This is a genomic window from Pseudomonas sp. SORT22, assembly GCF_018417635.1.
Taxonomy (GTDB): Bacteria; Pseudomonadota; Gammaproteobacteria; order Pseudomonadales; family Pseudomonadaceae; genus Aquipseudomonas.
This window is the reverse complement of sequence record NZ_CP071007.1, coordinates 4515345-4627468: the sequence shown is the minus strand read 5'-3', so window position 1 is coordinate 4627468 and position 112124 is coordinate 4515345. Positions and strand designations below refer to the sequence as shown.

Annotated in this window: 107 protein-coding genes, 4 tRNA genes and 1 pseudogene (2 of these 112 cut by a window edge); 64 read left to right on the top strand and 48 right to left on the bottom strand. The window is 62.7% G+C overall.

Going from position 1 to position 112124, the window contains the following annotated elements; all coding sequences use genetic code 11:
* The 8 genes from JYG36_RS21210 to recX form a co-directional block, all read left to right on the top strand.
* Positions 1-964, top strand: the 3' portion of a protein-coding gene (locus JYG36_RS21210; RefSeq protein WP_045193574.1) for a phage late control D family protein. The gene continues 89 nt to the left of window position 1, outside the view; the window shows 964 of its 1053 coding nt (coding positions 90-1053); the start codon falls outside the window, past its left edge; its stop codon occupies positions 962-964.
* A 23-nt stretch (positions 965-987) separates the two neighbouring features.
* A complete protein-coding gene (locus tag JYG36_RS21205) occupies positions 988-1533 on the top strand; it encodes a glycoside hydrolase family 19 protein (RefSeq protein ID WP_045193573.1) in 546 nt (181 codons plus the stop codon).
* Positions 1530-2030: a lysis system i-spanin subunit Rz gene (locus JYG36_RS21200; protein ID WP_093386562.1), complete on the top strand. Its 501-nt coding sequence runs from the start codon at positions 1530-1532 to the stop codon at positions 2028-2030. Before JYG36_RS21205 ends, JYG36_RS21200 begins: the two co-directional genes overlap by 4 nt.
* A 43-nt stretch (positions 2031-2073) precedes the next feature.
* On the top strand, positions 2074-3375 hold the full coding sequence (locus JYG36_RS21195; protein ID WP_045193571.1) for a colicin-like pore-forming protein: 1302 nt from the start codon (positions 2074-2076) through the stop codon (positions 3373-3375).
* Between the two features lie 27 nt (positions 3376-3402).
* Entirely contained in the window at positions 3403-3975 is a 573-nt protein-coding gene (locus JYG36_RS21190; RefSeq protein WP_213602206.1) for a hypothetical protein, read from the top strand.
* A gap of 14 nt (positions 3976-3989) precedes the next feature.
* Entirely contained in the window at positions 3990-4472 is a 483-nt protein-coding gene (locus JYG36_RS21185) for a CinA family protein (RefSeq protein WP_045193569.1), read from the top strand.
* 103 nt (positions 4473-4575) lie between these two features.
* Positions 4576-5643 (top strand): recombinase RecA, encoded by a 1068-nt coding sequence (recA, locus tag JYG36_RS21180; RefSeq protein WP_093386547.1) that lies wholly within the window; start codon positions 4576-4578, stop codon positions 5641-5643.
* Positions 5644-5651: 8 nt separating this feature from the next.
* A complete protein-coding gene (recX, locus tag JYG36_RS21175; RefSeq protein WP_045193567.1) occupies positions 5652-6119 on the top strand; it encodes a recombination regulator RecX in 468 nt (155 codons plus the stop codon).
* 4 nt (positions 6120-6123) lie between these two features.
* Here the strand turns inward: recX and JYG36_RS21170 are convergent, their stop codons facing one another.
* Positions 6124-7242 carry an LOG family protein gene (locus JYG36_RS21170; RefSeq protein WP_045193566.1) on the bottom strand — a complete coding sequence of 373 codons (1119 nt, stop codon included), beginning with the start codon at positions 7240-7242 and terminating at the stop codon, positions 6124-6126.
* 394 nt (positions 7243-7636) lie between these two features.
* Here JYG36_RS21170 and JYG36_RS21165 point away from each other — a divergent pair, with 394 nt between their 5' ends.
* Positions 7637-7837, top strand: coding sequence for a hypothetical protein (locus tag JYG36_RS21165; RefSeq protein WP_093386538.1), 201 nt, complete (start codon positions 7637-7639; stop codon positions 7835-7837).
* Positions 7838-7842: 5 nt separating this feature from the next.
* On the opposite strand, the gene JYG36_RS21160 is transcribed toward JYG36_RS21165, so the two are convergent.
* Positions 7843-8259, bottom strand: coding sequence for a quorum-sensing-regulated virulence factor family protein (locus JYG36_RS21160; protein ID WP_045193564.1), 417 nt, complete (start codon positions 8257-8259; stop codon positions 7843-7845).
* Between the two features lie 235 nt (positions 8260-8494).
* Between JYG36_RS21160 and JYG36_RS21155 the strand changes: the two genes are divergently transcribed.
* The 3 genes from JYG36_RS21155 to JYG36_RS21145 all read left to right on the top strand — a co-directional run bounded on the left by JYG36_RS21155 (position 8495) and on the right by JYG36_RS21145 (position 10558).
* Positions 8495-9205 (top strand): tRNA-uridine aminocarboxypropyltransferase, encoded by a 711-nt coding sequence (locus tag JYG36_RS21155; RefSeq protein ID WP_045193563.1) that lies wholly within the window; start codon positions 8495-8497, stop codon positions 9203-9205.
* 261 nt (positions 9206-9466) lie between these two features.
* Complete coding sequence (erdR, locus tag JYG36_RS21150) at positions 9467-10117, top strand: response regulator transcription factor ErdR (RefSeq protein ID WP_093386534.1); 651 nt, start codon at positions 9467-9469, stop codon at positions 10115-10117.
* 75 nt (positions 10118-10192) lie between these two features.
* Entirely contained in the window at positions 10193-10558 is a 366-nt protein-coding gene (locus tag JYG36_RS21145; protein WP_038996675.1) for a diacylglycerol kinase, read from the top strand.
* Here JYG36_RS21145 and JYG36_RS21140 read toward each other — a convergent pair.
* Positions 10555-11481: a LysR family transcriptional regulator gene (locus tag JYG36_RS21140; protein WP_045193561.1), complete on the bottom strand. Its 927-nt coding sequence runs from the start codon at positions 11479-11481 to the stop codon at positions 10555-10557. The genes JYG36_RS21145 and JYG36_RS21140 overlap by 4 nt on opposite strands.
* 119 nt (positions 11482-11600) lie before the next feature.
* On the opposite strand from JYG36_RS21140, the gene fpr reads away from it, so the two are divergent.
* Positions 11601-12380: a ferredoxin-NADP reductase gene (gene fpr, locus JYG36_RS21135; RefSeq protein WP_003222277.1), complete on the top strand. Its 780-nt coding sequence runs from the start codon at positions 11601-11603 to the stop codon at positions 12378-12380.
* Between the two features lie 46 nt (positions 12381-12426).
* Here fpr and tsaA read toward each other — a convergent pair whose 3' ends face one another.
* The 5 genes from tsaA to rimO all read right to left on the bottom strand — a co-directional run bounded on the left by tsaA (position 12427) and on the right by rimO (position 16381).
* The gene (gene tsaA, locus JYG36_RS21130; RefSeq protein WP_213602205.1) at positions 12427-13122 is read right to left on the bottom strand and encodes a tRNA (N6-threonylcarbamoyladenosine(37)-N6)-methyltransferase TrmO; all 696 of its coding nucleotides are present in this window, start codon (positions 13120-13122) and stop codon (positions 12427-12429) included.
* Between the two features lie 7 nt (positions 13123-13129).
* A complete protein-coding gene (locus tag JYG36_RS21125) occupies positions 13130-13591 on the bottom strand; it encodes a YehS family protein (protein ID WP_045193558.1) in 462 nt (153 codons plus the stop codon).
* A gap of 49 nt (positions 13592-13640) precedes the next feature.
* Positions 13641-14351 (bottom strand): rRNA pseudouridine synthase, encoded by a 711-nt coding sequence (locus JYG36_RS21120; RefSeq protein WP_213602204.1) that lies wholly within the window; start codon positions 14349-14351, stop codon positions 13641-13643.
* A 130-nt stretch (positions 14352-14481) separates the two neighbouring features.
* Entirely contained in the window at positions 14482-14952 is a 471-nt protein-coding gene (locus JYG36_RS21115; RefSeq protein WP_093386521.1) for a GNAT family N-acetyltransferase, read from the bottom strand.
* A 91-nt stretch (positions 14953-15043) separates the two neighbouring features.
* Positions 15044-16381: a 30S ribosomal protein S12 methylthiotransferase RimO gene (gene rimO / locus JYG36_RS21110; RefSeq protein ID WP_045193555.1), complete on the bottom strand. Its 1338-nt coding sequence runs from the start codon at positions 16379-16381 to the stop codon at positions 15044-15046.
* Between the two features lie 201 nt (positions 16382-16582).
* On the opposite strand from rimO, the gene JYG36_RS21105 reads away from it, so the two are divergent.
* On the top strand, positions 16583-18481 hold the full coding sequence (locus tag JYG36_RS21105) for a potassium transporter Kup (RefSeq protein WP_045193554.1): 1899 nt from the start codon (positions 16583-16585) through the stop codon (positions 18479-18481).
* Positions 18482-18512: 31 nt separating this feature from the next.
* Here the strand turns inward: JYG36_RS21105 and JYG36_RS21100 are convergent, their stop codons facing one another.
* The 4 genes from JYG36_RS21100 to JYG36_RS21085 all read right to left on the bottom strand — a co-directional run bounded on the left by JYG36_RS21100 (position 18513) and on the right by JYG36_RS21085 (position 22959).
* The gene (locus tag JYG36_RS21100; RefSeq protein WP_093386516.1) at positions 18513-19808 is read right to left on the bottom strand and encodes a virulence factor family protein; all 1296 of its coding nucleotides are present in this window, start codon (positions 19806-19808) and stop codon (positions 18513-18515) included.
* Complete coding sequence (mprF, locus tag JYG36_RS21095) at positions 19808-22450, bottom strand: bifunctional lysylphosphatidylglycerol flippase/synthetase MprF (protein WP_213602203.1); 2643 nt, start codon at positions 22448-22450, stop codon at positions 19808-19810. The genes JYG36_RS21100 and mprF overlap by 1 nt, the downstream gene beginning before the upstream one ends.
* 224 nt (positions 22451-22674) lie before the next feature.
* A tRNA-Met gene (locus JYG36_RS21090) sits at positions 22675-22751 on the bottom strand.
* A gap of 131 nt (positions 22752-22882) precedes the next feature.
* Positions 22883-22959 (bottom strand) — tRNA-Met (locus JYG36_RS21085).
* Positions 22960-23177: 218 nt separating this feature from the next.
* On the opposite strand from JYG36_RS21085, the gene dinB reads away from it, so the two are divergent.
* Positions 23178-24242, top strand: coding sequence for a DNA polymerase IV (dinB, locus tag JYG36_RS21080; protein WP_045193551.1), 1065 nt, complete (start codon positions 23178-23180; stop codon positions 24240-24242).
* Between the two features lie 45 nt (positions 24243-24287).
* Here the strand turns inward: dinB and JYG36_RS21075 are convergent, their stop codons facing one another.
* The 3 genes from JYG36_RS21075 to JYG36_RS21065 all read right to left on the bottom strand — a co-directional run bounded on the left by JYG36_RS21075 (position 24288) and on the right by JYG36_RS21065 (position 28450).
* Positions 24288-25241 (bottom strand): lipoprotein, encoded by a 954-nt coding sequence (locus JYG36_RS21075; RefSeq protein WP_045193550.1) that lies wholly within the window; start codon positions 25239-25241, stop codon positions 24288-24290.
* Positions 25242-25259: 18 nt separating this feature from the next.
* Positions 25260-26975, bottom strand: coding sequence for a proline--tRNA ligase (locus JYG36_RS21070; protein ID WP_045193549.1), 1716 nt, complete (start codon positions 26973-26975; stop codon positions 25260-25262).
* Between the two features lie 170 nt (positions 26976-27145).
* Entirely contained in the window at positions 27146-28450 is a 1305-nt protein-coding gene (locus JYG36_RS21065) for an OprD family porin (RefSeq protein WP_045193547.1), read from the bottom strand.
* A gap of 295 nt (positions 28451-28745) precedes the next feature.
* Here JYG36_RS21065 and JYG36_RS21060 point away from each other — a divergent pair, with 295 nt between their 5' ends.
* From JYG36_RS21060 to JYG36_RS26650, 3 genes and pseudogenes are all read left to right on the top strand, one after another.
* The gene (locus tag JYG36_RS21060; protein ID WP_213602202.1) at positions 28746-29003 is read left to right on the top strand and encodes a hypothetical protein; all 258 of its coding nucleotides are present in this window, start codon (positions 28746-28748) and stop codon (positions 29001-29003) included.
* A gap of 255 nt (positions 29004-29258) precedes the next feature.
* A pseudogene (locus JYG36_RS21055) lies at positions 29259-29678 on the top strand (HIT domain-containing protein); the annotation flags it as partial.
* 9 nt (positions 29679-29687) lie between these two features.
* Positions 29688-29894, top strand: coding sequence for a SlyX family protein (locus JYG36_RS26650; RefSeq protein WP_093386494.1), 207 nt, complete (start codon positions 29688-29690; stop codon positions 29892-29894).
* A 63-nt stretch (positions 29895-29957) separates the two neighbouring features.
* Here the strand turns inward: JYG36_RS26650 and JYG36_RS26695 are convergent, their stop codons facing one another.
* The gene (locus JYG36_RS26695; RefSeq protein WP_045193545.1) at positions 29958-30545 is read right to left on the bottom strand and encodes a cold-shock protein; all 588 of its coding nucleotides are present in this window, start codon (positions 30543-30545) and stop codon (positions 29958-29960) included.
* Positions 30546-30842: 297 nt separating this feature from the next.
* Between JYG36_RS26695 and JYG36_RS21045 the strand changes: the two genes are divergently transcribed.
* From JYG36_RS21045 to JYG36_RS20960, 18 genes are all read left to right on the top strand, one after another.
* Complete coding sequence (locus JYG36_RS21045) at positions 30843-31316, top strand: Dps family protein (RefSeq protein ID WP_045193544.1); 474 nt, start codon at positions 30843-30845, stop codon at positions 31314-31316.
* 242 nt (positions 31317-31558) lie between these two features.
* Positions 31559-31888: a ribbon-helix-helix domain-containing protein gene (locus JYG36_RS21040; RefSeq protein WP_045193543.1), complete on the top strand. Its 330-nt coding sequence runs from the start codon at positions 31559-31561 to the stop codon at positions 31886-31888.
* Between the two features lie 93 nt (positions 31889-31981).
* Complete coding sequence (locus JYG36_RS21035; protein ID WP_045193542.1) at positions 31982-32203, top strand: FmdB family zinc ribbon protein; 222 nt, start codon at positions 31982-31984, stop codon at positions 32201-32203.
* Positions 32204-32296: 93 nt separating this feature from the next.
* The gene (gene aspS, locus JYG36_RS21030; protein ID WP_045193709.1) at positions 32297-34072 is read left to right on the top strand and encodes an aspartate--tRNA ligase; all 1776 of its coding nucleotides are present in this window, start codon (positions 32297-32299) and stop codon (positions 34070-34072) included.
* A gap of 121 nt (positions 34073-34193) precedes the next feature.
* Complete coding sequence (locus JYG36_RS21025) at positions 34194-34940, top strand: YebC/PmpR family DNA-binding transcriptional regulator (RefSeq protein WP_213602200.1); 747 nt, start codon at positions 34194-34196, stop codon at positions 34938-34940.
* Between the two features lie 170 nt (positions 34941-35110).
* The gene (gene ruvC / locus JYG36_RS21020) at positions 35111-35635 is read left to right on the top strand and encodes a crossover junction endodeoxyribonuclease RuvC (RefSeq protein WP_045193540.1); all 525 of its coding nucleotides are present in this window, start codon (positions 35111-35113) and stop codon (positions 35633-35635) included.
* A 108-nt stretch (positions 35636-35743) separates the two neighbouring features.
* On the top strand, positions 35744-36352 hold the full coding sequence (ruvA, locus tag JYG36_RS21015; RefSeq protein WP_010223195.1) for a Holliday junction branch migration protein RuvA: 609 nt from the start codon (positions 35744-35746) through the stop codon (positions 36350-36352).
* Positions 36353-37408 (top strand): Holliday junction branch migration DNA helicase RuvB, encoded by a 1056-nt coding sequence (gene ruvB / locus JYG36_RS21010; RefSeq protein ID WP_045193539.1) that lies wholly within the window; start codon positions 36353-36355, stop codon positions 37406-37408.
* Between the two features lie 124 nt (positions 37409-37532).
* Positions 37533-37988: a tol-pal system-associated acyl-CoA thioesterase gene (gene ybgC, locus JYG36_RS21005; protein ID WP_045193538.1), complete on the top strand. Its 456-nt coding sequence runs from the start codon at positions 37533-37535 to the stop codon at positions 37986-37988.
* 2 nt (positions 37989-37990) lie between these two features.
* On the top strand, positions 37991-38686 hold the full coding sequence (tolQ, locus tag JYG36_RS21000; RefSeq protein ID WP_010223192.1) for a protein TolQ: 696 nt from the start codon (positions 37991-37993) through the stop codon (positions 38684-38686).
* A gap of 14 nt (positions 38687-38700) precedes the next feature.
* Complete coding sequence (gene tolR / locus JYG36_RS20995; protein ID WP_045193537.1) at positions 38701-39153, top strand: protein TolR; 453 nt, start codon at positions 38701-38703, stop codon at positions 39151-39153.
* Positions 39153-40229, top strand: a complete 1077-nt coding sequence (gene tolA, locus JYG36_RS20990) for a cell envelope integrity protein TolA (protein WP_093386479.1) — start codon at positions 39153-39155, stop codon at positions 40227-40229. The genes tolR and tolA overlap by 1 nt, the downstream gene beginning before the upstream one ends.
* Positions 40226-41527, top strand: a complete 1302-nt coding sequence (gene tolB / locus JYG36_RS20985) for a Tol-Pal system beta propeller repeat protein TolB (protein ID WP_045193535.1) — start codon at positions 40226-40228, stop codon at positions 41525-41527. Before tolA ends, tolB begins: the two co-directional genes overlap by 4 nt.
* A gap of 52 nt (positions 41528-41579) precedes the next feature.
* On the top strand, positions 41580-42077 hold the full coding sequence (gene pal / locus JYG36_RS20980) for a peptidoglycan-associated lipoprotein Pal (protein WP_010223188.1): 498 nt from the start codon (positions 41580-41582) through the stop codon (positions 42075-42077).
* A gap of 6 nt (positions 42078-42083) precedes the next feature.
* Complete coding sequence (ybgF, locus tag JYG36_RS20975) at positions 42084-42911, top strand: tol-pal system protein YbgF (RefSeq protein ID WP_213602199.1); 828 nt, start codon at positions 42084-42086, stop codon at positions 42909-42911.
* Positions 42912-43069: 158 nt separating this feature from the next.
* Positions 43070-43717: a 7-carboxy-7-deazaguanine synthase QueE gene (gene queE, locus JYG36_RS20970; RefSeq protein ID WP_093386470.1), complete on the top strand. Its 648-nt coding sequence runs from the start codon at positions 43070-43072 to the stop codon at positions 43715-43717.
* Positions 43718-43730: 13 nt separating this feature from the next.
* Positions 43731-44405, top strand: a complete 675-nt coding sequence (gene queC / locus JYG36_RS20965; protein ID WP_045193531.1) for a 7-cyano-7-deazaguanine synthase QueC — start codon at positions 43731-43733, stop codon at positions 44403-44405.
* 61 nt (positions 44406-44466) lie between these two features.
* Positions 44467-44542, top strand: a tRNA-Lys gene (locus tag JYG36_RS20960).
* Positions 44543-44602: 60 nt separating this feature from the next.
* Here the strand turns inward: JYG36_RS20960 and JYG36_RS20955 are convergent.
* Positions 44603-46699, bottom strand: a complete 2097-nt coding sequence (locus tag JYG36_RS20955) for a TonB-dependent receptor (RefSeq protein ID WP_502937481.1) — start codon at positions 46697-46699, stop codon at positions 44603-44605.
* 344 nt (positions 46700-47043) lie between these two features.
* On the opposite strand from JYG36_RS20955, the gene JYG36_RS20950 reads away from it, so the two are divergent.
* Together JYG36_RS20950 and JYG36_RS20945 are read left to right on the top strand one after the other, a co-directional pair.
* Positions 47044-47928: a glycosyltransferase family 2 protein gene (locus tag JYG36_RS20950; RefSeq protein ID WP_093386460.1), complete on the top strand. Its 885-nt coding sequence runs from the start codon at positions 47044-47046 to the stop codon at positions 47926-47928.
* Between the two features lie 17 nt (positions 47929-47945).
* Positions 47946-48566 carry a CatB-related O-acetyltransferase gene (locus JYG36_RS20945; RefSeq protein ID WP_045193528.1) on the top strand — a complete coding sequence of 207 codons (621 nt, stop codon included), beginning with the start codon at positions 47946-47948 and terminating at the stop codon, positions 48564-48566.
* 3 nt (positions 48567-48569) lie between these two features.
* On the opposite strand, the gene JYG36_RS20940 is transcribed toward JYG36_RS20945, so the two are convergent.
* Positions 48570-49823, bottom strand: a complete 1254-nt coding sequence (locus tag JYG36_RS20940; protein WP_213602194.1) for an ankyrin repeat domain-containing protein — start codon at positions 49821-49823, stop codon at positions 48570-48572.
* Positions 49824-49971: 148 nt separating this feature from the next.
* Here JYG36_RS20940 and JYG36_RS20935 point away from each other — a divergent pair, with 148 nt between their 5' ends.
* Positions 49972-50430, top strand: a complete 459-nt coding sequence (locus tag JYG36_RS20935) for a hypothetical protein (RefSeq protein WP_093386449.1) — start codon at positions 49972-49974, stop codon at positions 50428-50430.
* Here the strand turns inward: JYG36_RS20935 and JYG36_RS20930 are convergent.
* Positions 50372-51322, bottom strand: a complete 951-nt coding sequence (locus JYG36_RS20930) for a DMT family transporter (protein ID WP_093386444.1) — start codon at positions 51320-51322, stop codon at positions 50372-50374. The two genes, JYG36_RS20935 and JYG36_RS20930, sit on opposite strands and share 59 nt — an antisense overlap.
* Positions 51323-51413: 91 nt before the next feature.
* On the opposite strand from JYG36_RS20930, the gene JYG36_RS20925 reads away from it, so the two are divergent.
* Together JYG36_RS20925 and JYG36_RS20920 are read left to right on the top strand one after the other, a co-directional pair.
* Entirely contained in the window at positions 51414-52295 is an 882-nt protein-coding gene (locus JYG36_RS20925; protein WP_213602192.1) for a LysR family transcriptional regulator, read from the top strand.
* Positions 52296-52343: 48 nt separating this feature from the next.
* Complete coding sequence (locus JYG36_RS20920; RefSeq protein ID WP_213602190.1) at positions 52344-53024, top strand: peptidoglycan DD-metalloendopeptidase family protein; 681 nt, start codon at positions 52344-52346, stop codon at positions 53022-53024.
* Positions 53025-53030: 6 nt separating this feature from the next.
* Here the strand turns inward: JYG36_RS20920 and JYG36_RS20915 are convergent, their stop codons facing one another.
* The gene (locus JYG36_RS20915; protein ID WP_213602188.1) at positions 53031-53678 is read right to left on the bottom strand and encodes a TetR/AcrR family transcriptional regulator; all 648 of its coding nucleotides are present in this window, start codon (positions 53676-53678) and stop codon (positions 53031-53033) included.
* A 101-nt stretch (positions 53679-53779) separates the two neighbouring features.
* Here JYG36_RS20915 and JYG36_RS20910 point away from each other — a divergent pair, with 101 nt between their 5' ends.
* Positions 53780-54205 carry a hypothetical protein gene (locus tag JYG36_RS20910; RefSeq protein WP_176794292.1) on the top strand — a complete coding sequence of 142 codons (426 nt, stop codon included), beginning with the start codon at positions 53780-53782 and terminating at the stop codon, positions 54203-54205.
* Here the strand turns inward: JYG36_RS20910 and JYG36_RS20905 are convergent, their stop codons facing one another.
* From JYG36_RS20905 to JYG36_RS20830, 16 genes are all read right to left on the bottom strand, one after another.
* Positions 54206-56542, bottom strand: a complete 2337-nt coding sequence (locus JYG36_RS20905; protein WP_213602186.1) for a tetratricopeptide repeat protein — start codon at positions 56540-56542, stop codon at positions 54206-54208.
* A 47-nt stretch (positions 56543-56589) separates the two neighbouring features.
* Complete coding sequence (locus JYG36_RS20900; protein ID WP_213602184.1) at positions 56590-59112, bottom strand: fused MFS/spermidine synthase; 2523 nt, start codon at positions 59110-59112, stop codon at positions 56590-56592.
* A gap of 155 nt (positions 59113-59267) precedes the next feature.
* Positions 59268-60857, bottom strand: a complete 1590-nt coding sequence (locus tag JYG36_RS20895; RefSeq protein ID WP_213602182.1) for an arylsulfatase — start codon at positions 60855-60857, stop codon at positions 59268-59270.
* Between the two features lie 91 nt (positions 60858-60948).
* A complete protein-coding gene (locus JYG36_RS20890; protein ID WP_213602179.1) occupies positions 60949-61953 on the bottom strand; it encodes an HAD family hydrolase in 1005 nt (334 codons plus the stop codon).
* Complete coding sequence (locus JYG36_RS20885; RefSeq protein WP_213602177.1) at positions 61950-63245, bottom strand: BatD family protein; 1296 nt, start codon at positions 63243-63245, stop codon at positions 61950-61952. The genes JYG36_RS20890 and JYG36_RS20885 overlap by 4 nt, the downstream gene beginning before the upstream one ends.
* Positions 63242-64819, bottom strand: a complete 1578-nt coding sequence (locus JYG36_RS20880) for a VWA domain-containing protein (RefSeq protein ID WP_213602175.1) — start codon at positions 64817-64819, stop codon at positions 63242-63244. Before JYG36_RS20880 ends, JYG36_RS20885 begins: the two co-directional genes overlap by 4 nt.
* Complete coding sequence (locus JYG36_RS20875) at positions 64809-65813, bottom strand: vWA domain-containing protein (RefSeq protein ID WP_213602173.1); 1005 nt, start codon at positions 65811-65813, stop codon at positions 64809-64811. Before JYG36_RS20875 ends, JYG36_RS20880 begins: the two co-directional genes overlap by 11 nt.
* Positions 65800-66291: a DUF4381 domain-containing protein gene (locus JYG36_RS20870; protein WP_213602171.1), complete on the bottom strand. Its 492-nt coding sequence runs from the start codon at positions 66289-66291 to the stop codon at positions 65800-65802. The genes JYG36_RS20875 and JYG36_RS20870 overlap by 14 nt, the downstream gene beginning before the upstream one ends.
* On the bottom strand, positions 66288-67238 hold the full coding sequence (locus tag JYG36_RS20865) for a DUF58 domain-containing protein (protein WP_213602169.1): 951 nt from the start codon (positions 67236-67238) through the stop codon (positions 66288-66290). Before JYG36_RS20865 ends, JYG36_RS20870 begins: the two co-directional genes overlap by 4 nt.
* 10 nt (positions 67239-67248) lie before the next feature.
* On the bottom strand, positions 67249-68226 hold the full coding sequence (locus tag JYG36_RS20860) for an AAA family ATPase (protein ID WP_213602167.1): 978 nt from the start codon (positions 68224-68226) through the stop codon (positions 67249-67251).
* Positions 68227-68248: 22 nt separating this feature from the next.
* Positions 68249-69154, bottom strand: a complete 906-nt coding sequence (locus JYG36_RS20855) for a transporter (RefSeq protein ID WP_093386372.1) — start codon at positions 69152-69154, stop codon at positions 68249-68251.
* A 123-nt stretch (positions 69155-69277) separates the two neighbouring features.
* Positions 69278-70066: a hypothetical protein gene (locus JYG36_RS20850; RefSeq protein ID WP_249744374.1), complete on the bottom strand. Its 789-nt coding sequence runs from the start codon at positions 70064-70066 to the stop codon at positions 69278-69280.
* Positions 70067-70124: 58 nt separating this feature from the next.
* Positions 70125-70535, bottom strand: coding sequence for a hypothetical protein (locus JYG36_RS20845; RefSeq protein WP_093386367.1), 411 nt, complete (start codon positions 70533-70535; stop codon positions 70125-70127).
* Between the two features lie 114 nt (positions 70536-70649).
* Positions 70650-71948, bottom strand: a complete 1299-nt coding sequence (locus JYG36_RS20840; protein WP_093386362.1) for an NAD(P)/FAD-dependent oxidoreductase — start codon at positions 71946-71948, stop codon at positions 70650-70652.
* Entirely contained in the window at positions 71945-73033 is a 1089-nt protein-coding gene (locus tag JYG36_RS20835; RefSeq protein ID WP_045193519.1) for a polyamine ABC transporter substrate-binding protein, read from the bottom strand. The genes JYG36_RS20840 and JYG36_RS20835 overlap by 4 nt, the downstream gene beginning before the upstream one ends.
* 50 nt (positions 73034-73083) lie before the next feature.
* Complete coding sequence (locus JYG36_RS20830) at positions 73084-74442, bottom strand: glutamine synthetase family protein (protein WP_045193707.1); 1359 nt, start codon at positions 74440-74442, stop codon at positions 73084-73086.
* Positions 74443-74616: 174 nt separating this feature from the next.
* On the opposite strand from JYG36_RS20830, the gene JYG36_RS20825 reads away from it, so the two are divergent.
* The 4 genes from JYG36_RS20825 (at position 74617) to nadA (ending at position 79290) form a co-directional block, all read left to right on the top strand.
* The gene (locus tag JYG36_RS20825) at positions 74617-75531 is read left to right on the top strand and encodes a helix-turn-helix domain-containing protein (RefSeq protein WP_045193518.1); all 915 of its coding nucleotides are present in this window, start codon (positions 74617-74619) and stop codon (positions 75529-75531) included.
* A gap of 53 nt (positions 75532-75584) precedes the next feature.
* Entirely contained in the window at positions 75585-76454 is an 870-nt protein-coding gene (locus tag JYG36_RS20820) for an oxaloacetate decarboxylase (RefSeq protein WP_093386357.1), read from the top strand.
* 54 nt (positions 76455-76508) lie between these two features.
* Positions 76509-78005 carry a YdgA family protein gene (locus JYG36_RS20815; protein ID WP_176794291.1) on the top strand — a complete coding sequence of 499 codons (1497 nt, stop codon included), beginning with the start codon at positions 76509-76511 and terminating at the stop codon, positions 78003-78005.
* Positions 78006-78231: 226 nt separating this feature from the next.
* Positions 78232-79290 (top strand): quinolinate synthase NadA, encoded by a 1059-nt coding sequence (gene nadA, locus JYG36_RS20810; RefSeq protein ID WP_213602165.1) that lies wholly within the window; start codon positions 78232-78234, stop codon positions 79288-79290.
* 69 nt (positions 79291-79359) lie between these two features.
* Here the strand turns inward: nadA and JYG36_RS20805 are convergent, their stop codons facing one another.
* Entirely contained in the window at positions 79360-80793 is a 1434-nt protein-coding gene (locus JYG36_RS20805) for a M48 family metalloprotease (protein WP_213602163.1), read from the bottom strand.
* Positions 80794-80917: 124 nt separating this feature from the next.
* Between JYG36_RS20805 and JYG36_RS20800 the strand changes: the two genes are divergently transcribed.
* Together JYG36_RS20800 and JYG36_RS20795 are read left to right on the top strand one after the other, a co-directional pair.
* Positions 80918-81157: a sulfurtransferase TusA family protein gene (locus tag JYG36_RS20800; protein WP_045193512.1), complete on the top strand. Its 240-nt coding sequence runs from the start codon at positions 80918-80920 to the stop codon at positions 81155-81157.
* A 24-nt stretch (positions 81158-81181) separates the two neighbouring features.
* On the top strand, positions 81182-82252 hold the full coding sequence (locus JYG36_RS20795; RefSeq protein ID WP_045193511.1) for an AI-2E family transporter: 1071 nt from the start codon (positions 81182-81184) through the stop codon (positions 82250-82252).
* A gap of 73 nt (positions 82253-82325) precedes the next feature.
* Here JYG36_RS20795 and JYG36_RS20790 read toward each other — a convergent pair whose 3' ends face one another.
* Entirely contained in the window at positions 82326-82799 is a 474-nt protein-coding gene (locus JYG36_RS20790; protein ID WP_213602161.1) for a peroxiredoxin, read from the bottom strand.
* A gap of 11 nt (positions 82800-82810) precedes the next feature.
* Positions 82811-83371: a glycine cleavage system transcriptional repressor gene (locus JYG36_RS20785; RefSeq protein WP_038996628.1), complete on the bottom strand. Its 561-nt coding sequence runs from the start codon at positions 83369-83371 to the stop codon at positions 82811-82813.
* Positions 83372-83631: 260 nt separating this feature from the next.
* On the opposite strand from JYG36_RS20785, the gene dapA reads away from it, so the two are divergent.
* From dapA to JYG36_RS20755, 6 genes are all read left to right on the top strand, one after another.
* Positions 83632-84510: a 4-hydroxy-tetrahydrodipicolinate synthase gene (gene dapA, locus JYG36_RS20780; RefSeq protein WP_195885872.1), complete on the top strand. Its 879-nt coding sequence runs from the start codon at positions 83632-83634 to the stop codon at positions 84508-84510.
* A 17-nt stretch (positions 84511-84527) separates the two neighbouring features.
* A complete protein-coding gene (gene bamC, locus JYG36_RS20775) occupies positions 84528-85640 on the top strand; it encodes an NlpB/DapX family lipoprotein (protein WP_093386324.1) in 1113 nt (370 codons plus the stop codon).
* On the top strand, positions 85641-86399 hold the full coding sequence (locus tag JYG36_RS20770; RefSeq protein ID WP_213602159.1) for an MBL fold metallo-hydrolase: 759 nt from the start codon (positions 85641-85643) through the stop codon (positions 86397-86399).
* Between the two features lie 27 nt (positions 86400-86426).
* Positions 86427-87137: a phosphoribosylaminoimidazolesuccinocarboxamide synthase gene (gene purC, locus JYG36_RS20765; protein ID WP_093386315.1), complete on the top strand. Its 711-nt coding sequence runs from the start codon at positions 86427-86429 to the stop codon at positions 87135-87137.
* A 93-nt stretch (positions 87138-87230) separates the two neighbouring features.
* Positions 87231-87320: transfer RNA gene (locus JYG36_RS20760), tRNA-Ser, on the top strand.
* 132 nt (positions 87321-87452) lie between these two features.
* On the top strand, positions 87453-88022 hold the full coding sequence (locus JYG36_RS20755) for a DJ-1/PfpI family protein (RefSeq protein ID WP_213602157.1): 570 nt from the start codon (positions 87453-87455) through the stop codon (positions 88020-88022).
* Between the two features lie 18 nt (positions 88023-88040).
* Here the strand turns inward: JYG36_RS20755 and JYG36_RS20750 are convergent, their stop codons facing one another.
* From JYG36_RS20750 to JYG36_RS20720, 7 genes are all read right to left on the bottom strand, one after another.
* Entirely contained in the window at positions 88041-90605 is a 2565-nt protein-coding gene (locus JYG36_RS20750) for a fimbria/pilus outer membrane usher protein (protein WP_408980940.1), read from the bottom strand.
* 84 nt (positions 90606-90689) lie between these two features.
* Entirely contained in the window at positions 90690-91430 is a 741-nt protein-coding gene (locus tag JYG36_RS20745) for a fimbrial biogenesis chaperone (RefSeq protein WP_213602155.1), read from the bottom strand.
* Between the two features lie 87 nt (positions 91431-91517).
* Positions 91518-92114: a fimbrial protein gene (locus JYG36_RS20740; protein WP_093387664.1), complete on the bottom strand. Its 597-nt coding sequence runs from the start codon at positions 92112-92114 to the stop codon at positions 91518-91520.
* Positions 92115-92284: 170 nt separating this feature from the next.
* Positions 92285-92932 carry a response regulator gene (locus JYG36_RS20735; RefSeq protein WP_123565844.1) on the bottom strand — a complete coding sequence of 216 codons (648 nt, stop codon included), beginning with the start codon at positions 92930-92932 and terminating at the stop codon, positions 92285-92287.
* Between the two features lie 71 nt (positions 92933-93003).
* Complete coding sequence (locus tag JYG36_RS20730) at positions 93004-96234, bottom strand: hybrid sensor histidine kinase/response regulator (RefSeq protein WP_213602153.1); 3231 nt, start codon at positions 96232-96234, stop codon at positions 93004-93006.
* An 80-nt stretch (positions 96235-96314) separates the two neighbouring features.
* A complete protein-coding gene (gene pvrR / locus JYG36_RS20725) occupies positions 96315-97508 on the bottom strand; it encodes a response regulator cyclic di-GMP phosphodiesterase PvrR (RefSeq protein ID WP_045193498.1) in 1194 nt (397 codons plus the stop codon).
* On the bottom strand, positions 97495-100323 hold the full coding sequence (locus tag JYG36_RS20720) for an ATP-binding protein (RefSeq protein ID WP_213602151.1): 2829 nt from the start codon (positions 100321-100323) through the stop codon (positions 97495-97497). Before JYG36_RS20720 ends, pvrR begins: the two co-directional genes overlap by 14 nt.
* Positions 100324-100533: 210 nt before the next feature.
* On the opposite strand from JYG36_RS20720, the gene JYG36_RS20715 reads away from it, so the two are divergent.
* From JYG36_RS20715 to JYG36_RS20690, 6 genes are all read left to right on the top strand, one after another.
* A complete protein-coding gene (locus JYG36_RS20715; protein ID WP_093386285.1) occupies positions 100534-100911 on the top strand; it encodes a type 2 periplasmic-binding domain-containing protein in 378 nt (125 codons plus the stop codon).
* A 198-nt stretch (positions 100912-101109) separates the two neighbouring features.
* A complete protein-coding gene (locus JYG36_RS20710; protein ID WP_249744373.1) occupies positions 101110-101433 on the top strand; it encodes a chemotaxis protein CheY in 324 nt (107 codons plus the stop codon).
* 198 nt (positions 101434-101631) lie between these two features.
* Positions 101632-103959 (top strand): tetratricopeptide repeat protein, encoded by a 2328-nt coding sequence (locus JYG36_RS20705; protein WP_213602147.1) that lies wholly within the window; start codon positions 101632-101634, stop codon positions 103957-103959.
* A complete protein-coding gene (locus tag JYG36_RS20700; protein ID WP_093386275.1) occupies positions 103950-105164 on the top strand; it encodes a hypothetical protein in 1215 nt (404 codons plus the stop codon). The genes JYG36_RS20705 and JYG36_RS20700 overlap by 10 nt, the downstream gene beginning before the upstream one ends.
* 10 nt (positions 105165-105174) lie before the next feature.
* Positions 105175-105831 (top strand): DUF1266 domain-containing protein, encoded by a 657-nt coding sequence (locus JYG36_RS20695; protein WP_213602145.1) that lies wholly within the window; start codon positions 105175-105177, stop codon positions 105829-105831.
* Positions 105832-105872: 41 nt separating this feature from the next.
* A complete protein-coding gene (locus JYG36_RS20690; protein ID WP_093386266.1) occupies positions 105873-106769 on the top strand; it encodes a LysR substrate-binding domain-containing protein in 897 nt (298 codons plus the stop codon).
* Here the strand turns inward: JYG36_RS20690 and JYG36_RS20685 are convergent, their stop codons facing one another.
* Positions 106770-108167, bottom strand: coding sequence for an L-histidine transporter HutT (locus JYG36_RS20685; protein ID WP_213602143.1), 1398 nt, complete (start codon positions 108165-108167; stop codon positions 106770-106772).
* 203 nt (positions 108168-108370) lie between these two features.
* On the opposite strand from JYG36_RS20685, the gene JYG36_RS20680 reads away from it, so the two are divergent.
* Positions 108371-109174, top strand: coding sequence for a phytanoyl-CoA dioxygenase family protein (locus JYG36_RS20680; RefSeq protein ID WP_093386256.1), 804 nt, complete (start codon positions 108371-108373; stop codon positions 109172-109174).
* Between the two features lie 92 nt (positions 109175-109266).
* Here the strand turns inward: JYG36_RS20680 and JYG36_RS20675 are convergent, their stop codons facing one another.
* Entirely contained in the window at positions 109267-109491 is a 225-nt protein-coding gene (locus JYG36_RS20675; RefSeq protein ID WP_093386251.1) for an HP1242/YdcH family protein, read from the bottom strand.
* Between the two features lie 120 nt (positions 109492-109611).
* Between JYG36_RS20675 and JYG36_RS20670 the strand changes: the two genes are divergently transcribed.
* The 3 genes from JYG36_RS20670 to rnd form a co-directional block, all read left to right on the top strand.
* A complete protein-coding gene (locus tag JYG36_RS20670; protein WP_093386246.1) occupies positions 109612-109977 on the top strand; it encodes a 5-carboxymethyl-2-hydroxymuconate Delta-isomerase in 366 nt (121 codons plus the stop codon).
* Between the two features lie 169 nt (positions 109978-110146).
* Entirely contained in the window at positions 110147-111781 is a 1635-nt protein-coding gene (locus tag JYG36_RS20665; protein ID WP_213602141.1) for a phosphoethanolamine transferase, read from the top strand.
* 99 nt (positions 111782-111880) lie between these two features.
* On the top strand, positions 111881-112124 hold the beginning of the coding sequence (gene rnd / locus JYG36_RS20660; RefSeq protein WP_213602139.1) for a ribonuclease D. Its footprint extends 890 nt past the window's final position; only the first 244 of its 1134 coding nucleotides appear in the window; its start codon is at positions 111881-111883; the stop codon falls past the right edge of the window.

Here is a 112124-nt window from a genome sequence, read left to right as displayed (position 1 = left end):
GCCCGGAATGGAATCCGACGAGTTCGAGCTGCGCATCGACGACCGCGATGGTGCGGTGACGTTGCCGGCACGGGGGGCGATGATCGAAGTGCACCTGGGCTACGCCGGCCAGGTATTGACGCGCCTGGGGCGCTACACCGTGGATGAGATCGAGCTGTCCGGCCCCCCTGACAGCATCGTCATCCGCGGCAAGGCCAGCGACATGCGCGGTACCGGCAAAAGCATCCGCAGCGGTAGCTGGGAGGACGTGCCGCTGCAGCAGATCGTGCGTGACATTGCCGCGCGCAATGGCTGGCAGCCGGTTTGCCCGGTGAGCACGCGGCTGCCCAGGGTTGACCAGCTCAACGAGTCGGATTTCAACTTCATCACCCGCCTGGCCAGGCAATACGACTGCACGGCCAAGATCGGCGACGGCAAGTTGCTGGTGCTGTCGCGTCAGGCCGGCCACAGCGCCAGCGGGCAGGCCCTGGGCGTGGTGACCATCAACCGTCGCGATGTCAGTCGCTGGCAGATTCGCCTGGCGGACAAGGGCACGCACAAGGCTGTGCAAACCCGTCACCAGGATCCCAAAAGCGGCGAGCTGAAGACTGTCGAGCTGGCTAACGATGCCTCGCCCGCTGGGCTGCAGCCGGTGCACAGCGACCGTCATGTTTACCCCAACAAGGCTGCTGCCGAGCAGGCTGCCAAGGCACGCCTGGCAGCGTTCAACCGCAGCACTGCCAGTGTGCGCCTGGAAATGGCCGGGCGCACCGACCTGTTTGCCGAGCGCCTGATCCTCACCCAGGGTTTCAAGGACGGGCTGGATGGTGAGTACCTGATCGAGTCGGTCGAACACACCTTCAGCTCCAGTGGCTGGGCGACGTCGGTCGACTGCAACGGCGGCAACAAAGGCAAAGCCAAGGCCAGGGGCAAGCAGGCCAAAAGCCGGCCAGGGCTGCGCACGGTCCAGTTGCAGCCCCTTTGAACCCCAAGGATGAGGAACCCCATATGACCCTGGAGCAACTTGCTGCCGTGTTCCCCAACGCCCGCCTGAATGCGGGCGTTTTTCTACCTGCACTGAACCTGGCCATGGCCCGCTGGGACATCGACACCCCACGGCGCCAGGCGGCCTTTCTCGCCCAGGTCGGCCATGAGTCCGGCCAGTTGCGCTACGTCAAAGAGCTGGGCAACGACCGTTACCTGGCGCGCTACGACACCGGCACCCTGGCCCTGCGCCTGGGCAATAGTCCCGAGGCCGATGGCGACGGCCAGCTGTACTGCGGCCGCGGCCTGATCCAGGTCACCGGGCGCAACAATTACCGGGCCTGCAGCATGGCCCTGTTTGGCGATGAGCGTTTGCTCAAGCAACCGCAACTGCTCGAACAACCACAATGGGCAGCCGAGTCGGCGGCCTGGTTCTGGCACTCGCGCGGCCTCAACCAGCTGGCTGACCGCGGCGAGTTCAACCGCATCACCCGGCATATCAATGGCGGGCTCAACGGCCTGGAAGATCGCCTGCGGCTCTGGGCGCGGGCCCGAGAGGTGCTGTGTTGAGCCGCCTGCAGCTTGGGGCGTGGCTGCTATTGACGCTGCTGGCCTGTGCGCTGAGCTGGCAAGTCCAGAGTTGGCGCATGGGCCGGCAGTTGGCCGAGCAAGCGGCGCAGCACGAGCGCGAGTGGCAAGCCCAGGCTGAATCCGCTGCCGCGCAACTGGTCGCCGAGCGCCTGCAACGCCAGGGGCTGGCGCAGCGCCTGGCGGTCAGCGAGCAACACCATTATCAGGAGCTACTCGATGCCCAACAGACTCAGGCACGCCTGCGTGATCGCCTGGCTACTGCTGATGTGCGGCTGTCGGTCCTGGTCGAGCGCGACGCCTCCGGTTGCGCCGGCCTGCCTGCCGCCCCCGGCACCGGCAGCGTGGATCATGACCCCGTACGCGCCCGACTTGAGCCGGCGCATGCGCAACGAATTATCGCCATCACCGACGACGGTGACCGCGGACTGATCGCCTTGCGCGCGTGCCAGGCGTACGTGCGCGGGCTGGTGCGCTGAGCGCACATTTATTTATTTACGTTTTAACGAAAAGGACTTTGTAATGGGTGAAAAAAATATTGTTGTCGATCGTGGGATCCCGCCCGGCAACAGCGATAGCGGTGCCGGTAGTGGTGGGATGCTCGGCGGCTTCTGGGGCAGTGGCAACATCAGCTCGGTGGTCGGTTCGGTGTCGGTATCGATCGATGGCGTCACCAGAACCGGAGGCCCGGCGTTCAGTGGCGCGATGGTGTTCAACTCCACCGTCGTCGAATCGGTGTTGTCCGGGAATGGCTGGCCCAGTATCGATGCCTACTACGATGTTGGCGTCGGGGTCTGGGGCATTCTTCCCTATCAGATCCTCGAGGTGCGCGACGAGATTCGCGGCAGCTTCGTGGTCAAGGAGAGGAACCTGCCGGCTACGCTCGACGCCGAGCAAAAAGCCGCTGAAGCCGCTGCTGGCAGTGACGCTGCCCTGAGCCAGGCGCAAAAACTCGAACGCTCCATCGGGGTGGTGAAGGCGATGATGGCCAAGCGCGATGAGCTGATCAAGTTCAACCGCCTGCGCCTGTCCACCTCGCCGGGCAGCGAGCTGCTCGAGCGCAACATCGACAGGATGGTCGCCGAGCTGAAGACCCTCGACGACGACCACATTCCGCCGGCCATCGACCAGGTAATGGACGTGCTCAGCGCAGGTCTGAGCCTGCATGTCGACCTCAGTGCCAATGCCATGCTGCAGGAAAAGCTCGACAAGCTGCAGGCGCAAGCGCGCGAGGCGGCGGAGCAGGAGGCTTACAAAAGTGCGTTGGCCTTTGCCAGTGATGTCGGCAAGGAGGTCTCCAGCCGCTTCGGCACGCAGATGGGCAAGGCTGCGGAACAACTGAAGGAAGGCATTTCTGGCAAGACGGTGAAAAGTTATGACCAAGCCATGCAGGCGTTTGAAAAGCTCACGCGCAACCCGGGCTTCAAAATGAACCAGAAGGACACCGCTGCCATTGCCCAGGCCCTCAACGCCCTGGATGTGGCAACCTACGCCGACAACTTCCAGCGCCTGGGCAAAGCCTTTGGGGTTACCGGCAAGATGGTCCAGGCGACGACCCTGGCGCAGAAGGCGGCGAGCGGCTTCAGCAGCGGTGAATGGAAGCCGTTTTTGCTCGAGCTTGAAAGCATCGCCGTGGGCACGCTGGTGGGCGCTGGCGCCGGTGCCCTGCTGGGGGCAGGCCTGGCACTGGTGCTGGCACCCGGTTTGGCCGCCGGTGCAGGTATCATTGCCACCGGAGTGATTCTGGCTGCGGTTTCGTCTTACATCGATGCGCAGGCCATGGAGTCGTTCAACCAGCTGGTGCTCGATACCGTAGCACCCTGACGAGCAAAACAGAGGGCGGGTGAAAGGATGAACGTGGCGAAAGGAAGCGAGCAGCAGGGGGCTTACCTGCATATTCCCTACGTGCTCATTGCTGTCAGCCTGCTGCCGATCGTCCTGCTCGCCTGGCAGGTTCCTGCCCAGGCCCAGGAGGGGGGCTACTTTGAGCTCGAACGCTTTCTCGACGGTTGCCTGCTGGGCCGGGTGGGGGGCTGGTCGTCGCTGTTCCCGCTGACGGCCAAGGCCATCGGCAACTACATTGCCGTGGCTGCGCCGGTTTTCTCCGTGTGGATCACGGTCTGCATCATGAGACGATCGCGGCTGCAGCCCGAGGCCCCGCCCCGGGTTTCAATCGCAAAATATGCCTTGATCGCTTTGGGCTGTGTGCTGCTGGATGCTTTTCTGGTCTACCAGAACTATTTTACCTACACCGATTTCGCCACCCACTCGCGCAAATTTCGCTTTTTCGGGCAGAGCGTGGTGTTGTTTCCGTTTGTCGCGATGTTGTCACTGCTGGCGTTCTACGTGATGACATTTTTCAGTTACAACCTGCTGTTTCGCTTCCCCCGTGAAGTATTGGCGCGGCGCAAGCAACTGCACTGAACAAGGAGCTTGGCATGGACCCGATCACAGCACTGTCTGCCCGCCTGGGCGAGCACCTGCGCCGTTTCAACGCCCAGGTAAGCACTGCCGAGTCTTGCACCGGCGGCGGCATCGCCGAGGCCATAACGCGCATTCCCGGCAGCTCGGCCTGGTTCGAGGCCGGGTACGTGACCTACTCCAACAGCCAGAAGAGCCGCCAGCTGGCGGTGCCCGAGGGGTTGTTCGCGCAAGTCGGGGCGGTCAGCCAGGAAGTGGTCGAGGCCATGGTCCGTGGCGCCCAGGCGGCCAGCGGCGCGCGGTTTGCCGTGGCGGTCAGCGGCGTGGCCGGGCCCGACGGTGGCTCGCCGGCAAAACCGGTGGGTACCGTATGGCTGGCCTGGGCCGATGGCAGCCATGTCAGCAGCGAGCGCCGGCACTTCGATGGCGACCGCGATGCGGTGCGCCGACAAACGGTAATCGCCGCGCTAGAGGGCTTGTTACACCTTGGTGCAGAGTAAATCGCACATCGGGGGTAGGCGGGAACAAAACCCTGTGGAATAATACTGGCTACTTATACAGGTGTTCTGGCCGTCAGGCCCTATCGATTACGTGAGGACTTCAATGGACGACAACAAGAAGCGCGCCTTGGCTGCGGCCCTGGGGCAAATCGAGCGTCAATTCGGTAAAGGCGCGGTCATGCGCATGGGCGACCACGAGCGCCAGGCGATTCCGGCCATTTCCACCGGCTCCCTGGGCCTGGACATTGCCCTGGGCATTGGCGGTCTGCCAAAAGGTCGTATCGTCGAAATCTACGGCCCTGAGTCGTCGGGTAAAACCACCCTGACCCTGTCGGTCATCGCCCAGGCGCAGAAAGCCGGAGCTACCTGTGCCTTCGTCGACGCCGAGCACGCCCTGGACCCGGAATACGCCGGCAAGCTGGGCGTCAACGTCGACGACCTGCTGGTCTCGCAGCCGGATACCGGTGAACAGGCCCTGGAAATCACCGACATGCTGGTGCGCTCCAACGCCGTTGACGTGATCATCGTCGACTCCGTGGCGGCGCTGGTGCCCAAGGCCGAGATCGAAGGCGAAATGGGTGACATGCACGTGGGCCTGCAGGCTCGCCTGATGTCCCAGGCGCTGCGTAAAATCACCGGTAACATCAAGAACGCCAACTGCCTGGTGATCTTCATCAACCAGATCCGCATGAAGATCGGCGTGATGTTCGGCAGCCCGGAAACCACCACCGGTGGTAACGCGCTGAAGTTCTACGCTTCGGTCCGTCTCGACATCCGCCGTACCGGCGCGGTGAAGGAAGGCGACGAAGTCGTTGGTAGCGAAACCCGGGTCAAAATCGTCAAGAACAAGGTGGCGCCGCCATTCCGTCAGGCTGAATTCCAGATCCTCTACGGCAAGGGCATCTACCGCAACGGCGAGATCATTGACCTCGGCGTGCTGCACGGCTTCCTGGAAAAATCCGGTGCCTGGTACAGCTACCAGGGCAGCAAGATCGGTCAGGGCAAGGCCAACTCAGCCAAGTTCCTCCAGGAGAACCCGGAAATCGCCGCGACGCTCGAGAAGCAGATCCGCGACAAGCTGCTCAATGCCGGCGCCGTTGAAGCGGCTGGCAAGGCTGCAGCGGTTAACGCCGAGCCTGAAGACGAAACCGAAGCTGAAGCCGGCTACTGATCGCACCCATGTCCGCCGTACTCGATACCCCCGTCGCCGTAAGGCGGACAGCCATGGACCTGCTCGCACGTCGCGAGCACGGTCGAGTCGAGCTGACGCGCAAGTTGCGTCAGCGCGGCGCCCCCGCCGAATTGATTGACCAGGAACTCGACCGTTTGACGGAAGAAGGCCTGCTCAGCGAAGCCCGTTACCTGGAAAGTTTCATTAGCTACCGTTCACGCTCGGGCTACGGCCCTGCGCGTATTCGTGAGGAGCTGGGCCAGCGCGGGCTGCACCGCGGTGACATCGACCAGGCACTGCGTGAATGCGGGGTGGACTGGTCGGCGCTGTTGCAGGATGTCTGGCAGCGCAAGTTTGCCGGTCAGTTGCCTGTCGATCCGCGCAGCCGCGCCCAGCAAACCCGTTTTCTGGTTTACCGTGGTTTTTCCATGGAATCGGTCGGCCGCCTGTTGAGCGGCCGAGGGCTGGACGACTGACGGCTCAGGTGACTTTCAATGCTTCCCGTGCCCGCTGGGTAGTGTGCATGGGCTCTGGCTTGGCCCAGTTCTCCGACAGGTTGATGAAGTCGACCAATTCGCGCAGGCGCCCCTGATCGCGCCCGTTGAAGGCGAAGGCCAGGCGGGTCAAATGACTGAAGCGCGCCTCGTCATGCTGCTCGCCGCCATAGGCGTGCTGATGGAAATTGCCGCTCAGGCGCAAGTCCGCAAATCCCTCCTGCAAGTCAAACAGCGCGGCTTCACTAAGCGGATGCTGCATGCGAATCACAAACTGGTTCTTCAGCCAGCGGCTGGAGTGGTAGTTGCTATAGAACTGGTTGATTTCTTCCACTGCCTCGTCGGCGCTGTACACCAGGCGCAGCAGTTTCATGTCGCTGGGCAGGATGTAGCGGTTCTCTTCCAGTTGGCGAGTAATAAAGTTCAGCGCCTCCTGCCAGAAGCTGCCGCCGGGCGAGTCCAGTAGCACCACTGGCACCAGCGGGCTTTTGCCGGTCTGGATCAGGGTCAGTACTTCCAGTGCTTCATCCAGGGTGCCGAAGCCGCCCGGGCACAGCACCAGGGCATCGGCTTCCTTGACGAAGAACAGCTTGCGAATGAAGAAGAAGTGGAACGGCAGCAACTTGTCGGTGCCGTCCACCGTGGGGTTGGCGTGTTGCTCGAACGGCAGAGTGATGTTGAAGCCCAGGCTGTGCTCCACCCCGGCGCCTTCATGGGCGGCAGCCATGATCCCGCCACCGGCGCCGGTGATGACCATCAGGTCGGAACGGGCCAGAGTCGCCCCCAGTTCCCGGGCCAGGGCATACATCGGGTGTTCGATCGGCGTGCGGGCCGAGCCGAACACCGTAACCTTGCGTCGGCCTTTGTACTGTTCGAGGGTACGAAAGGCGTGATCGAGTTCGCGCAGGGCCTGCAGGGTAATCTTGGCGTTCCAGCGGTTGCGGTCGTCATGGGCCATGCGCAGGACGGTCAGCATCATGTCGCGGTACAGCGGCAGGTTGGGGCTGTTGGGCGCAACCAGGTTCAGTTGTTCTTCGATCTTGCTCAGGTCGATTCCATTGTTGCTGAAGTGACTCGATAGCAGTTCATTCGGTTGGTAAGGCATTCAAGCGTCTCCTTCTGCAGCAAAACCTCTGACCGGGCGGCAATGGGCTGCCCGGCCGCGACACTGCATGTGTCGCTGGCTGCCGTGGCTCGAGTGTGACCCCCGAGCATTGCAGTAGACCTGCAAGGTCTCAGTGCAGTGGTAATGGGTCCATACAACTTATTGTTCTTCATGGCTTCGGGTGCAGCGCAAGGCATCCACGGGCAACCCCCTTTGCTTGCCCAAAAATTACAGGGTGGTTGCTATCAATCTAGACCCTGGCGCGTGTTTATGCCGAATGATCCGCGCAGTATCGCGCCGCAGTGGAACCGCTCGTCAGCTGGGATCCAATCATTGTGAGGGTCTGGTTAACTGAAGCTCAGAGCGAGTCAGCGCGATGCAGGGAGGCTGCAGCATGCAACGGCTTAACCTTGAGCTCGACGAGCAGCTATTCCAGTTGCTTCAGAGCGCGGCGCAGGCCAACAACCTGAGCCTTGAACAGGAGTGCCTGCGACGGCTGGGGGGAGGGGAGCGGCACTCGCGGTACATCCAGGCCCTGGTGGCCGAACTGCGCGCCGATGAAAAACAGCGGCGCGACAGGGAGCGGGTTGCCTAAGGCCGTTACTTCTTGAGCTTCAGGCCGCAGCTGGCGGCGTTGAAGGCCTGTTCGCTGACCGGGCGGTTGGTCTTGTACTCGGTGAAGCGATAGGTCAGCACCGCGCCTTTTTCCATCAGCAGGCGATAACCGGTGTTCTTGCACACGCTGTCACCCAGTTGGCTGCGTACCCGGTTGGGGTCGGCCTGCATCTTTTGCGCATGGCTTGGCAGCACGCTCAGGTGGTTGATCAGTTGCTTGCCTTCGACGGTGTAGCCCTGGTCGAGGATGTCTTCGTTGATCGCCCGCGGCGTGCCGACGCTGCTTTGCGTGGCAACTTTTTGCAGCATCCGGCTCAGCTCGTACTCCTGCTTGGACGCGGCATTGGCCGCCAGGGGCAGGGCGAGCAACAGGCTCAGGGACGGGACGATGAAACGCAGCATGAATCTCTCCTGGTTCGGTAACTGGCAATTGGACCAACAACGGCGCACGGTGTTCCGTCACGGCGCAACGGCAAGGCCAGCGGGTAGCGACAGGTGGAAGATTATAAGGAGTCGCTGCTTTAGCTGCACGGCAAATCCAGTCTACCCGTAGGCAGGCTCTGATAAACTGCCCGGGATTTCCGTCTTGCCGAGTCCGTGCAGTGCCATCCCTTTATTGCCCACGTTGTGCCCAGTCATGAGCCATGCCGTATCGCGCCTGCGCGCCGAGCGCCTGGCGCGCAGTGTCAAACCCTTCGTTGCCCGTGGTTCGCGGGCGCCGCGCTGCCCGCAGTGCCGGGTGATCCCCAGTTATTGCCTGTGCGCCTGGCGCCCGCAAGTACCGGCTGATTCGGGCATCTGCCTGCTGATGCATGACACCGAGCCACTCAAGCCGACCAACACCGGCTGGCTGATCGCCGACCTGATCGCCGACACCTCGGCCTTTGGCTGGCAGCGTACGGCGGTCGACGAGACTTTGCTGGCCTTGCTCGAGCAGCCGCACTGGCAGCCGTATATTGTTTTCCCTGGCGAGTTCGTCGAGCCAGGGCGGGTGGTCAACGAGGTGCAGCGGGTACCGGGCAAGCGCCCGCTGTTCATCCTGCTGGACGCCACCTGGACCGAAGCGCGCAAGATGTTTCGCAAAAGCCCGTACTTGAACCGCTTCCCGGTCCTGAGCCTGCAGCCCGAGCAGATTTCGCGCTACCGCCTGCGTCGCTCCAAGCGCGACGATCACTTCTGCACCGCCGAAGTGGCCGCCATGTGCCTGGAGCTGGCCGGTGATCAACGTGCAGCCGAGGCACTGGATGCCTACCTGGACGTGTTCACCACCCATTACCTGAGTGCCAAGCATCAACTGCCACTGGATGAGCAGGACACCGTGCACCAGCGTTTGCATACCTTCCTATAGTACAAGGGGCAGGCGCGGCACTTTGCGGCATAATGGGCAGATTGGTGGCCAGGGTGGGCGAGCAGGGCGGGTATTGAGCTTGACCACCCGGTCCTGGCTCGGCATCCTTGGCGCCGATTCGAGCACGACGATGGCTTGAAACGCTGTTTTTCCTGGCCTCGATGTGCCGTTTGGGCAGACGGCGTTGCCGTCGCCTCGAGTTGCCCGCCAGGCGCCTATTCTTCCTTTCCTGCGCCTGCACAGAACAGGATCATTAGATCGATGGCCACATACGAAATCCTGATTGCCGATGACCACCCGCTGTTTCGCAGCGCACTGCGCCAGGCCGTTACCCTGGGCCTGGGCCCGGATGTACGCCTGGTCGAGGTGGCAAGCATCGCCGAACTGGAAACCCGCCTGACCGAAAAAGCCGACTGGGACCTGGTGCTGCTGGACCTGAACATGCCGGGCGCCTACGGCTTCTCCGGGCTGGTGTTGCTGCGCGGGCAGTACCCGCAGATTCCGGTGGTGATGGTCTCGGCTCAGGAAGAAGCCGCGGTCGTGGTCAAGTCCCGCGAATTCGGCGCCAGTGGCTTCATTCCCAAATCAAGCCCGCTGGAAGTGATTCAGGACGCAGTGCAGAAGGTTCTCGATGGCGAGGTCTGGTGGCCGCCGCAGGCGTTCGAAAAAGTCGATGTGTCCGCTGAGGCCAAGGCCGCCAGTGAAGGGCTTGCCAGCCTGACGCCGCAACAGTTCCGGGTTTTGACCATGGTCTGCGAAGGGCTGCTGAACAAGCAGATTGCCTACGAACTGAGCGTGTCGGAAGCGACCATCAAGGCCCATGTGACGGCGATTTTCCGTAAGCTGGGCGTGCGGACCCGGACCCAGGCCGCTTTGTTGCTGCAACAACTGGAATCGGTTTCGGCCACTTAAGGCCATTGGCCTTCACGCTTTTTTGACTGTACCTACACTAGGCTGCAGCGTTTTCAGTGGATGAAGTGACCTTCTATGTCGTCGCCTTTCAAGGGCCAGACCGGCCTTAAACGTATTTTCAACGCCGCCGGCTATTCGTTCGATGGCCTGCGTGCTGCGTTCACCGGTGAGGCAGCGTTCCGTCAGCTGGTGCTGCTCAACGTTGTGTTGATTCCGGTGGCCTTCTGGCTGGATGTCAGCCGTGCCGAGCGGGCGATCCTGATCGCCGTGTGCTTGCTGGGGCTGATCGTCGAATTGCTCAATTCGGCGGTGGAGGCGGCGATCGACCGCATTTCCCTCGATCGCCACCCGTTGTCGAAGAATGCCAAGGACATGGGCAGTGCCGCCCAGTTCGTGGCCTTGAGCATGGTTGGCCTGACCTGGGCGGTGATCCTGCTTTAAGCGATGGTCGGCAGGACGATCTCGTCGCTGCGGCTGACGCCTGCGGTAAAGCTGCGGCACAGTTCGAGAAACTCGCGCATGGCGGAGGTCTGGTACTTCTGCTTGTGCCAGATGAAGAAGAACTGCCGGGCCAGGTCCAGTTCGGGGGTTTCCACCGGCACCAGGCTGCCGCGGCGAAATGCGTCGCGCAGGGCCAGGCGCGAGATGCAACCAATGCCCAGGCCCGACTCGACCGCGCGCTTGATCGCCTCGGTGTGTTCCAGCTCCAGGCGTATGTTGAGGCTGGAGCGGTGGTGACGCATGGCCTGATCGAAGGTCAGGCGGGTGCCCGAGCCCTGTTCACGCAGGATCCAGGCCTCATGGGTGAGTTCTTCCATGCTCGCCTGGCCGCGTTTGGCCAAGGGGTGCTGCGGCGCGCAGAACACCACCAGCTCGTCCTCGACCCACGGCTGCACTTCCAGGTCCGGGTGGTTGCAGTCGCCTTCAATTAGACCCAGATCAATTTCGTAATGGGCAACCTGTTGCACGATATGCGCAGTGTTCTGTACATGCAGCTTCACCTGGCTCTCCGGGTGGATCTGCATGAAGCTGCCGATCAGCAGGGTGGCCAGGTAGTTGCCGATGGTCAGGGTCGCGCCCACCGCCAGCGAGCCGAAACCGGACTTGCCGTTGAGCAGGTCCTCGATTTCCTTGGCCTGGTCGAGCAGGGCCACCGCCTGGGGCAGCAGTTGATGGCCCAGGGCGTTGAGGCTCAGGCGTTTACCGGCGCGGTCGAACAGCTGGCAGCTGGACTGGCGCTCAAGTTCGGTGATCGATGTACTGGCGGCCGATTGCGATAACGCCAGTATTCCGGCGGCCCGCGAGACGCTTTGGTACTGGGCCACGGCAACGAACACCTGGAGCTGACGAAGGGTAAATCGCATATCTATATAACCGATAAGACATATCTTGATAATTCATTTAACAGATATTGTCGCTGGCACTAAACTATTGCGCAATCGCGCTCTCGCTTAGCGCCGCGTTTTTCTTCAGGAGCCCGTACATGAGCAACATGAACCACGAACGTGTCCTCAGTGTTCACCACTGGAACGACACCCTGTTCAGCTTCAAGTGCACCCGCGATCCGGGCCTGCGCTTCGAGAACGGTCAGTTCGTGATGATCGGCCTGCAACAGCCAAACGGCCGCCCGCTCATGCGCGCCTATTCGATTGCCAGCCCGAACTGGGAAGAGCATCTGGAGTTCTTCAGCATCAAGGTGCCGGACGGCCCGCTGACCTCCCAGTTGCAGCACCTGAAGGAAGGCGATGAAATCATCATCAGCAAGAAGCCTACCGGCACCCTGGTACTCGACGACCTGAACCCGGGCAAGCACCTGTACCTGCTCAGCACCGGCACTGGCCTGGCGCCGTTCATGAGCGTCATCCAGGACCCGGAAACCTACGAGCGCTTCGAAAAAGTCATCCTGGTCCACGGCGTGCGCTACGTCAACGAAGTCGCCTACCGCGAATTCATCACCGAGCACCTGCCGCAGAACGAGTTCTTCGGTGAAGCGCTGCGTGACAAGCTGATCTACTACCCGACCGTGACCCGCGAGCCATTCGAGAACCAGGGCCGCCTGACCGACCTGATGCGCAGCGGCAAGCTGTTCAGCGACATCGGCCTGCCGCCGATCAACCCGCAGGACGACCGCGCTATGATCTGCGGTAGCCCGAGCATGCTCGACGAGACCAGCGAAGTGCTCGACAGCTTCGGCCTGAAGATCTCGGCGCGTATGCGTGAGCCGGGTGATTACCTGATCGAGCGTGCATTCGTCGAGAAGTAAGACATTGAATACAAAAAAAGCAGGCTTCGGCCTGCTTTTTTTGTGTCTATAGATCCAGCACCACTTCCAGCACCCGGATCTGATCTGGCTGCGGGTAGTGCCAGCGCACCTGCACATCCCAGAACCTAACCCCGTACACGCGCTCGGGCGGCGGCACCTGGTAGGCCGGGCGCGGGTCCTGGGCCAGGCATTGCTCGATCAGCTCCACCAGCGGCTCGGCCAGGCGCAAGGCGTGCTCGCGGGCCTGGGGCAGGGCAGTATCGCTCCAGCTCACGGCAATCGGCGCAGGTGGCGCGTCAGCCATCTGGTTGGTCGCGTCGGCCACGGCATCGGCGTAGGGCACGTAAGGCTTGATATCCAATACCGGGGTGCCATCAAGCAGGTCGATGCCCGACAGCCACAAGCGGTCAGCCTCGACCTTCTCCAGCCTGACCACCGACTGACCGATGCCATTGGGCCGGTGGGTGGCACGGGTGGCAAACACACCCATGGACTTGTTGCCGCCCAGCCGAGGCGGGCGCACCTTCAACCGCGGTTTGTCTTCCAGCGCCTGGTGGAACAGGAACAGCAGCCAGACATGGCTGACCTGCTCAAGGCCGGCAACGGCCTCGCCGTTGTCGTAGGGTGGCAGCAGCTCCAGCACGCCACGGGCGGCCGGCGCCAGTTGCGGCTGACGCGGAATGGCGAACTTTTCCTTGAAGCAGGAGCGCACGTGGCCGATGGGAGCAACGCTGTAGTTCATCGTCGGCTCAGCCACGAACCCGCAGGGTCAGGCCCTTGAGGAAGTTGCGCAGCAACTGGTCGCCGCACGGGCGGTAGTTGTTGTGCCCGACCTTGCGGAACAGGGCGCTGAGCTCTGGCTTGGACACCGGGAAGTCGGCGGCCTTGAGAATCGCGTGCAGGTCGTCCTCTTTAAGCTCGAAGGCCACGCGCAGCTTCTTCATGACGATGTTGTTGGTCACCGGCAATTCGACCGGCAGCGGCGCACGGCTGTCGTCCTTGCCGCGCTTGAAGATCACCAGGCCATCGAGGAAATGGGCGATGACTTCATCGGGGCAGCGCACAAAGCCTTCCTCTTCTTCCTTCTTGAGGTAGGTAGCGATATCGGCGGTGGATACTTCGAAGCCGCTTAGCTTGATGATATCGGTGAGCTTGGCGTCGTTGACGTCCAGCAGGTAGCGCAGGCTGCGCAGTACATCGTTGTGAATCATGGGGACAATCCTGTTCAGGGGCGCCGCCTGGGTGGCGGCGCCGTGTTGCTTAGAATTTTTCGCTGGCTGCCAGGTAGCGCCACTGGCCCAGCGGCAGCTTGCTCATGGCGACGCCACCGAGGCGGATGCGGCGCATGCTCACCGGGGTGACGCCGACGCTGCGGCAGAGCAGGTCGATGAGCCCGGCAGGCGGGTTTTTCAGGACCATGCGCAGGCGCGTCTCGTTCTGCCAGCTGGCCTTGATCTTCGGCAGCTCGTTGCCTTTCCAGGTGAAGCCGCGGTTCAGCCGCTCCAGGCCGTGGGCGATCATTTCGCCAGTGACTTCGACGATGTATTCCTGCTCGAGCTTGGCCAGGTCGGCATCGAGCTTGCGGGTCACGCGCCAGTCCTGGGTGAACACTTGCAGGCCGCTGGCGCCTTCTTGCAGCGGCGCGGCGCAGCTCAGGCGGGCGAAGTGGCCCTTGAGCGGGCGACGGCTGTAGCTGTGCTCCGGCGAGAGGCTGTCGGCGCTGATGCTGGCGCAGGCGGCATCGACGTCGAGCCCGGCGGGCTGGTTGAGCAGCAGGGTGACCGGCTCCAGGGCTTCGGCCTTGGCGCCCTGGCGCAGTTCGACCTTGTGATCGGTGACTTTGAATTGCGGCTCGTCGATCACGGTGCCGTTCACCGTGACCCAGCCGCCCTCGATGTACAGCTCGGCCTCGCGCCGGGAGCAACCGACCAGTTCGATAAGGCGTTTGGAAAGGCGAATGGGTTCAGACATGACGACAGCCGTAGACACAGGGAAAGGTGCCTATTGTAACTGCCTGGACGGGCTTGGGGCCGGTAACATTCGTCGATCCGGCCATTAATCTGCGCTTTCGCGGCATTTCAGAGGGGGATTACACAAGCCTTCAGTCGGTGCGGACAGACTGCGTACGAATTAGCCTCATGTGAAGTAGGGGGTAGGGCTGGCCCATGCCGTCCGTTTCTGAGCGGCCGACCACTTCAAAGCCCTGGCGCAGGTAGAAGCCCAGGGCCTGGGCATTCTGTTCGTTGACGTCCAGTTGCTCGGCGTGCAGCTCGTCGATGGCCACCCGCAGCAGCCTTGCGCCCAGGCCCTGGCCGCGCGCCTCGGGGTCGATGAAGAGCATCTCCACCCGTCCGCCAGCGACCCCGGCAAAGCCGCGGATGCGCTGGCTGGCGTCCTTGCAGCAAATCAGCATTACCGCGTCCAGGTACTGGCTCAGTAGCAGCTCACGCAGCAGGCAGATGTAGCTGTCGGGGAGAAAGTCGTGGGTGGCGCGCACGGACGTTTCCCACACCCGCGCCAGCTCCGGGTAGTCGCGCAGGCTGGGTGTCTGCACGGTCATGTGCCTGCGCATTACGATGGTCTCCTCGTGGCGATTGAGGAAACGATAGTTGCAAAAAAAAGCCCCGCCATCGCTGGCAGGGCATTTTTTTATTGGCGCCGGATCAGATCGGTTCGGCCCACATATCGTACTCGTCGGCGTCGGTCACCCGGCAGCGAACGGTGTCGCCCGGCTTGAAGCCGTGGTTGCCATCGATGAACACGTTGCCGTCGATTTCCGGAGCATCGAAGAAGCTGCGGCCGACCGAGCCTTCGTCTTCGACTTCATCGATCAGCACGTCGATTTCCTTGCCGATGCGCAGTTGCAGGCGGGCGGTGCTGATCGCCTGCTGGTGGGCCATGAAGCGATCCCAGCGCTCCTGCTTGATGTCGTCCGGCACTTCGTCCAGGCCCAGGTCGTTGGCCGGGGCGCCTTCGACCGGCGAATACTGGAAGCAGCCGACGCGATCGAGCTGGGCTTCGGTCAGCCAGTCGAGCAGGTACTGGAAGTCTTCTTCGGTTTCACCCGGGAAGCCGACGATGAAGGTCGAACGGATCACCAGTTGCGGGCACTGCTCGCGCCAGTTCTTGATGCGCGCCAGGGTGCGGTCTTCGAACGCCGGGCGTTTCATCGACTTGAGCACTTTCGGGCTGGCGTGCTGGAACGGGATGTCCAGGTACGGCAGGATCTTGCCGGCCGCCATCAGCGGGATCACGTCGTCGACGTTCGGGTACGGGTACACATAGTGCAGGCGCACCCAGGCGCCGAGGCTGCTCAGCGCTTCGCACAGCTCGAGCATGCGCGTCTTGACCGGGCGGCCGTTCCAGAAGTCAGTCTTGTACTTGACGTCGACGCCGTAGGCGCTGGTGTCCTGGGAGATCACCAGGATTTCCTTGACCCCGGCCTTGACCAGGCGCTCGGCCTCGCTCAGCACTTCGCCGACCGGGCGGCTGACCAGCTTGCCGCGCATCGACGGGATGATGCAGAAACTGCAGCTGTGGTTGCAGCCTTCGGAAATCTTCAGGTAGGCGTAGTGGCGCGGGGTCAGCTTGACGCCCTGTGGCGGCACCAGGTCGATCAGCGGGTTATGGTCCTGGCGCGGCGGCACGACTTCGTGCACGGCATTGACCACCTGCTCGTACTGCTGCGGGCCGGTTACCGAGAGCACGCTGGGGTGCACGTCACGGATGCTGCCTTCCTCGACACCCATGCAGCCGGTGACGATGACCTTGCCGTTTTCCTTGATGGCTTCGCCAATCACTTCCAGGGACTCGGCCTTGGCGCTGTCGATGAAGCCGCAGGTGTTGACCACCACTACGTCGGCGTCCTCGTAGGTGGGCACGACTTCATAACCTTCCATGCGCAGCTGGGTCAGGATGCGCTCGGAATCGACCAGGGCCTTGGGGCAACCCAGGGAAACGAAGCCGACCTTGGGCGTGGTGGGCGTAGGAGTGGTGGACATGGCTAACCTCGGTATTGAAGGGCTTGCCTGGCCGGGCCGGCGGGCAAACCTGATGGGCGCTTTGGGCGCCTCTGATCAAAAAGTGCGCAATTCTAGCGAGCGCAAAGTCACTTGACCAGCAGAAATACGACGAACGCTCAGCTATGCTTCGCGGCAGTGTGCCTGTGTCTGGTGCAAGGGGCCTGGTGGCGGGAGTGATGGATGGTTCAGGCAAGTAGTCAGGCCGATTCCGGGCATTCGGTGGCAAAGCCGTTGAGCCTGCTGGTGGCAGCGGTCGGAGTGGTTTACGGCGATATTGGCACCAGCCCCTTGTATACCCTCAAGGAGGTGTTTTCGGGCGGTTACGGCGTACCGGTCAATCATGATGGGGTGCTGGGCATCCTCGGCCTGATTTTCTGGTCGCTGATCTGGGTGGTGACGATCAAGTACGTGGTGTTCATCCTGCGCGCCGACAACCAGGGCGAGGGCGGCATCATGGCTTTGACGGCGTTGGCCCGGCGCGCCTCGGCGCCGTACCCCAAGCTCAAGGCGCTGATGGTCGGCTGCGGCCTGATCGGCGCGGCGCTGTTCTACGGCGACAGCATGATCACCCCGGCGATTTCGGTATTGTCGGCGGTAGAGGGCCTGGAGCTGGCCTTCGACGGCATCGACCACTGGGTGATACCGGTGGCGTTGATCGTGCTGGTGGCGCTGTTCCTGATCCAGAAGCATGGCACGGCGCGCATTGGCATCCTCTTTGGTCCGGTGATGGTCACCTGGTTCGTGGTGCTCGGCGCTCTGGGCGTGCATGGCATCGCCCAGAGCCCGGAGGTGCTCAAGGCTTTCAACCCGGTCTGGGCGGTGCGCTTCTTTATTGTTCACCCGGGCATGGGCGTAGCGATTCTTGGCGCCGTGGTGCTGGCCCTGACCGGCGCCGAAGCGCTGTATGCCGACATGGGCCACTTTGGCCGCAAACCCATTGCCCGCGCCTGGTTTGCCCTGGTGCTGCCGGCGCTGGTGCTCAACTATTTCGGCCAGGGCGCGCTGTTGCTGCAAAACCCGGAGGCAGCGCGCAACCCGTTCTATCTGCTGGCGCCGAACTGGGCGTTGATACCGTTGGTCGGTTTGTCCACCCTGGCCACGGTGATTGCCTCCCAGGCGGTGATTTCCGGGGCCTTCTCCCTGACCCGCCAGGCCATTCAGCTTGGCTATGTCCCGCGCATGCAAATCCAGCACACCTCCAGTGACGAACAGGGGCAGATCTATATAGGTGCGGTGAACTGGTCGCTGATGGTCGGGGTGATCCTGCTGGTGCTGGGCTTCGAGTCTTCCGGGGCGCTGGCCTCGGCCTATGGCGTGGCAGTGACTGGCACCATGTTGATGACCACGCTGCTGGTGTCGACAGTGATGTTGTTGCTGTGGAAATGGCCGCCGCTGCTGGCGGTGCCGATTTTGCTGGGATTTCTCTTTGTCGATGGCCTGTTCTTTGCCGCCAACGTGCCGAAAATCGTTCAGGGCGGGGCTTTTCCGGTGCTGGCGGGGATTGTCCTGTTTGTCTTGATGACCACCTGGAAGCGCGGCAAGCAGATTCTGGTCGAGCGCCTGGACGAAGGCAGCCTGCCGTTGCCGCTGTTCATCAGCAGCATTCGCGTGCAGCCGCCGCATCGGGTCGAAGGCACGGCGGTGTTTCTCACCGCACGGGCGGATGCCGTGCCTCACGCGTTGTTGCATAACATGCTGCACAACCAGGTGCTGCACTCGCAGGTGGTGCTGTTGACCGTGGTCAGCGAGGACACCCCGCGGGTGCCGGCGCAGCAGCGCTTCGAGGTCGAGGCGTATGGCGAGGGTTTCTACCGGGTGCTGTTGCACTTTGGCTTCATGGATGAGCCGGATGTGCCGGCGGCATTGAAGCTCTGTCACCTGGAAGGGCTGGATTTCAGCCCGATGCGCACGACCTATTTCCTCAGCCGCGAAACGGTGATCCCGTCGCGGCTGGTGGGCATGTCGCGCTGGCGGGGGCTGCTGTTTGCCTTTTTGCTGAAGAATGCCAACGGCAACCTGAGGTTTTTCAACTTGCCGTTGAACCGGGTGATCGAACTTGGCACTCAGGTAGAGATATAGGTAGCTTGCAGCTGCGCGCCGGAGGCGCGCTTCAATCCTGCTCGGCGACGCTGGTCTTGCCCTGGCGGTTCTCGATATCGCCGATCAGGCGCTTGGCCAGCGCCGGGTAGTTCTCGTCGAAGTGATGTCCGCCAGGCAGCTTCAGGCGCTCGCCGACTGCAGTATGGTCGGTACAGCCGCTCTCGTCGGCCTCTTCCTCGCCATACACGCAGACCACTTTGGACGCTGGCAGCCTGGCCATCTCCGGCCCGGTCGGTGCCTCTTTGCCAGCATTGCCCAACCAGCCCTCGACTTCGATCTCGAAGCTGCCGCTGCGGGCAAAGGCCAGCAGTATCACCGCATCGATGCGCTTCTGGTCTTCGGCCGGCAAGCGGTTGTAGATCGCCGGCAAGACGTCGGCGCCGAACGAGTAGCCGGTCAGCACGAAACGCTTGGTGCCCCATTTCTGCCGGTAGTGCTGCATCAGCTCGGAGAGGTCGATGGCGCTTTGTTCCGGGGTCTTGTGCTGCCAGTAGTAGCGCAGGGTGTCGATGCCCACCACCGGATAGCCGAGCTTGGCCATCTCGCCGGCGACGTCGCGGTCCAGGTCGCGCCAACCGCCATCGCCCGAGAGAAACAGGGTGACGGTGTCGGTGGTTTGCCCGGCAGGTACTTCGACCACCGGGATGCTCATGGCGTTGCCGTCCTCACCCACCAGTGCCTGGGTCAGTTGCGCCTTGAGTACCTGCGGCAGGTGGATGTCGTAGTCGCTGATGCTGGTTTCGGCATTGGCCTGGTCGCGCACGAAGGCGGCGCTGGCGTCATCCGGGTTGTCGTTCCAGGCCACGCTCCAGTGGCCGTGGGCGGCGGACTTGGGCAGCGGCGTGGCGCAGCCGGGTTGTTCGAGGTTGAAGTCCACCGAGATGGCCAGGGCCTTGTCATCGCTCTGGCTGGCCAGCCAGCTCCAGGCCTGGGCTGCGCCCGGGCCGATACCGGCTACCAGGGTCGGCGCGCCCTTGAGTTGCTGCATGGCTTGCTGCAGCGCCTGTTGCTGCTTGTTGCAATCGGCTGGCGGCAGGACCACCTGGACCATCTGCGCCTCGCCGCTCTGGCTCAGGTCGAGCAGTTGCTTGTCGCTCAGGGCCTGGTCCGGGGGCACGGCGATGACCACGCGGGCCTTGGCCCGGGTGCCGGGGTTGACCCGGACCAGGCTGCTGCCATCGGCCAGGCTCAGGTGCTCAAGGGAGGCTTCGGGGGCCGGCCGGGTCCACAGCCAGAAGCCAAGGGCGGCAGCCAGCAAGGCCAGCAGCAGGGGAACCAGCAGGTACAGCCAGTAGCGTCGAATCATCAGCGTTTCACCAATCCAGTCAGGCCGCCCGCGATCAGGGCGGCGGTGTCGGCCAGTGCCACCAGCGGATCGAGTCCGGCCGGCACGGCCATGTAGCGAGGTTCCCAGTCCGGTTGGAACTTGTCCTTGAAGCGGCGCAGGCCCTGGAAGTTGTAGAGCTGCTCGCCGCGCTGGAACACCATCGAGCCCAGGCGCTGGGTCAGCGGTGCGCCGCGCCGTGGTTGCAGCCCGGAGAGTGGCACCATGCCCAGGCTGAAGCGCCCATAGCCGTGCTGCTTATAGTGTTGGATCAGGCCGATCATCATGAATTCCATGGTCAGCTTGGGCGCCTGCGGGTGGGCGCGCATCAGGTCGAGGCTGGCCAGCTCCAGGCTGCGGGTTTCCAGGAGGTTGGCAAAGGCGACCGGGCGCCCTTCGAAACGGATCAGGGCAATCCGGAAGTGCTGCAGGTACTCCGGGCTGAAACGGCCGAGGGAGAAGCCTTTCTCGCGCACGTTCTTGCCAGTGAGCCAGGCGTCGGAGATGGTCTTGAGTTCTTCCAGCGGAGCCTGCCCCGGCTCGTGCACTTCCAGGCTCAGGCCGTCGCGGCCGCCGCGGTTCCAGGTGTAGCGCAGGTCTTTCATCTCCTTGCCCTTGGCTTCTAGGTCAAAGCGCTTGAGGTCGACCCGGGCTTCTTCGCCCAGTTTGATCGCGGTCAGGCCGATGTCCATATAGAAGGGCAGGTTCTCGGCCCGAACCTGGTAGAACACCGGGCGGGCATGGTGTACATCGCACAGGTCGCGGAACTGCCAGATCATTTCGGCGCGCTCGTGGGCCGGGCCGATCGGGTCGTACAGCGCCACCAGGCTGCGGCCGCGACGTGCATACATAAGGAAGGCATCGTCGTTGGGGTGGAACAGCAAGGCTTTGTCGCCAGTCAGGGCCAGGCCGCCGTCGGGTTGGTCGGAGGCTTGCAGGATGGCGTTGGCGCGTTGCAGCTCGTCGGCGCTGGGCAGGTGAATAACCGGGCGCGCGGTGCGCAGCAGCCAGGTCAGGGCGACGATCACCAGCAGTACCGCGCTGCCCAGGGCCGAGCGCAAGCCGCGTGGGGCATCGGCGTCGAGGGTGAATTGCCACCACAGCTGATGGCTGTAGGGCACATCCTGATAGGCAAACAGTAGCAGCCACACCGAAGCGCCCAGTACACAGGCGCTGGCCGCCAGGTAAACCGGCGAGAACGGCAGTTCGAGCAAGCGGCTGGGGCGATAGAAGGAACGGCGGAACACCGCCAGCAGGCAGGCGGTGAAGGTCAGGATGCTGGCTTCTTCCCAGTCGAAACCTTTGAGCAGCGAGAGCAGGGCGCCGACCAGCAGCAGGACGGTGGTCAGGATCCAGGCAGCCGACAGGCGCCGGCGCAGGCCCTGGGCCAGCAGCAGGCAGAGGACGCCAATCAGGCTGGCGCCGAAGTGCGACGCGTCGATCAACCGGTGCGGTACGAGGAAGCCCAGATGCTCCAGACGCTCGTCTATTTCCGGGGTGGCGCCGGAAAACAGCAGCACCACGCCGGAGAGAAACACCAGCACCGCCAGCACCGGGGCTGCGAGCCCGGAAGCGGCCCTGATCGCTTGCTGGGCAAACAGCAGGCGCTTGGCTTCGCTGGCCAGCAGCAGGACGCAGGCCAGCAGCAGTGGCAGCACCACATAGATCAGGCGATAAAGCAGCAACGCGGCGGCCAGTGGCGCGGCGCCGAGCTTGTCGGCAAAGGCTGCCAGCAGGATCGCCTCGAACACCCCGACGCCACCGGGCACATGGCTGAGCACCCCGGCCGCCAGCGCCAGCAGGTAGACCAGCAAGAAGGCACCAAACGGCGGCGCCTCGGGCAGCAGCAGGTACAGCACGGTGGCGGCAGCGGCTACGTCCAGGGCAGTAATGAGCAGTTGCAGCAGGGTCAGGCGTGCGCCCGGCAAGCGCAGAGTACGCCGGCCTACTTGTACCAGCAGGTTGTCAGCCTGGGGTTGTTCGGGCAGGCGACGACGATAAAGGCCATAGACCAGTGCGCCGCTCAAGCTAAGTACCGCCAGGGCGATCGCTGCCAGCAACGCAGGCGCCAGGTGCAAGGCTGAAGCTGCAGCCGGCAAGTTACTCAAGGTCGCCAGGGCGGCGAGCGGCGGCAACGCGCAGCCGAGGGAAAGGCTGGCAAACAGGGTCATGCGCGCCACTTCGGCGGCGCCGATGCCATGGCGCGCATACAGGCGATAGCGTACCGAGCCACCGGACAGCAGCGACAGGCCAATGGCATTGCCGATGGCAAAGGCGCTGAAGCCGCCCATTACCAGGGTGCGAGCCGGTAGCTGGACGCCGGCATAGCGGCTGGCCGACCACTCGTACCCCAGCAGTATGACGAAGCCGGCCACCGTCGCCAGCAGTGCGCCGGCCAATGCTGGCGGCGGCACGCTGAGCAGCGAATCATGCAGGGCATAGATGTCCAGCTCGCTGAGCAGGTGACGGCAGGCGATCAGGGCGACAGCGAACAGCAGCAAGGTCACGCCCAGGCCGATGGGCTGGCGGTACTTGCTCAGGCGTTCGAGCCAGCGCAGGCGTTGCTCGGCATTGGGTAATGCGGCGGTCACAGGGGCTTGTGTTTCAGGCGTCTGGGTGCGCATCAGCCACCTCGTGGCTTGCGCAGGGGAAGCAGGGTGTATCCGGTCAAAGTACCAATCCCTTTGGAAGCGTAATGTCCGATATGATCGGGCCGCTGAGCACCTTGAGGATAGTTAAAGAAGTTTCATATTGCCTGAGCGGCGAAGGGCGTTCAGGGGGCGGGCTGATTAGCTGGAAGGCAGACGCAAAAAAGGCCACTTTTTTCAAAGTGGCCTTTTCTGTTGTTTGGTTGCGGGAGCCGGATTTGAACCGACGACCTTCGGGTTATGAGCCCGACGAGCTACCAGACTGCTCCATCCCGCGTCTGTGGGGCGGATTCTACAGCGTTGAGCTTGGCTGTCAACGCTTAATTGTTGATTTACAATAAAAAATTACCTGGGGCTTTATTCCGGGCAAAGAAAAAGGCCACTCGTGAGAGTGGCCTTTCCTGAATCTGGTTGCGGGAGCCGGATTTGAACCGACGACCTTCGGGTTATGAGCCCGACGAGCTACCAGGCTGCTCCATCCCGCGCCTGTGAGATGAGATTCTACAGTTTTGCCCGGGGCTGTCAATAGCCTGTTTGCAGAAATCCTTTCTCCTTCAATCGCTTAGCGCCGCTGAAAAGGGCTGCAAGGCAGCAAGGGCGGGCCTTGCAGAGGTTCCGGGGGGGAATGAATTAGTTGTGATGCATGGGCCGCTAGCGGGTGAGATACTGCTTACATCACTTTAAACCTGTTCTTACGCTCCCTATGTCTCAACGCAAGATCATCCATATCGACTGCGATTGCTTCTACGCCGCCATCGAAATGCGCGACGACCCGCGTCTGGTCGGGCGGCCGCTGGCGGTGGGCGGTTCGGCGGAGCGGCGCGGGGTGATCGCTACCTGCAACTATGAGGCGCGGGCGTTCGGCGTGCGTTCGGCGATGTCCTCGCACCATGCCCTCAAGCTGTGCCCGGACCTGCTGATCGTCAAGCCGCGCATGGATGCCTATAAAGAAGCCTCGCGGGAAATTCACGGCATCTTTCGCGAATACACTGACCTGATCGAGCCCTTGTCGCTGGACGAGGCTTACCTGGATGTGTCGGACAGTTCCTGGTTTGCGGGCAGCGCTACACGGATTGCCGCCGATATTCGCCGTCGGGTTGCCCAACAGTTGCATATCACTGTGTCGGCTGGCGTGGCGCCGAACAAATTCCTGGCCAAGATCGCCAGCGACTGGCGCAAGCCCAATGGCCTGTTTGTGGTCACTCCGAATGAAGTCGAAGACTTCGTAGCTGCCTTGCCGGTGAGCAAGCTGCATGGCGTAGGCAAGGTCACCGCCGACAAGATGGGCCGCCTGGGCATCATCACCTGCCTGGAGTTGCGCGACTGGAGTCGCCTGGCCCTGGCCCGTGAATTCGGCAGTTTTGGTGAGCGGTTGTGGGGGCTGGCGCGGGGTATCGATGACCGTCCGGTGCAAAATGACAGCCGGCGTCAGTCGGTCAGTGTCGAAAACACCTACGACACCGATCTGCCTGATCTCGCCAGTTGCCTGGAAAAACTCCCGGAGCTGATGGAAACCCTGGCCGGGCGCATGGCCCGCATCGACGACAGTTATCGCCCGGGCAAGCCGTTCGTCAAAGTGAAGTTCCATGATTTCAGCCAGACCACCCTTGAGCAGTCAGGGGCGGGGCGTGACCTGGGCAGCTATCAACACTTGCTCAGCCAGGCCTTTGCCCGTGGCGGCAAGCCGGTGAGGCTGTTGGGGATTGGTGTGCGCTTGCAGGATTTGCGCGGTGCGCATGAACAGCTGGAGCTGTTCACTCGGGAGTGAGGAGGGCAGCGCCAGCAGGCTGGCGCTCTCCGGGTACAGCGAAGGTCAGTGCGCGCCAGGGTCGGCAACCAGGCGGCCGGCGTCCTTGGTCAGCGACTTGAGGAATTCCTGTTGCAGCTCCGGATCGTTGCGGGTCAGCTCGATCAGGCTTTGCTCCAGTTCACTGGCTTCTTCTTCCAGGCCCAGCTCCGACAGGCGCTTGACCCGATGCACCCACTGGCTGACTTCGTCGTCTTCCAGGTCATCGAAAATCAGTTCGTGGGCTTCCACCAGTTTGCCGCGCAGGCCGGCGCTGATCAGCAGGCTGGCATCGCCACGCACGTTGTTGTCTTCATCGACCACCTGCAGGTGCAGGGTGCCGATGTGGGTCAGGTTCTGCTCGCTGAACGGGCTGTCGAGCAGGTTCAGGTGCAACACGCCATTGCGGTCGGTGGTCAGCTCATGGTCGATCTTGCCGGCCTTGACCGACACCGGCCGCTCGCTCCAGGGGACGCTGGTGTATTCCTGGCGCTTGTCCTTTTGCACTTCGGTGATGCCCGCCAGGTTCTGCTGGGCACGACCGTTGGACTGGGCGTTCATGAACGGGTTGAGGCCGTCGAAGCCATAGCTCAACCAGTCATGGGTCACGCTGTCGGGCAGGTTGCCCAGGGCAAAGACATTGACCACGTTGGCGCCGACACCGGCCACCACCGCCACCGCGCCCAGCGGAATCTCATAGACTTCGCGCCAGGGTTGGTAAGGCGTGTAGCGATCGTAGCGACGGGTAACCTCGAACTCGGTGACTTCGAAGTTCTTCTGTTCGTGGATGCGCACACGCCGTTGCGGCAGCTCGAGTACCTTGGGGTCTCCGACATCGATCTGCAGGCTGTGTTCGAGCAGCTTGCGCTCGATGCGCTCCTCGTGCTCGCTGCGCTGGGACATCTGGTTGGCGCAACCGCTGAGGAGCAGGGCGCCGCACAGTGCGGCGCCCCCCAGGTTGATGGTACTTCGCTTGAACATGATTACTCTTGCGTTGGCTTAGCGACGAATGCGGGCTTGCAGGAACGACAGCACCTCGGCCACTGGCAGCGGCTGTGCGTCACGCTCGGTGCGGTGCTTGTATTCCAGGTTGCCGTCGGCCAGGCCGCGGTCGCTGATGACGATGCGGTGCGGGATGCCGATCAGTTCCATGTCGGCGAACTTGATCCCCGGGCTGGTCTTCTTGTCGCGGTCGTCCAGCAGCACTTCGAAACCGGCAGCGGTCAGCTCGGCATACAGCTTGTCGGTGGCTTCGCGAACCTGTTCGGTCTCGTAGCGCAGCGGCACCAGGGCGATCTGGAAGGGTGCCAGGGTATCGCTCCAGATGATGCCGTTTTCGTCGTAGTTCTGCTCGATGGCCGCAGCCACCACACGCGATACGCCGATACCGTAGCAACCCATGCTCAGGGTTACCGGCTTGCCGTTCTCGCCCAGTACCTGGCACTTGAGTGCCTCGCTGTACTTGGTGCCGAGCTGGAAGATGTGCCCGACTTCGATGCCGCGCTTGATCACCAGGGTGCCCTTGCCATCCGGGCTTGGGTCGCCCTCGACGACGTTGCGCAGGTCGGCCACTTGCGGAACTGGCAGGTCGCGCTCCCAGTTGACGCCGAAGTAGTGTTTGTCGTCGATGTTGGCACCGATGCCGAAGTCGCTCATCAGCGCGACCGAACGGTCGATGATGCATGGCAGCGGCAGGTTCAGCGGGCCGAGGGAGCCGGCGCCGGCGCCAATGGCGTCGCGCAGCTCTTCGTCGCTGGCCATGACCAGCGGGCTGGCAACTTCTGCCAGGTTGGCAGCTTTGATTTCATTGAGCTCGTGGTCGCCACGGACGATCAGGGCAATCAGCTTGCCTTCTTCGGCGGCGTGGACGATCAGGGTCTTGACGGTCTTTTCGATCGCCAGGCCATAGTTGTCGACCAGCTGGGTGATGGTCTTGGCGTCCGGGGTGTCGACCAGGCGCAGCTCTTCGGTCGGCGCCGGGCGCACGGTTTCCCGTGGGATGGCTTCGGCCTTCTCGATGTTGGCGGCGTAGTCGGAGCTGTCGCTGAAGATCACATCGTCTTCACCGGACTCGGCCAGCACGTGGAATTCGTGGGAGTAGCTGCCACCGATCGAGCCGGTGTCAGCCTGCACTGGGCGGAAATCCAGGCCCAGGCGGGTAAAGATGTTGCTGTACGCCAGGTGCATGCGATCGTAGGTTTGCTGCAGGGAAGCTGGATCGGCATGGAAGGAGTAGGCGTCCTTCATGATGAACTCGCGACCACGCATCAGGCCGAAGCGCGGACGGATCTCGTCACGGAACTTGGTCTGGATCTGGTACATGTTCAGCGGCAGCTGTTTATAGCTGTTGAGCTCGTTGCGGGCGAGGTCGGTGATGACCTCTTCGTGGGTCGGGCCCACGCAGAACTCGCGACCGTGACGGTCTTTGAGGCGCAGCAGCTCCGGGCCGTACTGTTCCCAGCGGCCGGATTCCTGCCACAGCTCGGCAGGCTGGATGGCCGGCATCAGCACTTCAAGGGCGCCAGCGGCGTTCATTTCCTCGCGGACCACGGCTTCGACCTTGCGCATTACCCGCAGGCCCATCGGCAGCCAGGTATAAAGGCCGGATGCAAGCTTGCGGATCATGCCGGCACGCAGCATCAGCTGGTGGCTGATGACGACCGCGTCGGAAGGGGTTTCTTTTTGAGTAGCGAGCAAATATTGACTGGTGCGCATGGTAGGCCGTTGTCGGTTGCTTAAGACTTTAAATGACCCCGCATTGTACGGGGGCGATTCGGTGGCGTACAGGATGCCGGAGCACGAAGGCGTTGTCAGCCCGAATTCAGACAAGAAAAAGCCCGGCAGTGCCGGGCTCTTTCGTACTGGGGATACTGAAAGCCCGGGGCTTACAGGATGCTCAGCGGGTACTCGACGATCAGGCGCAGTTCGTCGATCGATGGCGAACCGTAGTAAACGCCGTCACCCGAACGGTAGGTGGCTTGACGTACACGCAGGCTCAGGTCTTTGGCCGGACCTTCCTGCAGAACGTACTTGGCCTCGATGTCGCGTTCCCATTCCTTGCCGTTGTCGGTGCCAGTGACGTTGGCACCGGTACCCTTGACATAACGGGTCATGAAGCTCAGGCCTGGAACGCCGTATTCGGCGAAGTTCAGGTCGTAACGTGCCTGGTAGGATTTCTCGTCTTCGGCGTTAAAGTCGGAACGAGCGATGGAGTTGGCCAGGAAAATGGTGCCGCCGCCGTCGATGCCGTAGGCATAGTCGCCGTCACCGGTAACCTTCTGGTAGGCCAGGGTGAAGGTGTGCGCGCCAATGTTGTAGGCGCCCGACAGGCTGAACGCACGGTTATCAAGTTTGTCACCATCGAAGGCGGTAACGTTGGCCTTGCCGTCGCTCTTGGTGTCATAGATGTTGAAGTCGAACACCAGGCCTTGGTTGTCGTTGATCGGCAGTGCCCAGTTGACGTTGGCGTAGTATTTACGCCAGTAGTCTTCGACCTTGGAGTAGTAGAGGCTGGTGCTCAGGGTGTCGGTGAAGGCATAGGTGCCGCCGAACACGTCAGCCTGGGTCAGGCCAGGGTTCTTGATCCCGGTAGTGCGGTTCTTGCCACCGATGCTGTCGTGGTAGGACTGCGATTGAGCATTCAGGGCGGTGAAGTGACCGGCATTCAGCTCAAGGCCTTTGATTTCCTTGCTGGTCACCAGGAAACCTTCGACGGTTTCAGGCAGCAGGCGGCTGTCGTCGGTTGCCAGAACCGGCAGGGCGGTGAACTGGGTGCCGTACTTCAGCACGGTGTCGGAGATGCGGAACTTGACCGCCGCGCCACCTTCGGAGAACGAGTCCTGCGAACGGCCATCTGCGCCCAGCGGGAACTGGCCGGTGCCGGCGCGACCTTTGCCGCTGTCCAGTTTCAGGCCGAGCATGCCGATGGCGTCGACACCGAAACCTACGGTGCCTTGGGTAAAGCCCGACTGGTAGGTGCCGAGGAAGCCCAGGCCGGTTTCTTCAACGCGGCTTTGGTCGCCGTTAGGCACGTTACGGAAGTCACGGCTAAAGTACAGCATGCGGGTTTTGACATTGAGTTTGCTGTCTTCAACAAAACCCTTGGACTCATCCTGAGAAGAGGCCACTGCCAATTGCGAGGTGCCGGCTGCAACAGCCAGGGCGATTATGCTCCACTTCATCACGCGCATCGTGATTTGCTCCTTTGGTTTTTAGGAAGAGTACTGCCGTCGCTGTTTGGTTTTTTTATACAGCGCGGCTCTTTCTTTTTGTGTCGGCGGAAATGTATATCACGCTGACCGGCGTTGGCGATATGCCTGTCGAGAACCTTTCGGTAACTTTACGGTCATGTCGCTAACAGTTATGTCCTTGTCGCAAACCACGCCCCGGGTTTCGCGGGCCGTACAACTCCAGCGCTGTTTCAAGCGGATTAAGGATAGGTAAAAACAATCTAGCCCCTGCCCCCCGAAACTCCCTGGTTAACCCATGCAGCTGTTGTTATTTGTCGCCGCTCGCTGCATCAGTGCAGAGGGCGTGCCGACCGTGGCGGATGACAATGCAACAAGCGTGCACAAAATCGAACGGCTTCACGAAATTTTCACGCTTTCGCCCTCCGAAGGCCCTCAGGTGCCGGTAAACCGGGGGTCAAAGAACCTTTGGTTCGCGGCTGTCGATCGCAATGGAATAAGGGAAAAAGTTGCCCGTAAAGTCAAAGCGTTACCGTTGAAGGCTAAAGCTGAGTAGTTTGTGGATGTTCACTGGGCGAAACGCCGACGGACGGCTTCATTTTGGTGCGAAAAGTAGCGTTTCCTTGCCCGGGCAGCGTAACACCGACGTACGCCTAGGCCTTTTGGGTGAGGGGAAGGGGCTAAATCGGTGCATTGCTTCATTAATAAGGCAGCAGGCAATGCCCCGACGAGCGATCAGGAGTATCCTGCTGGCAGTGGCTCACGGAGGGTTGTGTGAGCAAGGTATTAAGCTGTTGTAGGAGATTTCGTAGTGTTTGTTCTGGATCAACGTCTTCAACAAGACACCTTTTGCCTGGGGGACTTTCCTCTTTGTCGTCTGTTGCTGAGTAGGGATGGCAACTATCCCTGGTTTATCCTGGTGCCGCGTCGGGCCGAAATCAGCGAATTGTTTCAACTTGATGACAGCGATCAGCAGCAACTCTGGAAAGAAACTAACGCCCTGGCCCAGATCCTCAAGGACGTCTTTGCCGCCGACAAAATGAACGTGGCAACCCTCGGCAATGTAGTTAGCCAGCTACATATGCATGTGATAGTTCGTCATCGTTCTGATCCGGCCTGGCCGGCACCTGTGTGGGGCAATAAACCTGCAATTGAATATGCGCCACAACAGGTGGCTGAGATCCGTTTGCGTCTGGCCGAGGTATTGGTTGACGATTTTCAGTTCGCGGAGGATCGAGTCATGACCCTTGACGCGCGCGTGACCGAGTTGGAAAGCCGGCTGGCCTTTCAGGACGATACCCTGCTGGCCTTGAATGATGTGCTGGTCGAACAGCAGCGCGTCGTTGAGCGCCTGCAGTTGCAGATGGCAGCACTGCTCAAGCGCTATGAAGAGATGGTCGGCCAGTACGAGGCCAGTGAAGAAGAGGCACCGCCGCCGCATTACTGATTCGGGGGCGAAAAAAAACCGCGATGGGCAGTGATGCCGTCGCGGTTTTTTTGTTGCTGCTGATCAGCGCCGTGGGGCGGCGATCACGTCTTCGGCCTGCAGGCCCTTGTCGCGGTTCATCACCGAGAACTCCACGCGCTGGCCTTCGACCAGCACCCGGTGGCCTTCGCCGCGAATGGCGCGGAAGTGGACGAAGATGTCATCGCCCGAATCGCGGGAGATAAAGCCGAAACCCTTGGACGTGTTGAACCACTTCACCGTGCCGGTATCGCGATTGGACATGTCGTACTGGGTGTTCTGGCTACGGGCCACAGCGCTTTTGGCAAAACCGGCAATCAAGTGCAGGATGGTGGCCAGCAGGGCGCAAGCCAGGGCCGGCAGGTTGCCAAGCTCCGGACGGGCCAGCAAGGTCACGGTCTGCAGGATCACGGTAAGCACCAGCAAAGCACTGGCAGCGCGCTGCAGTTGCTGGCGCACGCCCCGGTAGTGCTGCGCGAGCACGGGAGCGATGAGCAGGTTAAGCAGGCCGAAAAGCGCCAGGTAAACCGCCTCCGGTTGCTGCAGGAAGGGTATGGCTTCGGTTCTGAGGCTGGGTATGAAGGACAGCAGCAAAGCTGCAACGCCCGTCAACAGGTGGACGATCTTGAACATGTTGGTTGGCTCACATTGATAAGGCGGATCACAGGAAGAGCTGGCTTCACGGCGCGCACGGGTAAAAAAGCGCAAAAACGTGAGAAGGCCAGCCTATGCGCCCGGGCAATGACAATCGGCGCGGGCGGCACGCTGCCTATTTAACAGCAAAGCCCCGGGCTTCTCAAATCAGCGGCCAACCGTGTGTCGCGCGGCCTGCAGCCTTGTGTCGCAGGCATGAGGCTGCAGGGGTGGAAAACTCTTGGTACAGTGGTTTGTACCCGCTTGATCAGCAAGCACTAAGGAAAGGGGAACTACATGGCAATCGATATCGGTATCAGCGAAGAAGATCGCAAGTCCATCGTCGATGGTTTGTCGCGCCTGTTGTCGGATACCTACGTACTTTATCTGAAGACCCACAACTTTCACTGGAACGTCACCGGTCCGGCCTTTCGTACCTTGCACCTGATGTTCGAAGAGCAGTACAACGAACTGGCCCTGGCGGTCGACTCGATCGCCGAGCGTATTCGCGCGCTGGGCTTCCCGGCACCCGGGGCGTACTCAATCTACGCGCGGCTTTCTTCTATTAAGGAAGAAGAGGGCGTGCCGCCTGCTGACGAAATGATCAAACAACTGGTCGAAGGCCAGGAGGCGGTAACCCGCACGGCGCGCAGCATTTTCCCGCTGCTCGACAAGGTCAGCGACGAGCCGACGGCCGACCTGCTGACCCAGCGCATGCAGGTGCATGAAAAAACCGCCTGGATGCTGCGCTCGCTACTTGAAGGTAAGTAACCGGCAGATTTAACCCTGTTATTCGAATGCCCGAACTTTTGTGCGAAGTTCGGGCATTTCAGTTAGTACGGAAGCACTTTCCGGTGTTTTAAAGTACCGGCTCCAGTGCCGAGTATTCCTACATTCAGAGTTAGGGTGTCTGCTGGCACCGCCACGTTACACAGCGCTTTATTAAGGGCATGTTCCCGCGTGCATAACGCACGCGGGTTTGTTTCCCGGTTAAATAGTGGCGTGGTACGACTATGTCGGCATGGATGAATCGCACGGGGCGCGTAGCCTGCGTGCCGCACAAGGATGGCGTCGACCCTTTCGAGGCCAATTTCAACATGGGCCTGGCCCAGCCGCTGTCGCGGTCGGTGCGCCTCAACGGCTTTGCCACCTGTCTGCGCCTGGAAGAGATCTACTGGACTATTCTTGAACGCATCGCCAAGGCCAATCAGTGCTCGGTCAATGCCGTGTTGTCGTATATCGACCGTGAGGTACACCTGCGTCACGGCGGGGTAAAAAATTTCAGCGGGCTGATCCGCGTGGTCTGCGTGGTCTATTTGCTCGGCTTGCCAGTGGCACGCTAGTCGGTTGCCGGGCTGCACAGCACTCCTTAACCATATATAATCCCGCGCTTTACTGCCCGAACCAGCCTGCGCTGTGGTTAACGAGACACGCCTATGCCCATGTACGACTATCAATGTGCTTCCTGCAACCACCAGTTGGAAGTCCTCCAGAAGCTCAGCGCCGCGCCGCTGACCGATTGCCCGGCGTGTGAGCAGCCAGCGCTGAAGAAGCTGATTTCGGCCCCGGGCTTCCGCCTGGGTGGTACCGGCTGGTACGAAACCGACTTCAAGACCGGTGCGAAAAAGAACCTGGCAGGCGGCGACAAGGCCGACTGAGTTGATTGCACCGGCAGGGTCTTGCACTATTAGCCCTTTGGGGCTGCAAGGCCTCCACTGAACATACGAATGACGAGAAGCGAAACCACCATCATGATGCGCAGCCATTATTGCGGCCAACTGAACGAGAGCCTGGAAGGTCAGGAAATTACCCTTTGCGGATGGGTCCATCGTCGCCGCGACCACGGCGGGGTGATTTTCCTCGATATCCGTGATCGCGAAGGCATGGCCCAGGTCGTTTTCGACCCGGATCGCGCAGAAAGCTTCGCCGCCGCCGACCGCGTGCGCAGCGAATACGTGGTGCAGATTACCGGCAAGGTGCGTCCGCGTCCGGCTGGCGCAGTCAACGCCAACATGGCCTCGGGTGCCATCGAAGTGTTGGGTTATGAGCTGACCGTGCTGAACGAAGCGGAAACCCCGCCGTTCCCGCTCAACGAATACTCCGACGTTGGCGAAGAAACCCGCTTGCGCTATCGCTTCATCGACCTGCGTCGTCCAGAGATGGCCGAGAAGCTGCGTCTGCGTTCGCGCATCACCACCAGCATCCGTCGCTTCCTCGACGAAAACGGCTTCCTCGACGTCGAAACGCCGATCCTCACCCGTGCCACCCCTGAGGGCGCGCGTGACTACCTGGTGCCGAGCCGTACCCACGCCGGCAGCTTCTTCGCCCTGCCGCAATCGCCCCAGCTGTTCAAGCAGCTGCTGATGGTTGCCGGTTTCGACCGCTACTACCAGATCGCCAAGTGCTTCCGTGACGAAGACCTGCGCGCCGACCGTCAGCCGGAATTCACCCAGATCGACATCGAGACCAGCTTCCTCGATGAGTCCGAGATCATGGGCCTGACCGAAAGCATGATCCGCAAGCTGTTCAAGGAAGTCCTGGACCTGGAATTCGGTGAATTCCCGCACATGACTTTCGAAGAAGCCATGCGCCGCTACGGTTCCGACAAGCCTGACCTGCGTAACCCGCTGGAACTGGTCGACGTTGCCGACCAGCTCAAGGACGTCGAATTCAAAGTGTTCAGCGGCCCGGCCAACGATCCGAAGAGCCGTGTTGCCGCCCTGCGCGTGCCAGGTGGCGCGAGCATGCCGCGCAGCCGCATCGACGAGTACACCAAGTTCGTCGGCATCTACGGTGCCAAGGGCCTGGCCTACATCAAGGTCAACGAGCGCGCCAAGGGCGTTGAGGGCCTGCAGTCGCCGATTGTCAAGAACATCCCCGAGGCCAACCTCAACGTGATCCTCGATCGCGTTGGTGCGGTCGATGGCGACATCGTGTTCTTCGGCGCCGACAAGGCCAAGATCGTCAGCGAGGCGCTGGGCGCCCTGCGTATCAAGGTCGGTAACGATTTCAACCTGCTCACCTGCGAGTGGGCCCCGATGTGGGTGGTTGACTTCCCGATGTTCGAAGAGAACGACGACGGCAGCTTCACCGCGCTGCACCACCCGTTCACCGCGCCAAAATGCAGCCCCGAAGAGCTCGAGGCCAACCCGGCCACCGCCCTGTCGCGTGCTTACGACATGGTCCTCAACGGTACCGAGCTGGGTGGCGGTTCGATCCGTATCCACCGCAAAGAGATGCAACAGGCGGTCTTCCGTCTGCTGGGTATCGAAGCGGCTGAACAGGAAGAGAAGTTCGGCTTCCTGCTCGACGCCCTGAAGTTCGGCGCACCGCCGCACGGCGGCCTGGCCTTCGGCCTTGACCGTCTGGTGATGCTGATGACCGGCGCCCAGTCGATTCGCGAAGTCATTGCCTTCCCGAAAACCCAGAGCGCCGCGTGCGTCATGACCCAGGCCCCTGGCCTGGTCGATGCCAAGGCCCTGCGTGAGTTGCATATCCGTCTGCGCGAACAGCCCAAGGCTGAGTAAGCGGGCCCCGGGCGCATCCAGATGGATGCGCCTTTGCGTTAAGGCGCATGAATTTAAAGGTCTCGGCCGGGCGTGAGCGCGGCCGCGGCGTGGCATTGTTACAAAGGATTCGGAGTGCGTTATGGCAGGTCATTCCAAGTGGGCAAACATCAAGCACCGCAAAGAGCGCCAGGATGCCAAGCGAGGCAAGATCTTCACCAAGTGGATTCGTGAGCTGACCGTTGCCGCCAAGCAGGGCGGAGGCGATCCTGCCTCCAACCCGCGCTTGCGCCTGGCCCTGGACAAGGCGTTGGGGGCGAACATGAGCCGCGACATCATCGACCGGGCGGTTGCCCGCGGTGCTGGCACGGCCGAAGCCGACAACGTCGAAGAGCTCAGCTACGAAGGTTACGGCCCGGGCGGCGTGGCGATCATGGTCGAGGCCATGACCGACAACCGCAACCGCACCGCCGCCGCTGTGCGTCATGCCTTCAGCAAATGCGGCGGCAACCTCGGCACCGACGGTTCGGTGGCTTACTTGTTCGAGCGCAAGGGGCAGATCAGCTTTGCCGCCGGCGTCGATGAAGACGCGCTGATGGAAGCGGCGATGGACGCCGATGCCGACGACGTGGTCAGCAACGAGGACGGTTCGTTCGACGTGTTTACCTCGTTCAACAGCTTCTATGCCGTGCGCAACGCCCTGGAAGAGGCCGGTTTCAAGGCCGCTGACGCGGAAATCGTCATGCAGCCGACCACCAGCGCCGAACTCGACCTGGACGGCGCACAGAAGGTGCTCAAGCTGATCGACATGCTTGAAGACCTGGACGACGTACAGAACGTCTACTCCAATGCCGAAATTCCTGACGAAGTCATGGAACAGCTCGGCTAGTCTCAAGTTGTTCATTTAGGTGGGAGCGAGCTTGCCTCGCGATGCGATTGGGTGGTAATGCGCAATCGCGGGGCAAGCCCGCTCCTACCGGCCCGAGGCCGGATCTGCCTGCAGTTGCATTGCACCTGCGAGCCGGTCCGGCTTCTGTTTTTACTATGGCGCAAAGACGTATGACTCTGATTCTTGGCATCGACCCCGGCTCGCGCATTACCGGCTATGGCGTGGTGCGCCATAGTGGGCGGGGTTGCGAGTACGTGGCTTCGGGCTGCATCCGTACCGGCGCCGGCGAGCTGCCGGAGCGCCTGCAGATCGTCTTTCGCGGCGTGCGCGAAATCATCCGCCAGCACGGCCCGGTGACCATGGGCATCGAGCGGGTGTTCATGGCGCGCAACGCCGACTCGGCGCTCAAGCTCGGCCAGGCCCGCGGCGCGGCGATCGTCGCGGCTATCGAAGAAGGCCTGGAAATCGCCGAGTACAGCGCCACCCAGGTCAAGCAGGCGGTGGCCGGCACCGGTGGGGCCAATAAGGAGCAGGTGCAGATGATGGTCATGCACCTGCTGAAACTGACGCAAAAGCCGCAGATCGATGCCTCCGACGCCCTGGCCATCGCCTTGTGCCATGCCCATACCCGCTCAAGCCTGGTGCCCCACGGCCTGGGTACGGCGCGCAGTCGAAGCGGGCGCTTGCGGCTCTGATAGCATCATCTGCTGAAACAAATTTTGCCTGGGCAATGCCATCGGCCATTGCATTTGCTGTTAGGGTTGACCGGTCGCTTGCCGGTACCCATGAGGAAGGATCGGAACGTGATTGGACGTTTGCGCGGCACCCTGGCTGAAAAACAGCCGCCGCACCTGATTGTCGACGTCAACGGCCTGGGCTATGAGCTCGAAGTGCCGATGACCACCCTGTACCGCCTGCCCAAGGTTGGCGAAGTGGTGACCTTGCACACCCACCTGGTGGTGCGCGAAGACGCCCACCTGCTGTATGGCTTCCATGAAAAGCGCGAGCGCGAGCTGTTTCGCGAGCTGATCCGCCTCAATGGCGTGGGGCCCAAGCTGGCCCTGGCATTGATGTCGGGCCTGGAGGTCGACGAACTGGTACGCTGTGTCCAGGCCCAGGATGCTTCGGCCCTGGTCAAGGTGCCGGGGGTTGGTAAAAAGACCGCCGAACGCCTGCTGGTCGAACTCAAGGACCGCTTCAAGGCCTGGGAAACCTCCCCGGCCATGTTTGCCCTTGTGCCCAATGGTCCACTGCCGATTGCCAGCGTTTCCAGCGCCGAGGCCGATGCCGTCAGCGCGCTGATTTCCCTGGGCTACAAGCCCCAGGAAGCGAGCAAGGCGGTCGCCGCCGTGGATGCCAAGGGCCTGAGCAGCGAAGAGCTGATCCGTCGCAGCCTGAAGGGAATGATCTAAGTGATTGAAGCCGATCGACTGATAGCCGCCACCGGGCGCGACCGTGAAGAGGTCCAGGACCGGGCGATCCGCCCATTGCGCCTGGCCGAATACATCGGCCAGCCGGTGGTGCGTGAACAGATGGCGCTGTTCATCCAGGCCGCCCGCGGGCGCAACGAATCCCTCGACCACACCCTGATCTTCGGCCCGCCGGGCCTGGGCAAGACCACCCTGGCCAATATCATTGCCCAGGAAATGGGCGTGTCGATAAAAAGCACTTCCGGGCCGATCCTCGAACGCCCGGGTGACCTGGCCGCGTTGCTGACCAACCTTGAGCCGCACGATGTGCTGTTCATCGACGAAATCCATCGCCTGTCGCCCATCGTCGAAGAAGTGCTGTACCCGGCCATGGAAGACTTCCAGCTCGACATCATGATCGGCGAGGGGCCGGCGGCGCGTTCGATCAAGCTCGACTTGCCGCCGTTCACCCTGGTCGGCGCCACCACCCGTGCCGGCATGCTGACCAACCCGCTGCGTGACCGCTTCGGCATCGTCCAGCGCCTTGAGTTCTACAACACCGAGGACCTGGCGACCATCGTCAGCCGTTCCGGTGGCATTCTCGGCCTGCCCATTGAAGACGAAGGTGCCTTCGAGATCGCCCGCCGCGCCCGTGGCACGCCACGGATTGCCAACCGCTTGCTGCGGCGGGTGCGCGACTACGCCGAGGTGCGTGGCAAGGGCCACATCACCAAGCCGGTGGCCGACATGGCGCTGAACCTGCTGGACGTCGACGAGCGCGGTTTCGATCATCAGGACCGGCGCTTGCTGCTGACCATGATCGAGAAGTTCGACGGCGGCCCGGTGGGGGTCGACAGCCTGGCCGCGGCCATCAGCGAAGAGCGTCACACCATCGAAGACGTGCTCGAGCCCTACCTGATCCAGCAGGGCTATATCATGCGCACGCCACGGGGCAGGGTGGTGACCCGGCATGCCTACCTGCATTTCGGCCTGAACATTCCCAACCGCCTGGGCGAATCGATCAGCGGCGAGGGTTTTTCCGCCCAGACCGATGAATGACAGATTTATCCAGCGTTTCTGTGGTCCTATCCGCGGCATGCCTCCGTCGCGCTGGCAATACGACATAATCGATGAAAAACAGTTGCCGGGGCGGATTGGCAAGCTGAGGAGTTAGCACTAGAGTATGCGCGCGCAAAACGAGCTAGAGCCGTTCGCACATCGTTGTCGTGTCTATTACGAAGATACCGATGCCGGCGGCGTGGTGTATTACGTCAATTACCTGAAATTCATGGAACGTGCCCGCACCGAGCGGTTGCGTGACCTGGGCTTTGCCCAGTCGGCACTGGCGCAGGACAACCTGCTGTTCGTGGTCCATTCCAGCGAGGCGCGCTATCACGCGCCAGCGCGGCTGGACGACGAGTTGCGGGTTACCGCGCAAGTGCTTGAATTGAACCGCGCCAGCCTGCGCTTCGTGCAGCAGGTGTGGCGCGAAAAAGATGCAACGCTGCTCTGTGAGGGGCAGTTCCTGGTGGCCTGTGTGCGCGCCGATACTTTCAAACCCCGGGCCATCCCCCAAGCGCTGCGCGCGGCCTTTGCCGAGGCGGGCGATCCGGGTACTCATTCAAATGCAGGAGATTAAGCGTGGAAGCTAACGTCGTCGACCATACCTCCATGTGGAGCCTGGTCAGCAATGCCAGCATCGTGGTGCAGCTGGTCATGCTGATTCTGGTGGCCGCATCGGTAACGTCATGGATCATGATTTTCCAGCGCAGTACCATGCTGCGCGCCGGTCGTCGTGCGCTGGACAGCTTTGAAGAGCGCTTCTGGTCGGGTATCGACCTGTCCAAGCTGTATCGTCAGGCTGGCAGCAACCCGGACCCGGATTCGGGTGTAGAGCAGGTGTTCCGCGCCGGCTTCAAAGAGTTCTCGCGTCTGCGCCAACAGCCAGGCGTCGACCCGGACGCGGTCATGGAAGGCGTTGGCCGGGCCATGCGCGTAGCCATCTCCCGTGAGGAAGAGAAGCTCGAGCAGAGCCTGCCGTTCCTCGCCACCGTCGGTTCCACCAGCCCGTACATCGGCCTGTTCGGTACCGTCTGGGGCATCATGAACTCCTTCCGTGGCCTGGCCTCGGCGCAGCAAGCGACCCTGGCCACCGTGGCCCCGGGTATCGCCGAAGCCCTGATCGCCACCGCGATCGGCCTGTTCGCCGCGATCCCTGCGGTTATTGCCTACAACCGTTTCGCTGCCCGCAGTGAAGTCTTGATCGGCCGTTACTACACGTTCGCCGACGAGTTCCAGGCCATCCTGCACCGTAAAGTGCACACCAGCGAAGAGTGATCAGGTAAAAGCCCATGGCCCGAGTTCGCCACAAACGCAAGCCGGTCGCCGAAATGAACGTGGTGCCATACATCGACGTGATGCTGGTACTGCTGGTGATTTTCATGGTGACCGCACCGATGCTCAACCAGGGCGTGAAGGTCGACCTGCCCAAGGTTTCCAGTGAAGCCTTGCCGCAGGACAACAACACCCAGGTCCTGACCATTTCGATCAAGGCTGACAAGACCTACTACTGGAACCTTGGCAGTGAAGTCGACACCGACAAGCAGATGGACAAGGCCATGACCTTGCCGCAAATGACCGACGCCGTGACCAAGATCATCAGCGCCGGCCGTGACCAGGGCAAGCAGACCCAGGTCTTCATCCGTGGCGACAAGTCCGTCGACTACGGCGCGGTCATGGGTGCCATGGGCGGGTTGCAGAAGGCAGGTGTCGGTAACGTTGGCCTGATTACCGAGGCGCCCTGATGCAACAGCGAGAGCCATCCGCCTCGGAAAGCTATTTCTGGCCCAGTGTCTGGGCCATTGCGCTGCACGTTCTGGTGTTCGGCATGCTGTTCGTCAGCTTTGCCATGACCCCGGAGCTGCCGCCGGCCAAGCCTATTGTCCAGGCAACCCTGTACCAGCTCAAATCCAAGAGCCAGGCCACCACCCAGACCAATCAGAAGATTGCCGGTGAGGCCAAGAAGACTGCTTCGCGTCAAACCGAAGAAGAACAGATGGAACAGAAGAAGGTCGAGCAGCAGGCAGTGAAGGCTGCGGAACAAAAGAAAGAAGAAGCGGCTCAAAAGGCCGAAGAGGCGCGAGCCGAAGCTGAAGCGAAGAAAGCCGAACAGGCCGAGAAGGCCGAGGAAGCGAAGAAAACCGCCGAAGCCAAGAAAGCCGAAGAGGCGAAGAAGGCTGCCGAGAAGCAACAGGCTGACATCGCCAAGAAGAAGGCCGAAGAGGAAGCCAAGAAAAAGGCTGACGAAGAGGCCAAGAAGCAGGCGGCTGAAGAAGCCAAGAAAAAAGCAGCCGAGGACGCCAAGAAGAAGGCGGCCGAGGACGCCAAGAAAAAAGCAACGGCTGAAGAGGCGAAGAAGAAAGCCGCCGAAGACGCCAAGAAGAAAGCCGCAGCTGATGCGGCCAAGAAGAAGGCACAGGATGCAGCCCGCAAGGCGGCGGAAGACAAGAAAGCCCAGGCCCTGGCCGAGCTTCTGTCCGATACCACCGAACGGCAGCAGGCCCTGGCTGACGAGCAGGGTGACCAGGTAGCCGGCGATTTCGACGACCTGATCCGTGCACGTGCGGCCGAGGGCTGGGCACGTCCGCCTTCTGCGCGCAAGAACATGACGGTGGTCCTGCAGATCGGCATGTTGCCGGACGGCACCATTACCTCGGTGAGCGTAGCCCGCTCCAGTGGTGACGGTCCGTTTGACAGCTCGGCTGTGGCAGCGGTCAAGAACATTGGTCGTTTAACCGAAATGCAGGGCTTGAAACCGAGCGAATTCAATCCCTATCGTTCATTCAAGATGACATTCACACCTGAGGATCTAGCCTTGTGATTAACCTTCTTCGAGGACTGCTGGTCGTTCTCTGCTGTGCAGCAGGGTTGGCCGTAGCAGATGAAAAGAACATTCTGGTCACCAGCGGCAGCGATCGCGCCACGCCGATCGCGGTCGTGCCGTTCGGGCTGCAGGGCGGCAGCGTGCTGCCTGAAGACATGGCTGACATCATCGGCAATGACCTGCGCAACTCCGGTTATTACTCGCCGATCCCGCGCCAGAACATGATCAGCCAGCCGAGCCAGGCCAGCGAAGTGATCTTCCGTGATTGGAAAGCCCTGGGCGCCCAGTACGTGATGGTCGGCAGCATCGTTCCGTCCGGCGGCCGCCTGCAGGTGCAGTACGCGCTGTTCAACGTCGCCACCGAGCAGCAAGTGCTGACCGGCAGCGTCTCGGGCAGCGTCGATCAACTGCGCGACATGTCGCACTACATCGCCGACCAGTCGTTCGAAAAGCTCACCGGCATCAAGGGTGCATTCTCTACCCGCATGCTTTACGTGACCGCCGAGCGCTTCTCGACCAACAATACCCGTTACACCCTGCAGCGTTCGGACTACGACGGTGCGCGGGCGGTAACCCTGCTGCAGTCGCGTGAGCCGATCCTGTCGCCGCGCTTTGCACCAGACGGCAAGCGCATTGCCTACGTGTCGTTCGAGCAGAAGCGTCCGCGCATCTTCGTCCAGCATATCGATACCGGTCGCCGTGAGCAGATCACCAACTTCGAAGGCCTCAACGGTGCGCCAGCCTGGTCGCCGGATGGTTCGCGCCTGGCGTTCGTGCTGTCCAAGGACGGCAACCCGGACATCTACGTGATGAACATGGGTTCGCGCCAGCTGTCGCGCGTGACCGCAGGCCCGGGTATCAACACCGAACCGTTCTGGGGTAAAGATGGCTCGACCATCTACTTCACCTCCGACCGCGGTGGTAAACCACAGATCTACAAAACCAATGTTTCCGGTGGTGGTGCAGAGCGGGTAACTTTCGTGGGTAACTACAACGCCAACCCTAAACTGTCGGCGGATGAAAAGACCCTGGTGATGATTCATCGCCAACAAGGTTTCACCAACTTCAAAGTGGCTGCACAAGATTTGCAACGCGGCAGTGTAAAGATTCTCTCGGAAACAAGTCTTGATGAGTCACCCACTGTTGCGCCCAACGGCACCATGCTAATCTACGCCACCCGCCAGCAGGGCCGGGGAGTCTTGATGCTCGTCTCTCTCAACGGACGCGTGAGGCTCCCGCTTCCTACCGCTCAAGGCGAAGTCAGAGAACCGTCCTGGTCCCCTTACCTGAACTGACGCGGCGCTTTACGTTTTACTTAACACACTGGGGTTCATTAGGAGTTTCACGATGGAAATGCTGAAGTTTGGTAAGTTTGCTGCGCTGGCTCTGGCCATGGCCGTAGCTGTAGGTTGCTCCTCGAAAGGCGGCGACGATGCTGGTCAAGGCCAGGTTGATCCTAACGCTGGCTACGGTGCCAACACTGGCGCTGTTGACGGCAGCCTGAGCGAAGAAGCTGCTCTGCGCGCAATCACCACCTTCTACTTCGAATACGACAGCTCGGACCTGAAGCCAGAAGCCATGCGCGCTCTGGACGTTCATGCCAAGGACCTGAAAGGCAACGGCGCTCGCGTCGTTCTGGAAGGTAACACCGACGAGCGTGGTACTCGCGAATACAACATGGCTCTGGGCGAGCGTCGTGCGAAAGCCGTTCAACGCTACCTGGTACTGCAAGGCGTTTCTCCTGCCCAGCTGGAACTGGTTTCCTACGGCGAAGAGCGTCCAGTTGCTACCGGTAACGACGAGCAGTCCTGGGCTCAGAACCGTCGCGTCGAACTGCGTAAGTAATTCGATATGCGAACGTGCCGTCGTGCTGTAACCGTCCTGGCTCTCACCCTGCCTCTCATGGCCTGGGCTGAGGTTCCTGTTGTTGATGACAACGCAGGCTATAGCGGCGCAAGCAGCTATCCGCCTGCGGGTTATGGTACGAACGGCGCCTATGCCGGGGGAGGGGTTACGGCCCCTGCCTCGGCACAGGGCCAGCTGTTCATGCAACTGCAGCAAATGCAGGAGCAGATAGCGCGTCAACAAGGCGTCATTGAAGAGCTGCAAAATGACGTGTCACGCATGAAACAGGAGAGCCTGGAGCGTTACCAGGACCTGGATCGGCGTATCGGAAGCGGTGTTGCACCTGCCACCACTCCGCCCAATTCCCCAGCTGGTGGCGAAGCCGCCGGTGCTGCTGCAGGCGCTGCCACCGGTGCTGCCACCGGCCAGCAGCCTGCCGCCAGCAGCGAACCTGGCGATCCGGCGAAAGAGAAGCTCTATTACGACGCTGCTTTCGACCTGATCAAAGCCAAGGATTTCGACAAGGCCAGCCAGGCGTTCAACGCCTTCCTGCGCAAGTACCCGAACAGCCAGTATGCCGGCAACGCCCAGTACTGGCTCGGTGAAGTAAACCTGGCCAAAGGTGACCTGCAAGCGGCAGGGCAAGCCTTTGCCAAAGTGAGCCAGCTGTATCCCAAGCACAACAAGGTGCCGGATTCGCTGTACAAGCTCGCCGACGTGGAACGCCGCCTGGGTCACACCGACCGGGTCAAGGGCATTCTCCAGCAGGTGGTTACCCAGTACCCGGGTACCTCGGCCGCACAACTGGCCCAGCGCGATTTGCAAAAGCTCTGAACCAGCCGTTTTAAAAGAAACCCGCGCTAGTCGCGGGTTTTTTCGTTAGAATCACTGCCCTTTTATGAAACACGCTGCTGCGAACTACGCGATGACGGGTTCTCAGCAGTGCCTGACGGAGGCGGACAGCCTGTTTAGCTGTTACGCCCGTGGCGACTATGCAAGACACATTACGCATTACCGAAGTTTTTTACTCTTTGCAGGGTGAAACGCGTACCGCTGGGCTGCCCACGGTATTCGTCCGCCTCACCGGCTGCCCGCTGCGTTGCCAGTATTGCGACAGCGAGTACGCATTCAGTGGCGGCAGCATCCGCACCCTCGACTCGATCCTCGACCAGGTCGCCGGCTTCAAGCCGCGCTATGTCTGCGTCACCGGCGGCGAGCCGCTGGCCCAGCCCAATGCCATCCCTTTGCTCAAGCAGCTGTGCGACGCCGGTTACGAGGTTTCGCTGGAGACCAGTGGCGCCCTGGATATTTCCAGGGTCGACACTCGGGTCAGTCGCGTGGTCGACCTGAAAACCCCAGGCTCCGAGGAAGTTCACCGCAACCGTTACGAGAATATCGAGCTGCTGACCCCGAATGACCAGGTCAAGTTCGTTATCTGTTCCCGTGAAGACTACGATTGGGCGGTGTCCAAGCTCATTCAATATGGCCTGGAAAAACGCGCTGGCGACGTACTCTTCTCGCCCAGCCACCACCAGGTGAGTGCCACCGACCTGGCCGACTGGATCGTGGCCGATAATTTGCCGGTTCGTTTCCAGATGCAGCTGCACAAACTGCTGTGGAACGACGAACCGGGACGCTGACAGGAGTGATGCAATGACTGAGAAACGTGCGGTAATTCTGCTTTCCGGCGGCCTCGACTCGGCCACTGTTGTTGCCATGGCCAAGGCCGAGGGCTACAGCTGCTACACCATGAGCTTCGACTACGGCCAGCGCCACCGCGCCGAGCTCAACGCCGCAGCGCGGGTTGCCCGCGACCTGGGCGTGGTCGAACACAAGGTCATCGGCCTGAGCCTGGACGGTATTGGCGGCTCGGCCCTGACCGACAGCAGCATCGATGTACCTGAAGCGCCGAGCGAAGGCATCCCGGTCACTTACGTGCCGGCACGCAATACGGTGTTCCTGTCCCTGGCCCTGGGCTGGGCAGAGGTACTGGAAGCCCGCGATATCTTCATCGGCGTCAACGCCGTGGATTACTCCGGTTACCCGGATTGCCGTCCGGAGTTCGTTGAGGCGTTCGAGCGCATGGCCAATCTGGCTACCAAAGCCGGTGTCGAAGGCAACGGCTTTCGCATCCAGGCACCGCTGCAGAACCTCAGCAAGGCGCAGATCGTCCAGGCCGGCATGGCCCGCGGGGTGGATTACAGCCTGACCGTTTCCTGCTATCAGGCCGACGATCAAGGCCGTGCGTGCGGCAAATGTGACAGCTGCCGCCTGCGCGCCGACGGCTTTAAAGCCGCCGGTGTAGAGGACCCGACCAGATATTTTTAAATTATTTTGCGATGGGGTGTTGATTTCCTGTTAGAAATCAGTATTATACGCGCCATCCAACGGGTCGTTAGCTCAGTTGGTAGAGCAGTTGGCTTTTAACCAATTGGTCGTAGGTTCGAATCCTACACGACCCACCATACGCTGTAAGAGAAAGCCCGCGTCCTGCAAAGGTCGCGGGCTTTTTCGTTTCCTACCTATCAGAACGCGTAGGTCGCCGACAGAATCGCCGAACGCGCATCGCCGTACTCTATGGCCGAAGAACGCGCATCGGTGCCGTTCTGCTGGCGCACACGCTCAACGTAATCCTTGTCGAACAGGTTGTTGACGTTCAGCTGCAGGTCGAGGTCTTCGTTGACCCGGTACGCCACCATGGCGTTGTGCAGCCAGTAGGCGTCAAGCTTGGCGCTGGTGCTGGAGGTGACGTTGCGTTCGCTGACATAACGCGCGCCATAGCCCAGGGTCCAGCCGGCCGGCAGCTGGTAAGTGGTCCACAGGTTCAGCGAGCGCGGCGGGGTGTTGCCCAGGGCCTGGCCTTCACGGGCGATACCGGCTGCAGTGTTGGCGGCCTTGAGGGTTTCACTGTCGAGGAAGGTGTAGTTGGCGAACACATCCCACTGCTCGGTGATATGCCCGGTGACCCCGACTTCGACGCCCTGTACACGCTGCTTGCCGGCCAGTTGGGTGGAGCCGTCGGCCATGGTTTCGCGGGCGTTGGTCTTTTCTACCCGAAACAGCGCCGCGTCCAGTTCCAGGCGCTTGTCGAGCAGCTCCCATTTGGTCCCCAGTTCCCAGGTTTCGTTCTTTTCCGGGGCGAGGTTTTCGGTGGCCGCGCTCAGGCCGCCGCCGGTGGAGGCCAGGCTCTCTGCCGAAGGGTTGAAGGAGTTGCCCCAGGCCAGGTAGATACGCCCGTTCTCAGTCGGTTTGTAGACCAGCCCGGCACGGCCACTGAGTTTCTCGTCGGTGGAGTCGAAGTCGGAGGTGCGTACATGCCCGGCGTCGTAGCCTTGGGCCTGACCTTTGAACTTGTCGTAGCGCAGGCCCAGGTTCAGGTCCCATTGCTCATGCAGGGCAATGGTGTCGAAGATGTACAGCGCCTGGTTGGTCAGCTCGGTGTCGGTGTAGCTGCTGGTGGCCTTGTTGGCCGGCCCCGACCAGTGCCCCGGCGGGTTGCTCAGATCATAACCATTAGCGGGATACAGGGCGTTGCTCAAGCCGTAGCCGTAGGTCTTCAGGTCCATGGTTTCGCGTGACACTTCCATGCCGGTGACCAGGTCATGGCGCATGCCCAGCAGCTTGAAGTTGCTGATCAGATTGGTCTGGTTGATCCACATTTCGGTGGTCGCATCGCGCCCGTAGCCCTGGGGGCCGGCGGGGCGATAGCGGCCAGGCGGCAGGCCGGTGGTGTTGACGTGCGAAGCCGAAACCGTGGTATCGCGGGCAATGTGGCTGTAGCGCGTAAGGTTTTGCAGGCGCAGGTTGTCGTTGAAGTCGTGTTCGAAGTTGGCGGTGAACGAGCTTTGCTCGATCTCTTCCTTGTCGAGGTTCTTCCAGCCGAAGTAGTCTTCGCGGCTGACGCCGGCCAGGCGTTTGCCGTCCAGGGCCGGTACGCCGTAGTCGGGCAGGTTGTCATCGACCTGGTGGAAGGCGCTCAGGGTCAGGCGCGTGGATTCGCTCAGGCCCAGGCGCAGCGATGGGGCGAGCCCCCAGCGTTCACGGTCGATCTGTTCGCGGCCGGCCACATCGTTCTGGTGGCCCATGAGGTTGATGCGAAACGCGCTGTCATGCCCTACGCCCTCCAGCGGCTGGTTGCTGTCCAGGGTCATGCGGTGGTAGCTGTCGGTGCCGACACTGCCGCCCAGGCGGGTGAAGGCCTGGTCCTGGGGCTGCTTGCTGATGATGTTGATGCTGCCGCCGGTGGTGCCGGCACCGCCGAACACAGAGTTGGGGCCTTTGATGACTTCGACCTGCTCGACATTGAAGGTGTCGGTGCGGTTGGTCTGGGCGCTGTCGCGCAAGCCGTCGATCTGGATATTGCTGTTGGCCGAGAAGCCGCGGATGTTGATGCTGTCGCCCGAGCCGCCACCGCCTTCGCCGGCGTTGAAGGTGATGCCGGAGACGTTGGACAGTACCTGGCGCAGGCTCAGGGCCTGCTGCTCCTTGATTACCTGGGAGGGCACCACGGTGATGGTCTGCGGGGTGTCGAGCAGGGTGGTGGTGTACTTGCCCGACGCCGAGCGTTCAGTCTTGTAGTCGCTGCTGGCCTTGGCATCGATGTTGATATTGCCCAGCTCCATAGGCGGGCTGGACGCCTTCTCGGCGAGCGAATAGCTTGATGTTGAAGCGACGGCAAGGCCCAGCGCTGAAGCCATGAAGGAATGCGATGAACGACCACGAGCAAGTTGGCAAGACATGTAAAGTTTCACCCCAGTGAAAATTAAATGTAAGTGTTTATGAGAATTATTAGCAGTTACGTTGCTGATGATAATCTCGCCGCTTACCTTTCTTGCAGCTGTAGGTGTTTCGACATGTTTCTGGAGCGAACCATGACAACCAGGCAGAGTTCCAGCATCATGGTGCCACTTCGAACTCAAAGATGACCCGCCTCCGTCGTGAGGCCGGCATAAGGCTTTTACCCGTAATGACCCAAGAACACGCCCAGCAGCCTTCCCAGTCGCCGCCACTGATCTCGGTCGTCGCTCCTTGCTACAACGCCGAGAAGTACCTTGAGGCCGCGCTGCAGAGCATCTTTGCCCAGGATTACCCCAACTTCGAGGTGATCATTGTCGACGATGGCTCGACGGACAACAGCCTTGCCATGCTCCGGGCGCTGCAGGACACCTACGCTTTCACCCTGCTGACCCAGCACAATCAGGGCGTCAGTGCCACGCTGAACAATGGCCTCAAGCATGCCCGGGGCGTGTATGTGTCCACTCCGGACCTGGACGACATCATGCTCCCGCATTCGCTCAGCGTCAGGGCCAGGTACCTGGACGAGCACCCCGAGGTCGGCTGCGTCGGCGCCCTGATCGCCTACATGGACAGCGATGGCGCCGAAACCAAGACCCAGCAGCGCACCGAGGTAAAGACCTTCAGCTTCGACCAGATCGTCCGCGAGGCAGTGGTCATCGGTGCGCCGGGCGCGTTGTACCGCATGCAGGCGATGCGCGCGGCGCAGTTCTACGACCCGGCGATCAAGGTCCAGGATTTCCAGATCACCCTCAGGATCGCCAGCAAGGGCTACCAGATTCACGAGTTGCCGGTGTGCGTGACGCGCTATCGCCGCCACCCCAACAACCTGTCGAGAAAGTTCAAGGTCCTGCTGGATGCCGATATGCTGGCGATGGCGCCCTTCAAAACGCATCCCGGGTATCAGCAGGGCAGGACGGTGCTGATCAACAAGGCATTGAAGTATGCGGTGGTCGCCGACAAGAAATTTGCCTGGCAACTGTTGCGCTCGATCCCGCTACGCCATTACAACCGCACCACATTCAAACGCCTGAAGCGCCTCGTACTGCACCGTTGATCAGCAAGGACCCCTTTGTGAAGTTATTCGACCTCTTGAAACAGCGGCGTGAGCGCAAACGACTGCGCTCGATGGACAAGCTTGAGCGTGCGGCAGAAAAGATCAGGCTGCGTTACCCACGTTATAGCGTCGGGGTGGGCACCTACGGGATTCCGGAAGTTGTCGAGTTCGGTGACGATACAGTGCTGAAGATCGGTTCCTACACCTCGATCGCAGCGGGCGTACAGATACTGCTCGGCGGTGAGCACCGTACCGACTGGCTGACCACTTACCCGTTCCCGGCCATGGTCGATGCCGTCAAGGACATCAAGGACTATGCGCCGAGCAAGGGCGATGTGGTGATCGGCAGCGACTGCTGGATCTGCACCAACGCGGTGATCCTCTCGGGCGTGACCATCGGCCATGGCGCGATTGTCGCCGCCGGTGCGCTGGTGACCCGCGATGTGCCGCCGTTTGCGGTGGTCGGCGGCAACCCGTGCAAGCAGATCAGGTGGCGGTTTGACGAAGAAGTGCGCAACACCTTGCTCGAAGCGGCCTGGTGGGACTGGCCCATGGATGAAGTCAAAGCTGTCTCGCGGATGCTCAGCAGCTCGGACCTTGATAGCTTTCTTGCCTACATCAAGGCCCGTAACGGCTGACAGTCAGTTGAACAGGCGCTGGCGCAGCGCGTCGATGCGTTCGGCCTCGGCCAGATAGTCGGCGGCACCGAGGTTGCTGTACAACGTGCCGGCCTTGATCCGCTTGGCATCGCGCCGCTGCTGCTCGGCGCGTTCGAGCAACGCCTTTTGCAAGGCACTGGCACTGTCCGGCGAGGCTTCAAGCAGTGGCCGGGCCATGATCTCGGCGCTGTCCAGGTGGTCCTGGGCGATGGCGCTGAGCACCGCACTGGGTTCACTAATCGCCCCCAGGCCCAGCAAGCGCTTGGCCAGCGCCGGCGTTACCTGCGCAGCGCCTACCAGCAGCGTGTCGGCTTGCACCGGCATGCCCTGGTCGAGCAACCAGCTGGCAGCTTCCAGGTGGCCGTGCTGCAGGCAGCATTCCAGGCTGGCGCCGTGTCCGCGCAGCACTTCTCTCAGGTCGCAGCCGGCCTTGCGCAGGGCTGCCAGGCGCTCGATATCGCCATGGCTGGCCGCATCGAGCAGCGCCAGTTGGCGCAGGCGTGGTTGTCCGGCGAGGCTGCCGTCAGCCAGTGCCGGGCGCCAGTCCAGTACTCGTTCGCGTAGCAAGGTCTCAAGCCGCGCCTTGAGCGTCACGCCCGACTCACCGGCTGCTTCCAGTTCATCCAGCGCTTCGAGCAGTTCGCTGGCGCTGCTGTACTCGGCCTGCGGGTCGAACGGGTCTTGTTCATAGGCCAGCAGGTGGAACAGCCCGGCGATGTCGTCGGCGATGCGTGCCAGGCTGTCCTGGTGCAGGCTGCCGGCCCAGGCTGGCGGCAGCCCGCGGCTCCAGGCGATCACCGCGCCATGGTTGGGGCCCGGGGTGACGCACACGTACAAGCGCTCCAGATATTCGAATCCGCCGAACGGCAGGTAGTCGAGCTTGCCGTTCCAGGGGCGGCCGTGTTCCCGGGCGGCTTCTTCGGCTTGCTCCTGTTCGTGCTCGATCCAGCCCCAGAGGTCGCGGTAGCCGTCACTATCCGGGTAGAACAGCTCGCTGAAGGAGAACGGGTGGCGGTGGCCGTCGTAAACCACTTCCAGGTCATAGCCGACGCGACCGCCCAGGCAGGTCTGCCACAGCTGCAACAGCCCTGCAGGTAGCGGGCCGCTCAGTTGGGCTTCGATCCGCGCCAGGGTGGCGGCGTCGATTGCAGGTTGAGTATCGAAGATCACGCAGCCTTCGAACAGGGCCAGTTGGTGGTCCTGCAACAGCTGATGTTCGGCGGGGGAGAGTTCCATTCGTGGTCCACCTTCGGATTGGGCCGCAGACTCTAGCACGCGGCGAAACCCTCATTGTATTGCCCGCAAGCCTCACGCCGAATTGATCTAAACGCCAGGAGTGAGAGGGGTAAAATGGTATCGACGCTGTAGCGCAGGAGTCATGGCAATGAAATCCTTCAGCACACTTGCGTTCACCACGGCACTGGCTGCGTTGCTGGTGGCCTGGCCGGCCCAGCACGCTCAAGCTGCGCAGTACCAGGAGCCGATCGACATGTCCGGGGTCAAGTTGCAACCCCAGGAGCAGAATGGCGTGAGCTATGTCAGCGGCGGAATCGGCATCGATGAGTCGCGGGCCATTCAGCAAGTCCAGGGCTATAACTTGCATCTGACCTTCTCGACCGGCCCCGAGAACAAGTATGTGCCGGATGTCGACCTGGCGATCCAGGGCGGGCAGGGGCAAACCTTGCTGCAACTGAGCCAGGTCGGGCCGATGGTCTACGTCAAGCTGCCGCCGGGTCATTACAACCTGGTTGCCTCGCGCAATGGCGTGCAGCAACTGGGCGCCGTCAACCTGGTTCCCGGCCAGACCGGCACGGTGAACCTGCACTGGCCGCAGGACAACTGAGCCGTGCCGGCACGCGGTTGACCAGCAGTATGCCGCTGATCAGCAGCGTGCCACCGGCCAGCATGGCGCCGCTCAGTTGCTCGCCCAGCAGCAGGGCGCCAGCGACCACGGCGGTCAGCGGGTTGAGGGCAATGAAACTGCCGGCCCGGGTGGCGCCGATCCTGGCGATGGCGTCGTAATACAGCACGTACGCCAGCGCCGAACCCAGTGCCCCCAGGTACCCCAGGCTGAGCAACTCGGGCGCCGACAGTGCGTGCAATGCGCTGATGCTCAGGCTGCCATTGAGCAGGGCGTGGACGCTGAGCATCGCTGCCCCGGCGAACACCGCATAGGTCACCGTGTGCAGCGCGCCGAGCTGTTTCACCAGGCCGCTGCAGCAGACACTGAAGATCACCCAGCTCAGCACGCAGCCGAAGATCAAGCCATCGCCGAGCCAGCTGCCCTGGCCAATCGCTGCGGGCGCCCGGGCCAGCACCACCCAGCCCGCGCCCAGCAGGCACAGGGCGACGCCGAGCAACTGTGTGCGGCCCAGGCGCTGCCTGAAACACAGGTAGGCCATGATCGCCATGACCGCAGGGTTGCTCGCCACGATCAGCGAAGCCCGGGAGGCATCGGTGTATTGCAGGCCATGGAAGAAGAACAGCGTATAGGCATAGATGCCGGCAAACCCCAGGCCGGCGACTTGCACGGCCTGGGTCTTGCTCACCCGGACAAAACCCTTTTTCGACACCCGCAGGATGATCGCCAGCACCAGGCTGGCCAGGGCAAAGCGCAGGCTGCCGAGCAGCAGCGGATCGACAGCGCTGGCCACGGCGCGACCGGCAACGAAGGTGCCGCCCCAGATCATCGCGACCAGCGCAAGTTTCAGGTAGGTGCAAAACTGAGACGGCATGGCGGGCCCCGGCTGACGGCGTACAGGTGATGCGCCATACTTGTCCGAATGCCGACTCATAGGGAAATGAGCAATTGCTCATGGGCTTTCGATGACTTTGACCCAGCTGGAAATCTTCGCCGTGGTCGCTGCGCGCAAGGGCTTCACCCTTGCCGCGGCGCAACTGAAAATCTCCCAATCAGGGGTGTCTCACGCCATCCGCGCCCTGGAGCAAGAGCTTGGCGTGGCCCTGTTCGAGCGCCAGCAGGGGCAGATCGAGCTGAGCGATATTGGCAGCCGCCTGCTGCCGCGGGCCCAGGCCATGCTCGGCCTGGCCGAAACCCTGCGCCAGGAAGCCCACGATGCCCGTGGCATGAAGCAGGGTACGCTGCGCATCGGCTCGTTCGGGCCGACAGCGTCGGTGCGCTTGCTGCCGGCGATTCTCGCTGCCTACCGCCAGGCGTACCCCGGTATCGAGGTGCATGTCGACGAAGGTCCGGACCGCCAGGTGCTGCACTGGCTGCAGGAGCGGCGCATCGATGTCGGTTTCGTGGTGCTGCCTGAAGAGCAGTTCGACAGCTACCCGCTGCTGGAGGACCAGATGGTTACGCTGCTGCCCGCCGACCATGCGCTGGCGCAGCTCGCTTCAGTGACGCTCAAGCAACTGTGCCTGGACCCCTTCGTATTGACCGAGGCCGGTTCAGCCGAGATCGTCTCGCGGCTGTTTCTTGCCGCCAGGCTGCAACCCCGGATTCGCTACCGCACCTCGCAACTGCTCAGCACCCTGGAGATGGTTGCCCGTGGTGACGGTGTGAGCATCGTCGCGCAATCGTCCTTGCCGTTGCCCACGAGCCTGGCTTATGTGCAGCGCCCGCTCGATCCGCCGGTCAAGCGGATGGTGGGGCTGGCGGTGGTCGATGAGCGCATCATCTCGCCCGCGACCCGGGCTTTTATCGAACTTGCACGGACATTGCCGCGTAACGCTGCGGACTGATTTATAGTAGCGCCCTCGTCAACGGCGTCTCCGGGAAAAGGAAGTGGTGTGTTTTTCAGGTTTGTTCTGATCGCCGTAATGCTGGCGATGTCTGCATGCAGTTCGCATTCCCCAAGCCCCGGTAGCTCCGCCAACAAAGTCGTGGCCGGCACCTACAAGGTCAAGCGCGGCGATACCCTGTACTCGATTGCCTCGCGCCATGGCTGGAACTTCAAGGAACTGGCGCGCTACAACGGCATCAGTGCGCCCTATGCGGTGAATGTCGGCCAGACCATCCGCTTCGGCGGCTCGAAAACCACCACGCGCACCACCAGCAGTGCCAGCAAGGCCCGGCCCGTGGCGCCGGCCACCAAGGTCACCCTGCGCGGCTGGGCGTGGCCGCTGCAGGGCACGCTGATCCGCCGCTATTCCTCCGCCGACAAGCTCAACAAGGGCATTCGCATCGCCGCCACCCCGGGCCAGGCGGTGTACGCCAGCCTGGGTGGCAAGGTCGCGTTCGCGACCAACATCCGCGGCTATGGCAACCTGATCATCCTCCAGCATGGCACTGCCCATGCCAGCGTCTACGGCCACAACAGCAAGTTGCTGGTCAAGGAAGGCCAGACCGTCAGCAAGGGCCAGAAGATCGCCGAAGCCGGCGACCTGGATACCGACCGCGTGCAGCTGTACTTCGAAATCCGCCAGAACGGCAAGCCGATCGATCCGCTGAGCGTGTTGCCGGCCAGCTGAGGACGCTCAAGGCGTCGCTTGCAGGTAGTGGGCGATGATCTTCACGCTCAGTTGCAGACGTTGCTCGATGTCCTCGCTGGCCGGGGTATAGGCCGGCATGCTGATCGCCTTGAGAAACAGGTCGGCCTTGAGCATCTCCAGAAACTGGCAAGCAACCAGGTTGAGGGTTTGCCGGTCGGCCTGGATACCGTGCAGTTGCCCCAGGCGCTCGGCCAGCAACTGGTAGCTGCGCTCGGGGCCCAGGGTGTAGAAGTGCTCGCCGATCTGCGGAAAACGCGGCGCTTCGGCCACGATCAAGCGATACAGGCCGATGCTTCTGGGCGCCAGCAGGCCGTGCAGAAAGCGGCGCCCGTAGTGTTCGAGTACGCGTTCAAGCGAGTCGTGTGCGGCGCTGCCGGGGTCTGGGGCAACGAAGATCTCTTCGATCATTCGTTCAATCACTGCGGCAAACAAACCTTCCTTGCCGCCGAAGCTGCTGTACAGCGTCCCGCGTGAGCCGCCGGCCAGGTCGATGATCATGTCCAGGGTGGCGCCTTCAAAACCGTGCTCGATAAACGTCCGGGTGGCCGCCTCGATCAATGCGTGGCGGCGCTGAAGCCCGCGAGCGGTGAGGCGCGGGCTGGCCTTCCTGGGGTTTTCGCAGTCAGTACTCATGGTTGCTTGTCCGTCACTTAACGAGAACAAATCTCGTTTGGGTTGATCTTTGCTGAAAGAAGTGTATCGTACAGTACAGTATTAAATCGAGGTGTACGATGATGCTCAACCAATGGGTTCTGTTCGATGCCGGTGAGTTTCCGCTGGTTCACGTCAAGTCCATGCCTGCCAATCTTGACGAGGTAGAGCGCTGGATTGTCGAGGTCGAAGCGCTGCTGACGCGCAACCGTGAGTTTGTCCTGGTCTATCCGCCCATGCCGCCAGCGGCCGAGGACGACTTGCAGGCGCGCAAGCGTCTGGTGCTGTGGCTCAAGGGCCAGCGCCAGTGGCTGGCGTCGTGGTGCCGGGGCATGGTCCTGACGGCAACCGGGCAGCCGGGCAACCTTGCCGAACTGACCGGCCTGGCACCGGTATTGGCAGCAGTTTATGGCGTGCCGGTGCACGCCGTCCCCGGGGCGGCGCTGGCCCATAACCTGGCCTTGAGCCTGTTGACCACAGGGCGGGCATCGCAGCAGCCGGTGGCCTGATCAGCCATTGGGCCTGGCCTGCAGCAGCGGGTCGTGGGGGTTGATCTGGCGCAGGGCATCGAGCAGTTGCGCGGCTTCTGCGGGTTTGTGTTCTTGTTGCAGGTAGTGCATCAGCGCCAGGCGCAGGTCTCGGTTGTAGGGGTGCTGTTGCAGGCTGCGCCACAGTTGCTCGCGGGCCTTGGCTGGCTGCCCCTGGTCATGCAGGGCCACCGCCAGCACATAGCCGAAGCCAGCATTCTCGGGCTCCAGCTGGACGGCTTGGCGAAAGGCCTTGAGCGCCGCCTCGCGTTGGCCCTGACGAATCAGCGCCAGGCCGCTGGCCTGGTGCAGCAGGGCGGCTTGCGGATGCCGGGCCAAGGCCTGGTCAAGCTCGGCCCGTGCCTCTGTGCTGCGGCCCTGGCTGTCGAGCCATTGCGCCAGCGCTACCTGTGCCGGGAGGAAATCGGCATCGCGCCGGATCGCGCTGCGCAGGTAACCTTCGACCTCGGCGCCACGACCACTGGCCTGATAGAGCTGGGCCAGGTTGAGATTGGCTTCGGCGCGCTCCAGCAGGCTCAACTGCACCTGCTCGTACTCGCCGATGGCCTTGTCGAAGGCCGCTTCATGCACGCCAAGGCCCGCAGCCCGGGCCGCCAGCAAGGCATGGGCGGCGGCGATGCGCACCGCCCGTGTCGGGTCTCGCAGCAGCGGTGCCAGTAGGTCGGCGCGCTGCTCGGCAGGCATAAGCGCCGCCACTGCTTCAAGGGCGCTCAGGCGCACTTGCGCCGCGGGGTTCTTCAGCTCGCGGGCGGCAGCCTTGAAGCTCTGCTCGCTGGGGTAGTTGGCCAGTTCGGCGAGCAAGGTGGCGCGGCGGATGGCCGGCAGTTGCCGGTCCTGCAACTGCTCCAGCAGCGCCTGGGCGGCGCCGGGTTTGCCGCTGCGCAAGCGCTCCAGGCTGCTGGCGTAAGTGCTGCCGCCGTCCTTGCCGTACCACAGGCGGAACTGTTCGGCGATGCGCTGGCCGGGGCTGGATTTATGACAGCCCAGGCAGGCGTCGGGGGTGCCCAGTTGCAATGCCTGGGCCGGTGCCGGAATGCTGAAACCATGGTCATGGCGCCAGTCGTTGACCATGTAGAATTTGCCCGGCATGTGGCAATCCACGCATTGTGAACCCGGCTGGCCGGGACTGTGCCGATGGTGTTCGATGGACTGGTAGTCCTTGGCCTGCAAACCGCTGCCATCGATGCCGGCCACTGCGCTCTTGCCGGCAGGGTTGTGGCATTGCAGGCAGACACCATCGCCCGCTACCTTGAGCTGGGTGCTGTGCGGGTCGTGGCAGTTGCTGCAGCGTACGCCCTTGGCGAACATCTTGCTCTGGCTGAAGGCGCCGTACTCGAACACCTCATCCTTGATCTTGCCGTCCAGGGCATACAGCTCGCGGGTCAGGCGGCTGGGCAGGTAGTCGTCCATCAGCGTGCGGTCGCTGTGAAAGCCATCCCCCAGCGGTGCACGGCGGGCGTGGCAGCGGGCGCAGGTTTGCACTTCGCTGATGTTGTCGCTATGGGCCAGGCTGCGGCTGAAACCGGCATTGGCTTGCTTGGCGGGCTTTTGCCCCGCCCATTGCACATGGTTGGAGGCCGGGCCGTGGCACGCCTGGCAGCCGACCCCCAGGCTGTTCCACTGGCTGTCGAAGGCGCCGCTGGCGGCGTTGAAGTTGCGCTTGAAGCCGGTGGTGTGACACTCCACGCACATGAAGTTGGCGTTCTGTTGCGGCTTGCTCCAGTGCAGCGGGTTCTTGAAGTCCACGCCCTGGCCCGGATAAAGGTGGAACCAGCGGTTGTTCTGTGTATCCCATGCCACGCCAAGGGCTTGCAGGTGGCCTTCGCCGGTGTCGATCAAGTACTGCTGCAGCGGCTCGATGCCGAAGGCATAAGCGACGCGATAATCCTGGTTACGCCCGTCTGCACCGGGAGTGTTGACCCAGAAATCCCCGCCCTTGCGAAAGAAGCGGGTGACCTCGTTTTCGGCCTTGAAGCTGCGTTCGGCGAAATCACCTAGCACCGTCTCGGCACTGGCGACCTGCATCGCCAACTGGTGATGCGAGCCCTGCCACTGCTTGCTCTGGGCCTGGTGGCAGCCCTGGCACTGGGCCTCGTCAACCAGGCTCGCCGGGGCCACTGGCGCAACGATCGGGGCTGGCGCGGTGCTGGCGGCGGTGAGCGGCGCGCTCTGCTCGACCAGCAGCCAGGCAATCACCGTCAGTAACAGCGCCAACGCTGCCAGCAGCGGCCAGAACAGTCGACGCGCCGGCGCAGTGGCCGGCGGGGTATCGGTACGCTTGCGACGATCTTTCGACATGCAGACTTCCGTGATCCGATGAAAGAGGGGCGTGCTGTGCGCACGCCTCAGGGCAAGCCGAGGAACCAGCGAAAATAAGGGTTCTGGCCATCTTCGCGGGCCACCTCGCGCACTTGCCGGGCCCAGGCTTCGCGCTGGCCGCGGTAAGCCGTGAGGCCGACCTGGTAAAAGCGCTGCAGACGCTGGCGCTGTTCGCCCAGTTGCAGGCGGAACAAGCTATCGGCGCCCTGGATCGGTACCGGGCTGCTCAATGCCATCAGCGCCGGCAGCACCCGGGTGATCTCGTCGCTACGCACCCAGGGCGCGTACTCGATGCGCGGCTGGTCGTCGGTTACCGCTGCGACATCACCGGCATAACGCTCCAGGCCGTCGCGGTCGGTGACCCAGGTAGCGAGCAGGCTGGCAGCGGAATCGATGCCGACCTGGGCCAGGCTGCTCTGTACTTCGGGTTGGCGCAGGCGTTCGCTGATGCTCGCCAGGTCAAGCTGCACCGGTTGCTGCGAGCCGACCAGAAGCATCTCGTGAAACTCGGTGGTCCACAGCGAGGCATAGGGGAACACATCGAGAAAACTGCGCACCAGGGCGCGGCTGTCTTCGTCGTTCTGGGTCGGCAACGGCAGCCATTGGGCCAGCAGGCCTTGCGTATTCAGGCGGCTGGCGGCCAGCCGGTAGAAGTCGCGCGAGTACAGATTGACCACGCCGGCCGCCGACGGCGGCGGTGGCTCGAGGGTGATCAGGTCGTAGCGTTGCGCATTGCCCAGCAACTCGCGGCGCCCGTCACGCAGGCGCACCTGCAGGCGCGGGTCGCTGGCGGCGTTGTAGTTGCCCTGAAACAGCGCCGAAGCGCTGACCACGCCGGGCAGCAGTTCGGCCACCACCCGTTGCTCAAGGCCCGGATAGCGCAGCAGGGCGCCGGCGGTAATGCCGGTGCCCAGGCCGATGACCAGCGCCGAACGTGGTTCGCCGTTGTGGATCAGCAACGGCAGCAAGGCTTGCAGGCGCATGTAGCGCAGCGACGGCATGGCATCGCCAGTGTTGGACACGCCCTGGATGTACAGACGGCGAAAACTGCCCTGGGGCTTTTGCTGCTCGACCACCGCCACCGTACCGCCGCGGCCCTCTTGATAGAACACCAGTTCGCTGTTGCGCGCCCCGGGCAGCAGCTGCGCCAGGCGCTCGGCAGGGGTCAGCCAGGCCATCGCCAGGCTGGCAATGCCCAGCACGAACACCGTGCGGCGCTTGGTGCTGGCGACCCGTTCACCGCGCAGTACCGCCAGCAAGGCCACCAGCGCCGCCAGCACCGCGAGCAGGCCAAGGGTGCGCACCAGGCCCAGTTGCGGCACCAGCACAAAGCCGCAAAGCATGACCCCGACAATCCCGCCGAGGGTGTTGAAGGCCACCACCGAACCGACATCGCGGCCGACATGGCCTTGCTCACTGACCAGGCGCAAGGCCAGCGGAAAGGCTGCGCCGAGCAGGGTGGTGGGCAAGAACACGATGCTCACCGCGACCACGGCGAAGCGTGCGCACATGCCGGCCAGGGCGCTGCCACCGAGGGCCAGCACCGTTGCTTCGGCCTGGCTTTGCAGGGCGATCAGCCAGCGCCCGAGGCCGGCGATTTCCAGCAGTGCCAGCAGCCCGGCCGCAGCGATCAGCACGGCGAAGGCGCCCCACGGGTCGCCGATGCGGTCGGCACGCCGGGCATACAGCGCGCTGCCCAGCACCAGCCCGCCCAGGTAGGTGGCCAGGACCACGGCAAAGGCAAAGGTGCGGGTGCTCATGAACTGGACAATGGCTTGCGACCAGACCACTTCGTAACCCAGGGCGATGCCGCCGGCCACGGCGTACAGCGTCAACGCCAGATAACTTGAGCCCGTGCGTGGCTGCCTGACGCAGGCTGCAGGGGCGCAGGGTGTGCTGCCACGGGCCAGCCACAAGGCGCCGGCTGCGGCCAGCAGGTTGAGCACGGCGGCGGCGCAGGCACTGCCACGGATGCCCAGGGCCGGGATCAACACGAAGGCGGCAAGCAGGGTGCCGATGATGGCGCCCGCCGTATTGGCGGCATACAGCTGGCCACCCGCGCGGCCAACGGCCTCGACATCAGCGGTGACGGCGCGTACCAGCACCGGCAGGGTGCCGCCCATCAATAGGGCCGGGATGCCGACCAGGGCGAAGGGCAGGCTCCAGGCGAGCAGGCCGATGCTGTTTTCCAGGCGCGCGAAAGGCCCGGCGGCCCAACTCAGGCCGAACGTGGCCGCGATGCCGAGTACGGCCACCGCCACTTCGAGCACGGCGTAAAAAGCCAGTGGCCGCGCCAGGCCATCAGCGCGCCGCCCCAGCCACAAACCGCCGAGGGCCAGGCCTGCGAAAAACGCACTGATGCCTGCGGTAATGGCATACACCTCGACACCGACCACCAACGACAGCTGCTTGATCCACAGCACCTGGTAGATCAGCGCTGCGGCGCCGGAAGCCAGCAGCAACAGGGCTGCCAGGGACACGCGAGGCAGGGTCTGGGCGGCGGATACGGGAATGGCTTTGCGGCGTCGGGAGGTGCTGGCAACCGGCATCGGGCGAAGGCCTTGTAGTGATCGGCAGAGAGTGCGGTATAGCGCACTGGCAGTGCTTGAGCCTAGCAGCGCAAATGCCAGTCAGCAGGCCGAAATGTTCTGGCTGCAAACAGCGCGCCCGCCAGCGGCCCGAAGCCGCTGGCGGGCGTGCAGGGTTATTGCTTGTTCTGCTTCATTTTCTCTTCGATCTTGGCGTCAACCTGCTTGCGCACCTGGTCGATGCTGAAGCTCGCCGGGTGCTGGCTTGGCGGGTAGTCGACGAAGGTTTCAAGGAACATCGTCGCCTTCATGGTCGCGATACCGGTCAGGTAGACGTTCTTCGCCAGCCAGTCGTTGTACTGGTCAGAGACCACGTCGGCGCGCTCATACGGGTCCATGCGCAGGTTGAAGATCTTCGGCACCCGCAGGCACACGAACGGGTCCTGCCAGACTTCGAAACCACCTGGCCGGCGCTGTTCGCAGAATACCGCCTTCCAGTCGCCCCAGCGCATGGCCACCAGGTCGCCGTCATCGTTGAAGTAGAAGAACTCGTCGCGCGCCCCTTTAGGCTGTTGCCCGGTCAGGTACGGCAGCTGGTTGAAGCCGTCTAGGTGCACCTTGAAGTTCTTGCCGCCCGTGCTTGGTGCCCAACCCTTGAGCAGTTTGTCTTTCACATCCGGCGCACCGGCGGCGGCCAGCAGCGTCGGGAACCAGTCCAGGCCCGAGAACATCTCGTTGGACACCGTGCCTTCCTTGATCTTGCCGGGCCAGCGGATGATCGCCGGGACGCGGAAGGCGCCTTCCCAGTTGGAGTCTTTTTCACTGCGAAACGGCGTGGTCGCGGCGTCCGGCCAGGAGAACTGGTTGGGGCCGTTGTCGGTGGTGTAGACGACGATGGTGTTGTCGGCGACCTTCAGCTCATCGAGGGTCTGCAACAGCTTGCCGACGTCACCGTCGTGTTCGAGCATGCCGTCGGCGTACTCGTTGCCAGGCATGCCGCTTTGCCCTTTCATCGAGTCCCGCACATGGGTGTAGACGTGCATGCGCGTGGTGTTCATCCAGACGAAGAACGGCTTGTCGGCCTCGACCTGTTTCTTGATGAACGCCTGGGCACCGGCGGTGGTTTCATCGTCGATGGTTTCCATGCGCTTGGTGGTCAACGCGCCGGTGTCTTCGATCTTGCCGTCGGCAAAGGCGTGAATCACCCCGCGCGGGCTGAAGTTCTTCACGTAAGGGTCGTTGGGATCCTTGGGCCAGTACGGGCGCTCGGGTTCTTCTTCGGCGTTGAGGTGATAGAGGTTGCCGAAAAACTCGTCGAAGCCGTGCTTGGTCGGCAGGTATTCGTCTTTGTCGCCCAGGTGGTTCTTGCCAAACTGGCCAGTGCTGTAACCCAGCGACTTGAGCGCCTGGGCAATGGTGATGTCGCGGTCCTGCAGGCCCACGGGCGCCCCCGGTGCGCCGACCTTGGACAGCCCGGTACGCAATGGCGTCTGCCCGGTGATGAAGCTGGAGCGGCCGGCGGTGCAGCTGTTCTCAGCGTAGTAATCGGTGAACAGCATGCCCTCCTTGGCGATCCGGTCGATGTTCGGGGTCTTGTAGCCGACCACGCCCATCGAATAGGCACTGATGTTGGTCTGGCCGATATCGTCACCGAATATCACCAGGATGTTGGGTTTGTCCGCCGCATTGGCGGCCCCCGCGCTTATGCCCAGCACCGAGGCCGCGATCAATGCGAACGTCGGTATCCATCTGCGTTTGCCAGTCATTCGACTTGCCTCCCTTTCGCGATCCAGACCGCCAGCCGGCGGCCAATGAGTTGCTCACTGCGTTGTTCGTTGACAGCGTCACTGCACATGCTCATTTCGAGGTGGCCTCGAAAGGGAATACCCGTGCCCAGTCGGCAGCCATATCCACGATAGTCCAGTCCTGGCGTTTGGCTTCATCCAGCGCCTTGTCCAGGCGCCCGACCTTTGAGTCGCGGTCGTACGCCCATTCCCGCGCAGCGTCAGTGTGATGCACCAGGCCCATGAACCGCGGGCCGTCGCCGGCGGCGGTCCACTGCAGCATCTGCAGGTCGCCGTCGGAGTTGCCAAAGGCCAAAATCGGCCGTCGGCCGATGATCGCGTCGATGCTTTCCGGCTTGCCGGGGCCATCGTCGTTGTGGGCGATCTTGGCGGTGCGCAGCACTTGCGGTTTGCCGTCGACCACCTGGTAGGCGGTGATGAAGCTGGAGCCGATCACCTGTTCCGGCGGGATGCCATAGACCTCTTCGGCGAAGGCGCGCATGAAGGCGGTGTCGCCGCCGGAAACGATGTAGGTCTTGAAGCCCTGGCTGCGCAAGTAATCGAGCAGCTCGTGCATCGGCTGGTAGATCATCTCGCTGTACGGCTTGCCGCTTTTCGGGTGCCGGGCCTTGGCCAGCCAGGCCTTGGCGCGGCCGATGAAGGTCTCGGTGCTGATCCCGGTATGGGTCGCCCCGACGATCTTCAGCAGGCTGTCCATGCCGCCGGCGGCCAGGGTTTTCTGGTCGTTCTCGAGCACCGCCTTGAACGGTTGCTGGTCTTTCCATTCAGGGTGCTCGGGGGCCATGCGCTTGATCTCGTCGAAGGCGAACAGCAGCTGGAAGTACGCCGGCTGCTCGCTCCACAAGGTGCCGTCGTTGTCGAACACGGCGATGCGCTGTTCGGCGGGCACGAACTGCTTCGAGCCCTGGCTTGTGACCTGTTCGACAAAGCTCAGTATCGCGCTGCGCGCGGCGCCATCGCGCCAACTGGGCAAGGGCTCGGCGGCCTGCAGCAGCGCGGGCCAGTGCAGCAACAGCAAGAGCATCAGCCAGAGTGGCTGGCGAGGCTTGAGGTTCATGGCAACTCCTTGTCGTGTATGGGGTTGAGCGGGCGCAAGGCCTGTGCGTCAGCGCTGGTGCGGGTGTGCCGGGCGGTGGGCCGGTGAGTTTGTTGCAGGTGCGGGATGAATGCTTCCGGTGCTGCCTGGCTGGTGCTGCCATAGCACTGGCGCAGCAAAGCCTGATCGGCATCGGCCAGGCGCAGCCGGCCCTGGCTGCGCCGCCACCACAGGTACAGGGCGCTCAGTTGCGCCGGGCGCTGGCGCAGTTGCCCGGCTACCTGTTGCCAGGCATAGGCGGCAGAGGCTTCGCGACGCGCCTTGCGGGCAGCTTGCCAGCGCTGCCGGGCAGTCCGGCCCTGGTCGCCATAGCGACGGACGAGCAGTGCGAGCAGGCCTAACAATGCGCCAATGATCGCCGCTGTCAGCCAATGCCGGGACAGGTGCAGGCGTGATTGCTGGCCGAGCCGTTGCAGGTCTTCGGTGACCGAGAACGGCGGCTGGTATTGCGGGTTGGCGCTGGCGGTGAAGCGCATGGCCGGCAGTTCGGCGCTGTGCAGGGTCTGGTCCTGGGTGCTCCACCATTGCACGCGCAGCGCGGGCAGCTGGAACGTGCCGGGTTTTTCGATGCGGTAGCTGGCGCTGTCGATGCGCTGGCCACCCAGTGCATGCCCGCGGCCATCATCGAGCGCGGTGACCTGCGGGGTCTTGAGGTAGCGGCTCAGGCCCGCGACGTGGTCAAGCGGGGTGACCGGCAGCATCAGGCTCAGGGCGCCGTCGGCCTGCAGGGTGATACTGCGGGTCAGGCTGTCGCCGACCTTCAGATCACCGCTGGCCGGGGCTATCTGCTGGCTCAAGCGCACCTGGCTGGCCACCAGCACCTGCTGCCCGGCATCAACCCCGGCCGGTAGATGCACGTGCAGCAGCAGCGGCTGGCTACTGGCGTTCAACGGTGCCAGGGCATTGCCCGGGGTGGCGGTGACGGTCAAGGCCGGCAGTTGCAGGTCACCGGCCTGTTGCAGGGTAAGCTGGTACAGGTAGCGCATGCCGAACCAGGGAATGTCGCCCTGGCGCTCGGTCAGGTGTTCGGCCTGGCCTGCCGGCGGTGTCACCAGGGCCCCCGGCAGGTTCAGCTCGGGCAGTTGCGGGGCGCTGGTGAACCAGGTGTCGGTGAGCACGTCCAGTTGCAGTTGCACGGTTTCACCGACCACTGCCGAGTCGTCGGGCAACAGTTGCGCCTGCACGCGCAACTGCGCTTCGGCGGCCAGCAGGCCGTTGCTGAACAGGGCCAGAAGCAACACCAGGTGCTTCATTGCGTGCCCCCTGGCGCCTGGTCCTGGAGCCTGAACTTGCGCCGCAGGAAATCTGCCGGCGAGGTGGTCAGGTTCTGTAGCCACAGTTCATCGGACCCGGCCTGTGGAGTTTCGACCTGTTTGCTCGGGCCTTTGCCGGCCGGCTTGTCGTAGGCCACCTGATCAGGCTTTACCTCAGGGGCGTTCTCTTGCGCCGAGTCGTAGTCTTTTGCCAGCGCCTGGGCCAGGGCCAGGTTGGCTTTTGCTTCGGCAAACTCCGGTTGCAGGCGCAGGGCTTCAGTGTAGGCGGCGATGGCCTGGTCGAACTTGAAGCGCCGGGTGTAGATGTTGCCCAGGTAGAAATAGGCGGGAGCGCTCTGCAAGCGGGCGAAGCTGGCCAGGGCCAGGTCGTAGTCGGCGGCATTGTAGGCGGCGATGCCTTTCCAGTAAGGGTCGCTGAAGTGCGCGGCAGCGGCCGGGTAGTGATGATGCTCGAAGGCCCAACGGCCCTGCTGGTCGGGGGTGAGGAAGGCATCGACCAGGGCGTTGGCACGGGCGCCGTCGACTGGCAGCAACAGCCCCAGCAGCAGGCAGGCGCTCCAGTTCAGGCTCCAGCCGCGACGAATGCACAGGAACCCCAGCACCAGCAGCGGCCAGCACAGCCAGTAGCCGGCGTCTTTCCAGTGCAGGGCCTGCGGGTCGGCGCTGGCGTCGTCGAAATGTGCCTGGGCATGAGCTTCGATCCAGTCCAGGTCATCGTCATCAAGGGTCAGGCTGCCCAGCGGCGCGTCCAGTGCCGAGGCCAGTTGCTTGAGCCCGTCCTTGTCGAAGCGGCCCAGTTGCGGACGGCCCTGGCTGTCGCTCAGGGGCTGGCCGTCGGGGCCTTTGATCAGGCCGTCGTCGCTGTTGCCCACGGCCAGCACCAGCACCTGCAGGCGGGTGCCCTGCAGGGCCTTGGCCAGTCGCGGCAACTGGCTGCGGTCGGCGCCATCGCTGAGCAGCACCAGGGTGGCCGGGCCATCCTCGGCGGCAACCAACGCCCTGGCTTGCTCGATCACCGCCAGCACGTTCTTGCCCGGCTGCTCGATCAGGTTGCTGGCCAAGGCCTGGAGAAAGCTGTCGAGCAAGGCCGGGTCGCGGGTCGCCGGCAGCACCAGGTGCGCGCTGCCGGCATAGGCGATCAGCCCGGTGGCGGCACCCTGGCGGCGCTCGATCAGGCTGTGCAGCTTGTGCTTGGCCGCTTCCAGGCGGCTGGGGGCGATGTCGCTGGCGTCCATCGAGCCGGACAGGTCCAGGGCCAGAATCAACGGCGCGCGGTTGTCGAGAAACTCCGGGCGGTCCTGTTCCCAGCTCGGCCCGGCCATGGCCACGGCGCCGAGGATCAGCAAGGCGCTGGCCAGGTGCACCGGGCGCAGCAAATGGCGGTCATGGCCGTCCAGGCGCAAATGCTTGAGCAGGTGCGCGGCTATGTTGCTGTGGCCGGCTGCGAGGGTTTGCCGGCGGTAGTACCAGGCCAGCGGCAGCAGCACCCCAGGCAGCAGCAGCCACAGCCACAGCGGGCGCATAAAATGCAGGTTGTGCAGGTCAATGTCCATGCCTGGCAGCCTTTGCAGGGTTAATGCGCGGGCGCAGCGAAAACAGCAGGGCCAACAGGTGATAGGTGCTGAACATCAGCAGCGCCGCCGCCAGCGGCAGCCAGAACAGGTCGCGCTTGGGCTGGTGGGTCAGGGTCTTGACCTGGTGCGGGGTGAGTTGGTCGAGGGTGGTGTAGACCTGCTGCAGGGCATCGCGGTCAGCGGCGCGAAAAAACCGCCCGCCGGTGGCCGTGGCGATCTGTTCGAGGCTCTGCAGGTCGACCTTGGCTTCGGCCTCGGCCTGAGGGTCACCGATGCCGATGGTGTGGATCACCACCCCACGCGCGGCAGCCATGGCGGCGGCATGGGCGGGGGTGATGGCACTGCTGGTGTCGTTGCCGTCGGTGAGCAAAATCAGCACCTTTTCCGGCTCCTTGGCCTGCTCCAGCAGTTTCAGGCTCAGGCCGATGGCGTCACCGATGGCGGTGTTGGGGCCGGCCATGCCGACATCGGTCTGCGCCAGCAGCAGGGCCAGGCTGGCGTGATCGAGGGTCAGCGGCGCCTGCGGGTAAGCGCCGCTGCCGAACACCACCAGGCCGAGGCGGTCCTTGGGGCGCTGACGGATGAAGTCCTGAACCACCGCCTTGACTGCGCTCATGCGCGACACCGGCTGGCCGTTGGCGTCCTTGAGGTCGACGGTCTGCATCGACTGGGAGATATCGATCGCCAGCATCAAGTCGCGTACCGGCTGTTCATGCTGCTGCGGCGGTTCGACCAGCACCGGGCGTGCCAGTGCCACAGTCAGCAAGGCCCAGAGCAGCCAGTGCAGAATCAGTTGCCAGGTGTTGTGGCGGGTACCGGGCACACCGGGTGCCTGGCCGCTGGCCCGGCTGATGGCTGCGAAGAACGGCACGCGGATAGCGCTGCGGGCCTCTTCGTAGGGCGGCAGCCAGCGGTAGCCGAGCAGCGGCAGCGGCAGCAGGAGCAGCAACCAGGGGTAGTCAAACTGCCACATGATGGTGTTCCACCCAGGTTCTGCACTGATGCAGCAGCGTCTGCGCATCGCTGCCTTGCAAGCGGCTGTCCGGCGCGTAGGCCAGGTGCGCCAGTTGTTCGGCGAAATCCGCAGGCAGCGCTGTGGGGCTGTGGGCATTGAGAAAAGCTTGCCAGTCGCTACCGCGCAAAGCGGCGACAGCCGGGCTGGCCGGCATCGACAAGGCCGCACGCTTGAGCAGCTCGGGCAGTTCGCGCAGGGCCGCCAGATGCTGCTGCGGGTCTGCCAGGCGCGACTCGATCAGCGTCAGTTGCGCCAGTGCCTCGCGCCGGTAGCGGTTCAGCCGCCAGCGCCGATAACGCCAGGCGCCGTAGATCAGCAGTGCAGCCAGCAGTAGCACCGCAAGGGCTGCCCAGCCCCAGGTTTGCGGCAGGTAGCTGGGGGCTGGCGGCAGGGCCAGTTCCTTGAGCTGGTCGATGCTTGGCCGCACGCTGCTCATGACCAATGCCCCTGGCGCTTGCCCAGTTCCAGGCGCAGTTGCTCGCTGGCGGGCAGGGCGGTGCTGAACATCAGCAACGGTACCTGACTGCGCCGCAGCAGTGCGGCCACCTCCTGCAGGCGTGCGCGCAGAAATTCGCTCAATGGCTTGTGCACCTGGCGGCGCTCGACGGCAAGCTCGATCTGCAACTGGCCCTGGCTGACCAGCATGCGCCCGGCGCGCGGCAGGTCGAGGGCCAGCGGGTCATAGACCTGCAAGGCGATGACATCGTTGTGCGCGCGCAACTGGCGTAGCTGCTGCAGGGTGCGTTCACTGGCACCGGCAAAATCGCTGATGATGCAGATCAGGTGATCGTGGGCGGCCAGGCTCAGGCAGCGTTGCAGGACTGTGTCCAGGCTCTGCGCCGAGTCGCTTTCCGGAGCCTGGGCTTCCAACGCCTGGTTGAAGCGCGCGGTGGCCGCGCAGATGGCCTGGACCCGGCTGCGGCTGCGCAACGGCGACAGGCTTTCGATCTTCTGGTCGTTGAACAGCAAGGCGCCGACGCGGTCGCCGGCTCTGAGCGCCATCCACGCCGCCAGCGCGGCCAGTTGCGCGGCGATGGCCGATTTGAAGCTGCGCTGGCTGCCGAAGAACATCGACATGCGCTGGTCGATCAGCAGCAACGCCGGGCGGTCACGCTCTTCGGTGAAGGTGCGCACGATCGGCGTGCCGCTGCGCAGCGAAGCCTTGCAGTCGAGGTGGCGCAGGTCGTCGCCGGGCTGGTAGCGGCGCAGCTCATCGAAGTTCAGGCCGCGCCCGCGCAGGCGCGAGGCATGGCTGCCGGCCAGCACGCTGGCCCGTGGCTGGCGGGCGAGAAAGCTCAAGCCCCGGGCATCGGCCTCCAGGGCCATCAACTGGGCCAGCGACACATACACCAGCCCGTCGGCTGCTTGCGCCTTGAGCGCCATGGCCTGCTCCTTATGCCGGAATGGCGACCTTGTCCAGCAGGCGGTCGAGAATCTGCTGGCTGCCAACGCCATCTGCCACCGCGTCGTAACTTGGTTGCAGGCGATGGCGCAGCACCGGGTGGACCATCGCCCGGACGTTGTCCGGCGAGACGAAGTCCTGGCCTTGCAGCCAGGCATCGGCCCGCGCGCAGCGATCCAGGCTGATCCCGCCGCGCGGGCTGGCGCCTAGTTGCAGCCAGCGGGCCAGCTCCGGGTCGTAGTCGGCGGGGTGGCGGGTGGCGTTGATCAGGTCGATCAGGTAGCGGTCGATGGCCGGCGCGACATGGATCGCGGCGATCTCCTGGCGCGCCTGGAAGATCGCGTCCTGGGCCAGGCTGAAGGTATTGGCCGCAGTCTGCGCCGCCGCTTGCTGCTCTTCCTGACGCAGCAGTTGCAGCACCTGGGTTTCGTTGTCGGGTGCCGGGTAGTCGAGCAGCACCTTCATCAGAAAACGGTCCATCTGCGCCTCAGGCAGAGGGTAGGTGCCTTCCTGCTCGATGGGGTTCTGGGTGGCGATGACCATGAACAGCGCCGGCAGCTTGTGGCTGTTGCCGGCGACGGTGATCTGCCGCTCTTCCATGGCTTCGAGCAGGGCGGCCTGGACCTTGGCCGGGGCGCGGTTGATCTCGTCGGCGAGGATCAGGTTGCCGAACAGCGGCCCGGGCTGGAAGTGCACCTGATGCTGGCCGCCGACCTGCTGCAGCACCTCGGCGCCGGTGATGTCCGAGGGCAGCAGGTCGGGGGTGAACTGGATGCGGCTCATCTGTGCGTCCAGGTGCCGGGCCAGGGCTTTGACCGTGCGGGTCTTGGCCAGGCCCGGCAGGCTTTCGAGCAATACGTGGCCGTTGGCCAACAGACCGATCAGGATCTGCCGGATCACCTGGTCCTGGCCAAGTACCGTTTCGGCGATGGCGGCGTGCAGGGCGTTGATGTCAGTCAGGGCGCTCATGGTCCAGTCCTTGTCATGGCAGTTACCAGGCGTAGTTCAGACGCAAGGTCCAGGTGTTCACATCAGGCGACTTGTTGCGCTCCGAGACCGTGTCGGTGTAAGCGATCAGGCCGCCGAACTGCGGCGAGAGCATGAAGCCCATGCTGGCGCCGAGCAGGACGTTTTCCTGCTGGTTGTCCTGGCCGACGCCATCGACCCTGGTCTCGCCGCCAGCGCTGTAGGTGGCGTCCAGCGAGGCCCACAAGGCGCGGTTGATGGTGTAGCTGTAGTGGCCCTCAACGGCGTACAGCGGCTTTTGCTCAAGCTTGCTGTTGCCCAGGTAATCGTCGTTGTCGCCGAACAGCGAGACCCAGGTGTTGATCTCCAGCCAGGTCGGGCCGAAGGGCGTGCCAAAGCCGATTTCCGGTTTGAGCACCCAGCGGTTGGCGCCGATGTTGATCACCCGGTCCTTGTCGTAATCGCCGTTGGGCACGGTCAGCCACAGCGCACCGGTCATAAAGGTTTCCGGAGTCCAGTTGGCAAACTCCTCGGCAGTCAGCGCCGGGCCGCCAAAGAAGTTGTGGGCGAAAACGATCTGGGTATCGCCCATGCCGCCGTTGTGCTTGGTGCCGTCGAAAAAGCGAGCGTTGTCGAACGAGGCAGACACGTCGGCATAGGGCTGCACCAGCTGGATCGCACTGTTGCGCCCGGCAATGTCGAACGAGCGCGCCAGGCGCAGGATGTACAGGTCGGCATCCAGCGACAGGCCGTCGATCGGCAGCGCGGTGTCGATGGGGGTGTTGGCATCGATGCGGTTGTAGTAGCCAAAGACCATGTTGAGGTCGATGGGGATGTTCTGCCAGTCGCGGGCGTTGTCTGCCTGGGCCAGCAGCGGGGCGGTGGTGAGCACGAGCAACGCCGTTTGACGTGCAGTAAGGCGGGTACCCATGGCTTGGCTCCTTCAGTCGATTAGTGCTTGTTTGCCGTTCACAGCGGCAGTTTGCCGTTGCCCGGGTTGGCGCTGGCGTTGAATGGGGCGTGGGCGCGGCTGGCGCAGGTTCATCAGTCCTCCTTACTTGCCAAGGGTCAGGTTGAGGCCGGCAAACACGGTGAACTGCGGCAGGCCATCGCCTTTTTTCTCCACCGTCCACTGCGGCTCGACGAAGGCATTGAGGATGTTGCTACCGGACTTCCATACCTTGCCCAGGCCCAGGCCGAGGGGGATGTAGTGGCTGTCGTTCTTCAGGTCGAAGGTCCAGGTGGCGGTGGAGCGCAGGTACCAGCCTTTGGGCAGGTTGTGGATGATGAACGGCTGCAGGGTGGCCGATTCCACATGCGCCCGGTCATGGTCGCCGGCAAACGAGCTCTGGTACTGCACCAGCGCACCGAGCAGGCCGCGCGGCGAGGAATCGATAGCGACCGCTGCCAGGCCCGCCTGCCATTTGCCGGTGCCCAGTTCGTCGTGTTCGGCGGTGGGGGCGGTGATTTGCGGGCCGATGCCCAGCTGTACGCCTTCGGTCTTGAGCAGAAAGATATCGAACAGGTTCAGGTCACCGATGCCAGTGCTGTAGCCACCGTGCGGATCGGGGCGGGTGCTGACCGGCAGGGTCGCACGCAGCAGTTGCGGCACCGGCAGGAAGTCGCCAGCGGCCAGCGGCAGGGTGCCGCGCACCAGCAGGTCGTTGCTATGGGCATTGCTGTCGTACAGTGACGGCGTGTAGTAATCCTGAAGGTTCAGGCCCGGCGCCAGGTTGAGCGGGTTGTTGCTCTTGTTCGCGGTCTCGGCGTTATTGGCCAGTGGTGCCTGGGCAAACAGCAGGGCGCAGGGCAGCGCGAAGCAAACGGCATGAATCCTTTGCATAGCGTGAACGCCTGATCAGTGACGCAGTTAAACGCTGTTACGGGTTAACCCGCATGGATTACTGGTACTTGATGACGATGCCTTTGAGCTTGCGCCCTTCGATGGCGCGGATATCGCGGTCCCACAGCGGGCCGCTGACGTAAGCGGACACCGGCTGGATACGGTCGTAGACCACCACCACGGCATCGCCGCCGATGCTGGCGGCCTGCTCGCGCAGCTTTTGCTCGACCTCGGTGATCGGCGGAGGTGGTTCGACGCTGGCATCGACGACGATTTCACCGAGCCGGGTATGCGGCCGGGTCGGTTCGCTGCGCAGCACCTGGACATTGGCGGCACTGGTGGGGGCGGCGTGGGGCGCACCGACATACTCGGTGGTGCGCGCGTCGATGTTGCTGCAGCCGGCCAGGGCCAGCAGCAGCGCGCCGAGCAACCAGTGCTGGCGCGGGTAGAGCTTGAGACCTGCAATCATCCTTCGATTCCCTCCGAAGCCTGTCATGCGCTGAAACAAAGACTTAACTGAAAGTAGCTGCAATTGGGTCAGTCGCAAGGAAAAGAAGGATGTTTGTCGGACGGCTAACCGTCCTTAGCCCAGCACCTCGCGCAGCCGGTACCAGAACATCCCCAACGCCAGCAACGGCGAGCGCAGGGCCTTGCCGCCGGGGAAGGTCAGGTGCGGCACCGCGCTGAACACATCCAGGCCCTGGCTGTGCCCGGCGTGAATGGCTTCGGCCAGCAGCCGCGCGGTCCAGTGGGTGACGTTCAGGCCATGGCCGCTGTAGCCCTGGGCATAGAACACGTTCGGGTGCTGTTGCAGGCGGCCGACCTGGGGGAAGCGATTGGCGGTGATGCCGATCTTGCCGCCCCACTGGAAGTCGATGCGGGTATTGGCCAGTTGCGGGAACACCTTGAGCATCTTCGGTTTCATGTAGGCAGCGATATCCGCAGGGTCGCGCCCGGAGTAGTGGCAGGCGCCACCGAACAGCAGGCGGCGGTCGGCCGACAGCCGGTAATAGTCGAGGCCGACCTTCTGGTCGCACAGCGACAGGTTCTGTGGAATCAGCTGCTCGGCCTGTGCCTGGGACAGCGGCTCGGTGGCGATGATGTAGCTGCCGGCGGGCAATACCTTGCCGCTCAGGCGCGGCTCCAGTTCATCCAGGTGCGCGTTGCAGGCCAGCACCAGGCTGCCGGCGCGCACCGTACCGTGCCGGGTGCGTACCTGCGCAGTGGCGCCATGGCTGATTTCCAGCACCGGGCTCTGTTCGAAGATGCGCACGCCGAGGGATTCGGCCACGCGTGCCTCGCCCAGCACCAGGTTGAGCGGATGCAGGTGGCCCGAGCCGCGGTCGATCAGGCCGCCGGCATACAGGTCGGAGGCGACCACCTGATGCATCTGCTCAGGCCCGATCAATTGCGTTTCATGCCGATAATTCTGCTCGGCCAGGCTTTGCTGCTCGGCACGCAAGGCGGCGAACTGCGCCGGGGTGTTGGCCAGTTCGCAAAAGCCCCAGCGCAGGTCGCAATCGATGCCGTGGGTGCGGACGCGCTCGGCCACCACCTCGACCGATTCGATGCCGGCGCGTTGCAGGTACTTCACCCCCTCCTGGCCGACGTAGCGGGCGAAGCCCTCGACCTCATGGCCGATACCGCGGATCAGCTGGCCGCCGTTTCGCCCGCTGGCGCCCCAGCCGATGCGCCGGGCTTCGAGGAGGATCACCGAGAGCCCGCGCTGGGCCAGTTCGATGGCGCAGTTGACCCCGGTAAAACCGCCGCCGATCACGCAGACATCGGCCTGCAGATCGGCGCCCAGGGCAGGGTAGGGCGCCAGGTCATGGGCCGTGGCGCTGTAGTAGGAGCGGGCGTGTTCAGGGCTGTACTGGTTCATTTGTTCGACTTCACTTTGCTCCAGGAGCGGGTCATCAGGCGCATGATCGCCGGCGTCGGGGTGCTGGACACGTACAGCTTGTCGAGCACTGCTTGCGGTGGGTACACCTCGGGGTTGTTGACCAGCTCCGCGTCCATGTACTGCTTGGCCGGCGGGTTGGCGTTGGCGTAGCCGACCACGCCGCTGACCTTGGCGATCACTTTCGGGTCGAGCAGGTAGTTGATGAAGGCGTAGGCCTCTTTCGGGTTGCTGGCGTCGGAAGGAATCGCCAGCAGGTCGAACCACAGGTTGCTGCCTTCCTTGGGAATGGCGTAGGCGATGTTCACGCCGTTGTTGGCTTCCTTGGCGCGGTTGGCGGCCTGGAACACGTCGCCCGAATAGCCGAAGGCCACGCAGATATCGCCGTTGGCCAGGTCCGAGACATATTTGGACGAGTGGAAATAGGTGATGTAGGGGCGCAGGGTCAGTAGTTTGGCCTCGGCCGCCTTGTAGTCTTCAGGCTTTTCGCTGCGCGGATCCTTGCCCATGTAGTTGAGGATGGCGGGGAACAGTTCGTCGGCCGAGTCCATGAACGACACGCCACACTGGCTGAGCTTTTTCAGGTTCTCGGGCTCGAACATTACTGCCCAGGAATCGATGTGGTCGACGCCCAGCACCTGCTTGACCTTGTCGACGTTGTAGCCGATGCCGTTGGTGCCCCACAGGTAGGGCACCGAGTGCAGGTTGTCGGCGTCGTTCTCCTGGAGGAACTTGAGCAGCACCGGGTCGAGGTTCTTCCAGTTCGGCAACTGCTCGCGGTCCAGTTTCAGAAAGGCCCCGGCTTTGACCTGACGGGCCAGGAAGTGGTTGGAAGGCACGACCACGTCGTAGCCGGTGCGACCGGCGAGCAACTTGCCTTCCAGGGTTTCGTTGGAGTCGAACACGTCGTAGATGACCTTGATACCGGTGCTGCCCTGAAAATCCGCCAGGGTGGTTTCACCGATGTAGTCGGTCCAGTTGTACACGCTGACACTGGGCTGGGCCTGGGCCACGGCGCTGACCAGCAGCGCCAGGGTTGCAGTTACGACTGTTTTCATGGGACGCATATCGACACCTTTTTGAATTGTTGTTTTCGATACTTGTTACAAGCTCGGGCTCAGACGCTGAGCAGCAGGAATTCGCGCTCCCAGGAGCTGATCACCCGTTTGAAGTTCTCGTGCTCGGCACGCTTGACCGCCACGTAGCCGCGGACGAACTTGCTGCCCAGGTACTGCTCGATGGTCGGGCAGTCTTCCATGTGCGCCAGGGCGTCTTCGATGGTGATCGGCAGGCGCAGGTTGCGCCGCTCGTAGGCGCGGCCCTGCACAGGGGCACTGGGGTTGATCTTCTCGACCATGCCCAGGTAGCCGCACAGCAGGCTGGCGGCAATCGCCAGGTAAGGGTTGGCATCGGCGCCGGGCAGGCGGTTTTCCACGCGCATCGCCTCGGGGCTCGAGGTCGGTACGCGCAGGCCCACGGTGCGGTTCTCTTCGCCCCATTCGACGTTCACCGGCGCCGAGGTGTCGGGCAGGAAACGGCGGAACGAGTTGACGTTGGGGGCGAACATCGGCAGCACTTTGGGGATGTACTTTTGCAAGCCGCCGATGTGATGCAGAAACAGCTCGCTCATTTGCCCGTTGTCGTCGACGAAGATCGGCTTGCCGGTGGCGATGTCGACCACGCTCTGGTGCAGGTGCATGGCGCTGCCCGGCTCGTCGCCCACCGGCTTGGCCATGAAGGTGGCGGTGACGTTGTGCTTGAGCGCCGCCTCGCGCATGGTGCGCTTGAACACGGTGATCTGGTCGGCAAGGTCGAGGGCGTCGCCGTGACGGAAGTTGATTTCCATCTGCGCCGGGCCGTCTTCGTGGATCAGCGTGTCGAGGTCCAGGCCCTGGGCTTCGCACCAGTCATAGACGTCTTCGAACAGCGGGTCGAATTCGTTGGCGGCATCGATCGAGAACGACTGGCGGCCGCTTTCGGCCCGGCCCGAACGGCCCAGTGGTGCCTGCAGCGGCAAGTCCGGGTCTTCGCAGCGCTGGGTCAGGTAGAACTCCATCTCCGGGGCGACGATGGGCTGCCAGCCCTTGTCGGTGTAGAGCTTGAGGACTTTCTTGAGCACGTTGCGCGGCGACAGCTCGATCGGGTTACCTTGCTTGTCGAAGGTGTCGTGGATCACCACGGCGGTCGGCTCGATGGCCCATGGCACCACGTACACCGCCGCCGAATCCGGGCGGCAGACCATGTCGATGTCGGCCGGATCGAGCAGGTCGTAGTAGATGTCGTCGTCGACAAAGTCCCCGGTTACCGTTTGCAGAAGCACACTTTCCGGCAGGCGCATGCCTCGTTCATGCAGGAACTTGTTGGTCGGTGCGATCTTGCCGCGGGCGATACCGGTCAGATCACTGACCACGCACTCGACTTCGGTAATCTTGTGTTCTTTCAGCCACGCAGACAGCTGATCGAAAGGGGCATTCATAAAGACCTCGTTGTTGGTTTTATCCACGCCAGGACCGGCAGTTACGACCGGCTTGCCACCCAAGCGGCTTCCCCTGTAGCGCGTTGAGGTCTATCTTGGGTGACGCTTGCGCATTCGATCTATCCACTTTCAGCAAGACTAAAATGCACCAAAAGAGTGCATAAAGAGCAGCTCATGACAGCGTCAACGCCTTTGCGGGTTCAAGCTTTCAATACCGCCGATGTCACCGAACAGGTCCGTGCCACCCCGGGCTGGACCCAGCATTACCAACAGATGTCTCCCGGGCATTTCGCCGGCCAGCTGCGCTGCCTCGACCTGCAGGGCGTGGAGATCTACGAGGAGTGCATGAACACCCGGGTCGAACAGAATTTCAGTGCGCCGGCCGGCTCCCTGGCGTTCTGTTTCGACCGCAACGATCACAGCCTTTACGTGCTCAATGGCGAAAGCCGCAACATCTGGATCACCCCGGAGAACTACCAGGAAGTGGCCGTGGTGTTCGGCCCGGAATTCGTCCAGCGCCACAGCCTGGACATCGCCCGCCTCGACGGGCTGTTCATGGCGCCGTTGAACTCGATGCAGAACGAGCTGTTCAGCCGGTGGCTGAGCGGCACCCTCACGCGCATCTCGCAGACCATCGACCCGCCAAGCCAGGACGCATTGGCCGCGCAGTTGCTGGAAGACTGCCTGTTCATCCTCGATAACGCGTGCATCTGCCTCGATCGCGGGGCGTTGTGGCGGCGTACCGAAGAGCGCGCAATCATGCGCAAGGTTGGCGAATGGGCGGCAGATTGCCCGGAAGAAACCCTCAATCTGCTTGAGCTTTCGCAGGTTGCCGGGGTGTCCCTGCGCCAGCTGCAGCACGCCTTCAAGACCTTCACCGGCATGGCCCCGGCGCAGTGGCTGCGCTTGCGCCGGCTCAACAGTGCACGGCGTGAATTGCTCAGTTGCACGCCCAGCGATACCACCGTCGCCGAAGTGGCCATGCATTGGTCGTTCTGGCACCTGGGACGGTTTTCCGACAGCTACCGCAAGCTGTTCAAGGAGCTGCCCAGCGAGACCTTGAAGCGCGTGGCGCTGTCAGTCAGATAGCCAGCAGTGGTAATGTTCGACCTACTAAATGAAGTCGATAGCCTGGAAAGACCATGCCAAGAGCCTCCCACCAAGACCTGCGTCGCGCGTTCCGCCAACTGCTTGCCTCACCTGCCTGCTACCACACCGCCTCTGTTTTCGATCCGATGTCGGCGCGCATTGCCGCTGACCTGGGCTTCGAGGTGGGGATCCTCGGCGGTTCGGTGGCCTCCCTGCAGGTGCTAGCCGCCCCTGACTTTGCCCTGATCAGCCTGAGCGAATTCGCCGAGCAGGCGACGCGGATCGGCCGGGTGGCGCAACTGCCGGTAATTGCTGACGCCGACCACGGCTATGGCAACGCGCTCAACGTGATGCGGACGGTGACCGAGCTTGAGCGTGCCGGGATTGCCGCGCTGACCATCGAGGACACCCTGCTGCCGGCCCAGTTCGGGCGCAAGTCCACCGACCTGATCAGCATCGCCGAAGGCGTCGGCAAGATCCGCGCGGCGCTGGAGGCGCGAGTTGACCCGGAGCTGTCGATCATTGCCCGCACCAACGCGGCGCTGATTGCCACCGAAGAAGTCATCGCCCGCACCGTGGCCTACCAGAACGCCGGCGCAGACGCCTTGTGCATTGTCGGTATCCGCGACTTCGAACACCTGGAACAGATTGCCGCACACCTGAGCGTGCCGCTGATGCTGGTCACCTACGGCAACCCGCAACTGCATGATGATGCGCGCCTGGCCGAACTGGGTGTGCGCATTGCCGTCGATGGCCATGGTGCCTACTTTGCCGCGATCAAGGCCACCTACGACTGCCTGCGCGAGCAGCGCGGCATCACCTGCAGCACCTCGGACCTGAGCGCCACCGAACTCACCCATACCTACACGCAACCGGACGACTACATCGTCTGGGCCCGCGAGTACATGGACGTCAACGAATAGGCCGCAAGGCTTAGTCAACGCAACAACTCTCTACAAATGGAAGCGAAACAATTCATGAAGAAATCTACAGGCGTACTCGGCCTCGCAGTGGCAGTGGCAGCGGTGTGCACCGCGGGTGCCTGGTACACCGGCAAGCAACTGCCAGGCGTGCTGGCAACCACCATCGCCGAATCCAACGCCCAGACCAAGCAGGCGCTGGTGGGTATGGACACCCTCGTGGAGCTTGAGCTGGTATCGCTGGACAGCCATCTGTTCAGCAGTACCGCCAAATACCGCCTCAAGGTAAAAAACCTGCAGGTTGGCGAAGACAGCAAAAGCTTCGAGCTGAATTTTGTCGACCAGATCGAACACGGGCCGTTGCCGCTGTCGCGGGTCAAGGCGCTGAAGCTGATGCCGGTCATGGCAGCCAGTCATTACAGCCTGGAAAAAGACGCGGCCACCGCCGACTGGTTCGCCCTGACCAAAGACGTTTCGCCGCTGCAAGGCCAGGTTGCCTACGGCTACGATCGCTCGATGGACAGCGCTTTCCAGGTGGCGCCGATCGAGTGGAGCAAGGACGGCTCGTCGCTGAAGTTCTCCGGGTTTGAAGTCACCGGCCACGGCAACGAAGGCGCCGAACACGTGCAGCTCACCGGCCAGTCGGGCGGCCTGAGCCTGAACCTGGTCGACCCTGACAGCAAAGTGCTGAAAGTCGAGATCAAGGGCCTGAGCCTGACCGGCGACATGACCAAGACGCCGTTCGGCTTCTATGTCGGCAAGATGGACATGGCCGTGGCTGATACGGTCGCCACCTTCGGCGATGAGCAAAAGGTCCTGAAGCTCAAGGGCCTGGCGCAGAACAACGAGTACAAGAACGACGGCGACAAGCTCTCGGCACGCATGGAATACAAGGTTGGCGACATCAACTTTGACGGCAAGGCCATCGGTGCCGGCGAGATGGTCTGGAGTCTCAAGCGTCTCGACATCCCGGCCATGCAGGCACTGATCGGCTGGTACCAGAGCCGCCTGCCTGAGTTCCAGCAGGCCGCTGCCGAAGGTGCAGGCATGCCGGACCTGGCGATGACCGAGGCTGAAACGGCCCAGGTGCGCAGCGATGTGCAGCGCCTGCTGGCAGCCAAGCCGCAGATCGCCCTGGAGAACCTGTCGTTCAAGACTGCCAATGGCGAAAGCCGTTTCAGCTTCAGCGTCGACCTGGCCAACCCGACCTCCCTGGAGCTGCCACCCGAGGAGCTGTCCAAGCAGCTGATCACCCAGCTGCAGAGCAAGCTGTCGCTGTCCAAGCCGATGATCGGTGACCTGGCGACCCTGCAGGCGCAGTTCGAAGGCCAGACCGATGCTGCCATTGTTTCCCAGCAAGCGGCCCAGGCCGGGGAAATGGTCAGCATGATGGCGGTGCAGAGCCAGATGGCCAAGGTCGAGGGCAATGACATTGTTACCTCGCTGCACTATGCCGATGGCATGGTCGACTTCAACGGCCAGAAGATGACCGTTGAGCAGTTCGCCAGCGTGATCATGGCCAACGCCAGCGCAATGCAGGCGACCGGCGGTTGATGTTCAGGCCCGGGGCGCCCGCCCCGGGCTTGTTTCACTAAAAAAACCTTTTGAATTCATTCGATTATCTGTAGCCTTCGGCATCCTATAAAAACCCGAGGCCGCAGCTGGTCCGTGGTTCTGTGCGCAAGGCTGTTTTGCCCTGCCTGTGGAGCCTGTAGCCGATTTGCCAGGGCTCGGTGATACACTCGACTTACGCGCTCAAGCGCCTGCAGGTCCAGCGATCATGACCCAGATTTCCGAACGCCTTCTCGTCCAGGCTCACCTCGATGCCAAGCAGCCCACGCCGCTGACGCCCGAGCAAGAGGCCGACTACCGCGCCGCCATTGCCGCCGAACTCAAGGCGCAAAATGCGGTGCTGGTTGCCCACTACTATTGCGACCCGGTGATCCAGGCCCTGGCCGAGGAAACCGGTGGCTGCGTGTCCGACTCGCTGGAAATGGCCCGCTTCGGCAAGAACCACGCGGCCTCGACCGTGGTGGTCGCCGGGGTGCGCTTCATGGGCGAGACGGCCAAGATCCTCACCCCGGAAAAGCGCGTGCTGATGCCGACCCTCGAGGCGACCTGCTCGCTCGACCTGGGCTGCCCGGTTGAAGAGTTCTCGGCGTTCTGCGACAAGCACCCCGAGCGCACCGTGGTGGTGTATGCCAACACCTCGGCGGCGGTCAAGGCCCGCGCCGACTGGGTAGTGACCTCAAGCTGCGCGCTGGAAATCGTCGAAAGCCTGATGGACAACGGCGAGACCATCATCTGGGGCCCGGACCAGCACCTGGGCCGCTACATCCAGAAACAGACCGGCGCCGACATGCTGCTGTGGGACGGTGCCTGCATCGTTCACGAAGAGTTCAAGTCGCGCCAGCTGGCCGACATGAAGGCGCTGTACCCGGAGGCGGCGATCCTGGTGCATCCGGAGTCGCCCGAGGCGGTGATCGAGCTGGCCGACGCAGTGGGCTCCACCAGCCAGCTGATTGCTGCGGCGCAGACCCTGCCGAACAAGACCTTCATCGTCGCCACCGACCGCGGCATCTTCTACAAGATGCAGCAGCTGTGCCCCGAAAAGATCTTCATCGAAGCGCCTACCGCCGGTAACGGCGCGGCCTGCCGCAGCTGCGCGCATTGCCCGTGGATGGCGATGAATACCCTGGAGCGCACCTTGCAGTGCCTGCGGGAAGGCACTAACGAGATTTTCGTTGAGCCGGCGTTGATCCCCCAGGCGATCAAGCCGCTCAAGCGCATGCTCGACTTCACCCAGGCGGCGCGGATGAAGTTGTCCGGTAACGCCTGACGACGCCTTCGCGGGGCAAGCCCGCTCCTACGGTAGGAGCGGGCTTGCCCCGCGATGCTTTTTGCGGTGTTAGCGCATCATGTCCTTGACCATCCGCTGTTGCTCCATCAGCTCGCGCTGACGCGCATCGATCTTCGACGCCAGGACGAAGTTGTTGCCGGCGCGCTGCTTGGCGTAGTCGAGCTGCTGCAGGGCCTGGTCGAAGTCGCCCACCAGGGCAAAGTATTCGGCGCGGGCCTGGTGCAGGCCGATGGTGTTGCCCGAAAGGCCACGTACTTCCGCCACGTTATACCAGACGTCCGGGTCTTCAGGACGGTTCTTGAGTAGCGCATCCAGCGCCTTCTCTGCCTCGGCAGGGCGGTTCTGCTTGAGCAGCAGGTCGATGCGCGCCTGTTGCAGCGGGTAGTTGGCCGGGTACAGGCTGCGCATCCGCTCGACCCGTTGCTGGGCATCGGGCAGGCGGTTGTTGGTGATGTCCAGGTCGATCTGCGCCAGGTTGTAGGTGATGTCGTTGGGCGCCTTGGCCAGCAGCGGCTTGAGGTTCTCGCGCGCCTCGTTCAGGCGCCCGCCCTTGATCTGCGCCAGCGCCAGGCCGTAGCGGGCGGCGTCCATCTGCGGATTTTCGTCGAGCTGGGCCTGGAAGCGCTTGGCGGCAAGGCCGGGGGTGCCTTCGTAGATCAGCGCCACCCGGGCACGAATCAGCTGGTAGCGCATGCTGTCTTCGGTGCCACCCTTGGGCGCCTGTTCGGCGCGGTTGCGGGTGTCGGCGATGCGCGATTCGGTAACCGGGTGAGTCAGAAGGAATTCCGGCGGCTTGGCGTCATAGCGGTACTGACGCATCAGGCGCTCGAACATGGTCGGCATGTTGCGCGGATCATAGCCGGCCTTCTCAAGGTTGAGGATACCGATGCGGTCGGCTTCCTGTTCGTTCTGCCGCGAGAAGCGCCGCTGCTCCTGGATGGCGGCCGCCTGGGTGCCGGCAATTGCGGCAATACCGGCATCACCGGCACCTGCCGCGGCGGCGACGATACCGATCAGCAGCGCGCCCATCATCGGCAACTGCATGCGCTGCTGGGCCTCGACGCCGCGGGCGAAGTGGCGTTGCGACAAGTGCGCCAGTTCGTGGGCCAGTACCGAGGCGTATTCGCCTTCGGTCTGGGCATTGAGGAACAGCCCGCCGTTGACCCCGACGATCCCGCCGGGGGCGGCAAAGGCGTTGAGTTCGCGGCTGTCGATGAGGATGAACTCCAGGCGCCGGTCCTGCAACTGGCTGGTTTCGGCCAGGCGGTAGACGCTGGTTTCGACGTAATCCTTGAGCTGGGGATCGTTCAGTTGGTTGACATTGCCCCGCAGCAGGCTGAGCCAGGCGCGGCCCAGCTGGTGTTCCTGTTGCGGGGAGACAATGGCAGAACTGGCGTCGCCGAGTGACGGCAGGTCGTCGGCATGGCTGGGGAGCGCCATCAAACAGGCCAGCGTCAGCAGGGTAGGGCGCAGAAAATTCATGCACGAAGCTCTGGTCGACAAAGAACCTTACTGTAGCCCGCTCGCACGTTGGCGACCAGTGGCGGTATCCTACCGGGCTTGTTCAAAATGCTACCTGTGCCCGCATTCCTGCCTGGAGACCCCCATGAGCGAGACCCCGACCCATGACGCCGAACTCGACGCCAGCGGGCTGAACTGCCCGCTGCCGCTGCTCAAGGCGAAGATGGAGCTCAATCGCCTGGCCACTGGCGCGGTGCTCAAGGTGATTGCCACCGACGCCGGTTCCCAGCGCGACTTTCGCACTTTTGCCCGATTGGCCGGTCATACGCTGCTGCTCGAAGAGGCCGAGGCCGGTGTTTACACCTACTGGCTGAAGAAGGCCTGAGTTTTTTCTGTTAAAGGATCGTCAATGTTCAAGGTGCTTCGCGACTGGATGCAGCGCTACTTCTCCGATGAAGAAGCGGTGGTGCTGGCGGTCTTGCTGTTTCTGGCGTTCACCGCCGTCCTGACCCTCGGTGGCATGCTCGCGCCGGTGCTGGCGGGGATGGTTCTGGCGTTCCTGATGCAAGGCCTGGTCAACGCCCTGGAGCGCCTGCGGGTGCCCACGCGCTATGCGGTCGGGCTGGTGTTCATGCTGTTCATGGGCGCCCTGGCGGTGTTCCTGCTGGTGCTGGTGCCGCTGCTCTGGCATCAGTTGATCACCCTGTTCAATGAACTGCCGGGCATGCTCGGCAAGTGGCAGTCGCTGCTGTTGCTGTTGCCCGAGCGCTACCCGCACCTGGTCTCCGACGAGCAGGTGCTGCAGGCCATCGAGGTGATGCGCGGCGAGATCGGCAAGTTCGGCCAGTGGGCGCTGACCTTCTCGCTGTCGAGCCTGCCGCTGCTGGTCAACATCATGATCTACCTGGTGCTGGTGCCGATCCTGGTGTTCTTCTTTCTCAAGGACCGCGAGCAGATCGCCGATTGGGTCAGTGGCTACCTGCCCAAGGAGCGGGCGCTGATGACCCGGGTGGCCGAAGAAATGAACCGGCAGATCGCCAACTACATTCGCGGCAAGGGCATCGAGATTCTGATCTGTGGCGTGGCCACCTACATCGCCTTCATCAGCCTGGGGCTCAACTATGCGGCGTTGCTGGCCCTGCTGGTCGGCCTGTCGGTGGTGGTGCCCTATGTCGGCGCGGTGGTGGTGACCGTACCGGTAACCCTGATTGCGCTGTTCCAGTGGGGCTGGGGTGATCAGTTCATTTACCTGATGGCGGTGTACGCGATCATCCAGGCCCTGGACGGCAACGTGCTGGTGCCGCTGCTGTTCTCCGAGGCGGTGAGCCTGCACCCGGTGGCGATCATCTGCGCGGTGCTGCTGTTTGGCGGGCTGTGGGGGTTCTGGGGGATCTTCTTTGCCATCCCGCTGGCGACCCTGTTCAAGGCCGTGCTGGATGCCTGGCCGCGGCGAGAGCCGGTGGTGGCGCCGCTGCTCTAAAAGCATCGCGGGGCAAGCCCGCTCCCACAGTGAGTGAAAGAACCTGTGGGAGCGGGCTTGCCCCGCGATTGGCTTATCTTGCGTTCAGCGTCTGCGCCTCAGCCAGTACGGCATCGACATGCCCGGGCACCTTCACCCCACGCCAGGCCTTGCGCAGCACGCCGTCCTTGTCGATCAGGAAGGTGCTGCGGTCCACGCCCAGGTATTCCTTGCCGTAGAGTTTCTTCAGCTTGATCACGTCGAACAGCTGGCACAGGGCTTCGTCCTTGTCGCTGATCAGCTCGAAGGGGAAGGCCTGCTTGGCCTTGAAGTTCTCGTGGGACTTGATGCCATCACGCGATACGCCGAACACCTGGGTGTTGGCCGCCGCGAAGGCTGCATGCTGGTCACGGAAACCCTGGCCTTCGGTGGTGCACCCCGGGGTGCTGTCCTTGGGGTAGAAGTACAGCACCACCTGCTGGCCTTTAAGCCCGGCCAGGCTGACGGTCTGGCCGCTGGTGGCCTGGGCCTCAAAATCGGCGACGGGTTGGTCGAGTTCAACGGCCATGAAAAGCTTCCTTACATCGGGTTCTGTGGGCGCCACGGTTCGATCAGCGCATCCAGGTTCAGCGCATCGGAGAAGTCCAGGAACTGGTCACGCAGCCAGCTGATCTGGGTACCTGCCGGCAGGGTCACGGTAAAGGTGGCGTTGAGCATGGTGCCGCCGGTCTGCGGGGCCTGGTAGGTGTCGCAGGTGAGGTTCTCCAGCTCCACATGGTGGTCGATGAAGAACTGGCACAGCTCGTTGATGATGTCCGGGCGATAGGCGGCGCTGACATAGGCCACGTACGGCAGCGACAGCGGGCGAACTTCGAGCTCGGCGCTGCGCACCACGTTGACGGTGAAGGTGTGCTTCTTGGCCAGGCCCGGCAGGGCGCCTTCGAAGCGCGCCAGGGCGTCCCAGCTGCCGGCGACCTGCAGGACCAGGGCACTGCACTCGCCGTGGCGGGTCAGGCGCGAGGTGACGACCGAGCAACGATTGTCGTTGCTGGCCCGGCACAGGATGTTGGTCAGTTCCATGGGATTGGCACCCAGGGCGCTGATGACAAGGAATTGTTCGCGAACGGTGGGGGTGGACATGCAGCATTCCTAAAGCGATGAGCGGTCGGTACCTGACGTGGCAAAAAGGCCGGTAGGCAGGCGCCCGGGGCTCAGGATCGAGCCTTGCGGCGCTGGCTACGCGCATTGTCGGCAGCCCGGCGGGCCACTATGTACCGATCAAAGACAGAAGGGTAGCGAAAATGGCCGCCGAGGGGAATGCTCCGCCCGCCTGCTTCGCTTGTGCAAGGCCGATGGCGCCAGTACCATTACCGCTCTCTTTTTCCGGCAGGAGCAGTTTCATGATTGCGGGCAGTATGGTGGCATTGGTCACACCCATGGATGCACAAGGGCGTCTTGATTGGGACAGCCTCAGCAAACTCGTGGACTTCCACCTGGAAAACGGCACCCACGCCATCGTTGCCGTCGGTACTACCGGCGAGTCGGCGACCCTGGATGTCAATGAGCACATTGAAGTCATCAAGGCGGTGGTCAAGCAGGTCAATGGCCGTATCCCGGTGATCGCCGGCACCGGCGCCAACTCCACCAGCGAAGCCGTGCACCTGACCCGCAACGCCAAGGAAGCCGGCGCCGATGCCTGCCTGCTGGTGGTGCCGTACTACAACAAGCCGACCCAGGAAGGCCTGTACCAGCACTTCAAGCACATTGCCGAAGCCGTCGACATCCCGCAGATTCTCTACAACGTCCCTGGCCGCACCTCCTGCGACATGCAGGCCGAGACCGTGATCCGTTTGTCGAGCGTGCCGAACATCATCGGCATCAAAGAGGCCACCGGCGACCTCAAGCGCGCCAAGGCCATCCTTGACGGCGTCAGCAAGGACTTCATCGTCCTGTCCGGCGATGACCCGACCGCTGTCGAGCTGATCCTGCTGGGCGGCAAGGGCAACATCTCTGTTACCGCCAACGTCGCCCCGCGAGAAATGGCCGATCTGTGCGAAGCCGCCCTTGAGGGCAATGCCCAGAAGGCTCGCGCAATCAACGAACAACTGATGCCGCTGCACAAGGACCTGTTCATCGAAGCCAACCCGATTCCGGTGAAGTGGGCTTTGGTCGAAATGGGCCTGATGCACAAGGGCATCCGCCTGCCACTGACCTGGCTGAGCGAATCCTGTCACGATACGGTACGCCAGGCGATGCGCCAGTGCGGCCTGAAGTTTTAATTGAGGACGTACACCGCATGAAGCGATTGGCTGGTCTTTCCGCCCTTGCCTTGATCATCTCCAGTACCAGCGGTTGCGGCTGGCTCTGGGGCGAAGAGGGTTACTTCCGTGACCGTGGCAGCGATTATCTGGAGGCCACCCAGAAGCCGCCAATGCAGCTGCCACCGGACGTCAGCAGCGCCAAGCGGCTCGACCCGCTGCTGCCGATCCCGCGCAACGTCGCCGACGACAACGTCAAGGGCGAATTCGAAGTGCCGCGTCCGCTGCCGTTGAACGCCGCGGCCGACATCAGCGATTTCAGCCTGCAGAAGAGCGGCAGCTCGCGTTGGGTCCTGGCCCAGCGCTCGCCGGCCGAAGTCTGGCCGGTGGCCCGTCAGTTCTTTGAAGACAACGGCTTCCGGATTGCCGAAGAGCGTCCGCAAACCGGCGAATTCAACACCACCTGGCAGCGGTTCGACGAACTCTCGGCATCCATGGCCAAGCGCCTGGGCAGTGCCTCGAGCAGCAGCGACAACGAAGTCCGTGCGCGCATCCGCATCGAGCCGGGCGTGCAGCGCAACACCAGTGAAGTCTACGTCGTGACCGTCGAACGCCCGGCCGGCAGCACTGCCGAGCAGGAATTCCCGGCACGTTCGGCCAACACCGGTGTTGACGCCATCCTGGTCGACGAAATGCTCGCCAGCATGACCCGCAGCGCCGAGAAGGGCGGTTCGGTGTCGTTGCTTGCCGCCCGCGACTTCGATACCCCGAGCCGCGTCAGCCTCAGCGAAGACGGCAGCGGCAACCCGGTACTGAACCTGGGCGCCGACCTCGATCGCGCCTGGTCCAGCGTTGGCCGTGCCCTGGAGCAGGGCGAATGGCGTGTTGAAGACATCAACCGCAGCCTGGGCCTGTACTACATCAACCTTGCCGAGAAAGCCGAGACCAAAGAGCAGCCAGGCTTCTTCAGCCGCCTGTTCGGCAGTGCGCCGAGCAAGGAAGAGCGTGAAGCCCGTGCCGAGCGCTACCAGGTTCGCCTGAGCAAGGTGGGCGAAAGCGTCCAGGTCACCGTCGAGAAGAACATCAACACCGTGGCCCCGGCAGACGTTGCCCGCCGCGTGCTGAGCGTGATTCAGGACAACCTGGGTTAAGTGCGCTTCGCCGTACTTGGAAGTGGAAGCCAGGGAAATGGCACGCTGATCGCCAGTGGCAATACCTTGCTGCTGGTCGATTGCGGCTTTTCCCTGCGTGAAACCGAGCGGCGCCTGGCGCTGCTCGGCGTTTCTGCGGCGCAATTGAGCGCGGTGCTGGTCACCCACGAACATGCCGACCACGTGCATGGGGTCGGGTTGCTGTCGCGGCGCTACAATGTACCGGTCTACCTCAGCCGCGGCACCTTGCGCGGCTTGCGCAAGCCGGTCGAGGCCGCAGGCTTCCTGGCCGCCAACGACACCTTGCAGCTGGGCGACCTGAGCGTTACCGCCGTCGGCGTCACTCACGACGCGCTGGAGCCGCTGCAGTACGTGTTTGGCGATGGCAGCCGGCGCTTTGGCGTGCTGACCGACCTGGGCTCGTATGATGCGGCCCTGCTCAGCAGCTACCAGGGCCTGGACGCCCTGCTGATCGAGGCCAACCACTGTCGCGACCTGCTCGGACGCGGGCCGTACCCGATGTTTTTGAAGCAGCGGGTGGGTGGCGACTACGGACATTTGAACAACCATCAGGCCGCGCGCCTGGTGTCGGAGCTGGACTGGCAGAACCTGCAACACCTGGTGCTGGCCCATCTCAGCAGCAAGAACAACCAGCCACAGCTGGCCCGGCAATGCTTCGTCGATACCCTCGGCTGCGACCCGGACTGGCTGCAAGTGGCCAATCAGGATTCCGGGCTCGACTGGCGTGAAATCGCCTAGCCCATCATTTACCAAGCGGAGCCCATCATGGAAAAACGTGAAGAACTCTACCGCGGCAAAGCCAAGTCGGTTTACAAGACCGACGACGCTGACCGCTTGATCCTGCTGTTTCGCAACGACACCTCGGCGTTCGACGGCAAGCGCATCGAACAGCTCGACCGCAAGGGCATGGTGAACAACAAGTTCAACGCCTTCATCATGCAAAAGCTTGAAGAAGCCGGCATTGCGACCCAGTTCGACAAGCTGCTGGGCGACAACGAATGCCTGGTCAAGAAGCTCGACATGATCCCGGTCGAATGCGTCGTGCGCAACTACGCCGCCGGCAGCCTGGTCAAGCGCCTGGGCGTCGAAGAAGGCATGAAGCTCACCCCGCACACCTTCGAGCTGTTCCTCAAGGACGACGCCAAGGGCGACCCGTTCATCAACGAATCCCACGTCGTGGCCTTCGGTTGGGGCACCGCCGAGCAACTGGCGAAGATGAAAGAGCTGTCGCTCAAGGTCAACGACGTGCTGAACAAACTGTTCGACGACGCTGGCCTGCTGCTGGTCGACTTCAAGCTTGAGTTCGGCGTATTCCACGGCGAGATCGTCCTGGGTGACGAATTCAGCCCGGACGGCTGCCGCCTGTGGGACAAAGAAACCCGCAAGAAGATGGACAAGGACCGCTTCCGCCAGGGTCTGGGCGACGTTATCGAAGCCTACGAAGAAGTTGCCAAACGCCTGGGCGTGCCGCTGTAACCGGCAAGTTCACGCAAGCGCCTGATACCACGCGAATTTTTTTCGCAAACAGGCTTTGCCTTTCGGCAAACTGCTGGTATCATGCGCGCCACTGGAGAGATGCCGGAGTGGCCGAACGGGACGGATTCGAAATCCGTTGTACTGGCAACAGTACCTAGGGTTCAAATCCCTATCTCTCCGCCATATGCAGTAAAGAAAAGCCCCCGCAAACATTTATGTTTGTGGGGGCTTTTTCGTTTCTGCGCGTAATAGCCGCCGGAGACAAGGGGTTGTTCGCCGCATCATGGTCTCGGAATTCAAGGAGGATTCGAACAAATGGCACGCATAGCTTTGGTTCTGACACCTGGTTTTGCTGATTGGGAATATGCCTTTATTGCAGGAACCGCATCACCGTTTTACGGAATCGACCTTGGTTTTTTCACCCCTGTTCCAGGGCAATTCCTCTCGCAGGGAGGATTGGCGGTCACGCTCGATAGCAGTCTGGAACAATGCCTGGACTGGAAACCAGATGTTGCCGTCATCGTCGGGGGACAGCTCTGGGAACACGCAGATGCTCCAGATATTGGGGACTTTCTTCGTACCAGCCGAGACGCGGGGGCAACGATCGCCGGAATATGTGGAGGAACGCTGGCGCTGGCGAGGGCTGACCTTCTCAATACGATGCCTCACACCTCGAACAGCGTGGATTTCCTCAAACAACATGCCGCAAGTTATAAAGGCGAGGCTCTTTATCAAGACTGTTCAGGCACCATGGTTGCAGACCGGATCATAACTGCGCCAGGCCCTGCACCTGTCAGCTTCACCTGTGCAGTATTTGAAGCTGCGGGTTTATCTGCCGAGGCGGTTTCTCAGTTCAGATCAATGTTGGCCGCTGAACATGAGTAAACCACTTGGCCCTGGTGATTACGGCCTGCACACCAACCGCTGACGCTCATAGTTCAGTGCCTTGTCCCGCTCCGGCAGGCTATATGGCGCTGTGCACTGGCGCTCGCCCCAGTTGATGGTTAGGCTGCCCTGGTCTTCTTCAAGCAACACCAGCGCCTTGCCGTTGGGGTCGGAAATTGCCAGTTGCTTGCCGCTGGCGTCTTCCAGCGAAGCCCCGAACGGGATCATCGCACCCTGTTCGTCGAACAGTTCGAACTGCACCCGCCGCCCGCTCTTGCCGGTGTAGCGGGCCACTACCACGGCGCCGCGGCGCGGTACCAGTTGCTGGGTGGCGTTGTCGATTTCGATGTCACCGCCCAGTTCGCGGGTGTCCAGGCTGATCCAGTTGACCCGGTAAGGTTGCGCATTGGGGATTACCGCGTAGCCGTTGCGCCCGGTTTCGACGCCGCTGTAGCTGCTGATCTTGGCGCCCTTGACGCCCGGCACCTGGGCCAGGGCGAAGGTTTCGCCGACGGTCTGGCCGAGGTTGATGCCACCTTGGTGGGCAACCACCGAGCCCGATACGTTGAGGTTCTGCGAGTCGTAGCCGCGGCCCTGGCTGTAGCCCAGGGTGATGTCGGCCACCGAGGTGCGGGTGTTGAGGTTGGCCGAGGCGGAGTTGCCGCCGGAGCTGCTGTTGCCGCCCTGGACCGAATAGAAGGTGTCGCTGGTTTCGGACAGGTAGCCGTTGACGCCAACCTGGGTGCTGTCGCCGCCTTTTTGTGTGCTGGTGGTGATGAACGCACGCGGCGCCCGGGCGCGGCTGCCCAGCGGGAAGGACACCGACAGGTTGAACTGGGTATCGCTGCTTGAGCCGCCGTAGCCGTCGCCCAAATCCTTGGTGCGGGTGACGCCGAGGTTGTAGCTGGCTTCGCCCCAGTTGTTGCTGTAGCCGGCCGAAAAGCTCTGCGAGCCGCCGCGGTTCCAGTAGCGCTGGTCGCTGGCGTTGACGTACAGGCTGCCCAGTTCGCGGTTGCGGCCCATGCTCTGGTTGATGGTCAGGTCGGTGCGGGTCTTGGAGTTGCCTGGGCGCCGCTCCAGGTCGCTGCTCAAGTCCTGGACGTGATCGGTCAGGGTACGGAAACCTTCGGTGGAGTAGCGGTACGCGGCCAGGGTGAAGTTGGTGTCGGTGCCGGTGAAGGTCTTGGCGTAGAGGGCACGCACACTGTTGCCCTGGGTGGTTTGCCCCAGTGCGCGGCTGCTCGAATGGGTGACGTCGAACGACACCGCGCCCAGCGAAGTGTTCTTGCCGGCGCCCAGCGACAGCGCCTTGTAGTTGTCGCTGGCCTGTACACCGATGATCCCGGTGAGGCTGCTGCTGATACCGTAGGCCAGGGTGCTGCTGAGGATGTTCGGGGTGGCCATGCCGTCGGTGTTGCTGTTGAACTGGCCGGCCGAGACGCTGTATTTGACCTGGCCTTCACGGACCATGATCGGCAGGCTGGAGAACGCCTGGGTGGTCACCCGACGGCGGCCGTCAGCCTCGACGATAGTGATTTGCAGGTCGCCGTTGGAGCCGGACGGGTAGATGTCGCTGATCTCGAACGGCCCTGGCGGCACGCTGGCGGTGTACAGGATGTAGTTGTTCTGGCGGATCTCGACGGTGGCGTTGGTTTGTGCCACGCCACGGATGATCGGCGCGTAGCCGCGTTCGCTGTCGGCGCGCATGCCTTCGTCGGAGGCAAGCTTCACACCGCGATAGCGCACGCTGTCGAACAGGTCGGTGTCACTGAAGATATCCCCGGCGCTGAACTGGCCCTTGATGGCCGTGACGTCATGCTGCAGGTAGCTGCGGTTGCTCTTGAAGGTGCTTGGGCGACCGGTGCTGCTGGTGAAATTCGACTCGTTGCGCAAGCGCCAGGCACCGAGGTTGATGCCGTTGCGCAGGCCGAGGTTATTGGCGATGCGCGTGTCGGCATCGCCGGCGCTGCGGCTGCTGTTGTACTGGTAGTTGATGAACGCCGCCGGCACACCGTCATCCCACAGCGCCGGGTCGACGTAGCCACGGATACCGCGCTGCATTGCCACTTGCGGCACGCTGGCCGCCAGTTGCAGGCGCGCGGCGTCATAGCGCAGGCTGGCCTGGTCGATCAGGCTGGGAAGGTCGTAGCAGCTTTGCGGGGTGTCCGGGTCGAACTTGCCCTGGGCCTGCAGTTTGTTCAGGTCGATGCCCAGCTGTTGCAGCAACTCCAGGGTCAGGCACGGTTCGACGCGGCCGGTGGCCGGGTTGCGGTTGAAATCGATGTCACGCCGGCCCACCAGCACTTCGTTGCTGTACAGGTCGACCCGGTAGTTGCCCGGCAACACGCTGTTGGCCGACAGCAGCAGTTGCAGGTCGACCGACGAAGGTGCGCCTTGCAGGAAGGTGGTGTTGAAGGCTTCCAGTTGTTGCGCATCGCCGGTGTCCTGCGCGGCCAGCACCGGCATCGCGCCAAGCACGGCCAGCGACAGGGCACTCAACTTCCACAGACGGGCAGTTGCAGACGGAGCGCACGCACGTTGGCCGGCGCAATGAGTTGGCCTGTTACCGGAAGATAAAGACATGCGAAGGAACCTTGTATCCCGAATAACGACTGGGCGCGGCGAGGGGCGCAGTTACGCGCAGGCTTAACGCCTGGGCATTAACCGTTATTGTTTGCCCGGCGCTTGGGCAGCGGTACTTGCCTGGCCGCTGGACAGTGTCGTGGTGTATTGGTTTTGCGCACCGTAATCGTTGATGCTGGAAAAACTCAGGCGCACGTTGTTATCGCTACCCAGGGTTTTAACCGGAAATGTCTTTACTTCACCCGGCGCGACCATGGTTGAGTCCGCTGCCAGTTCGCTAAGTTTGCCCGCCTCAAGTTTTATATCCGCCATCGAGACGTGATAAAGGCTCGGGTTATTGACCTGCAGCAGGGTCTTGCCGCTGTGGCGCAGCAGTTGCCATTGCAGTTCGGTCGGCGCCATAAGGGCATTGCCAGGCAAGCCTGCGGGGCGAAAGAAAATCTTGATGCGCTGGCGCACGGCCAGTTGCAGGGTGTTGGCGGCGGCGGCCTGAGGGATTTCCTGGACGTTGAGCCAGACCACCGACTCTTTGTCCGCAGGCATCCCGGCACCTTCGTACAGCACTCGCAGCAACTGCTGTTCACGGGCGAACACCCGTGCCAGTGGCGGGGTTACGGCAAAGGGCACGCTGCGCTGGGCATCGCTGTCGTCGACCCAGGATTGAATCAGCACGTCCTGGTTGCCATTGCGCACGGTGACGTTGGCTTCCTTGTGGTTGCCATCAAAGACAATCCGCGTGGCACTCAGCGAAATACTGGCCATGGCCTGGCCGGCCATGAGCATGCCGAGCAGCCCCAGGCATGCGGGAATAGAACGACGCAACATGGTCTGTACCGTTTGATTCAGGGGTTTTGCTTCAGGGCCAATGGCGAGGCCGGGCGGCCTCGCACAAAGCAGTTCAGGCGCTACGACTTATTCGTATTGCAGGATGAACGGCAGGGTGGCGTCACCGCGACCGGCGGTGGCAGTGCCCGCTGCGCCAGTGGTGACGTAGGCGGCGGAGAAGTTGAGGATCGCGTCGCCACCGGCAGCGCCGGTACCGTGCATGTCGCTCTGGATCATGGCGGTGGTTTTCGAGCTCAGGTCGATCAGCGCGCCGTTGCTGTCGAGCAGGGCGATACCGACGTTGGCTGCAGTGCCGGTGCCTTTGGTCAGGGCCAGGACTTTCTTGCCGGTGACCAGGCCCGAACCGCCGCTGGCGGCGTCAAAGATCATCGAGACTTTGGTGCCCAGGTTGCAGTTGACGTTGAGGTTGAAGTCTTTACCGGTGACACGGCCCGAGGACGGGCTTTCAGCGGTGCCCATGTCCTTGATCGATACAGTGCCCATGTCCACGGAGATCACGCGATCAGCGTTGGCGCCGTCAACCGAGCAGGCGTCGTTGTTGATCACGCCGGTGAAGGTGATCTTGCCGCTGCCACCTTGAACAGGCGTCGTTTCTGCTGCCAGGGCAGCGCCGGACGCTGCAAGTACGGACAGAGTGATAAGGGCCAGGGAGAACTTCTTCATGGTGATGTCCATTTGTATTGGTTGGAAAGTGCTGCATGAAAATGCCAATACACAATAGAACGGGGGGTGTTTGCCGAACATCAGACGATTCTTATAAGGTCTGAGCCCAGGTGGGGCGGGCGTTCTGGCAACAAAGTCTTTATCGGTTCCTGACCTTGTTGCCCGGAAACTTAGTTAAAGATACTGCGCTCCAGGCAATAAGCCAGTAAGTCCTGGTCGCTATTAACATCAAGTTTGCGCATGGCCGAAATCTTTTGCGCGCTGATGGTCTTGGCACTTCGGTTCTGGCTGCGGGCAATATCACTGACACTTTTACCAGCGACAAACAGTCGCAGTATTTCAAACTCTTTGGGTGACAGTGTGGCAAACCGGTCCTCGATCGCCGCGGTGGTTTCGATGACCGAGGTTTTTGCAGGTTCCAGGCTGCGGTACTGGCTTTGCTGGGCCACGGCCTTGAGCGCCAACTGGATTTCGGTGTGCAACTGGCTCTTCTGGATCACCCCGACCACGCCCAGCTCATGCAGGCGGGTGAGAATCAGGTGGTTGGAGATCATCGTCAGGATCAACACCTGCAAATGCGGAAAGTGCCGCTTCAGGTAATCGACCAGTTTCAGGCCGTCGCCATAGGGCGAATCGGCCGGCATGTTGTAGTCGGTGATCACCAGGTCCACCGGTTGCTGTTCGAGCAGCTCGATCAGGCCTTTTGAGCACACGGCTTCGCCGACCACGCAAAAACGTTCGTCACGTTCTACCAGTTCGCGCACACCGAGCAGCACGATCGGGTGATCGTCCGCGATGATGACTTTGAGTTTGTCCATAGTGGCTGTCCGTAGTACCGGTATAGAAGGTTAGGGGGTGTCCATACGGCCGCAGGTAAGCCTGATTGTTGTTACTCGAGCGCATCCACAACAGCGGCAAGCCGGCTCAGTATCTGCTGCACTTCAAGGCGCAGGGAAGCATCGATCGTCCCGCCTGCCAGGCGGCACTCAAGCGCCGTACAGTGCTCGGCCAGGTCGCTGGCCTGTACCGCGCCCAGGGCGCCGGCGATGCTGTGCAGCCTTTGCGCGACGATTCTAGCGTCACTTTGCTCCAGCGCGCAGCGGATCAGTTGCAGGTCATCGCGCATGGTGGTGATGAACAGCGGGCGCATCCGCTCTGAAAGCTGCAGGCTATCGGTGGCCGGGACGGCGGCGGGGGCGGTGAGGGTGTCTGGCTCGACCCGCGTTGCTGCATTCTGCAAGGCCGGGCGGCAGAGCTTGAGCAGGTGGCCGCGCAGGGTCTGCAGGCTCAGCGGCTTGACGATCCAGGCGTTCATGCCGACGGCGATGCAGCGCATGCCCTCTTCGCGCATGGCGTTGGCAGTGACGCCGATGATCGGCAGCTGCGGGTCATGCTCGCGCAGGGTGCGGGCCAGCTCATAGCCGTTCATGACCGGCATGTTGACGTCGGTCAGCACCAGGTCAAAGACCTCGGGCTGCCACAGGTGCAGGGCCTGTTCGCCGTTGCTGGCGACCACCGCGGTGCAGCCCAGGGCCTCGAGCTGTTCCTTGATGATCGCCTGGTTGATCGGGTTGTCTTCGGCCACCAGGATGCGCAGTTGCAGGTTGTCGGCCTGCTGTTGCGCGGCCTGCTGCGATGCCTGCGGCGCGCCCAGGCGGGCCATGCCCACCGCGTCGGCGATGGCGCGCAGGTTGTGAAGGTCGACATTCCAGCCCTGCCCGGTGTATTCCGGCGGGTTGCGCCCACCGGCCGTGCACAGCACCCGTGGCCCCGGCCAGGCTGGGGCGTTGGTCGCCGGCAAGGCATCGACCAGTACCGCCGGCGCATGCTTGGCTTCCAGTGGCTGGGGGGCCAGGGCGGCGTGTACGCCGAGGCGGACAAGCCAGTCGACCAGCGATTGCGCCAGCTCCTGTACCGGGGCGCGCACGTAGACCGGAATCGACGCGGCTGCAACTGGCGCGCTGCTTAGGGTTTGGCCTGCCAGCACCGGCAAGCTCATGCGCAGGGCAAAACTGCTGCCCAGCCCCGGTTCGCTGACCACTTTCAGTTGCCCGCCCATCATTTCGCTAAGCCACCAGCAGATCGGCAGGCCCAGGCCTGCGCCACCTTCGCTGCAGGCGTCCTGCACCTGGTAGAACAGCTCGAACAGTTTGGCCTGCTGCGCCGTGGAGATGCCGATGCCGGTGTCGGTGACCTGCCACTCCAGGCTGACCTTGTCATCTTCTCGCGCCAGCACCCGGGTGCGCAGGACCACGCGCCCGGTGTCGGTGAATTTGATGGCATTGCTCAACAGGTTGTTGAGGATCTGCCGAATGCGCATCGGGTCGCCGAGCAGGCGCTCGGGCAGCGCGGCGTCGGTGCAGGCATAGAGCTGCAGGCCCTTGCGCTGGGCGAAGGCGGCATAGGTGTGCAGGGTGTCTTCGATCAGGTCCAGGGGGCAGAACTCGATGGACTCGATCGCCATCTGCCCGGACTCGATCTTCGACACGTCGAGCACGTCGCTGATCAGCTGGAACAAAGTAGCCGACGAGCGCTGGATGGTCTGCAGGTATTCCTGCTGGCGCGGCTCCAGGCGAGTCAGGCCGAGCAGTTCGAGGGTGCCGAGCACGCCGTACAGCGGGGTGCGGATTTCATGGCTCATGGTCGCCAGGAACAGGGTCTTGGCTTCGTTGGCGGCATCGGCGGCGCGCCGCGCTTCTTCCAGGGCCGTGGCATCTTCAATATGCCGGGTGACGTCGTTGAAGGCATACAGGCGCACATCCTGGCCCTGGTAGCGGGTCGAGACAAACCCCACCTGCAGGTGCCGGCCGTCGATTTCCAGGTAAGTTTCACCCGTCTCGCCCTGGTCGGTGCGCCGCTCCAGGGCGCTGATCAGCTTGGCGCTGCCCGGCGACTGCTGGGCCCGCTGGTTTTCCACCAGCACCTGGTTGTCGGCGCGGCGCACCACGCACAGGCCGGTGGGCGCGGTATCGATTACCACGCGGCTGAAGGCTTCGCTTTCGGCGATGCTGGCATGCGCCTGGCGCGCCGGCAGGATCACCTGGCGGCGGTACCAGCGGTTGGCACCCCAGCCCATGGCGACCAGCGCGAGCAGCGCGGCGCCAAGGCTGCTCAGCGGCCACAGGGCATAGCGAAAGAAGCTGCGGTAGTTGAGGGCATAGACTGCCGTCCACGCCGGTCCATTGTGGTTGACCAGCTTGAACACCAGGCCTTCGGGCTTGAAGTTGATCCCCTCATGCAGCGGCGATTCTGGCCACAACGCGCCAATCAGCACCTGGCCGGAAGGCGCCACCAGGGTGAAGTGGTCATAGATCGACCATTCCATGGTGCGTTCGTAGTCATTGGCCTGGGACAAATCGAGGATGCTGGCGATCATCACCCGGGTGTCGGCGCCCTTGATGTGGATTTCGTCCGCGGCCAGCTGGATGCCGATGTACGCCAGCATGCGCGCCGGGCCCGGGCTGGCGGCGCTTGGGCCATAGTGCTGCCAGCAGACTTCACCTTCGCGCAGCAACTGATGGTCGCGCGGCAGGCGATCGATCACGCTACGGATCATGTCGATGAAGCTTTCGTTGTGCGGTACGGTCTTGGCCCCTGCATGGCCTGCGGCCGGCACGGTGATGTCGAAGTTGCCGTGCTGGTTGAACAGGAATACATGCGGCGACTGGTAGTGCGAGGTCGACCAGAACGTGCTGTAAAAGGTCGCCAGGTGCACGCCAAGGGAGAAAATCTTGGCGTGTTCGCTGGCGGCGATTTTCTCTGGGTCGATTTTGGCGCTGAAGGGCATGGAGTAGGAAAACTCCTGGCCCTGGTAAATATTCGGGCCTTCTTCCGGCAAGGCTTTGAGCAAGCGCACCTGGGCATTCTCGTCCTTGAGCAACTCGCCCTGATGGCTGCGCTGGGCCAGGCTGCGCAAGAACACTTCCTGCTCGCGGATGTTTTCCATCAGCCGGGCAAAGTGAAAGCGCACGGTGTCGTGCTGCTCCTCGATCAGGCGCTGAAACGACCAGTAGCTGGTGCCGACCAACAGTAAAGCCAGGCCAAGCAACACCATCATCCCTTTGTTCAGACGCAACGAACTGCGGGTGAGTTTTTCCAGCAGGGCGTTGTCGTGCTTCATCAGGAGCTTCCGCAGTATCAGTAAGGGTGGTGGCTGGATGGAGTGTACCTCTGCTGGCAATTCAAGGGCGCTGCGGCCACTCAATAGAAGGTGGCCGGCCCGTCATTGGTGAGCAATTGCTGAAACTGCTCGGACGATACCGCGTGGGAAATCAGAAAACCCTGGGCCTGGTTGCAGTCGATCTTGCGCAACAGGGCAAGCTCCTGGGGCGTCTCGACCCCTTCGGCGACCACCGTCAACCCTAGCTTGCGGCCCAGGGCGACGATGCTGGTCAGCGCCGAGGTCATGCTTTCGTTTTCATGGCAGCCCTGGACCAGGGCACGGTCGATCTTGAGCTCGGTGAACGGCGTCGAAACCAGGTTCATGTACGAGCTGTAGCCCTTGCCGAAGTCATCCTGGGACAGGCCGAAGCCTTTGATGCGCAAGCGGCAGGCGCCGGCGTAAAAGTTACTGATGTCCTGGGGCACCGAGCACTCCATCAGCTCGAAGCAGATCTTGCCGGGGATGCCCTGGTGGTGCAGGACGAACTCCAGCAAGCGGTCGGCCAGGTCATGGCTGTTGAGCAGGTGGGTCGGCAGGTTGATCGATACCGGAATGTCATACCCCTGCTGGCGCCAACGCGCCTGGGCATGGATCGCCTGCTTGAGCATCAGCCACAGCAGGCGCTCTTCCAATTCGAAGGTCTTGAACGCCGGCAGGAACGCGCCGGGTAGCAGCACGCCTTGCTCCGGGTGCATCCAGCGCACCAGGGCTTCAGCGGCAACGATGCGGCCATTGCTGAGGGATTTTTTCGGCTGGAACCAGGCCTGGAACTGGCCGTTGCTCAGCCCATGGATAAGCGCCTGGTAGTCGAACTGCGCCACCGCCGGCGGCACCGGCGGCGCGCTGCGGTTCTTGCCGTTGAGCTGATCGGTGAGGTTGCGCAGGGCATCGGGCTTGACCGGCTTGGAGAGCAGGCCGATCACTTCGACGCCAAGGTTTTTGGCCACCAGGCTTGCAGCCATGAGCATGCGCTTGGAGGCGGCGCTCATGATTGCCAGGTCCGGTTTGCTGCGCAGCCTGGCCAGGCCCTGGATGAACTGCACGCCGTCCATGCCGGGCATCAGCAGGTCGGTCAGCACCAGGTCGAAGTCACGCCGCTGCAGGTGTTCCAGCGCTTCCTTGCCGTCCTGGGCCGCTTCGAAATGGAAATCGCCCAGTTCGCTGAACAGGTGCTGCAAGTACATGTGCTGGAACGGGTGGTCCTCGACGATCAAGATGTTATAGGGCTTCATGAGAGGTCTCTTGATAAGGCGCCAGATAGTTGAACAAGGCCCGCAGCGCGAAAGGCTTGACCAGGCAATGATTCATTCCGGCTGCAAGGCATAGTTCGGCTTCGCCGCGCATGGCATTGGCCGTCGCTCCGATGATCGGGATCGAGCAGCCTTGGCGGCGCAGTTCTCTGGCCAGTTCGTAGCCATTGAGTTTGGGCATGTTCACATCGGTCAGGACCACGTCGAAGTGCCCGCTTTTCCACAATTGCAGGGCCTCGATACCGTCCCCCGCCAACTCGACGGTGCAGCCGAGCTCTTCGAGCTGATCACGCAGGATCAACTGGTTGATGATGTTGTCTTCGGCCACCAGGATGTGCAGCTCGAGTTTCTGCATTTCGCGTTTTTGCGGGTCATCGGTACGGGCGATCCACAGCCCCTGGGCCTGGCGGACGGCCTGGTAAAGAGCACTGAGGTGGTTGAGGTTGACCTGCCAGCGGCCGTCTTCAAGTTGCGGCTCGCAGCAGCCATGGGCGCTGGCCAGGATCAGCGGCCCGCTCCAGTCGGCCACCAGCGCTTGCTCGGCGCTGCCGGGGTGCAGCTCGAGCAGCAGGTGGCCGCTGGCGGCATCCGCCGGCGTTGGCCGCCCGACCTGGGCCCGGGCGCCCCAGCGGCGTAGCCAGCCGCTGATCGACTGCGCCAGCTCGCGAATCGGCGAGACTACGTAGATGGTCTCGGGCAACAGGTTGCCCTGGGCCGGCAGGTCGCTGCTGGCCGAGGCTTCTTCCAGTGGCAGGGTCAGGGTAAAACTGCTGCCCAGGCCCAGTTCGCTGACCATGCGCAACTGGCCGTTCATCAACTGGGTCAGGCGCTGGCAGATCGGCAGGCCCAGGCCGGTGCCGGCCACTACGTTGGTGTTGCCTTCAGTCTGGTAGAACGGCTCGAAAATGTACGGGTGGTCTTCCTCGGCGATGCCCTTGCCGGTGTCCGACACCTGCCACATCAGGCTTGAACGCTCGCCATCGCGGTTGATCAGCTTGACCCGCAACACCACCCGGCCGCTGTCGGTGAACTTGACCGCATTGCTCAGCAGGTTGTTGAGGATCTGGCGGATCCGCGTCACGTCGCCAATCAGCCGCTCCGGCAGTTGCGGATCGAAGCAGGCGTACAACTGCAGGTTCTTGCCCTGGGCCGCGGCGCTGTAGCCCTGGATGACCTCGTGGACCAGCTCCGCGGGCGAGAACTCGCTCAGCTCCAGGGCCAGTTGCCCGGCTTCGATCTTCGACACATCCAGCACGTCGCAGATCAACTGCAACAGGGTTGCTGACGAGCCTTCGATCGCGTGCAGGTAATCGCGCTGCTGGGCATCGAGCTGGGTGCGCGCCAGCAGTTCCAGGGTACCCAGCACACCGTACAGCGGGGTGCGGATCTCGTGGCTCATGGTCGCCAGAAACAGCGTCTTGGCCTCGTTGGCGGCATCGGCCGATTGCCGCGCTTCTTCCAGCGCCGCTTCAACCTGCTTGCGCGCACTGATGTCGCTGAAGGCGCAGAACAGCACGTCTTCGCCGTTGTAGCGGGTCGGCGCACTGCTCAGGTACAGGTGGCGGCCATCGGCGGTGGCGAAGTAGTCGCTGCGCTCGGCTTGCTGGCTGGCGAAGGCCTGGTTGATCCAGCCGGCGCACAGCACATCGCGCTCCAGGCCGTCGCCCAGCCATTGTTGCGCCAGGGTGTTTTCCAGCACCACCTTGCCGTCGGTGCGGCGCAGTACGCACAAGGCCACCGGTGCGGTCTGGATCACATCGCGGCTGAACGCCTCGCTTTCGATCAGGGCCTGGATGCGGTTGATCGCCGGTGCTATGAAGCGATGCTCGATGCGGCGCATCAGCAGCAGGATCAGGGTCACGGTGAACAGGCAGAACAGCAGCGAGCCGACCAACTGCTTCCACAACCCGGCCAGCACCGCCAGCAGGTCGATCGAGTACACCAGTTGCCAGTCCGAGGACTTCAGGTGCTTGCGGATCACCAGGTGGTCGGGGATCCAGCCGTCGCCGACAAAACCGAAGAAGTTTTCCCCCTGGGAGTTGAGCAGCATCTGCCCAAGGTGCGCATCGTGGCTGTTGGTGAACACCAGCATGCCTTCGGAGTTGAGCATCATGAACTCGCCGGCGCTCTGGTCGTTGAGCGCCGCCGACACCTCGCGGCTGTCCATTTCCAGGCCCAGCCAGCCCGACTCGGCGTCGCGCTCATCCAGGCGAATGAAGATGTACAGGTACGAGCGCTGCTCGGTCTGGTCGGTCAGCCACAGTTCGGCGGCGGGGTAGGGGCTGTTGTCCTTGAGCGCCTGTAGCTGCTCAAGCATGCGCGGCGAAAACCCCGGCACCCCGGGGGCGGAGTTGTACAGGCGCCTGACCTGCGCGTTCGGCCCGGTGTCGACATACAGCAGGCTGACCTGCTTGTCCTTCATGTAATCGCGCATGCGCTGGGTCAGCCAGATGCTCCAGCGGTTGTCGCTGGTGCTGCCCAGTTGCAGGTGCACTTCTTCGCTCGATGGCAGGTAGACCAGGGACCTTGCCTGTTTCGACTTGCGCACCGCCGACAGGCTCAGGCTCTCGAGCAAGGCCTCGCGGTTGGTGAAGAAGGTGTGCGCCTCGGCGATCGCGCTGCTCATGTAGCCGCGACGCTGGGAGATGTCGTTGTTGAAGGTGAACAACAGGAAGTTGTACACGCCGCTGAAGATGCCGATCAGCAAAACCACGGCGAACAACCGCAGCAAGCGGCGGGCGGCTTCGGGGCTGGAAAGAAGCGGGCTGATTTGCAGCAGGTAGCTTTTTAATCTCATTCGCCGACTCTAGTGAGTCGCGAATGCTGCAGACATCAGACAATCCTTAAACATAGGCCCTGGCACAGGCGTTGACCAGCCAGCGGGCGCTTATTTGTCCGGTTCTGCGACCTGCTTGGCAAAGCGCAACAATGCCTATCAGACAATCCTTAAACATTGCGCCGCCTGGCCGACACTCAAGGTATCAACCGTTTTCGCAGGAGTGTCGGCATGAAGAGTAAATATGTTGCTATCGCTGCAGGGTTGCTGTTGGGTCTGAACGGGGCCTGCATGGCCGCCACGCCGGTTGCCCAGGGCGTGATCAATTTCACCGGCAGCATCGTCGAGTCGCCGTGCACGCCTTCGGCCCGGGCCGGTGCCTTGAACCTCAGCGATTGCCCGGCCCAGGCCCGGGGTACCCGCATCGAGCTGCAGCAGGTCGTCCCGCAGGCTTCGGTCACTACGCCCGACCATGCGCCGGTCAACGTCAGGCTGGTGGCCGACAGCGGCACGGCCGGGCGTTACTACAACCAGCAGTACGCGCTGCTGGATGCTTCCGGCAAGGCCCTGAGTTCCGGCGCCTACCTGATTACCCTGACCACGCCTTAAGGCTTGGGCGTAAGGGCGTTTGAGAATTGTCTTAGAGTCTCTGCACACGACCAACGGTAACCTTGCCAGTACTTCAGCGAGTCGCAGCGTTTATAAAGACTCGCGGAGCCCATCTGTCAGGTTTACCGAATGTCAAACATAGCATTGCGCATAGTGATCGCTGATCGGCAGCAGGATCAGCGAAGCAAGATAGAAAACATGCTCAACCGCCTGGGGTACAGCCGCGTTGCCCACTTGAGTAGCTTTCAAGCGTTGCAAGCCGCGACCCGGGCGCAGGGCACACCCTTCGACCTGTTGATCGTCAACACGGTGCTGGTGCCTTCCCGGCAGTTCAACCTGTTGAAGTTCTGCCACGACAACCCGCGCATCCGCCATGCGCTGATCTATGAAGGGCAACGTGCCGATTGCTTGCGGGTCTCGGTGCCGGTCAATGCCAGGATTCAACTGTGCCTGTCGCCGGCACCGGACCTCGACTCGATCAAGCGCTGCCTGCACAGTGTCGATCCGCTGTTTGCGCATTAATCAGCGCGCCCACCCCCTGCACCCGCTTGGATTTTCAAACGCCAACTGGTAGCGTGCAGCACCTCGCTGTATTGCCCGATCCCTTTCGTCATCGTTGCCTGTCCAGGGCCGACGTACACGAGTACCCGTTGGCCCGTTCAAGGGCGCCGGCGCAGGGCGCATCGGGCGATGCACAGTCATTCGCAAATGGAGTTCACAATGACGCAGAACAGCACCGTGCTGTCCGGAATCCAGCTGGATCAATTCATCGACCGTCTAGAGGTCGAACATCAGGAACACGGTGACGACCACGTGCTGGGCCTGCTGCGCGCCCAGCCGCTCAAGGCAGCCTCGCTGGAATCGATCGACCGTCTGCACGTGCTGTGGGTCAACGCCGGAGACGCCGACGCCTCCAGGGCGGTGCTGGCCGACGACGGCCAGGCGCTGATCGAGGCGACGCCAGAAGAGGCGCGCAACGAACTCAAGGTCAACCTGCTGATCTACCAGCTGCGCCTGTGCAACTACCTCAAAGACGAGCAAGGCCTGCTGCAGGCCCTCGACGCCCTGCAGCAACTGAGCAACGAGTCGCTGGCGTTCGATATCGAACAGTACCGGCGCTACCGCATTTTTGACGATCTGCAGCACACCACCCTCGACGTCGCCCTCAAGGCCATCGAGGTGCGTCACACCCTGGCGTTGATCAACCCCGGCCGCCATGCCTTGCGGGCCTGGGACGATGCCGACCAGCACCGGCGCCGGGCGCGGGTGCTGGCTGCCCACGAACGTGACGAAGAGGCTCGCGAAGCGGCGCTGGCGGCAATTACCGCGTTGCGCACCGCCGCTGCTGACCAGGACGTCGACGGCAACGACTGGCTGTGGCTGGGCGATGCGCTGATCGAAATCGTGCCGCTGCGCCTGGCGATGTTCGAGCAACCTGTAGTGCAGTTGATCGCCGAGCTGTCGCTGCCCCAGCGCCGCGAGTGGGAAGTGCGCCTGGCGCGCCTGGCGGCGCGCTCATTGAAGGCCCAGGGCGACCTGCCCGGCGCCTTGAAAATCTGTGAAGTGGCGACCCTGGAACTGGACTCCAGCGGCAGTGACAACTTTGTCGAATTCCACTTGCCCTGGTTGCTTGAAAACGGTCAGATCGACGACGCCGGGCAGCGTGCATTCATGGAGATCTATGGCGTTCGCAGCCAGATGTGGCCGGGCACTGCCTACTGGGTACACGATCGCCTGCTCGATGCCGAGGACCAGTCGCCATGGTGGCCGCTGTGCGTGATGCGCGCCTGTGATGATCAAAAGGTCTTGGAGCGGTTTGTTTCCGGGCTGCCATGGCGCGACGAGTCGACGCCGTCCATGGGCCCGCTGCTCGATGCGCTGCATGCTGCCCGCGATGACCTTGAGCAGCTCGATAACGTTTTCGCCCAGGCCCTGGAAGAAGCCCGCCGCCGCGCGCCGAACCACCCCTGGATCAACCGCCTGCTGGCAGTGCGTGAACGCCAGGCCGGGCGCATTGACGCCAACACTGAACTTACGATGCTGCGCGAGGCCGTTTCGGCCGGCAATATGCAAGACCACCGTAGCGCCTACAGCCTGTTCAGCGCCCATGCCAGTGTGTTCGGCATTGTCGATGCCTTGCGCCAACCGCTGCCGACAATGGCCGGTGGCATGAACTATTACAGTTTCGCTTGCAACATCGACGACCTGGTCGAGGTGGAAGTCGAGAAGCTCTCGAGCGAGGAAGCAGATCAGGCCTGGTCGTTGTTGCGCGAAGTACAAAAGCTGGCCTACGAACGCGGCCAGGCGCGCATGGAGCAATGCTTCGCCACCGGTCGCGGGCATCGTTACGATGCCTGTGTGCACATGTACTCGATGCTCTGCAACAACCTGGCGATCAACTACCGCTGCTACAACGACCAGCGCATGTATGAGCAGGCCCTGGAGCTGCATGCCCGTGGCATTGCCGCCAGTCCGTTCGCAGAACACTATCATGGCACCCTGCAAAACCGCATTGAGCTGGGGGATGACGCGGGCATCGCCGAAGCCGCCGAACAGCTCTGGCACTTCGCCGCCGACTATGGCTACAGCCGCCACGACCCCGAAGAGTACCTGTTCGAAGTCAGCCGGGCCCTGTACCGCCTGGACCGCGAACGCGAAATCCTGATCTGGCTTGAGCGCGTGCTCAAATGGCAGCAAGAGCAAGGAGTCGCCGACAAGGACCTGGAAATCTCGCAACTGTTCGCGCGGATAAAAGTGGCCACGTACCTGTCGTACAACCTGCCGGAGGCCGCCACCAGCCTGTGGCTGCGCTACGCGCCCTATGTCAACGAAGGTGACATCGCCAGCCTGCTGGGCTGCTCCGGCGATGTGCTCAAGGGCCTGGGGCGCAAGGAAGAGGCCATCGCCTACTACCAGCGCTCGATCCTGCGCAGTGATCCGGACAACGCTATCGACCAGAGCAACAATGAAATCTTCAGCCAGAGCATCGCCGAGCTGCAGGCCGTTGAAAAACCGGCTGGCAAGGCCTGGTGGCAGATATGGAAGTGACACCGGAGCTGCGACAGTCCGGTTACGCCCCGCGCAACGCACTCAATGCCGATCAACTCAAGCGCGCCATTGCCGAGCGCAGCAAGGCCCGTGGTGATGCGCCAGAGGTGGGCAAATGGTTGCTCAACCATTTCTACCGGCACCTGGTCGGCAACTTCGAGCCGGCGCGGCCGATCCTGACCCTGGAGCAGGCGGTCGAGGCGCTGGGGGCCGAACCGCCGGCGTGGGTGGCCAGGCACTTGGGCGACGCCGGCAAACAGTCGCAGCAGGCGCCGCTGGTCTGGATCGATCCGCAGCAGGCACCACTGCTGGCCGAGGAGGCCTTGCTGGTGGAGTTCCTGACCTCGCGCCAGGGCACCGCGCTGGCTGGCAAGCTCGATCGCATCAACTGCCCGCAGGCGCTGGCGCTGTGGCACAAGGAGCATGCGCAGATGGCCGCGCGGGTCGAGCAGGGCTGGCGCCAGAGCCAGCCCGAGGCCTTGCTCACGCGGGTGACCACTGCTGAGCACGTACTGCAGGAGCTGCGCCCCGAGAGCCCTTTGCTGCGCGCCGAGATGGCCTTTGAAAGCTACGTGATGCGCCACTGCCTGGGCCAGTTCGCCGATCGCCGCGCCCTCACCGGCGGCTACGGCGAGCGCTATGCCGAAGCGGTGGAGCAGCGGCGCATGCGCGTGTTGAGTTTTCGCGACGGCCAGGGCCAGCCACACATCACCATCAGCCTGATCGTTCAGGCCGACGGCACCTTGACCGTCGAGCAGGTCAAGGGCAAGCAGAACCGGCCGCCGGTCGAGCGTTATTACCAGGACTTGCTGCAGTGCCTGAATGCCCTGGGCACCGACCAGCAGACGCCCGCCGACTGCATCGCCATCGGCATCGTACGCACCGAGGCCGGTTGGCTGCGCATCGAAGAGGTCAGCGACCCGACCGCGCAGACCCGCCTGGTGGCGCGCTATCCGCAGCTGTACGAGCGCCTCGAAGCGCCTTCGGCCATGGTCGAGTGGCTGGTGGCCGGGCGTCAGCCGCAGCAGTTCTTGCAGGCTGGCCCGCAAGCGGTGTCGGTCAAGTACGCCACCCGGCATATCGTCAGCAAGCGCGCTGAGCGTCAGCTCAATGATCCGCTGTACCAGACCGAAGGCGTGCCATGGCCGGACATGACGCCGGCCGAGGGTGAGGAAATCCAGGCCTGGCAGGCCCGGGCAAGGTAAGGAGAAACGCATGTTTTTACTGATCGCGGCTGTTGTTTCAGCCTGGTTGTTGTGGCGGGCATTGCGACCGCGCGGCACCGCGCCGTTGTTCAGCCAGCGCAAACACTGGTCGCTGTTGCTGGCCAGGCCCATGGCCGATGCGATGGGCGTCGAGGGCTTCTACTCGCCGGCCTGCGATCACTTCAACGAGCAAGCGCAGAAGATCGTGCGGGCAGCGTTGCTGCACCAGGCCGGGGTTCGCAGCAACTGCGATGACGAGGCCGTGCGTGCGCACTTGCGCGCGAGCCTCGAACAGCAATGGTACAGCCTCGACCTGCAGGCGCTGACGGCCAGCGATGAGCCGCGTGCGGCCATGGCCTTTGCCTGTGCGCGGGTGGCGTTTGTGGCCCGTTGTGCGCTGCTGATGCGCTGGCTCGAGCCTGACCTTGCCTGGCGTGTGCTGCTGCTCAATGCGCAGCGGGCGCAGGACTGTTTCGACAGTTGGGAAGATTTCGGCAAAGCCTATAAACTGGGGCGCGAGCAGTGGGTCGCGGCGTTTCGCGTCGACTCGCTGGGCGAAGCGTTCCACGAGCAGCATCTGCGCCAGTTGCTGGCCCCTGGCAGCGGTGCCTGGGCCGATATCCCCTGGCATACGCCCGCGGCGTTGAGCCCGGCGCCGGCGAGGTAACTGCGCGACTGTTGGTTCCAGCATCCCAGAGGGGCATTGCGATGATCGGCTTCACCTTTCGCCAGTTGGAGTATTTCGTCGCCGCCGCCGAGCAGGGCAGTGTCAGTGCTGCGGCGCGCACCAAGCATATTTCCCAGCCGTCGGTGTCGCTGGCGCTGTCGCAGCTGGAGGCGAGCCTGGGCGAGAAGCTCTTTCATCGCCAGGTCAGCCGTGGCCTGGAGCTGACCCCGGCCGGGCGCAAGCTGCTCGAACAGGCGCGCGACATGCTCAACCTGGCCTCGGCCATCAGCGGCAAGGGCGAGCAGCAACAGGTGGTGCGCGGGAGCCTGAGCCTGATCTGCTTCCAGGACCTGGGGCCCTATTACGCGCCGCGCTTGCTGAGCGGCTTTCGCCGGCGCCATCCGGAAGTCACCATCACCTTGTTCGAGGCCGATCTTGCCGAGGTCAACCGGCGCCTTGCCGATGGCAAGGCGGAGCTGGCGCTGACCTATGACGTGGGGCTCGATGCGCCGATCGAAAAGCGCGTGCTGGCGCAGCTGACGCCTTATGCCCTGCTGCCGGCCGACCACCCGCTGGCGTTGCAGGAGCGGGTATCGCTGGTGGACCTGGCCACGGAGTGTTTGATTCTCGAAGACATCGCCCGGACCCGCGAATACTTTCTTTCGCTGTTCTGGGCCCATGACCTGCAACCGGCCAGCCTGCAACTGACCCAGACTTTCGAGATGCAGCGCGGGCTGGTCGCCCATGGCTATGGCGTGGCGCTGTCTTGCACCCGGCCGGTGGCCGATTGCAGCTACGACGGCCAGCCGCTGGCCTGCCGGCCCCTGCTGGAAACGGTCAGCCCGCAGCCGGTGGTGCTGGCCCAGTCCAGTGCCATGCGCCCGTCACCGGCGGCGCAGGCCTTCCTCGACTGGGCCAGCGAGCAGCTGGCGACCTGATCAGTTACCCGGCGAACCGGCCAACCTGACCTGCGGTTGGCGGGCGACGAACAGCCAGTAGCCCAGTGACAGCAGGGCCAGCCAGCCGATGCCCACGTACAGGGCCATGCGCGTGTCGGGGAACCAGGCCAGCACGCCGAAGATGAACAGCATGAACACCACCGCGCAGGCCGGGCCGACCGGCCAGAACGGCACCGGGAAGTGCAGCCTTGCCACCTCGTCGGCGCTCATGCCGCGGCGCATGACGATCTGCGACAGCAGGATCATCAGCCACACCCAGACGATCGAAAAGGTCACCACCGCCGCGAGGATCAGGAACAGGTTGTCCGGCGCCAGGTAGTTGAGCACCACCCCCAGCAGCAGGGCCACGGCCATCACCACCACGGTCATCCACGGCACACCGAAGCGCGACAGCTGGGCGAAGCTGGCCGGTGCCTGGCCGTTGTGGGCCATGCCGTACATCATCCGCCCGGCGCTGAAGATGTCGCTGTTGATCGCCGACACCGCCGCCGAAATCACCACGATGTTCAGCAGCGTCGCCGCCGAGCCAATGCCCAGGCCGCTGAAAATCTGCACGAAGGGGCTACCTTCGCTGCCGATCTTCGACCAGGGGTAGATCGACATCAGCACCAACAGGGTGAACACGTAGAACAGCAGGATGCGCAGCGGTACCGAGTTGATCGCCCGGGGAATCACCCGCTGCGGGTCCTTGGCTTCGCCGGCGGTGATGCCGATCATCTCGACGCCGCCGAAGGCGAACATCACCACGGTGAACGAGGCGATCATGCCGCCTACGCCGTTGGGGAAGAAGCCGCCATGGCTCCACAGGTTGCTCACCGCCGCCAGGGGCTCGCCGGCGCCGCCCAGCTGGATGCCGAACATCAGCACGGCGGCGCCGGCAAGGATCATCGAGACGATGGCGGTGACTTTCAGCAGCGACAGCCAGAACTCCAGTTCGCCAAACACCCGCACGCTGCACAGGTTCAGCGCGCCGATGAAGAAGACGATGCCCAGCACCCAGATCCAGCGCGGCGTGTCGGGGAACCAGAAGCTCATGTAAACGCCGAAGGCGGTGACATCCGCCAGGCACACCACCAGCATCGAGAAGGCGTAGCTCCAGCCGGTGAGAAAACCGGCAAAGCGCCCCAGGTACTGGCTGGCGTATTGCCCGAAGGAGCCGGACACCGGGTTGCGCACGGCCATCTCGCCGAGGGCGCGCATCATCATGTAGATCGCCGCGCCACCGATCAGGTAGGCGAGCAACACCGAAGGGCCGGCCAGTTTGATGGCCGCTGCAGAGCCATAGAAAAGCCCGGTGCCGATGGCAGAACCGAGCGCCATGAAGCGAATGTGGCGGGTACTCAGACCGCGCCGCAAGGCGGTGCTGTTTTCGTTCATCCCAGGTAACTCCTCGTTGTTCTTATTCTTGGATAGCAAGGCGCCGTAGGACACAGGCAGGGCCATTAACCGGCCAAAGGCGGCGGGCTGACAACCGTCGCGCCATACAGATTGCCTATAGTGGCGCATAGGTAATCTGTGGTTTACCGGCTGCGCGCGGGCGCCCAATACTTTTGTCATTACAACAAGAGAGGTGGTCTGCGATGAATGCCGATATCGAACAGTTCCAGCGTGACGGTGCAGTGGTCTTGCGTGGCGTGTTCCGCGACTGGATCGAACCGCTGCGCGAAGGTTTTGAACAGAACCTGGCCGCGCCCAGCGCCTTTGCCATCGAGAACGTCGGCAGTGGCGAAGGCGGGCGCTTCTTCGAGGATTACTGCAACTGGCAACGCATCCCGGCATTCAAGGACTTCGTGCTCAACTCGCCCGCTGCGGCGCTTGCCGGGGCGCTGATGCAGTCGCGGCAAGTGCAGGTGTTCCATGAACACATCCTGGTCAAGGAGCCGGGTACCTCCAAGCCCACGCCCTGGCACCAGGACCTGCCGTACTACTGCGTCGACGGCCTGCAAACCGCCAGCTACTGGATACCGCTGGACCCGGTCACCCGCCACAACACCCTGAGCGTGGTCCTCGGCTCCCATCGCTGGCCCAAGCCGGTTCGGCCCAAGAGCTGGGCCAGCAACAAGGATTTCTATGGCGCCACCGATGCCGGCTCCGGTGAAAGCCTGTTCATGGACATGCCGGACGTGGAGAACGGCGAGTATCAGATTCTTTCGCCGGAGCTTGAGCCAGGTGATGCGGTGGTGTTCGATTTTCGTACCGTGCATGGCGCCGCCGGCAACAACGGCAGCAACCGCCGCCGAGCCTTCTCGACGCGCTTCATGGGTGATGACGTGCGCTATATCCAGCGGCCCGGCCGGACCTCACCGCCGTTTCCGGGGATTGATCTGAAGAGCGGCGATCGCATGCGCGAGGACTGGTTTCCGGTGGTGTGGGCGCGGTCTTAAGGGGGGGCTGGCAGGAGCGAGCTTGCCTGGCGATGCGATGTGGCAGGTAGATCGCTATCGCGGGTCAAGCCCGCTCCCACAGGTATTGCGGGTTACTTAAGATGGGCGACGATCTCGTCCTTGATCTTCAGGCGTTCCTTGCGTAGCCGGGTGACGGTGTCATCGGCGGCGCTACTGTTCTCGGCAGCGACGACTTCGGCGTCTTTGCGGTTGTACGCTTCATGCAACTGACTCAGCCGTGGATTGCTCTGTTGCTTCTCGAGGAACTGCTCAGGGGTCAGACCCACGTCTGCGTACAAATCGTGCTTGACCGACATCTTTTCACCTCTCCGGGGTTTGTGGGGTGGAAGTCATGAACTTAGAGGATAGTCGGCTTTGCCGGGTTTCGCGGCTGGGGTAGTCTGTTGCAACATTTGCCCTGCCCAGGACTCCGTGCAATGCCTCATCTTCATGTGGAATACAGCGACAACCTGAAAAACCTCGAGGTCGACCGCCTGTTGCTGCGCCTTAACCACGCCCTGGTCGGTAGTGGCCAGTTTGCCGAAGAGCTAGACATCAAGAGCCGCGCCGTGGCCCTGGGCAGTTTTCGCGTGGGCGTGGCGCCGGTAGAGCGTGCGTTCGCCCACATCAAGCTGGCGATCCTCAGCGGCCGTTCGGCCGAGATCAAACGCCAGCTGTCGGCGAGCCTGCTGGAGGTGCTCAAGGAGGCCGTGCCAGGCACGCCGGAGCTGGACATCCAGCTGTGCGTCGAGGTAATTGATATTGATCGCGATTCCTATTCAAAGGTGCACCTGCCGGGGTAAACAGGCTGGTGCCTGAACACACGCTGAACGTAATACTTAAATAGACGCCAAGCGACTATTTGTTGGCGTCTTTTTCACAAAAAATTGATGACTGGCTACTTAAAGTTCGGGCTGTTTCCAGGTAGTGCCGCAACGGCACTGTTCCCGACGTTTAAATAAGCGAACCATCATGTTCAAGGTCAAACCCCTGCGGGCCGAATGGGTCACGTTGATTGCCAGCCTGTACCTGTTGATCGGCTTCAACTCGTTATTGTGGCAACACCTGGCCTCGGTGCTTGCCACCGATGCCCACGGCCTGCTGCTGCGCGCGGCCTTTGGGGTGATGATCCTCTGTGCGTTCAACCTGGTATTGACCCTGCTGGCCTTCAGGCCGCTGCTCAAACCGCTGCTGATTACCTTGTTCATGGTCAGTGCCGCAGTGGCGTACTTCATGAGCCAGTACGGGGTAATGATCGATGTCGGCATGCTGCGCAATGCCATGGAGACGAATGCCACGGAAGTGCGTGACCTGCTCTCGATTAAACTTTTTTTATATATAACGTTTTTAGGTGTCTTGCCTTCTTTGTTGTTGTACAAGACGCCGGTTTTATACCGTAACTGGGTCCGTGAATTGTTCGGCAAGTTACTCGCCAGTGTCGCCTGTGTTGTGGTGCTGGGCGCCGTCGCGCTGATCAACTACCAGGGCCTGGCTTCGCTGTTTCGCAATCACCATGAAATCCGCCTGCTGCTGGTGCCGAGCAATGTTGTCGGCGCCTCCCTGGGCTATGTCGGCGAGCGCGTTGGCAGCGCCGCCAAGCCGTTTCGCGCCATCGGCGAGGACGCCAGGCTCGACGTCGCCTGGCAGCAACGTACGCGCAAGTCGTTGACTGTGCTGGTGGTCGGCGAGAGCGCGCGGGCGCCGAACTTCGGGGTGCTCGGCTATGGCCGTGACACCACACCGCAACTGAGCCAGGAAAAGGGCCTGATCGCCTTCACCGACGTGCACTCCTGCGGCACCGAAACCGCCGTGTCGGTGCCGTGCATGTTCTCCGGCTTCACCCGCAAGGATTACGACGCCAGCACCGCAAAAAACCAGGAAGGCCTGCTCGATGTGCTGCAGCGGGCAGGGCTGGCGGTGCGCTGGCGTGATAACCAGTCTGGCTGCAAGGGCACTTGCGACCGGGTGGTGTTCGAGGATGTCAGCAACCTCAAGGACCCGGCGCTGTGCGCCGATGACGAGTGCCGCGACGAGATCCTGCTCAAGGGGCTGGACGGCTTCATCGATAACCTGCAACAGGACACCGTGCTGGTCCTGCACCAGATGGGCAGCCACGGGCCGGACTACTACAAGCGTTACCCCAAAGCGTACGAGCGCTTCACTCCGGTGTGCCGCAGCAACGCCCTCAACCAGTGCAGCCAGGAGAGCATCGTCAACGCCTATGACAACACTCTGGTGTACACCGACCATGTCCTCGCTTCGCTGATCGACCTCTTGCGCAGCAAGCAGGACAAGGTCGACACCGCCATGCTGTACCTCTCCGACCACGGCGAATCGCTCGGTGAGTACAACCTGTACCTGCATGGCACGCCGTACATGCTGGCGCCGGAGCAGCAAAAACACGTGCCGCTGCTGGCGTGGTTCTCCGACAGTTACAAGGCCAGCTTCGGCGTCGACAGCGACTGCCTGCAGAAGGCCCGTAATCAACCGCTGAGCCAGGACAATCTGTTCCATTCCATGCTCGGCCTGCTGCAGGTGCACACCGCCCTGTACAAGCCGCAGCTGGACCTGTTCGCCAGTTGCCGGCCGATGTTGGCCCGGCACTGATCACAGGCGCGGTAGCGGCGGCAGGGATAGCGGTCGAGTGGTTTCCCGACGATGGCCTGCGCCGTATATACTGCGCGCCATTGTTTGTGGGAGAGCCTTGTGGCCATTGATATTCACTGGATTTGCGATGACCGCAGCCTGACAGAGCATTGCCAGCAGTGGCGCACGCTGCCCTTCGTGGCACTCGACACCGAGTTCATGCGGGTCGATACCTTTTATCCGAAAGCCGGTTTGATCCAGGTCGGCGACGGGGCACGGGCCTACCTGATCGATCCGCTGCGCATCGGCGACTGGCAGCCGCTGGCCGGCCTGCTCGAAGATCCGCAGGTGATCAAGGTCCTGC

Bases quoted from the DNA above. Each gene is read 5' to 3' on its own strand.
- JYG36_RS21205 (WP_045193573.1), top strand. From the start codon at position 988: ATGACCCTGGAGCAACTTGCTGCCGTGTTCCCCAACGCCCGCCTGAAT.
- JYG36_RS21195 (WP_045193571.1), top strand. From the start codon at position 2,074: ATGGGTGAAAAAAATATTGTTGTCGATCGTGGGATCCCGCCCGGCAAC.
- JYG36_RS21190 (WP_213602206.1), top strand. From the start codon at position 3,403: ATGAACGTGGCGAAAGGAAGCGAGCAGCAGGGGGCTTACCTGCATATT.
- JYG36_RS21185 (WP_045193569.1), top strand. From the start codon at position 3,990: ATGGACCCGATCACAGCACTGTCTGCCCGCCTGGGCGAGCACCTGCGC.
- recA (WP_093386547.1), top strand. From the start codon at position 4,576: ATGGACGACAACAAGAAGCGCGCCTTGGCTGCGGCCCTGGGGCAAATC.
- recX (WP_045193567.1), top strand. From the start codon at position 5,652: ATGTCCGCCGTACTCGATACCCCCGTCGCCGTAAGGCGGACAGCCATG.
- JYG36_RS21170 (WP_045193566.1), bottom strand. From the start codon at position 7,242: ATGCCTTACCAACCGAATGAACTGCTATCGAGTCACTTCAGCAACAAT.
- JYG36_RS21165 (WP_093386538.1), top strand. From the start codon at position 7,637: ATGCAACGGCTTAACCTTGAGCTCGACGAGCAGCTATTCCAGTTGCTT.
- JYG36_RS21160 (WP_045193564.1), bottom strand. From the start codon at position 8,259: ATGCTGCGTTTCATCGTCCCGTCCCTGAGCCTGTTGCTCGCCCTGCCC.
- JYG36_RS21155 (WP_045193563.1), top strand. From the start codon at position 8,495: ATGAGCCATGCCGTATCGCGCCTGCGCGCCGAGCGCCTGGCGCGCAGT.
- erdR (WP_093386534.1), top strand. From the start codon at position 9,467: ATGGCCACATACGAAATCCTGATTGCCGATGACCACCCGCTGTTTCGC.
- JYG36_RS21145 (WP_038996675.1), top strand. From the start codon at position 10,193: ATGTCGTCGCCTTTCAAGGGCCAGACCGGCCTTAAACGTATTTTCAAC.
- JYG36_RS21140 (WP_045193561.1), bottom strand. From the start codon at position 11,481: ATGCGATTTACCCTTCGTCAGCTCCAGGTGTTCGTTGCCGTGGCCCAG.
- fpr (WP_003222277.1), top strand. From the start codon at position 11,601: ATGAGCAACATGAACCACGAACGTGTCCTCAGTGTTCACCACTGGAAC.
- tsaA (WP_213602205.1), bottom strand. From the start codon at position 13,122: ATGAACTACAGCGTTGCTCCCATCGGCCACGTGCGCTCCTGCTTCAAG.
- JYG36_RS21125 (WP_045193558.1), bottom strand. From the start codon at position 13,591: ATGATTCACAACGATGTACTGCGCAGCCTGCGCTACCTGCTGGACGTC.
- JYG36_RS21120 (WP_213602204.1), bottom strand. From the start codon at position 14,351: ATGTCTGAACCCATTCGCCTTTCCAAACGCCTTATCGAACTGGTCGGT.
- JYG36_RS21115 (WP_093386521.1), bottom strand. From the start codon at position 14,952: ATGCGCAGGCACATGACCGTGCAGACACCCAGCCTGCGCGACTACCCG.
- rimO (WP_045193555.1), bottom strand. From the start codon at position 16,381: ATGTCCACCACTCCTACGCCCACCACGCCCAAGGTCGGCTTCGTTTCC.
- JYG36_RS21105 (WP_045193554.1), top strand. From the start codon at position 16,583: ATGGTTCAGGCAAGTAGTCAGGCCGATTCCGGGCATTCGGTGGCAAAG.
- JYG36_RS21100 (WP_093386516.1), bottom strand. From the start codon at position 19,808: ATGATTCGACGCTACTGGCTGTACCTGCTGGTTCCCCTGCTGCTGGCC.
- mprF (WP_213602203.1), bottom strand. From the start codon at position 22,450: ATGCGCACCCAGACGCCTGAAACACAAGCCCCTGTGACCGCCGCATTA.
- dinB (WP_045193551.1), top strand. From the start codon at position 23,178: ATGTCTCAACGCAAGATCATCCATATCGACTGCGATTGCTTCTACGCC.
- JYG36_RS21075 (WP_045193550.1), bottom strand. From the start codon at position 25,241: ATGTTCAAGCGAAGTACCATCAACCTGGGGGGCGCCGCACTGTGCGGC.
- JYG36_RS21070 (WP_045193549.1), bottom strand. From the start codon at position 26,975: ATGCGCACCAGTCAATATTTGCTCGCTACTCAAAAAGAAACCCCTTCC.
- JYG36_RS21065 (WP_045193547.1), bottom strand. From the start codon at position 28,450: ATGCGCGTGATGAAGTGGAGCATAATCGCCCTGGCTGTTGCAGCCGGC.
- JYG36_RS21060 (WP_213602202.1), top strand. From the start codon at position 28,746: ATGCAGCTGTTGTTATTTGTCGCCGCTCGCTGCATCAGTGCAGAGGGC.
- JYG36_RS26650 (WP_093386494.1), top strand. From the start codon at position 29,688: ATGACCCTTGACGCGCGCGTGACCGAGTTGGAAAGCCGGCTGGCCTTT.
- JYG36_RS26695 (WP_045193545.1), bottom strand. From the start codon at position 30,545: ATGTTCAAGATCGTCCACCTGTTGACGGGCGTTGCAGCTTTGCTGCTG.
- JYG36_RS21045 (WP_045193544.1), top strand. From the start codon at position 30,843: ATGGCAATCGATATCGGTATCAGCGAAGAAGATCGCAAGTCCATCGTC.
- JYG36_RS21040 (WP_045193543.1), top strand. From the start codon at position 31,559: ATGTCGGCATGGATGAATCGCACGGGGCGCGTAGCCTGCGTGCCGCAC.
- JYG36_RS21035 (WP_045193542.1), top strand. From the start codon at position 31,982: ATGCCCATGTACGACTATCAATGTGCTTCCTGCAACCACCAGTTGGAA.
- aspS (WP_045193709.1), top strand. From the start codon at position 32,297: ATGATGCGCAGCCATTATTGCGGCCAACTGAACGAGAGCCTGGAAGGT.
- JYG36_RS21025 (WP_213602200.1), top strand. From the start codon at position 34,194: ATGGCAGGTCATTCCAAGTGGGCAAACATCAAGCACCGCAAAGAGCGC.
- ruvC (WP_045193540.1), top strand. From the start codon at position 35,111: ATGACTCTGATTCTTGGCATCGACCCCGGCTCGCGCATTACCGGCTAT.
- ybgC (WP_045193538.1), top strand. From the start codon at position 37,533: ATGCGCGCGCAAAACGAGCTAGAGCCGTTCGCACATCGTTGTCGTGTC.
- tolR (WP_045193537.1), top strand. From the start codon at position 38,701: ATGGCCCGAGTTCGCCACAAACGCAAGCCGGTCGCCGAAATGAACGTG.
- tolA (WP_093386479.1), top strand. From the start codon at position 39,153: ATGCAACAGCGAGAGCCATCCGCCTCGGAAAGCTATTTCTGGCCCAGT.
- pal (WP_010223188.1), top strand. From the start codon at position 41,580: ATGGAAATGCTGAAGTTTGGTAAGTTTGCTGCGCTGGCTCTGGCCATG.
- ybgF (WP_213602199.1), top strand. From the start codon at position 42,084: ATGCGAACGTGCCGTCGTGCTGTAACCGTCCTGGCTCTCACCCTGCCT.
- queE (WP_093386470.1), top strand. From the start codon at position 43,070: ATGCAAGACACATTACGCATTACCGAAGTTTTTTACTCTTTGCAGGGT.
- queC (WP_045193531.1), top strand. From the start codon at position 43,731: ATGACTGAGAAACGTGCGGTAATTCTGCTTTCCGGCGGCCTCGACTCG.
- JYG36_RS20955 (WP_502937481.1), bottom strand. From the start codon at position 46,699: ATGGAGCTGGGCAATATCAACATCGATGCCAAGGCCAGCAGCGACTAC.
- JYG36_RS20950 (WP_093386460.1), top strand. From the start codon at position 47,044: ATGACCCAAGAACACGCCCAGCAGCCTTCCCAGTCGCCGCCACTGATC.
- JYG36_RS20940 (WP_213602194.1), bottom strand. From the start codon at position 49,823: ATGGAACTCTCCCCCGCCGAACATCAGCTGTTGCAGGACCACCAACTG.
- JYG36_RS20935 (WP_093386449.1), top strand. From the start codon at position 49,972: ATGAAATCCTTCAGCACACTTGCGTTCACCACGGCACTGGCTGCGTTG.
- JYG36_RS20930 (WP_093386444.1), bottom strand. From the start codon at position 51,322: ATGCCGTCTCAGTTTTGCACCTACCTGAAACTTGCGCTGGTCGCGATG.
- JYG36_RS20925 (WP_213602192.1), top strand. From the start codon at position 51,414: ATGACTTTGACCCAGCTGGAAATCTTCGCCGTGGTCGCTGCGCGCAAG.
- JYG36_RS20915 (WP_213602188.1), bottom strand. From the start codon at position 53,678: ATGAGTACTGACTGCGAAAACCCCAGGAAGGCCAGCCCGCGCCTCACC.
- JYG36_RS20910 (WP_176794292.1), top strand. From the start codon at position 53,780: ATGCTCAACCAATGGGTTCTGTTCGATGCCGGTGAGTTTCCGCTGGTT.
- JYG36_RS20905 (WP_213602186.1), bottom strand. From the start codon at position 56,542: ATGTCGAAAGATCGTCGCAAGCGTACCGATACCCCGCCGGCCACTGCG.
- JYG36_RS20900 (WP_213602184.1), bottom strand. From the start codon at position 59,112: ATGCCGGTTGCCAGCACCTCCCGACGCCGCAAAGCCATTCCCGTATCC.
- JYG36_RS20895 (WP_213602182.1), bottom strand. From the start codon at position 60,857: ATGACTGGCAAACGCAGATGGATACCGACGTTCGCATTGATCGCGGCC.
- JYG36_RS20890 (WP_213602179.1), bottom strand. From the start codon at position 61,953: ATGAACCTCAAGCCTCGCCAGCCACTCTGGCTGATGCTCTTGCTGTTG.
- JYG36_RS20885 (WP_213602177.1), bottom strand. From the start codon at position 63,245: ATGAAGCACCTGGTGTTGCTTCTGGCCCTGTTCAGCAACGGCCTGCTG.
- JYG36_RS20880 (WP_213602175.1), bottom strand. From the start codon at position 64,819: ATGGACATTGACCTGCACAACCTGCATTTTATGCGCCCGCTGTGGCTG.
- JYG36_RS20875 (WP_213602173.1), bottom strand. From the start codon at position 65,813: ATGTGGCAGTTTGACTACCCCTGGTTGCTGCTCCTGCTGCCGCTGCCG.
- JYG36_RS20870 (WP_213602171.1), bottom strand. From the start codon at position 66,291: ATGAGCAGCGTGCGGCCAAGCATCGACCAGCTCAAGGAACTGGCCCTG.
- JYG36_RS20865 (WP_213602169.1), bottom strand. From the start codon at position 67,238: ATGGCGCTCAAGGCGCAAGCAGCCGACGGGCTGGTGTATGTGTCGCTG.
- JYG36_RS20860 (WP_213602167.1), bottom strand. From the start codon at position 68,226: ATGAGCGCCCTGACTGACATCAACGCCCTGCACGCCGCCATCGCCGAA.
- JYG36_RS20855 (WP_093386372.1), bottom strand. From the start codon at position 69,154: ATGGGTACCCGCCTTACTGCACGTCAAACGGCGTTGCTCGTGCTCACC.
- JYG36_RS20850 (WP_249744374.1), bottom strand. From the start codon at position 70,066: ATGCAAAGGATTCATGCCGTTTGCTTCGCGCTGCCCTGCGCCCTGCTG.
- JYG36_RS20845 (WP_093386367.1), bottom strand. From the start codon at position 70,535: ATGATTGCAGGTCTCAAGCTCTACCCGCGCCAGCACTGGTTGCTCGGC.
- JYG36_RS20840 (WP_093386362.1), bottom strand. From the start codon at position 71,948: ATGAACCAGTACAGCCCTGAACACGCCCGCTCCTACTACAGCGCCACG.
- JYG36_RS20835 (WP_045193519.1), bottom strand. From the start codon at position 73,033: ATGCGTCCCATGAAAACAGTCGTAACTGCAACCCTGGCGCTGCTGGTC.
- JYG36_RS20830 (WP_045193707.1), bottom strand. From the start codon at position 74,442: ATGAATGCCCCTTTCGATCAGCTGTCTGCGTGGCTGAAAGAACACAAG.
- JYG36_RS20825 (WP_045193518.1), top strand. From the start codon at position 74,617: ATGACAGCGTCAACGCCTTTGCGGGTTCAAGCTTTCAATACCGCCGAT.
- JYG36_RS20820 (WP_093386357.1), top strand. From the start codon at position 75,585: ATGCCAAGAGCCTCCCACCAAGACCTGCGTCGCGCGTTCCGCCAACTG.
- JYG36_RS20815 (WP_176794291.1), top strand. From the start codon at position 76,509: ATGAAGAAATCTACAGGCGTACTCGGCCTCGCAGTGGCAGTGGCAGCG.
- nadA (WP_213602165.1), top strand. From the start codon at position 78,232: ATGACCCAGATTTCCGAACGCCTTCTCGTCCAGGCTCACCTCGATGCC.
- JYG36_RS20805 (WP_213602163.1), bottom strand. From the start codon at position 80,793: ATGAATTTTCTGCGCCCTACCCTGCTGACGCTGGCCTGTTTGATGGCG.
- JYG36_RS20800 (WP_045193512.1), top strand. From the start codon at position 80,918: ATGAGCGAGACCCCGACCCATGACGCCGAACTCGACGCCAGCGGGCTG.
- JYG36_RS20795 (WP_045193511.1), top strand. From the start codon at position 81,182: ATGTTCAAGGTGCTTCGCGACTGGATGCAGCGCTACTTCTCCGATGAA.
- JYG36_RS20790 (WP_213602161.1), bottom strand. From the start codon at position 82,799: ATGGCCGTTGAACTCGACCAACCCGTCGCCGATTTTGAGGCCCAGGCC.
- JYG36_RS20785 (WP_038996628.1), bottom strand. From the start codon at position 83,371: ATGTCCACCCCCACCGTTCGCGAACAATTCCTTGTCATCAGCGCCCTG.
- dapA (WP_195885872.1), top strand. From the start codon at position 83,632: ATGATTGCGGGCAGTATGGTGGCATTGGTCACACCCATGGATGCACAA.
- bamC (WP_093386324.1), top strand. From the start codon at position 84,528: ATGAAGCGATTGGCTGGTCTTTCCGCCCTTGCCTTGATCATCTCCAGT.
- purC (WP_093386315.1), top strand. From the start codon at position 86,427: ATGGAAAAACGTGAAGAACTCTACCGCGGCAAAGCCAAGTCGGTTTAC.
- JYG36_RS20755 (WP_213602157.1), top strand. From the start codon at position 87,453: ATGGCACGCATAGCTTTGGTTCTGACACCTGGTTTTGCTGATTGGGAA.
- JYG36_RS20750 (WP_408980940.1), bottom strand. From the start codon at position 90,605: ATGTCTTTATCTTCCGGTAACAGGCCAACTCATTGCGCCGGCCAACGT.
- JYG36_RS20745 (WP_213602155.1), bottom strand. From the start codon at position 91,430: ATGTTGCGTCGTTCTATTCCCGCATGCCTGGGGCTGCTCGGCATGCTC.
- JYG36_RS20740 (WP_093387664.1), bottom strand. From the start codon at position 92,114: ATGAAGAAGTTCTCCCTGGCCCTTATCACTCTGTCCGTACTTGCAGCG.
- JYG36_RS20735 (WP_123565844.1), bottom strand. From the start codon at position 92,932: ATGGACAAACTCAAAGTCATCATCGCGGACGATCACCCGATCGTGCTG.
- JYG36_RS20730 (WP_213602153.1), bottom strand. From the start codon at position 96,234: ATGAAGCACGACAACGCCCTGCTGGAAAAACTCACCCGCAGTTCGTTG.
- pvrR (WP_045193498.1), bottom strand. From the start codon at position 97,508: ATGAAGCCCTATAACATCTTGATCGTCGAGGACCACCCGTTCCAGCAC.
- JYG36_RS20720 (WP_213602151.1), bottom strand. From the start codon at position 100,323: ATGAGATTAAAAAGCTACCTGCTGCAAATCAGCCCGCTTCTTTCCAGC.
- JYG36_RS20715 (WP_093386285.1), top strand. From the start codon at position 100,534: ATGAAGAGTAAATATGTTGCTATCGCTGCAGGGTTGCTGTTGGGTCTG.
- JYG36_RS20710 (WP_249744373.1), top strand. From the start codon at position 101,110: ATGCTCAACCGCCTGGGGTACAGCCGCGTTGCCCACTTGAGTAGCTTT.
- JYG36_RS20705 (WP_213602147.1), top strand. From the start codon at position 101,632: ATGACGCAGAACAGCACCGTGCTGTCCGGAATCCAGCTGGATCAATTC.
- JYG36_RS20700 (WP_093386275.1), top strand. From the start codon at position 103,950: ATGGAAGTGACACCGGAGCTGCGACAGTCCGGTTACGCCCCGCGCAAC.
- JYG36_RS20695 (WP_213602145.1), top strand. From the start codon at position 105,175: ATGTTTTTACTGATCGCGGCTGTTGTTTCAGCCTGGTTGTTGTGGCGG.
- JYG36_RS20690 (WP_093386266.1), top strand. From the start codon at position 105,873: ATGATCGGCTTCACCTTTCGCCAGTTGGAGTATTTCGTCGCCGCCGCC.
- JYG36_RS20685 (WP_213602143.1), bottom strand. From the start codon at position 108,167: ATGAACGAAAACAGCACCGCCTTGCGGCGCGGTCTGAGTACCCGCCAC.
- JYG36_RS20680 (WP_093386256.1), top strand. From the start codon at position 108,371: ATGAATGCCGATATCGAACAGTTCCAGCGTGACGGTGCAGTGGTCTTG.
- JYG36_RS20675 (WP_093386251.1), bottom strand. From the start codon at position 109,491: ATGTCGGTCAAGCACGATTTGTACGCAGACGTGGGTCTGACCCCTGAG.
- JYG36_RS20670 (WP_093386246.1), top strand. From the start codon at position 109,612: ATGCCTCATCTTCATGTGGAATACAGCGACAACCTGAAAAACCTCGAG.
- JYG36_RS20665 (WP_213602141.1), top strand. From the start codon at position 110,147: ATGTTCAAGGTCAAACCCCTGCGGGCCGAATGGGTCACGTTGATTGCC.